General features: G+C 35.0%; 117 protein-coding genes and 3 tRNA genes (2 of these 120 running past the window's edge). 85 read left to right on the top strand and 35 right to left on the bottom strand.

All coding sequences use genetic code 11. The features are described from left to right. The 31 genes from tpiA to K6112_02270 form a co-directional block, all read left to right on the top strand. Nucleotides 1–75, top strand: partial view of a triose-phosphate isomerase gene (tpiA, locus tag K6112_02420; GenBank protein ID QZP18216.1) — the 3' portion only. It extends 690 nt beyond the left edge of the window; 75 of the gene's 765 nt are visible here — the last part of the coding sequence; its start codon lies beyond the left edge, outside the window; it ends in the stop codon at nt 73–75. Between the two features lie 28 nt (nt 76–103). Then, the gene (gene secG, locus K6112_02415; protein ID QZP18215.1) at nt 104–448 is read left to right on the top strand and encodes a preprotein translocase subunit SecG; all 345 of its coding nucleotides are present in this window, start codon (nt 104–106) and stop codon (nt 446–448) included. Between the two features lie 16 nt (nt 449–464). Further along, nucleotides 465–549 (top strand) — tRNA-Leu (locus K6112_02410). A gap of 31 nt (nt 550–580) precedes the next feature. Then, on the top strand, nt 581–937 hold the full coding sequence (locus tag K6112_02405; GenBank protein QZP18214.1) for an NADH-quinone oxidoreductase subunit A: 357 nt from the start codon (nt 581–583) through the stop codon (nt 935–937). Nucleotides 938–941: 4 nt separating this feature from the next. Continuing rightward, nucleotides 942–1,418: an NADH-quinone oxidoreductase subunit B gene (locus K6112_02400; GenBank protein ID QZP18213.1), complete on the top strand. Its 477-nt coding sequence runs from the start codon at nt 942–944 to the stop codon at nt 1,416–1,418. Then, nucleotides 1,415–2,011, top strand: coding sequence for an NADH-quinone oxidoreductase subunit C (locus tag K6112_02395; protein QZP18212.1), 597 nt, complete (start codon nt 1,415–1,417; stop codon nt 2,009–2,011). Before K6112_02400 ends, K6112_02395 begins: the two co-directional genes overlap by 4 nt. Then, on the top strand, nt 2,004–3,257 hold the full coding sequence (locus K6112_02390; protein QZP18211.1) for an NADH-quinone oxidoreductase subunit D: 1,254 nt from the start codon (nt 2,004–2,006) through the stop codon (nt 3,255–3,257). Before K6112_02395 ends, K6112_02390 begins: the two co-directional genes overlap by 8 nt. After that, nucleotides 3,257–3,730: an NAD(P)H-dependent oxidoreductase subunit E gene (locus K6112_02385; protein ID QZP18210.1), complete on the top strand. Its 474-nt coding sequence runs from the start codon at nt 3,257–3,259 to the stop codon at nt 3,728–3,730. The genes K6112_02390 and K6112_02385 overlap by 1 nt, the downstream gene beginning before the upstream one ends. 5 nt (nt 3,731–3,735) lie before the next feature. Continuing rightward, a complete protein-coding gene (gene nuoF / locus K6112_02380) occupies nt 3,736–5,052 on the top strand; it encodes an NADH-quinone oxidoreductase subunit NuoF (protein QZP18209.1) in 1,317 nt (438 codons plus the stop codon). Beyond that, nucleotides 5,049–7,352 (top strand): NADH-quinone oxidoreductase subunit NuoG, encoded by a 2,304-nt coding sequence (gene nuoG, locus K6112_02375; GenBank protein QZP18208.1) that lies wholly within the window; start codon nt 5,049–5,051, stop codon nt 7,350–7,352. Before nuoF ends, nuoG begins: the two co-directional genes overlap by 4 nt. Before the next feature lie 6 nt (nt 7,353–7,358). Next, nucleotides 7,359–8,378 carry an NADH-quinone oxidoreductase subunit NuoH gene (gene nuoH / locus K6112_02370; protein ID QZP18207.1) on the top strand — a complete coding sequence of 340 codons (1,020 nt, stop codon included), beginning with the start codon at nt 7,359–7,361 and terminating at the stop codon, nt 8,376–8,378. Between the two features lie 5 nt (nt 8,379–8,383). Then, complete coding sequence (nuoI, locus tag K6112_02365; protein QZP18464.1) at nt 8,384–8,875, top strand: NADH-quinone oxidoreductase subunit NuoI; 492 nt, start codon at nt 8,384–8,386, stop codon at nt 8,873–8,875. Beyond that, nucleotides 8,875–9,492: an NADH-quinone oxidoreductase subunit J gene (locus K6112_02360; protein QZP18206.1), complete on the top strand. Its 618-nt coding sequence runs from the start codon at nt 8,875–8,877 to the stop codon at nt 9,490–9,492. Before nuoI ends, K6112_02360 begins: the two co-directional genes overlap by 1 nt. Further along, entirely contained in the window at nt 9,489–9,794 is a 306-nt protein-coding gene (gene nuoK / locus K6112_02355; protein ID QZP18205.1) for an NADH-quinone oxidoreductase subunit NuoK, read from the top strand. Before K6112_02360 ends, nuoK begins: the two co-directional genes overlap by 4 nt. A 2-nt stretch (nt 9,795–9,796) precedes the next feature. Then, complete coding sequence (gene nuoL, locus K6112_02350; GenBank protein ID QZP18204.1) at nt 9,797–11,770, top strand: NADH-quinone oxidoreductase subunit L; 1,974 nt, start codon at nt 9,797–9,799, stop codon at nt 11,768–11,770. Nucleotide 11,771: 1 nt separating this feature from the next. After that, nucleotides 11,772–13,259: an NADH-quinone oxidoreductase subunit M gene (locus tag K6112_02345; GenBank protein QZP18203.1), complete on the top strand. Its 1,488-nt coding sequence runs from the start codon at nt 11,772–11,774 to the stop codon at nt 13,257–13,259. Next, nucleotides 13,256–14,701, top strand: a complete 1,446-nt coding sequence (gene nuoN / locus K6112_02340) for an NADH-quinone oxidoreductase subunit NuoN (protein ID QZP18202.1) — start codon at nt 13,256–13,258, stop codon at nt 14,699–14,701. Before K6112_02345 ends, nuoN begins: the two co-directional genes overlap by 4 nt. Next, complete coding sequence (locus K6112_02335) at nt 14,701–14,985, top strand: DUF2818 family protein (GenBank protein QZP18201.1); 285 nt, start codon at nt 14,701–14,703, stop codon at nt 14,983–14,985. Before nuoN ends, K6112_02335 begins: the two co-directional genes overlap by 1 nt. Continuing rightward, nucleotides 14,976–15,836, top strand: coding sequence for a sugar nucleotide-binding protein (locus tag K6112_02330; protein ID QZP18200.1), 861 nt, complete (start codon nt 14,976–14,978; stop codon nt 15,834–15,836). Before K6112_02335 ends, K6112_02330 begins: the two co-directional genes overlap by 10 nt. Before the next feature lie 56 nt (nt 15,837–15,892). After that, nucleotides 15,893–15,969: transfer RNA gene (locus K6112_02325), tRNA-Val, on the top strand. Between the two features lie 68 nt (nt 15,970–16,037). Continuing rightward, entirely contained in the window at nt 16,038–17,945 is a 1,908-nt protein-coding gene (gene thrS / locus K6112_02320) for a threonine--tRNA ligase (protein QZP18199.1), read from the top strand. Between the two features lie 37 nt (nt 17,946–17,982). Further along, the gene (gene infC, locus K6112_02315; protein ID QZP18463.1) at nt 17,983–18,564 is read left to right on the top strand and encodes a translation initiation factor IF-3; all 582 of its coding nucleotides are present in this window, start codon (nt 17,983–17,985) and stop codon (nt 18,562–18,564) included. 67 nt (nt 18,565–18,631) lie between these two features. Beyond that, nucleotides 18,632–18,829: a 50S ribosomal protein L35 gene (rpmI, locus tag K6112_02310; protein QZP18198.1), complete on the top strand. Its 198-nt coding sequence runs from the start codon at nt 18,632–18,634 to the stop codon at nt 18,827–18,829. 10 nt (nt 18,830–18,839) lie between these two features. Next, complete coding sequence (gene rplT, locus K6112_02305; GenBank protein ID QZP18197.1) at nt 18,840–19,202, top strand: 50S ribosomal protein L20; 363 nt, start codon at nt 18,840–18,842, stop codon at nt 19,200–19,202. A gap of 59 nt (nt 19,203–19,261) precedes the next feature. After that, nucleotides 19,262–20,248, top strand: a complete 987-nt coding sequence (pheS, locus tag K6112_02300; GenBank protein ID QZP18196.1) for a phenylalanine--tRNA ligase subunit alpha — start codon at nt 19,262–19,264, stop codon at nt 20,246–20,248. Between the two features lie 2 nt (nt 20,249–20,250). Further along, nucleotides 20,251–22,605, top strand: a complete 2,355-nt coding sequence (gene pheT, locus K6112_02295; protein QZP18195.1) for a phenylalanine--tRNA ligase subunit beta — start codon at nt 20,251–20,253, stop codon at nt 22,603–22,605. A 33-nt stretch (nt 22,606–22,638) separates the two neighbouring features. Next, the gene (locus K6112_02290) at nt 22,639–22,941 is read left to right on the top strand and encodes an integration host factor subunit alpha (protein ID QZP18194.1); all 303 of its coding nucleotides are present in this window, start codon (nt 22,639–22,641) and stop codon (nt 22,939–22,941) included. After that, nucleotides 22,922–23,335 carry a MerR family transcriptional regulator gene (locus K6112_02285; protein ID QZP18462.1) on the top strand — a complete coding sequence of 138 codons (414 nt, stop codon included), beginning with the start codon at nt 22,922–22,924 and terminating at the stop codon, nt 23,333–23,335. The genes K6112_02290 and K6112_02285 overlap by 20 nt, the downstream gene beginning before the upstream one ends. 14 nt (nt 23,336–23,349) lie before the next feature. Further along, nucleotides 23,350–23,426 (top strand) — tRNA-Pro (locus K6112_02280). A gap of 22 nt (nt 23,427–23,448) precedes the next feature. After that, nucleotides 23,449–24,213 carry a sulfite exporter TauE/SafE family protein gene (locus K6112_02275; protein QZP18193.1) on the top strand — a complete coding sequence of 255 codons (765 nt, stop codon included), beginning with the start codon at nt 23,449–23,451 and terminating at the stop codon, nt 24,211–24,213. A gap of 23 nt (nt 24,214–24,236) precedes the next feature. Then, entirely contained in the window at nt 24,237–24,602 is a 366-nt protein-coding gene (locus tag K6112_02270; GenBank protein QZP18192.1) for a hypothetical protein, read from the top strand. Here the strand turns inward: K6112_02270 and K6112_02265 are convergent. After that, nucleotides 24,599–25,357, bottom strand: a complete 759-nt coding sequence (locus K6112_02265; protein QZP18191.1) for a quinoprotein dehydrogenase-associated SoxYZ-like carrier — start codon at nt 25,355–25,357, stop codon at nt 24,599–24,601. The genes K6112_02270 and K6112_02265 overlap by 4 nt on opposite strands. Nucleotides 25,358–25,645: 288 nt before the next feature. Between K6112_02265 and K6112_02260 the strand changes: the two genes are divergently transcribed. The 6 genes from K6112_02260 (at nt 25,646) to K6112_02235 (ending at nt 27,608) form a co-directional block, all read left to right on the top strand. After that, nucleotides 25,646–25,909, top strand: a complete 264-nt coding sequence (locus K6112_02260; protein ID QZP18190.1) for a hypothetical protein — start codon at nt 25,646–25,648, stop codon at nt 25,907–25,909. 32 nt (nt 25,910–25,941) lie between these two features. Next, on the top strand, nt 25,942–26,112 hold the full coding sequence (locus K6112_02255; protein QZP18189.1) for a hypothetical protein: 171 nt from the start codon (nt 25,942–25,944) through the stop codon (nt 26,110–26,112). A gap of 176 nt (nt 26,113–26,288) precedes the next feature. Further along, nucleotides 26,289–26,588, top strand: a complete 300-nt coding sequence (locus tag K6112_02250; protein ID QZP18188.1) for a hypothetical protein — start codon at nt 26,289–26,291, stop codon at nt 26,586–26,588. 279 nt (nt 26,589–26,867) lie between these two features. Next, nucleotides 26,868–26,939 (top strand): pyrroloquinoline quinone precursor peptide PqqA, encoded by a 72-nt coding sequence (gene pqqA / locus K6112_02245; GenBank protein ID QZP18461.1) that lies wholly within the window; start codon nt 26,868–26,870, stop codon nt 26,937–26,939. 127 nt (nt 26,940–27,066) lie between these two features. Then, nucleotides 27,067–27,138 carry a pyrroloquinoline quinone precursor peptide PqqA gene (pqqA, locus tag K6112_02240; protein ID QZP18460.1) on the top strand — a complete coding sequence of 24 codons (72 nt, stop codon included), beginning with the start codon at nt 27,067–27,069 and terminating at the stop codon, nt 27,136–27,138. A gap of 68 nt (nt 27,139–27,206) precedes the next feature. After that, nucleotides 27,207–27,608: a hypothetical protein gene (locus K6112_02235; protein ID QZP18187.1), complete on the top strand. Its 402-nt coding sequence runs from the start codon at nt 27,207–27,209 to the stop codon at nt 27,606–27,608. A gap of 8 nt (nt 27,609–27,616) precedes the next feature. Here K6112_02235 and K6112_02230 read toward each other — a convergent pair whose 3' ends face one another. Together K6112_02230 and iscX are read right to left on the bottom strand one after the other, a co-directional pair. Beyond that, nucleotides 27,617–28,999, bottom strand: a complete 1,383-nt coding sequence (locus K6112_02230; protein ID QZP18186.1) for a phosphomannomutase/phosphoglucomutase — start codon at nt 28,997–28,999, stop codon at nt 27,617–27,619. Next, entirely contained in the window at nt 28,992–29,186 is a 195-nt protein-coding gene (gene iscX / locus K6112_02225; protein QZP18459.1) for a Fe-S cluster assembly protein IscX, read from the bottom strand. The genes K6112_02230 and iscX overlap by 8 nt, the downstream gene beginning before the upstream one ends. A gap of 148 nt (nt 29,187–29,334) precedes the next feature. Here iscX and K6112_02220 point away from each other — a divergent pair, with 148 nt between their 5' ends. The 10 genes from K6112_02220 to ftsB all read left to right on the top strand — a co-directional run bounded on the left by K6112_02220 (nt 29,335) and on the right by ftsB (nt 38,921). Next, nucleotides 29,335–30,582 (top strand): serine hydroxymethyltransferase, encoded by a 1,248-nt coding sequence (locus tag K6112_02220; GenBank protein ID QZP18185.1) that lies wholly within the window; start codon nt 29,335–29,337, stop codon nt 30,580–30,582. Nucleotides 30,583–30,588: 6 nt separating this feature from the next. After that, entirely contained in the window at nt 30,589–31,035 is a 447-nt protein-coding gene (nrdR, locus tag K6112_02215; protein QZP18184.1) for a transcriptional regulator NrdR, read from the top strand. Nucleotides 31,036–31,066: 31 nt separating this feature from the next. Further along, nucleotides 31,067–32,134 carry a bifunctional diaminohydroxyphosphoribosylaminopyrimidine deaminase/5-amino-6-(5-phosphoribosylamino)uracil reductase RibD gene (gene ribD, locus K6112_02210; GenBank protein ID QZP18183.1) on the top strand — a complete coding sequence of 356 codons (1,068 nt, stop codon included), beginning with the start codon at nt 31,067–31,069 and terminating at the stop codon, nt 32,132–32,134. After that, on the top strand, nt 32,121–32,903 hold the full coding sequence (locus tag K6112_02205) for a TatD family hydrolase (protein QZP18182.1): 783 nt from the start codon (nt 32,121–32,123) through the stop codon (nt 32,901–32,903). The genes ribD and K6112_02205 overlap by 14 nt, the downstream gene beginning before the upstream one ends. A gap of 216 nt (nt 32,904–33,119) precedes the next feature. Next, nucleotides 33,120–34,178, top strand: a complete 1,059-nt coding sequence (gene mtnA / locus K6112_02200; GenBank protein QZP18181.1) for an S-methyl-5-thioribose-1-phosphate isomerase — start codon at nt 33,120–33,122, stop codon at nt 34,176–34,178. Beyond that, nucleotides 34,178–34,825, top strand: a complete 648-nt coding sequence (locus tag K6112_02195) for a class II aldolase/adducin family protein (protein ID QZP18458.1) — start codon at nt 34,178–34,180, stop codon at nt 34,823–34,825. The genes mtnA and K6112_02195 overlap by 1 nt, the downstream gene beginning before the upstream one ends. Before the next feature lie 70 nt (nt 34,826–34,895). Next, a complete protein-coding gene (locus K6112_02190; GenBank protein ID QZP18180.1) occupies nt 34,896–36,527 on the top strand; it encodes a CTP synthase in 1,632 nt (543 codons plus the stop codon). Continuing rightward, nucleotides 36,528–37,355 carry a 3-deoxy-8-phosphooctulonate synthase gene (kdsA, locus tag K6112_02185; GenBank protein QZP18179.1) on the top strand — a complete coding sequence of 276 codons (828 nt, stop codon included), beginning with the start codon at nt 36,528–36,530 and terminating at the stop codon, nt 37,353–37,355. It abuts the gene before it with no gap. A 5-nt stretch (nt 37,356–37,360) separates the two neighbouring features. Next, nucleotides 37,361–38,647 carry a phosphopyruvate hydratase gene (gene eno, locus K6112_02180; protein ID QZP18178.1) on the top strand — a complete coding sequence of 429 codons (1,287 nt, stop codon included), beginning with the start codon at nt 37,361–37,363 and terminating at the stop codon, nt 38,645–38,647. 1 nt (nt 38,648) lies between these two features. Beyond that, a complete protein-coding gene (gene ftsB, locus K6112_02175) occupies nt 38,649–38,921 on the top strand; it encodes a cell division protein FtsB (protein QZP18177.1) in 273 nt (90 codons plus the stop codon). Between the two features lies 1 nt (nt 38,922). On the opposite strand, the gene K6112_02170 is transcribed toward ftsB, so the two are convergent. The 7 genes from K6112_02170 to K6112_02140 are packed head-to-tail and all read right to left on the bottom strand — an operon-like array spanning nt 38,923 to nt 45,173. Then, nucleotides 38,923–39,816 (bottom strand): folate-binding protein, encoded by an 894-nt coding sequence (locus K6112_02170; GenBank protein ID QZP18176.1) that lies wholly within the window; start codon nt 39,814–39,816, stop codon nt 38,923–38,925. Then, nucleotides 39,809–40,780 (bottom strand): VWA domain-containing protein, encoded by a 972-nt coding sequence (locus K6112_02165; protein ID QZP18175.1) that lies wholly within the window; start codon nt 40,778–40,780, stop codon nt 39,809–39,811. The genes K6112_02170 and K6112_02165 overlap by 8 nt, the downstream gene beginning before the upstream one ends. Nucleotides 40,781–40,786: 6 nt before the next feature. Beyond that, nucleotides 40,787–41,341: a hypothetical protein gene (locus K6112_02160; GenBank protein QZP18174.1), complete on the bottom strand. Its 555-nt coding sequence runs from the start codon at nt 41,339–41,341 to the stop codon at nt 40,787–40,789. Next, complete coding sequence (locus tag K6112_02155; GenBank protein ID QZP18173.1) at nt 41,338–42,318, bottom strand: VWA domain-containing protein; 981 nt, start codon at nt 42,316–42,318, stop codon at nt 41,338–41,340. The genes K6112_02160 and K6112_02155 overlap by 4 nt, the downstream gene beginning before the upstream one ends. Further along, entirely contained in the window at nt 42,318–43,271 is a 954-nt protein-coding gene (locus K6112_02150) for a hypothetical protein (GenBank protein QZP18172.1), read from the bottom strand. Before K6112_02150 ends, K6112_02155 begins: the two co-directional genes overlap by 1 nt. Before the next feature lie 25 nt (nt 43,272–43,296). After that, nucleotides 43,297–44,157 carry a hypothetical protein gene (locus K6112_02145; protein ID QZP18171.1) on the bottom strand — a complete coding sequence of 287 codons (861 nt, stop codon included), beginning with the start codon at nt 44,155–44,157 and terminating at the stop codon, nt 43,297–43,299. Continuing rightward, the gene (locus K6112_02140; GenBank protein QZP18170.1) at nt 44,157–45,173 is read right to left on the bottom strand and encodes a MoxR family ATPase; all 1,017 of its coding nucleotides are present in this window, start codon (nt 45,171–45,173) and stop codon (nt 44,157–44,159) included. The genes K6112_02145 and K6112_02140 overlap by 1 nt, the downstream gene beginning before the upstream one ends. 150 nt (nt 45,174–45,323) lie before the next feature. On the opposite strand from K6112_02140, the gene fabA reads away from it, so the two are divergent. Together fabA and fabB are read left to right on the top strand one after the other, a co-directional pair. Beyond that, on the top strand, nt 45,324–45,836 hold the full coding sequence (gene fabA, locus K6112_02135) for a 3-hydroxyacyl-[acyl-carrier-protein] dehydratase FabA (GenBank protein ID QZP18169.1): 513 nt from the start codon (nt 45,324–45,326) through the stop codon (nt 45,834–45,836). Nucleotides 45,837–45,851: 15 nt separating this feature from the next. Then, nucleotides 45,852–47,081, top strand: a complete 1,230-nt coding sequence (fabB, locus tag K6112_02130; GenBank protein QZP18168.1) for a beta-ketoacyl-ACP synthase I — start codon at nt 45,852–45,854, stop codon at nt 47,079–47,081. 5 nt (nt 47,082–47,086) lie between these two features. On the opposite strand, the gene K6112_02125 is transcribed toward fabB, so the two are convergent. Continuing rightward, entirely contained in the window at nt 47,087–47,452 is a 366-nt protein-coding gene (locus tag K6112_02125) for an Mth938-like domain-containing protein (GenBank protein ID QZP18167.1), read from the bottom strand. Nucleotides 47,453–47,553: 101 nt separating this feature from the next. On the opposite strand from K6112_02125, the gene K6112_02120 reads away from it, so the two are divergent. The 5 genes from K6112_02120 to K6112_02100 are packed head-to-tail and all read left to right on the top strand — an operon-like array spanning nt 47,554 to nt 52,798. Continuing rightward, complete coding sequence (locus tag K6112_02120) at nt 47,554–48,771, top strand: pyridoxal phosphate-dependent aminotransferase (GenBank protein QZP18166.1); 1,218 nt, start codon at nt 47,554–47,556, stop codon at nt 48,769–48,771. A gap of 8 nt (nt 48,772–48,779) precedes the next feature. Beyond that, nucleotides 48,780–50,084, top strand: a complete 1,305-nt coding sequence (locus K6112_02115; GenBank protein ID QZP18165.1) for a homoserine dehydrogenase — start codon at nt 48,780–48,782, stop codon at nt 50,082–50,084. A gap of 8 nt (nt 50,085–50,092) precedes the next feature. Continuing rightward, nucleotides 50,093–51,517, top strand: a complete 1,425-nt coding sequence (thrC, locus tag K6112_02110; protein QZP18164.1) for a threonine synthase — start codon at nt 50,093–50,095, stop codon at nt 51,515–51,517. Continuing rightward, the gene (locus tag K6112_02105; GenBank protein QZP18457.1) at nt 51,507–52,313 is read left to right on the top strand and encodes a thymidylate synthase; all 807 of its coding nucleotides are present in this window, start codon (nt 51,507–51,509) and stop codon (nt 52,311–52,313) included. The genes thrC and K6112_02105 overlap by 11 nt, the downstream gene beginning before the upstream one ends. Then, nucleotides 52,313–52,798, top strand: a complete 486-nt coding sequence (locus tag K6112_02100) for a dihydrofolate reductase (GenBank protein QZP18163.1) — start codon at nt 52,313–52,315, stop codon at nt 52,796–52,798. Before K6112_02105 ends, K6112_02100 begins: the two co-directional genes overlap by 1 nt. A gap of 2 nt (nt 52,799–52,800) precedes the next feature. On the opposite strand, the gene K6112_02095 is transcribed toward K6112_02100, so the two are convergent. The 4 genes from K6112_02095 to gnd are packed head-to-tail and all read right to left on the bottom strand — an operon-like array spanning nt 52,801 to nt 56,147. Then, nucleotides 52,801–53,160, bottom strand: coding sequence for an S-adenosylmethionine decarboxylase (locus K6112_02095; GenBank protein QZP18162.1), 360 nt, complete (start codon nt 53,158–53,160; stop codon nt 52,801–52,803). A gap of 29 nt (nt 53,161–53,189) precedes the next feature. Continuing rightward, nucleotides 53,190–53,756, bottom strand: coding sequence for a dCTP deaminase (gene dcd, locus K6112_02090; protein QZP18161.1), 567 nt, complete (start codon nt 53,754–53,756; stop codon nt 53,190–53,192). Between the two features lie 50 nt (nt 53,757–53,806). Then, nucleotides 53,807–55,225 carry a glucose-6-phosphate dehydrogenase gene (zwf, locus tag K6112_02085; protein QZP18160.1) on the bottom strand — a complete coding sequence of 473 codons (1,419 nt, stop codon included), beginning with the start codon at nt 55,223–55,225 and terminating at the stop codon, nt 53,807–53,809. Nucleotides 55,226–55,232: 7 nt separating this feature from the next. Further along, nucleotides 55,233–56,147, bottom strand: a complete 915-nt coding sequence (gnd, locus tag K6112_02080; GenBank protein ID QZP18159.1) for a decarboxylating 6-phosphogluconate dehydrogenase — start codon at nt 56,145–56,147, stop codon at nt 55,233–55,235. Nucleotides 56,148–56,277: 130 nt separating this feature from the next. Between gnd and pgl the strand changes: the two genes are divergently transcribed. Then, nucleotides 56,278–56,949: a 6-phosphogluconolactonase gene (gene pgl / locus K6112_02075; GenBank protein QZP18158.1), complete on the top strand. Its 672-nt coding sequence runs from the start codon at nt 56,278–56,280 to the stop codon at nt 56,947–56,949. On the opposite strand, the gene apbC is transcribed toward pgl, so the two are convergent. After that, entirely contained in the window at nt 56,946–58,031 is a 1,086-nt protein-coding gene (apbC, locus tag K6112_02070; GenBank protein QZP18157.1) for an iron-sulfur cluster carrier protein ApbC, read from the bottom strand. The two genes, pgl and apbC, sit on opposite strands and share 4 nt — an antisense overlap. An 86-nt stretch (nt 58,032–58,117) precedes the next feature. On the opposite strand from apbC, the gene metG reads away from it, so the two are divergent. Then, nucleotides 58,118–59,782, top strand: coding sequence for a methionine--tRNA ligase (gene metG, locus K6112_02065; protein QZP18156.1), 1,665 nt, complete (start codon nt 58,118–58,120; stop codon nt 59,780–59,782). A gap of 1 nt (nt 59,783) precedes the next feature. On the opposite strand, the gene pyrF is transcribed toward metG, so the two are convergent. From pyrF to K6112_02025, 8 genes are all read right to left on the bottom strand, one after another. Continuing rightward, on the bottom strand, nt 59,784–60,476 hold the full coding sequence (pyrF, locus tag K6112_02060; GenBank protein ID QZP18155.1) for an orotidine-5'-phosphate decarboxylase: 693 nt from the start codon (nt 60,474–60,476) through the stop codon (nt 59,784–59,786). Nucleotides 60,477–60,480: 4 nt separating this feature from the next. Beyond that, complete coding sequence (locus K6112_02055) at nt 60,481–61,653, bottom strand: tetratricopeptide repeat protein (protein ID QZP18154.1); 1,173 nt, start codon at nt 61,651–61,653, stop codon at nt 60,481–60,483. Between the two features lie 64 nt (nt 61,654–61,717). Beyond that, entirely contained in the window at nt 61,718–61,996 is a 279-nt protein-coding gene (locus K6112_02050; protein QZP18153.1) for an integration host factor subunit beta, read from the bottom strand. Next, entirely contained in the window at nt 61,996–63,474 is a 1,479-nt protein-coding gene (gene rpsA, locus K6112_02045; protein ID QZP18152.1) for a 30S ribosomal protein S1, read from the bottom strand. The genes K6112_02050 and rpsA overlap by 1 nt, the downstream gene beginning before the upstream one ends. A gap of 94 nt (nt 63,475–63,568) precedes the next feature. Next, nucleotides 63,569–64,243 (bottom strand): (d)CMP kinase, encoded by a 675-nt coding sequence (gene cmk / locus K6112_02040; GenBank protein QZP18151.1) that lies wholly within the window; start codon nt 64,241–64,243, stop codon nt 63,569–63,571. Next, nucleotides 64,236–65,522, bottom strand: a complete 1,287-nt coding sequence (aroA, locus tag K6112_02035; GenBank protein QZP18150.1) for a 3-phosphoshikimate 1-carboxyvinyltransferase — start codon at nt 65,520–65,522, stop codon at nt 64,236–64,238. The genes cmk and aroA overlap by 8 nt, the downstream gene beginning before the upstream one ends. A gap of 2 nt (nt 65,523–65,524) precedes the next feature. Continuing rightward, nucleotides 65,525–66,388, bottom strand: a complete 864-nt coding sequence (locus tag K6112_02030; GenBank protein QZP18149.1) for a prephenate dehydrogenase/arogenate dehydrogenase family protein — start codon at nt 66,386–66,388, stop codon at nt 65,525–65,527. Between the two features lie 47 nt (nt 66,389–66,435). Beyond that, nucleotides 66,436–67,161: an arginyltransferase gene (locus tag K6112_02025; GenBank protein QZP18148.1), complete on the bottom strand. Its 726-nt coding sequence runs from the start codon at nt 67,159–67,161 to the stop codon at nt 66,436–66,438. An 80-nt stretch (nt 67,162–67,241) separates the two neighbouring features. On the opposite strand from K6112_02025, the gene K6112_02020 reads away from it, so the two are divergent. Next, on the top strand, nt 67,242–68,096 hold the full coding sequence (locus K6112_02020; protein QZP18147.1) for a TraB/GumN family protein: 855 nt from the start codon (nt 67,242–67,244) through the stop codon (nt 68,094–68,096). Between the two features lie 6 nt (nt 68,097–68,102). Next, a complete protein-coding gene (locus K6112_02015; GenBank protein ID QZP18146.1) occupies nt 68,103–68,894 on the top strand; it encodes an RNA methyltransferase in 792 nt (263 codons plus the stop codon). Here the strand turns inward: K6112_02015 and gluQRS are convergent. Continuing rightward, entirely contained in the window at nt 68,863–69,747 is an 885-nt protein-coding gene (gene gluQRS, locus K6112_02010; protein ID QZP18145.1) for a tRNA glutamyl-Q(34) synthetase GluQRS, read from the bottom strand. The genes K6112_02015 and gluQRS overlap by 32 nt on opposite strands. After that, on the bottom strand, nt 69,747–70,058 hold the full coding sequence (locus tag K6112_02005) for a DUF3301 domain-containing protein (protein QZP18144.1): 312 nt from the start codon (nt 70,056–70,058) through the stop codon (nt 69,747–69,749). The genes gluQRS and K6112_02005 overlap by 1 nt, the downstream gene beginning before the upstream one ends. Nucleotides 70,059–70,223: 165 nt before the next feature. Here K6112_02005 and K6112_02000 point away from each other — a divergent pair, with 165 nt between their 5' ends. From K6112_02000 to ispF, 3 genes are read left to right on the top strand one after another with little or no spacing between them, the layout of a single operon-like run. Next, nucleotides 70,224–71,414, top strand: coding sequence for an ammonium transporter (locus K6112_02000; protein QZP18143.1), 1,191 nt, complete (start codon nt 70,224–70,226; stop codon nt 71,412–71,414). Nucleotides 71,415–71,464: 50 nt separating this feature from the next. After that, complete coding sequence (gene ispD / locus K6112_01995; GenBank protein ID QZP18142.1) at nt 71,465–72,157, top strand: 2-C-methyl-D-erythritol 4-phosphate cytidylyltransferase; 693 nt, start codon at nt 71,465–71,467, stop codon at nt 72,155–72,157. After that, complete coding sequence (gene ispF / locus K6112_01990; GenBank protein ID QZP18141.1) at nt 72,150–72,626, top strand: 2-C-methyl-D-erythritol 2,4-cyclodiphosphate synthase; 477 nt, start codon at nt 72,150–72,152, stop codon at nt 72,624–72,626. Before ispD ends, ispF begins: the two co-directional genes overlap by 8 nt. 8 nt (nt 72,627–72,634) lie before the next feature. On the opposite strand, the gene K6112_01985 is transcribed toward ispF, so the two are convergent. Continuing rightward, nucleotides 72,635–73,162, bottom strand: coding sequence for a Smr/MutS family protein (locus K6112_01985; GenBank protein QZP18140.1), 528 nt, complete (start codon nt 73,160–73,162; stop codon nt 72,635–72,637). Then, nucleotides 73,155–74,117, bottom strand: coding sequence for a thioredoxin-disulfide reductase (trxB, locus tag K6112_01980; protein QZP18139.1), 963 nt, complete (start codon nt 74,115–74,117; stop codon nt 73,155–73,157). Before trxB ends, K6112_01985 begins: the two co-directional genes overlap by 8 nt. Before the next feature lie 244 nt (nt 74,118–74,361). On the opposite strand from trxB, the gene K6112_01975 reads away from it, so the two are divergent. From K6112_01975 to serS, 4 genes are read left to right on the top strand one after another with little or no spacing between them, the layout of a single operon-like run. After that, nucleotides 74,362–76,572 carry a DNA translocase FtsK 4TM domain-containing protein gene (locus K6112_01975; protein QZP18456.1) on the top strand — a complete coding sequence of 737 codons (2,211 nt, stop codon included), beginning with the start codon at nt 74,362–74,364 and terminating at the stop codon, nt 76,570–76,572. Then, on the top strand, nt 76,565–77,164 hold the full coding sequence (lolA, locus tag K6112_01970; GenBank protein ID QZP18138.1) for an outer membrane lipoprotein chaperone LolA: 600 nt from the start codon (nt 76,565–76,567) through the stop codon (nt 77,162–77,164). Before K6112_01975 ends, lolA begins: the two co-directional genes overlap by 8 nt. Further along, nucleotides 77,165–78,466 carry a replication-associated recombination protein A gene (locus K6112_01965; protein QZP18137.1) on the top strand — a complete coding sequence of 434 codons (1,302 nt, stop codon included), beginning with the start codon at nt 77,165–77,167 and terminating at the stop codon, nt 78,464–78,466. Nucleotides 78,467–78,471: 5 nt separating this feature from the next. Further along, nucleotides 78,472–79,758, top strand: a complete 1,287-nt coding sequence (serS, locus tag K6112_01960) for a serine--tRNA ligase (GenBank protein QZP18136.1) — start codon at nt 78,472–78,474, stop codon at nt 79,756–79,758. Between the two features lie 2 nt (nt 79,759–79,760). Here the strand turns inward: serS and rpiA are convergent, their stop codons facing one another. After that, nucleotides 79,761–80,435 carry a ribose 5-phosphate isomerase A gene (gene rpiA / locus K6112_01955; GenBank protein QZP18135.1) on the bottom strand — a complete coding sequence of 225 codons (675 nt, stop codon included), beginning with the start codon at nt 80,433–80,435 and terminating at the stop codon, nt 79,761–79,763. A 63-nt stretch (nt 80,436–80,498) separates the two neighbouring features. Here rpiA and mfd point away from each other — a divergent pair, with 63 nt between their 5' ends. Next, a complete protein-coding gene (gene mfd / locus K6112_01950; GenBank protein ID QZP18134.1) occupies nt 80,499–83,897 on the top strand; it encodes a transcription-repair coupling factor in 3,399 nt (1,132 codons plus the stop codon). Here the strand turns inward: mfd and K6112_01945 are convergent. Then, nucleotides 83,887–87,093, bottom strand: a complete 3,207-nt coding sequence (locus K6112_01945) for a UvrD-helicase domain-containing protein (protein ID QZP18133.1) — start codon at nt 87,091–87,093, stop codon at nt 83,887–83,889. The two genes, mfd and K6112_01945, sit on opposite strands and share 11 nt — an antisense overlap. Further along, nucleotides 87,090–89,744, bottom strand: a complete 2,655-nt coding sequence (locus tag K6112_01940) for a PD-(D/E)XK nuclease family protein (GenBank protein ID QZP18132.1) — start codon at nt 89,742–89,744, stop codon at nt 87,090–87,092. The genes K6112_01945 and K6112_01940 overlap by 4 nt, the downstream gene beginning before the upstream one ends. Before the next feature lie 53 nt (nt 89,745–89,797). Here K6112_01940 and K6112_01935 point away from each other — a divergent pair, with 53 nt between their 5' ends. After that, on the top strand, nt 89,798–90,274 hold the full coding sequence (locus tag K6112_01935; GenBank protein ID QZP18455.1) for a GreA/GreB family elongation factor: 477 nt from the start codon (nt 89,798–89,800) through the stop codon (nt 90,272–90,274). A gap of 40 nt (nt 90,275–90,314) precedes the next feature. Further along, a complete protein-coding gene (gene efp / locus K6112_01930) occupies nt 90,315–90,887 on the top strand; it encodes an elongation factor P (GenBank protein ID QZP18131.1) in 573 nt (190 codons plus the stop codon). Between the two features lie 5 nt (nt 90,888–90,892). Here the strand turns inward: efp and tldD are convergent, their stop codons facing one another. Genes tldD through acs form a run of 3 tightly spaced genes read right to left on the bottom strand, consistent with a single transcriptional unit; the run spans nt 90,893 to nt 98,326 of the window. Further along, entirely contained in the window at nt 90,893–92,326 is a 1,434-nt protein-coding gene (gene tldD / locus K6112_01925; protein ID QZP18130.1) for a metalloprotease TldD, read from the bottom strand. Nucleotides 92,327–92,339: 13 nt separating this feature from the next. Continuing rightward, the gene (locus K6112_01920) at nt 92,340–96,302 is read right to left on the bottom strand and encodes a TIGR02099 family protein (protein ID QZP18129.1); all 3,963 of its coding nucleotides are present in this window, start codon (nt 96,300–96,302) and stop codon (nt 92,340–92,342) included. Nucleotides 96,303–96,352: 50 nt separating this feature from the next. Beyond that, the gene (acs, locus tag K6112_01915) at nt 96,353–98,326 is read right to left on the bottom strand and encodes an acetate--CoA ligase (GenBank protein QZP18128.1); all 1,974 of its coding nucleotides are present in this window, start codon (nt 98,324–98,326) and stop codon (nt 96,353–96,355) included. A gap of 193 nt (nt 98,327–98,519) precedes the next feature. On the opposite strand from acs, the gene K6112_01910 reads away from it, so the two are divergent. Continuing rightward, nucleotides 98,520–100,244, top strand: a complete 1,725-nt coding sequence (locus K6112_01910) for a PAS domain S-box protein (GenBank protein ID QZP18127.1) — start codon at nt 98,520–98,522, stop codon at nt 100,242–100,244. After that, nucleotides 100,241–100,879, top strand: coding sequence for a response regulator transcription factor (locus K6112_01905; protein ID QZP18126.1), 639 nt, complete (start codon nt 100,241–100,243; stop codon nt 100,877–100,879). Before K6112_01910 ends, K6112_01905 begins: the two co-directional genes overlap by 4 nt. A gap of 1 nt (nt 100,880) precedes the next feature. Here K6112_01905 and K6112_01900 read toward each other — a convergent pair whose 3' ends face one another. After that, the gene (locus K6112_01900) at nt 100,881–101,693 is read right to left on the bottom strand and encodes a DMT family transporter (protein ID QZP18454.1); all 813 of its coding nucleotides are present in this window, start codon (nt 101,691–101,693) and stop codon (nt 100,881–100,883) included. A 157-nt stretch (nt 101,694–101,850) separates the two neighbouring features. Between K6112_01900 and K6112_01895 the strand changes: the two genes are divergently transcribed. The 15 genes in view from K6112_01895 to accD are tightly spaced (at most 53 nt apart) and all read left to right on the top strand, a layout consistent with a single transcriptional unit that may run on beyond the window. Further along, on the top strand, nt 101,851–102,453 hold the full coding sequence (locus K6112_01895; GenBank protein QZP18125.1) for a urate hydroxylase PuuD: 603 nt from the start codon (nt 101,851–101,853) through the stop codon (nt 102,451–102,453). Nucleotides 102,454–102,506: 53 nt separating this feature from the next. Then, nucleotides 102,507–103,703, top strand: coding sequence for an aspartate aminotransferase family protein (locus K6112_01890; protein ID QZP18124.1), 1,197 nt, complete (start codon nt 102,507–102,509; stop codon nt 103,701–103,703). Between the two features lie 5 nt (nt 103,704–103,708). Then, nucleotides 103,709–104,620, top strand: coding sequence for an ornithine carbamoyltransferase (gene argF / locus K6112_01885; protein QZP18123.1), 912 nt, complete (start codon nt 103,709–103,711; stop codon nt 104,618–104,620). A 5-nt stretch (nt 104,621–104,625) separates the two neighbouring features. Then, entirely contained in the window at nt 104,626–105,834 is a 1,209-nt protein-coding gene (locus K6112_01880) for an argininosuccinate synthase (GenBank protein ID QZP18453.1), read from the top strand. A gap of 19 nt (nt 105,835–105,853) precedes the next feature. Further along, entirely contained in the window at nt 105,854–106,348 is a 495-nt protein-coding gene (locus K6112_01875; protein QZP18122.1) for a YajQ family cyclic di-GMP-binding protein, read from the top strand. A 6-nt stretch (nt 106,349–106,354) separates the two neighbouring features. Beyond that, on the top strand, nt 106,355–107,755 hold the full coding sequence (leuC, locus tag K6112_01870; protein ID QZP18121.1) for a 3-isopropylmalate dehydratase large subunit: 1,401 nt from the start codon (nt 106,355–106,357) through the stop codon (nt 107,753–107,755). Beyond that, the gene (gene leuD, locus K6112_01865) at nt 107,755–108,390 is read left to right on the top strand and encodes a 3-isopropylmalate dehydratase small subunit (protein ID QZP18120.1); all 636 of its coding nucleotides are present in this window, start codon (nt 107,755–107,757) and stop codon (nt 108,388–108,390) included. The genes leuC and leuD overlap by 1 nt, the downstream gene beginning before the upstream one ends. 8 nt (nt 108,391–108,398) lie before the next feature. Next, nucleotides 108,399–109,463: a 3-isopropylmalate dehydrogenase gene (leuB, locus tag K6112_01860; protein ID QZP18119.1), complete on the top strand. Its 1,065-nt coding sequence runs from the start codon at nt 108,399–108,401 to the stop codon at nt 109,461–109,463. Further along, a complete protein-coding gene (gene asd, locus K6112_01855; protein ID QZP18118.1) occupies nt 109,456–110,568 on the top strand; it encodes an aspartate-semialdehyde dehydrogenase in 1,113 nt (370 codons plus the stop codon). The genes leuB and asd overlap by 8 nt, the downstream gene beginning before the upstream one ends. 8 nt (nt 110,569–110,576) lie before the next feature. Next, nucleotides 110,577–111,884, top strand: a complete 1,308-nt coding sequence (locus K6112_01850; GenBank protein QZP18117.1) for a hypothetical protein — start codon at nt 110,577–110,579, stop codon at nt 111,882–111,884. 25 nt (nt 111,885–111,909) lie between these two features. Further along, nucleotides 111,910–112,692, top strand: a complete 783-nt coding sequence (gene truA, locus K6112_01845; protein QZP18116.1) for a tRNA pseudouridine(38-40) synthase TruA — start codon at nt 111,910–111,912, stop codon at nt 112,690–112,692. A 13-nt stretch (nt 112,693–112,705) separates the two neighbouring features. After that, entirely contained in the window at nt 112,706–113,329 is a 624-nt protein-coding gene (locus K6112_01840; GenBank protein ID QZP18115.1) for a phosphoribosylanthranilate isomerase, read from the top strand. Continuing rightward, the gene (gene trpB, locus K6112_01835; protein ID QZP18452.1) at nt 113,316–114,518 is read left to right on the top strand and encodes a tryptophan synthase subunit beta; all 1,203 of its coding nucleotides are present in this window, start codon (nt 113,316–113,318) and stop codon (nt 114,516–114,518) included. The genes K6112_01840 and trpB overlap by 14 nt, the downstream gene beginning before the upstream one ends. A 1-nt stretch (nt 114,519) precedes the next feature. Beyond that, the gene (gene trpA, locus K6112_01830) at nt 114,520–115,326 is read left to right on the top strand and encodes a tryptophan synthase subunit alpha (GenBank protein ID QZP18114.1); all 807 of its coding nucleotides are present in this window, start codon (nt 114,520–114,522) and stop codon (nt 115,324–115,326) included. 6 nt (nt 115,327–115,332) lie between these two features. Beyond that, nucleotides 115,333–115,343 carry the 5' end (the start) of an acetyl-CoA carboxylase, carboxyltransferase subunit beta gene (gene accD, locus K6112_01825; GenBank protein ID QZP18113.1) on the top strand. It continues 841 nt past the right edge of the window, so 11 of the gene's 852 nt are visible here — the first part of the coding sequence; the start codon lies at nt 115,333–115,335; its stop codon lies beyond the right edge, outside the window.

Here is a 115,343-nt window from a genome sequence, read left to right as displayed (position 1 = left end):
GGAATATTAATGGGCAGAGCATCTTTAGATGCAAATGAATTCTACGAAATTTGCAATAGTATTCATAAAATTTAATTAAAAATTCAAAAAAAGATAGTTAAATATGGAAAATTTAGTAACGATAATTCATGTAGTAGTGAGCTTGGCAGTGATAGGGCTAGTCTTAGTCCAGCATGGTAAAGGAGCAGATGCGGGTGCTGCATTTGGAGGAAATTCTTCTGGCAGCGTGTTTGGTGCGCAAGGCTCTGGTAATTTTGTAACAAGACTAACAGCAATATGTGTAACCGTATTTTTTTGTACAAGCATAGGCCTTGCTTTCATAGCGAGTAATAAAAATGCAAGTTTTGCGGTAGAACAGATTCAGGAAAATAGCTCTCAATCAGTTGAAACCAAAGAGCAACCTTTTGGGTCAGATGAAATTGGAAATACTCAAGATATTCCCAATTAACATGACTTTTGGCTTAGCCGTCGTGGTGGAATTGGTAGACACGCTATCTTGAGGGGGTAGTGACGAAAGTCGTGAGAGTTCGAGTCTCTCCGACGGCACCATATTGATGGTATTTAAATTTAAGGACTTTTCGTGCTGGAAAATTATTTTCCTATATTAGTGTTTATAATTATCGGCCTTTTTGTAGGGTTAGGCCCTCTCATCCTCGGTAAAATATTAAGTACAAGTAAGCCTTACAAAGAAAAAAACTCCCCATATGAATGTGGATTTGAAGCCTTCGAAGATGCTCGAATGAAATTCGATGTTAGGTATTATCTGGTAGCAATCTTATTTATTCTCTTTGACCTAGAAATTACATTCCTTTTCCCGTGGGCAGTTGTAATCAATAAAATTGGAATGTTTGGATTTGTATCCATGCTCATATTTCTCTTTATCTTGGTTGTCGGTTTTATTTATGAATGGAAAAAAGGAGCATTAGATTGGGAGTAATTAGATGAGTATTGAGGGAATATTAGAAAAAGGCTATGTTACGACCAACGTAGACACTTTAATAAACTATGCTAGAACTGGTTCATTGTGGCCAATGACTTTTGGGTTGGCATGCTGTGCAGTTGAAATGATGCACGCAGGCGCATCAAGATATGACCTAGACCGATTCGGTATTGTTTTTAGACCAAGTCCAAGACAATCTGATGTGATGATCATTGCAGGCACATTAGTCAATAAGATGGCACCAGCATTGAGGCGTGTATATGATCAAATGGCAGAGCCTAGATGGGTCATTTCGATGGGCTCATGCTCAAATGGGGGCGGTTATTACCATTACTCATATTCTGTCGTAAGGGGTAGTGACAGAATTGTTCCAGTAGATATTTATGTTCCTGGATGCCCTCCCACAGCAGAAGCATTGATGTTTGGAATTTTGCAACTACAAAAAAAAATTAAACGTACTAACACAATTGCCAGATGAACCAGAGCATAAAAAAACAAATTCAATCCCTCAAATCTTTTTTTAAGAAAAAAATACTATCTATTAATGAAGATAAAGGTGAGATTACAATTACCTTCGATCAAGAAAATATCATTGAGTCATTAAAGGTTTTAAGAGATAGGTCTGAATTTGATTTTAAACAGCTAATTGATTTATGTGGTGTTGATTATCAAGATTTTAAAATAGCTGCACATGATGAGAAGAGATTTTGTGTTGTATACCACTTACTTTCTTTAAAAAATAATCTGCGCTTAAGGGTCAAAGTATTTGCTGAAGATGATGAATTTCCAATATTTCCAACAATGACTGAAGTTTGGCCTAACGCGGATTGGTATGAAAGAGAAGCATTTGATTTATTTGGGTTAATGTTTATCGATCATCCCGATTTAAGAAGACTTCTGACAGACTACGGTTTCGTTGGTCATCCTTTTAGGAAGGACTTTCCAATGATAGGGAAGGTTGAAGTTCGTTATGACCCAACCCTCAAAAGGGTAATTTATGAGCCTGTTTCTATCGATGAGAGAAATAATGTCCCAAGATTAATTAGGGATGAGGGTATCCATCGTGGCTGAGATTAAAAACTATACAATGAATTTTGGGCCTCAGCACCCAGCAGCTCATGGTGTTTTAAGGCTTGTACTTGAGATGGATGGCGAAGTAATACAGCGTGTAGATCCACATATTGGCTTATTACACAGAGCAACTGAAAAGCTAGCTGAGAATAGGACATACCTTCAATCTGTTCCTTATATGGACCGTCTTGACTATGTTTCTATGATGATGAATGAGCATGCTTATGTGATGACAATAGAAAAGCTATTGCAGATAAAGGTACCAATTCGTGCGCAATATATCCGAGTTTTGTTTGATGAAATCACCAGAATACTCAATCACTTACTTTGGTTAGGAGCCCATGCTCTTGATGTTGGGGCTATGACGGTTTTCCTTTATGCCTTTAGGGAGCGAGAGGATTTATTTGACTGCTACGAAGCAGTCTCTGGTGCAAGAATGCATGCAGCTTATTATCGACCTGGGGGTGTGTATCGAGATTTACCATCTACGATGCCTCAATTCCAACCCTCAAAAAAACAAAGATCATCTGAAATAAACAAACTAAATAAAAATAGATCAGGATCACTGCTAGATTTTATAGAAGATTTTGCTAAAAGATTTCCAACTTATGTGGATGAATATGAAACGCTTTTAACTGATAATCGAATTTGGAAGCAAAGAACAGTCGGGATTGGTGTTGTTGATCCAGATCGAGCGGTTGCATTAGGAATGACAGGCCCAATGTTAAGGGGCTCAGGAGTGGAATGGGATTTACGAAAAAAACAACCTTATGAAACATATAGTAAATTAGATTTTAAAATTCCTGTCGGTAAAGAGGGTGATTGTTATGACCGTTATTTGGTAAGAATGGAGGAGATGAGAGAATCCAATAAAATTATCAAGCAATGTATTGCGTGGCTTAGAGAAAACCCAGGTCCGGTGATTTCAAATGATAATAAAGTGACCCCACCATCAAGATCAGAAATGAAAGAGGACATGGAATCGATGATTCACCATTTTAAATTATTTACTGAGGGTTTTCATATCCCTAAGGGCGAAGCCTATGCAGCTGTAGAGCATCCAAAAGGTGAGTTCGGAACTTACATCATTTCTGACGGCGCAAACAAACCTTATCGGCTAAAAATTAGGGCGCCAGGCTTCCCACATTTGGCAGCGATAAATGAAATGACAAAGGGACACATGCTGTCAGATTTGGTAGCAATTATTGGTACCCAAGATATTGTGTTTGGGGAGATTGATAGATAATGCTAACTGAAATTACAAGAAAAAAAATAGACGGCGAATTAAAAAAATTCCCTATCGATCAAAAACAATCTGCCATTATTGCAGCGCTGCAAATAATCCAAACTGAAAATGGTTTTTTAACAGATGATTTAATTGCACAGGCAGCAGACTACCTAGACATGCCAAAAATTGCAGCAATGGAAGTGGCAACTTTTTATAATATGTTTGAACTTAAACCTGCTGGAAAATATAAAATTTCGGTTTGCACAAATATCTCATGTGCCTTAAGAGAGGCTGACGACATCGTATGCCATCTTCGAAAAAAATTGAATATTAATTTTAATGAGGTCACAAAAGATAGTAAATTTAGCTTAAAAGAAAGTGAGTGTATGGGTGCATGTGGCGGAGCACCACTTATGACAATAAACAATCATAAGATGTATGAACATTTAACACCCCAAAAAGTTGATCAAATTCTTGAGGAGTTAGATTAATAATAATGCTGAACAATAATTTACATAAAGCATCAATTAATAGTGAGGTGTTTCCTATATGCTTGAGGACATCTAATTTAGAGGACTCTTCAAGCCTTCAAACCTACCTCAGTGTTGGTGGGTATGAGCAAATTCAAAGAATTCTAAAAGAGAAAATCTCCCCGGAAAAATTAATTGAAGAGATTAAAATTTCTGGTCTCAGGGGGAGGGGAGGCGCAGGTTTTCCTACCGGCATAAAATGGTCATTCATACCAAATGATTCAGCTGGAACAAAATACATCGTTTGTAATAGTGATGAAGGTGAACCGGGTACTTTTAAAGACAGAGAAATAATCAAAAAAAATCCTCATCAACTAATTGAGGGGATGATAATCGCTGCATATATTATGGGCGCACAGGTTGGATATAACTATATTCATGGGGAAATATGGGAAGAGTATGAGTCATTCGAAAAAGCCTTAGCTGAAGCAAAAAAAGCAAATTTTTTAGGTAAGTCCATTTGTGGGTTAGGTTTTGATTTTGAATTATATGCATTCCATGGGTACGGTGCATACATCTGTGGTGAGGAAACCGCACTTATTGAATCTATTGAAGGTAAAAAGGGACAGCCAAGATTTAAACCTCCTTTTCCGGCAACGTATGGTATCTATGGACGACCAACAAATGTTAACAACACAGAGACATACGCAACAATTCCTTGGATTATGCAACATGGGGGAGAAAGTTTTGCAAATATCGGCGTAGAAAATTCAGGGGGTACTAAGATATTTTCAGTATCAGGCCATGTTGAGAGGCCAGGAAACTATGAAATACCAATGGGGATGCCATTTAAAAACTTACTAGAGCTTTCTGGGGGCGTTTGGAAGGGAAGAAAATTAAAAGCAGTCATACCTGGGGGACCTTCAACACCAGTTCTTCCTGCCGCAGAAATTATGAAAACCACTCTTGATTATGATGGCTTAAAAAACTCAGGCTCGAGTGTCGGTGCGGGTTCACTTATTGTGATGGACGAAACTACCTGTATGGTGTCAACTCTTAAGAGATTATCCTACTTCTTTTATGAAGAATCATGTGGTCAATGCACCCCTTGTCGAGAAGGTACAGGCTGGGTTTATAGGGTAATCAAAAGAATTGTTGATGGCAAAGGCAAACCTGAAGATATTGATTTGCTTTTAGACGTCAGTAAAAAAATTTCAGGGCGGACGATCTGTGCGCTTGGTGATGCAGCAGCAGTCCCTGTATTAAGCTTTATTAAACACTTTAAAGATGAATTTAAATACTATATAAAAAATGGTAAGAGCATGATGGATGCCAGATCATGATTAAAATTAAAATTGATGGAAAGACTCTGGAGGTTAAACCAAAAACATCAATCATTGAGGTGGCTGATAAGGTAGGCATCGATATACCTCGTTTTTGTTACCACAAGAAACTCAGCGTTGCCGCAAACTGCAGAATGTGCCTTGTCGAAGTAAAGAACTTTGCCAAACCACTTCCAGCTTGTGCCACACAGGTGATGGAAGGCATGGAGATTTCTACAAAATCAAAATTTACCAAGGATACGCAAAAAAGTGTCATGGAGTTTTTACTTATCAACCATCCCTTAGATTGTCCTATCTGCGATCAGGGAGGAGAGTGTGACTTGCAGGACACGGCCGTCGCATATGGAGCCAGTAAAACACGATATACCGAAGAAAAGCGTGTGGTGTTTGATAAAAACATTGGCCCATTAATTTCAACTGACCTAACCCGATGTATCCAATGCACAAGGTGCGTAAGGTTTCTAAAAGAAGTGGGTGGCATGGCTGAACTAGGACTAATAGGAAGGGGTGAACATGCAGAAATTTCTGCATATGTTGATAAATCCGTTGAATCCGAATTATCCGGAAATATTATCGATTTATGTCCGGTAGGTGCGCTTACATCAAAACCCTTTAGATATTCTGCCAGAAGTTGGGAGCTTTCAAGAAGAAGTACGATCGCATGTCACGACAGTTTAGGTTCAAATATTGAAGTTCATGTTAAAGATGACGTTGTTAAAAGGGTAATACCAAAAGAAAACGAATCGATTAATGAGTGCTGGATTTCAGATAGGGATCGATTTTCATACGAAGGCCTCAGTCATAAAGATAGAATTAACCTTCCTTTAAAGAGAGAAAAAAATCAATGGAAAGAGATCGACTGGGAAGATGCCTATGAGCTTATTGAGAAAAACATAACAGATATCGATATTAAGAAATCTAATAAAATCGGGATTATTTGTTCGCCTCAAAGTACCTTGGAAGAAGGTTTCTTATTGAAAAAAATTGCCAAAGAACTTAATACCTCTCATATTGATTATCGCCTTCTTGAAAAAAGCTTTTCAGAGAATAATAATTGGTTAGGTTGTAAAATTGATGAAATAGAGTCCCATGATGCAATATTGGTTGTTGGCTCAAATTTAAAACATGACCAACCACTGCTTGCACATCGCTTTAGAAGATATGCAAATAAAAAAAATAATTTCTCAATTATCACTTCATACGATGATTTTTATTCAACTCGCTGTCTAGAAAAAGTTATTGTTAATCCTTCAGCATATATAAATTATTTATTAATGATCCTGAAACAGGTTCAGTTAAGCACAAAATATAAAGTCAATTCTGAAGTTATAAGAAATTTATTAAAGGCTGTAAAGCCATCTACTGAGGCAAAAAGAATAGCCAAAAGCCTGTTATCAAATAAGAGTAGGGCAATTTTTTTAGGCAATCAAATTTTACATTTAGATGACGGCGACAATATAAAGTTGGTTGCAATGCATATCGCTCAAGCGGTAGGAGCTACATTTGGCTTAATACCTGGTTACGCGAATAGTGTCGGTTTAAATGAGCTCAATCTAAATACAGACAATATCTCAGCAGATAAGATTTTGAGTCAAAAAAAAGAAGCATACATAATGATGAATTTTGACCCGTTGTATGACTATCATTCACCCAAGAAAATAAATGCTGCACTTAAAAAAGCGAAATTTAATCTGGCAATTTCTCCGTACATATCTGACTCTTTTAGAGAATTTGATATTGTATTGCCAATGACCCCATTCACAGAAACATCAGGGACATTCATAAATATGGAGAAAACAATACAATCATTTTCTGCGGTAACACCACCTGCTGGGAAGTCTAGGCCTGGTTGGAAAATATTACGTGTTCTAGCAAATTTTTTACAACTTGAAGGTTTTTCTTATGATTCATCTGAAGAGGTGAAAGCTGATGCGATGATCGAAATGGACAAAAAAAATGAATTTAGCCTTAAAGATTTTAAGCCTAGTAATATTGAGAGAGGTCTTGAAGTATTAAATGTCGTTAGGGCGAATGATTCAGATATGATTGTTAGACGTGCCGCCTCATTGCATCAAAATAAAAATAAAGACCAAAGCTGCTGCCTAATTAATCCGACAACAATGCTCGAGGAGGGGTTAATAGATGGGCAAAAAATTAAGATTTCTTCATCGGAGGCTGAAATCTTAATTAATGTTAAAGCGGATGATAATGTTTGTTTAAATGCGGTTGTTATTTATGGAAAGCAAGATGAAACTTTTAGCCTAGGTATGCACAATAAAGTGAAAATTAAAAAAGCCTAATAAATTATGGAAAGTATGTTTACTCAGCTACCTGAATTTTTTATAACAACGTTCTGGACAATTCTAAAAATTGTGGCAATTGTAATTCCATTGATGGTTTCAGTCGCTTATTTGACATATTTTGAGAGAAGAGTGATCGGTTTTATGCAGGGAAGATTAGGACCAAACAGAGTAGGATATTTCGGTCTTCTTCAACCCATAGCTGATGCATTAAAGCTGATGTTTAAGGAAATAATTAATCCCACAAAATCAAATAACTTTTTATTCCTTCTCGCACCCATCCTAACTATTGCACCAGCTTTTGCGGCTTGGGCTGTAATACCATTTAATGCGGAACTTGTTTTATCTAATATTAACGCGGGTTTACTTTATGTTTTAGCGATGACATCGATTGCTGTTTATGGTGTCATTATTGCTGGATGGGCTTCAAATTCAAAATATGCTTTTTTGGGCAGCCTACGTTCAGCTGCACAGATTGTATCGTATGAGATAGCAATGGGCTTTACATTGGTCGGTGTTTTAATGTGTGCTAATAGCCTAAATCTAGGTGAAATTGTTATGGGCCAATCTGGTGGTATTTCACAATGGTATATTTGGCCACTTTTCCCCCTATTTATTATTTATTTTATCAGCGCTGTTGCCGAAACGAACCGAGCTCCTTTTGATGTGGCTGAGGGTGAGTCTGAGATTGTGGCGGGCTTCCATGTTGAATATTCTGGGATGGCTTTTGCAGTATTCTTCCTTGCTGAATACGCAAATATGATTCTTGTCTCAATGCTTGCTGCATTAATGTTTTTAGGGGGATGGTTATCTCCTTTTGAATTTCTGCCTGATAGTATTGTTTGGTTATTACTAAAAGTCGCTTTCTTACTTTTCTTTTTCTTGTGGTTCAGGGCAACATTCCCCAGATACCGATATGATCAAATTATGAGATTGGGCTGGAAAATATTTATTCCTATCACTATATTTTGGATAATTTTTGTTGGATTTATGATGCAAACGCCATACCGGGAGATGTTCCATTAAAAAATATGTTTAAAAAAATAAAACAGTATATAAAAAGTTTGACGCTCTTCGAGCTAGTTATTGGTCTTGGGCTGACGGGGAGATATTTTTTTTCAAAAAAAATAACGATTCAATATCCTGAAGAGCGTACACCCCAATCACCCAGGTTTAGAGGTTTGCATGCATTGAGAAGATATCCCAATGGCGAGGAACGTTGTATTGCATGTAAGCTTTGTGAGGCTGTATGTCCTGCAATGGCAATTACAATCAAATCCGAAATGAGAGAGGATAATACAAGAAGAACGACGCAGTATGATATTGATCTGACCAAATGTATATTCTGTGGGTTTTGTGAGGAATCATGCCCAGTAGATTCAATTGTAGAAACCCGAATTTTAGATTACCACGGAGAGGAAAGAGGAGATTTAGTCTATACAAAAGAAATGCTACTGAAGGTCGGCGATAAATACGAAGATCAAATCGCTAAAGATAGAAAAGAAGAGGAAAGCTACAGGTAATGGACTACTCTTCTGCTGTTTTTTATTTTTTTTCTTTTATTTTGCTTTTCTCAGCCATCAAAGTTATTACATCAAGAAACCCAATTTTTTCGGCGTTATTCCTTGTCCTTTCTTTTTTTAGTGCCGCTGGCTTATGGTTATTACTTCAAGCAGAATTCTTAGCGATAGCACTCGTTCTTGTATATGTTGGCGCAGTAATGGTTTTATTTCTGTTTGTCATCATGATGATTGACATCAATATTGAGGTAATGAAAAAAGGATTTTGGAATTATTTTCCTGCCATAGGCTTTGTATCAATTATTATGCTAACTGAGATTATTCTCGTTTTAAATAAACCGTTTTTCAAGACGCCAGCCTTATTTAAACCTCCCTTAAAAAGCAATACAGATGCAATTGGTGAAGTGCTATACAGTGATTATATATTACCATTTGAAATTGCAGCCATAATACTTTTAGTCGCAATCATCTCAGCTATAGCACTTACATTGAGAGGGAAAAAAATGCATAAGGGTATCGACCCAGCCATCCAGATAAGTGTTAAAAAATCAGACCGACTCAAAATGGTTGATATGGAAATAACTAAAACAAAAACAAAAAAGCGAGATAAAAGAAATTGATTAATTTATCTCATTTTTTAATTCTAGCTGCCTTGCTCTTCATGATAGGTGTTGTAGGTATTTTTCTGAATCGAAAGAATATTATTATTCTTTTGATGGCGATTGAGTTGATGTTGCTGGCGGTAAATATGAACTTTATTGCATTTAGTTATTATTTAGGTGATATTGCAGGTCAAATATTTGTCTTCTTTATTTTGACTGTTGCGGCAGCAGAGGCGGCTATTGGCTTAGCAATTATTATCATCGTCTTTAGAAATAACCGATCAATCGATGTTGAAGACATTAATAGATTGAAAGGGTGACTATGACAATTTTAAACATTTTAACTGTCATACCTTTAGCCCCTTTATTTGCAGCATGTTTTGTGGGTCTTTTCGGTAAAAAATTACCAAAATATTTTTCTTTCGGGGTTCCTATTTTTGGTGTATCAATTGCGTTTGCTTTGTCTATGTATGCGCTTTATCTAACTCTTTACGGCTTTAAATTAAATGAAACTGTTTACACCTGGCTTGCATCAGGTGGTTACATATTCGAAGTCGGTTTTTTAATCGATACGCTTTCTGCTGTCATGATGGTCATTGTTACTTTTATCTCGCTTATGGTCCATATCTATACAATCAGTTACATGAAAGATGATACTGGCTTTAGTCGATTCTTTAGCTATATCTCTCTTTTCACATTTGCAATGCTGATGCTAGTGATGAGTAATAATTTTCTACAGCTCTTCTTTGGCTGGGAGGCTGTTGGACTAGTTTCTTATCTATTAATAGGTTTTTGGTATAAAAAACCAAGAGCAATTTATGCAAACCTAAAAGCTTTTTTAGTCAATAGAGTAGGAGATTTTGGCTTGATACTCGGTGTTGCCTTAATCATGTTTTGGTTTGGTACTTTGGACTACCAAGAGGTATTTAATAGACTACCCGCTCTGCTTTCACAAGAGGTAGTTTTATTTAATACTTCAATTTCATTGGTTACCTTAATCGGAACCTGCCTATTCATAGGTGCGATGGGTAAGTCTGCTCAGGTGCCTTTACATGTGTGGCTGCCAGATTCAATGGAGGGACCAACGCCAATCTCTGCATTAATTCATGCAGCAACAATGGTCACAGCGGGTATTTATTTAGTGGCACGTATGTCTCCTTTATTTGAGCTATCTGATTTTGTTCTATCAATGGTAATTGTTATCGGGGCAATTACTGCGATATCAATGGGCATTTTAGGCATTGTTCAAAATGACATTAAAAAAATAATTGCTTACTCAACATTATCACAGTTAGGTTACATGACGGTTGCGTTAGGGGTATCTGCCTATTCTGTTGCTATTTTTCATTTGCTCACCCATGCCTTTTTTAAAGCCTTACTTTTCCTAGGGGCGGGCTCTGTAATTATCGGAATGCATCATGATCAAGATATAACTCAAATGGGTGGGTTAAAAAAATATATGCCTGTGACTGCCCTTACTTTTTTAATAGGCTCCTTATCTCTAATCGGCACTCCATTATTCTCTGGATTTTATTCAAAAGAAACTATTATTGAAGCGGCAAGCTTAAGTTCAGCATCGGGCGCTAACTTTGCTTACTTCGCATTGGTGTTTGGAGTATTCTTTACAGCACTTTATAGTTTTAGGCTTTATTTTCTAGTTTTTTGCGGGGAGGAAAGGTGGCACACCATACGTCGTAAAAAAAATGAACATGGCTTGAAAAGTAAAGAATACCCCGTTGAGAGCTCAAAAATTATAACTATCCCTCTGGTGATATTGGCGATCCCATCAATCTTTATTGGTATGCTTTTGATAGACCCACTGGTATATGGCAATTTCTTCGATGGCAATATAACGGTTGATAATAAAATTCATACCAATATAGATCTGCTTGCAAGTCATTATCATGGCGTATGGTCGATGGCGGTTCATAGCCTATTTACCCTCCCTCTTTGGTTTGCGATAGCTGGGGTTCTTTTAGCATGGGCATTATTCATAAAAAAAATGAAGATTAATTTCAAATTCTTAAATCCCTTTAAGAGCAGCTTAAAAAATAATTATGGGTTTGATGATTTTAATGAAAAATATATCGCCAAAGGCACCTTAAAACTCGGTGATTTTTTATCAAGCAAGGTGGATATTAAAATTATCGACGATTTTTTAGTTAATGGCTCTGGTAGGTTAGTTACTTATTTTGCTAATAAACTAAAGTTAATTCAAAGTGGGTACATATACCATTACGCATTTTTTATGATTATTGGTTTATTTTTACTAATTTCATTTTTTGTGAGAACTTAGAATGATAGCTAATCATATTTTATCAATCGCAATCTGGTCACCAATATTTTTTGGTATCTTATTGCTAATTTTAAATAAAAAATTAAGCATAAGAAAAATTAATTATGTTGCCTTGTTTGGCGCGCTTGTGTCTTTTATTGTGACTATCCCAATATATAAAAATTTTAATACCACATTATCAACCTTTCAGTTTCAAGAGTTTCATCATTGGATTACGCCATTCAATATTAACTATCACCTAGGAGTTGATGGATTTTCGGTCCCACTGATCCTGCTGACTAGTTTCATGACTATTATGGTTATTTTGATTTCATATCAATCACAAAAATTTAAATCGGCAAGCTATTACAGTGCATTCTTAATTATGTCGGGATTAATGATTGGTGTTTTCTGTGCTCTGGATTCCATCTTGTACTATATTTTTTGGGAGGCAATGCTGATTCCGATGTTTTTAATCATCGGTATATGGGGTGGCCCGAATAGAATTTATGCAACTATTAAATTTTTCTTATACACAGTCTTAGGCTCACTATTAATGTTGATAGCTTTTTTATACCTCTATTTTAAAAGCGGCACTTTTTCAATAATTGATTATTATTACTTACCCATCTCCTTGGAAGCGCAAATTCTTATTTTTCTTGCATTTTTTATGGCCTTTGCGGTCAAGATTCCAATGTGGCCACTGCATACATGGCTCCCTGATGCCCATGTACAGGCACCAACTGGAGGCTCAGTTATACTAGCAGCGATTATGTTAAAACTGGGCGGGTATAGTTTTATTCGTTTTGCAATGCCCATCTCTCCTGATGCAACTTTGTTACTTAAGCCTCTTATGATTTCATTATCTCTAATTGCCATCGTCTATATCGCACTTGTAGCCTTAATCCAAAAGGATATGAAAAAATTAATAGCCTACTCATCAATATCGCATATGGGATTTGTTACCTTGGGTTTATTTCTAATATCACCATTAGCCGTTGAAGGCGCTTATATTCAAATGATTTCGCATGGCTTTATTTCAGCAGCGATGTTCATATGTGTTGGTATCCTTTATGACCAAACCCACACAAGAGAAATAAAAAAATATGGTGGTGTAATTAATAAAATGCCATTGTTTACTGCATTTGCTGTTTTCTTTGCAATGGCAAACGCAGGGCTCCCAGGAACTTCAGGATTTGTTGGGGAGTTCATGGTTATCTTGGGTGCAATGAAAGAAAACTTTTGGATTGCCTTTATTGCAGCCACTACTTTAATTTTAGGGGCTTCTTATTCACTATGGTTAATTAAGCGAGTCTTTTATGGTGATGTAGGTAACGCAGCTGTAGCAAAATTATCAGATATTAATTCAAGAGAGTTTCTGATTCTCGGAGTGCTTGCCGCGTTAATAATTTTGGTGGGCGTCTACCCTAAAATAATATCAGATATTACAAATTCATCAGTTTTACAATTTATAGAGCTAGTAAGTTTTTCTAAAGAAGGGATTTTATGAGTAACTTGATCTCACAATTAAATTTATTAGCTCCTGAAATTTTTGTAGCTCTCATGGCAATGCTAATTTTATTGTTAGATTTATTTGTTCAAGATAAAAATAAGCATTTTATTTATGGTTTATCTCAACTCACACTTCTTGTCGCAGGATTATTAACTGCGTCGCTTGGCTTTAGTGATCCACAATTTGCTTTTAAAGATATGTTTATATTTGATAGCCTCGCGATGTTTTTGAAAATGATGAGCTACATCACCTTATCTATTGTTTTTATTTATAGTAGAAACTATTTACTTGATAAAAATTTATTAAATGGTGAATATTTCAGCCTATCCCTCTTTGCTATTTTAGGGGTTATGTTGATGATTTCAAGCAAGAACCTATTACTTATGTACATGGGTTTAGAGTTGCTTTCTTTAAGTTTGTATGCCCTTATAGCACTCAACAGAGACGATAAAAAATCAAATGAAGCAGCCATTAAGTATTTTGTTTTGGGTGCATTGGCCTCAGGACTTCTTCTCTACGGAATGTCAATGCTATATGGATTCTCAGGCTCTCTCGACCTATATACAATAGGTAATGTTATTCAAACCCAAGAGATTAATTCAGAGTTACTTGTATTCGGATTAGTATTTATTGTTGTTGGTATAGCTTTTAAGTTAGGTGCAGTCCCTTTCCAAATGTGGGTACCTGATGTTTACGAGGGTTCCATTACGCCTGTTACCATGATGATAAGCACTGTACCAAAGTTTGCTGCCGTTGCGATGTTGATTCGATTCCTTTTTCAAGGCCTAGACTACTTAGTAGTTGATTGGCAACAAATGTTATTAATCATGGCGGTTTTATCAATGGCTATTGGCAATATCACCGCGATAGCCCAGAAGAAAATTAAAAGAATGCTAGCTTATTCAACCATCTCTCATATTGGATTTATTTTGCTTGGTTTCTATGTTGGAACAATAGGTGGCGTGCAGGCTTCAATTTTTTATCTAACGACATATATTATTATGACGCTTGCCGTTTTTGGGCTTATTATACTTTTATCAAATTCACAAAAATCAATTGAATTTATTGATGACCTAAAAGGGTTGAGTCAAACAAACCCATGGGAAGCTTTTTTAATGATGATAGTCATGTTTAGCCTAGCCGGCATACCTCCAACAATTGGATTTTATGCAAAATTCTCGGTCCTTCAGGTTGTGATCAATGAAGAAGCAGTTTGGCCAGCTTTGGTTGCAATAATTATGGCTTTAATAGGCATGTATTATTACTTGAGAATTATAAGATTAATGTATTTTGAAAAAACAGATAAAAAGATTAAGAAAAAAACTTTTTTACCCATGCTTTCAGTTTTAACAATAAATGCAGGTAGTTTGCTGGTTCTGGGTATTTTCCCTAAAACTTTAATGAGCATCAGTGCTTTAGCAGTAGGGGGGAGCTTGTAGTGTTAATTTGGCTGCTACTTTTTATTTCTATTGCCGCTGCAAATCTCCCATGGTTTAGTAAGCCTTTTTTGATTTTCAAGGCACTAAAGAAGCCCAAATCGTTGCCAGTTATCTTTGTTGAAATTATATGCATGTATTTTTTACTTGGGTTGTTATTCTTTTTTGTTGAAAAAAAATCTATAGGCAATGTGCACTCTCAGGACTGGGAGTTTTATGCCGTCACATTTTTTCTGTTTCTAGTATTTTCATTCCCTGGGTTCATCTACAAAGTCATTTGGAAGTAAAAAATAAAAAAATACTGATTATCGGTTGCGGAAAACTAGGGCAAAAAGTAGGGTTATTTGCGAAAGACATGCCCCTAGATTTAATCGGGCTGAAAAGAAAGAAAATTACTTCGCCTAATATAAATATCTTAGAGCAAGACATATTTGATAAATCTTTTTTTGATCAGGTAAAAAGAATTTCACCTCACTTCATTATCTACTGCCTCTCAGCAGACAGCCCATCAGAAAAGAGCTACCAAAAAAACTATGTCGAAGGCTTGAAGCAAGTTATTAAATCAATAAATTGCATTAAAAATTTTCAGCACCTTTTCTTTATCTCAAGTACGAGTGTTTATGGTGAAAATTCAGAACAATTTATAGATGAGTTTTCAGAAACTCACCCAGAAAATTATCGAGGTATTATTTTGCTAGAAGCTGAGAAATTAATGAATTCAGTCAATTTTAATTATACGATTCTCAGGCTATCAGGCATTTATGGAACAGGAAGAAATTACATGATCAATTTGTCACAAGACCCAGATAAATGGCCAGAATTTGATAGATGGACGAACAGAATAAATGAGGAGGATGCAGCCAACTTCATCTTATTTTTAATCAAACAATGCCTGAGTAATAGGGTTCCTGAGAAACTATACCTTCTTACTGATAACGAGCCTGTAAGGTTATATGATCTATTAAATTGGATAAGGCAGCACCTTAACTTGAATAAAAGCAATAAACTAAATTCAAGACAGGTTTTAGGTAAACGTTTAAGATCATCTCTCATTCCTAATCTTCAATTTAAATATAAATATCCAAGTTTTAAGAATGGCTATATAGAGCTTATACAAGTAGAAAAAAACTCTATATGAAGCTACAGCTTATTTGATTCAGACTTCTCCCTAGTATAGAATGGCGCATTAATTATAGGCGCGTAGCTCAGTTGGTTAGAGCACCACATTGACATTGTGGGGGTCGTTGGTTCGAATCCAATCGTGCCTACCATCAGATAGATAATGCTATCTTGATTGTGTAAAACCTTATAAAATATTTGTTATTTATCTTATTAATATATGCCTAATATTACGCTTCCCGATGGTTCAGTAAAAAAATATAATCAGGTGGTATCTATCGCTGATGTTGCCAAAGACATTGGTGAAGGTTTGACTCGAGCGGCGTTAGCAGGAAAAATTCAAGATCAGTTAGTAGATTTAAGTTATGAAATTTCTGAAGATACAAACTTATCTATTATTACCTCAAAAAGCCCTGAAAGCCTAGATATAATTAGGCACTCAACTGCCCATCTTCTTGCACAAGCTGTAAAAACTATTTTCCCTGACGTGCAAGTCACTATTGGACCTGTTATAGAGGATGGCTTTTATTATGATTTTTCATACAAGCGTCCTTTTACTCCAGAGGATTTAGCTCAAATTGAGAAAAAAATGAACGAGCTCGCTAAGCAAAATTTAGAAATTAATAGAAAAGTAATGCAAAGACAGACTGCAATTGATTATTTTGAGTCTATCGGTGAAAAATATAAATCTGAAATAATTTCCTCTATACCCGAAGGGGAGGAAGTTTCTTTATATGAGCAAGGTGATTTTACCGATCTATGCAGAGGCCCTCACGTTCCTTCAACAGGAAAGTTAAAAGTTTTCAAATTAATGAAGCTCGCAGGTGCATACTGGCGTGGTGATTCGAAGAATGAAATGCTACAAAGAATTTATGGAACTGCCTGGAATAATAAGGATGAATTAAAAGATTACCTTAAAAGATTAGAGGAAGCTGAAAAAAGAGACCACCGTAAGCTAGGCAAATTATTAGACCTTTTTCATATGCAAGATACATCACCTGGAATGATCTTTTGGCACGCTAAAGGCTGGTCAATTTGGCTTGAAATTGAAAATTATCTCCGTCAAAAATCTCTTGATTATGGTTATGATGAAATTAAAACCCCTACGGTTCTTGATAAAGAGCTTTGGAAAAGCTCAGGGCATTGGGACAACTATCATGAAAATATGTTTACGACCGCCTCAGAGAATAGAGAGTATGCAGTGAAACCCATGAACTGTCCTGGGCACGTACAAATATTTAATAATAGCCTTCATAGCTATAGAGACTTACCTCTAAGGCTAGCAGAATTTGGTTCATGTCATCGTAATGAACCCTCTGGGGCCCTTCATGGTTTGTTAAGGGTTAGGGGATTTACTCAAGATGATGCTCATATCTTTTGTACCGAAGAACAAATAAAAAGTGAGGTGAAGGATTTTAGTAAGATGTTGTATGAGGTCTACTCAGCTTTTGGCTTTGATAATGTGTTGGTAATGTTATCAACAAGACCTGAAAAAAGAGTAGGAACAGATGATATCTGGGAAAAAGCCGAATTGGCTCTAGAAGATGCGCTTAAAGAGACAGGGATTGAATATACATTACAAGAGGGCGAGGGGGCTTTTTATGGGCCTAAGATAGAGTACTCCCTCAAAGATAGCTTAGGAAGAATATGGCAATGTGGCACCATCCAACTTGATTTTAATTTACCAGAGAGATTGGGAGCTGAATATATTTCGGAAGATAATAGCCGGAAAAATCCTGTGATGTTGCATAGGGCAATCGTAGGCTCGATGGAAAGGTTTATTGGAATTTTGATTGAACATTACGCCGGGTTTATGCCTTTATGGTTGTCACCCGTTCAGGCAATTGTATTAAATATTGCAGATGCACACAGCGAGTATGCTAAGGAAGTTACAGAGTCGTTAAGGCAAAATAACATCAGATGTAATTCAGACTTGAGAAATGAGAAGATTACCTATAAAATACGCGAACATAGCATCCAGAGGGTACCTTACATATTGGTTGTTGGAGACAGGGAAAAAGAAACTAGCCAAGTTTCAGTAAGGAATCAAAAGGGTGATGACCTCGGTTCAATGTCTTTAGATGCTCTGTTAAAGAATTTAAATAAAGAGATTTCTGATAAGTCTTAAGTGTTTTATTTGATTAAAAAAATTTAGGGAGTTTGTTATAGCGCTTGATAAGAATGTTCGCATTAACCGAGATATTACTGCTGAAGAAATAAGGTTAGTAGGTGTTAAGGGAGAAGCGCTTGGTATTGTTAATCTGTCTGAAGCATTCGCTCAAGCAGAAGAGCTTGATACAGATTTAGTTGAAATTGCACCAAAAGCAGCACCGCCCGTATGTAGGCTGATGGATTTTGGTAAATATAAGTATGCACAAAGTAAACAGATGCATGCTGCTAGAATGAAACAAAAAAATGTTCAGGTCAAAGAAATCAAATTTAGACCTGGAACAGATGACGGTGATTACAACATTAAGCTACGTAAGATCACCGCTTTTTTGACGGTTGGGGATAAAGTTAAGGTCACCTTAAGGTTTAGAGGGAGAGAAATTACTTTCCAGCAACTTGGATTAGCTTTATTGAAAAGAGTAGAAGCAGATTTATTGGATTATGCAGTTGTGGAGCAGTTTCCTAAAATGGAAGGGAGGCAAATGGTAATGGTGCTTCAGCCACATAAAAATCCAAAAGCTAAAAGTAAAGCGAAAGCTGATGAAGTAATTGAGGAAAAAGAAGTAGAAGGCAAGTAGTAAATATTTGTGATAAGGCTAATAGGCATGCCGAAGCACTTTTATAAATAACAATAAGGAGAAAAAAATGCCAAAAATGAAAACCAAAAGTGGTGCTAAGAAACGTTTCAAGTTTCTGGGTAATGGCTTAATTAAGAGAACCCATTCACACCTTCGACATATTCTTACCAAAAAGACAACTAAGCAAAAAAGAAATCTTAGAGGTACAACAATCATTTCATCAACCGATTCAAAAAGAGTTCGTTCGATGATGCCAACACGCTAAGGAGTAAGCTATGCCAAGAGTAAAAAGAGGCGTAACTGCCAAAGCAAGACATAAAAAAGTTTTTGAAGCTGCAAAAGGCTTCCGCGGTAGAAGAAAGAATGTATACAGAGTAGCAAAACAAGCGGTCATGAAGGCAGGCCAATATGCTTATCGTGATAGAAGACAGAAAAAGAGAATATTTAGGGTTCTGTGGATTGCAAGAATTAATGCAGGTGCCAGAGAATGTGGCTTGAGCTATAGTAGATTTATGAATGGGTTAAAAAAGGCTTCTGTTGAGGTTGATAGAAAAGTCTTAGCAGATATGGCTGTATTTGATAAGCCAGCTTTTGCAAAATTTGTAGACATTGCAAAATCAAGCCTTGGAGCCGCCTAATTTAAACAATATTATAAAAGGGGGCTTTAAGCCTCCTTTTTTATTTATAATAAAAGATTATGGAAGAGTTAAAAAAATTAATTCAACAAGCGAAAGATGACTTCTCAAAAGTCTCTGAACTCTCTGATTTAGATCACGTAAAGTCTAAGTATCTAGGAAAGCAGGGCCCACTAACTGAAGCAATGAAAGGCCTATCAGGCTTACCAAGCAAAGAAAAACCAATAGTTGGGAGCCTGATAAATGATATAAAAAAATCTATCGAGAAAGCCCTAGGGGATAGAAAAACACAGATTCAAGTTCAGCTAATGAACGATCAGCTTAAAAATGAAAATATTGATGTTACCCTGAGCGGAAAAAAACAAAACAATGGGACGCTTCATCCAATATCAATTACCATAAAAAAAATTGAGTCAATTTTCAATACAATAGGGTTTAGTTCAGCAGATGGGCCAGAAATTGAAGATGATTATCATAACTTCACTGCGTTAAATATCCCTGAGTCGCACCCAGCTAGAGCGATGCATGATACATTTTATTTGAATAAAGAGTATGTTTTAAGAACGCATACATCATCAGTTCAGATTAGGTATATGGAAAACAATCCTCCCCCATTAAGAATTATTTCCCCTGGAAGAGTTTATAGGGTGGATTCAGATGCCACACATTCGCCTATGTTCCATCAGATTGAGGGCTTATGGATTGATAAAGAAATAAGCTTCGCAAATTTAAAATGGGTTACACAAAGTTTTTTACAGAAATTTTTTGAAAATGATAATTTAAAGATTAGATTTAGACCTTCATTTTTCCCTTTTACAGAGCCATCTGCTGAAATTGATATGGAATGGAATGGAGGTTGGCTAGAAATAGGCGGTTGTGGGATGGTTCATCCCAATGTCTTATCCCAAGCTAAAATTGATCATGAATTGTTTCAAGGCTTTGCGTTTGGTTTAGGTGTCGAGAGGTTGGCAATGTTGAAGTATGGCATTAATGACCTTAGGCCATTTTTTAATCATGATATCCGTTTCTTGAATCAATTTAAGGCCTAGATATGCAATTTTCAAAAAAATGGCTCAATGAGTTCGTAGACAAAAATTTAAATGAAATTAAGTTAAGCGAGATACTTACTCAAGGGGGGCTTGAGGTTGAAGAAATTGAAGATCTCTCTTTAATATCTGACCTTGTTGTGGTGGGTGAGATTGTCGGGGTACAAAAACATCCCAATGCCGATCGTCTAAATGTTTGCCAAGTTAATGTTGGAGAAAAAGATGACCTTCAAATTGTTTGTGGTGCTCCTAACGCGAGAGTTGGTATTAAGGTTCCTTGTGCAAAAGTAGGCACCAAGTTAGATAAATTTGAAATTAAAAAAGCAAAACTCAGAGGAATTGATTCTAGTGGAATGTTATGTTCCGCCAAAGAAATAAATATTTCAAATGAATCTGAAGGAATTTTAGAGTTAAATAAAAATAGTAAAGTTGGAGAATCTATAAAAAATTGTCTCTCTCTTGATGATCAAATATATCATTTATCGATAACACCAAACCGCCCAGACTGCTTAAGCATGAGGGGTATTGCAAAAGAAATATCTGCAATGACTAACTTTAATTATGTTGAAAATATAATAAAAGAAATCAATAAAATCAATAATTTATATATAAAAATTAATGTAAAAAATAATATTGATTGTCCATTATATTGCCTTCGCGAAATACAAAAAGTTAATAATAAAAAAGAGGTACCTGGGTGGCTAAAGGAAAGGCTAATAAGAGGGGGTATAGATTCAATAAATCCGGTAGTGGATATAGTAAATTATATGATGCTAGAACATGGTCAGCCAATGCATGCTTTTGATCTTGATAAAATAATTGGTGACATACAGATTAGAGATGCAAAAAAAGGAGAAAAGCTACTGCTGCTTAATAATCAGGAAATTACTTTTTTTGGTGGTGAGTTAGTAATTGCTGATGATAAAAACATATTGGCACTCGCTGGAGTAATAGGTGGTCTTGAGTCAAGTGTAACATCGCACACAACTAACTTCTTGATTGAGTCTGCTTTCTTTACGCCACTTAGTTTAGCTGGTGTAGCTAGAAAACATAGTTTAAATACTGAATCATCACACCGATTTGAAAGAGGCGTTGATTTTCAACAAACAAGTAACACACTTGATGAGACTACATCACAAATTATTGATTTGTGTGGGGGTGAGGCTTCAAATGTGATTGAAGCGAGAAGCGAGCTTCCAGAAAGAAAAAAAATTACTCTACGAACAGAAAAAGTCCGTCAAGTCTTGGGCTTACATATTGATAAGAACGAAATTAGTAAAACATTAACTTCACTTAAATTTAATTTTGAGGAAAATGATGATAGATTTAATGTTACACCTCCAAGCTATAGGTTTGATTTAAGCATTGAAGAAGATCTTGTCGAGGAAGTTATTCGCATATATGGCTTTGAAAAAATTGAGGCAATACCACCGTCAACAAACATCAAGATGCTTGGATCAGATTCAGGTTACAGGTCTCCGTATGAAATCAAGGTGGCTATGTCATCCCTTGGTTACAATGAGGTAGTTAGCTATAGCTTTATTGAGGAAAGCATTGAAAAAGAATTTCATGAAAATAAAAAATTAATAAAACTTGAAAATCCAATCGCATCGCAAATGGATGTTATGAGATCTAGACTATGGGGCAGTCATATTGATGCCCTGTTATTTAATATTAATAGAGGCCAAACACAAATTAGGCTTTTTGAGATTGCTGCTTCGTATACTCAATCTGATAATGGTTATACGGAAAAACAAATCTTATCTGGAGCCTTGTATGGAAGCTCACAACCTGAACAGTGGGCTATAAAAACAAAGAAAATTGATTTTTATGATGTCAAAGGAGATTTAGAGACTCTCTCCGAAGGTGAATTGAGATTTACAAATAAAGACGCGCCGGGTGCACTTCATCCAGGAAAATCAGCATGCATTTTGAAAAATGAAAAGCCAATTGGCTGGCTGGGTCAGTTACACCCTAAGTGGAAACAAAAATTTAGTATTCAAGAGGATATATTTTTATTTGAAATCGATCTTGAGCCACTTAGAAAAAAGGTAATTAATGAGTTTGATATCCCCTCAAAGCTCTTGCCTATTAGAAAAGATATTTCTGTTGTAGTTGATAAAAAAATTGCCGTTGATGATATGGTCCAAGCAGTTAAAAAAGCCAAAATTAATCACTTAAGAGAGATAATGGCCTTTGATGTTTATGAGGGTGAGAATATAGAAAAAGATAAAAAAAGTATTGCATTTCTTATACTTATGCAAGATACTTACAAAACGCTTGAAGAGGAGCAAGTGAATAGTATTGTGAAGAATGCCCTAAAGGTTCTTCAACAACAGTTCGATGCCAACCTCAGATAGCCCTAAGATTAATCAAAAAATATTGACGATTTAATGACACTAACTAAAGCTGAACTTGCGGAAATAATCTTTGATAAAGTTGGTTTAAATAAAACCGAAGCTAAGGAGATGGTTGAAGCTTTTTTTGAAGAAATACGAACTTCACTCGAAAAAGGGGAAAGTGTAAAGCTATCGGGTTTTGGTAATTTTGAATTGAGATCAAAAACAGAAAGACCAGGTAGAAATCCAAAAACAGGTGAAGAAATTCCAATTAAGGCTAGAAGAGTTGTTACTTTTCACTCCAGTCAGAAGCTTAAATCAAATGTAGAAGAGAGCAATTCTGGAAAGCAAGCATAAAAAAGATTTACCGCCACTTCCTCAAAAGCGATATTTTGCGATTGGTGAAGTCAGTAAACTTTGTGATTTAAAACCCCATGTGTTGAGATATTGGGAGCAAGAATTTTCGCAATTAGAACCAAGCAAAAGGAGAGGTAATCGAAGGTATTACCAAAAAGATGAGATTCTTCTTATTAGAAAGATTCGTCAATTACTTTATTTTGAAGGTTTTACAATACAGGGTGCCAAAGCTAAGCTTTCTAATCGTCAATTTATCAAAGAAGTTATTTCTGAAGAAGAAATTCAAAAATCACAATCAGAATTACCTTTAGCCACAGACTCCTCGCCGGAAACATTAAATGATCTGAACAATTTTAAGAATCAGTTAGGTGACATCTTAAAGATCTTAAAGTAACCTCGTAATATTTTCGGAGCGTAGCGCAGCCTGGTAGCGTACTTGCATGGGGTGCAAGGGGTCGTGAGTTCGAATCTCACCGTTCCGACCAAAATATTTTTACTAATCTTTATTTGAATGGAAATTTTACAATAGAGTATTTAATAGCTAATTCATTTACCGCCTTTTTATTATTTATAGGCTCAGTTTTATATTCTTCTGTAGGTCACGGGGGAGCTTCTGCTTATATCGCTATCTTGGCTTTAACAGGAACGCCAATAGGCATAATAAAGCCTATAGGCCTAATCTTAAATATTGTAGTCTCATCTATTGCAAGCATTCGCTTTATAAAGAATAAGTTATTCAGCTTAAAAGTCCTCATTCCAGTTGCATCAGGTTCAATTCCTGCGGCGTTTGTTGGAGGTTATATATCTTTACCTTCAGAGTTTTATAAGCCTCTAGTCGGGTTAATTTTGATATTGGCTGGGCTACAGCTTATTTTTAGTTTTTTTAAAAAAAATAAGTTAAATGAAAATAAGAATTTAAACCTTTTGGCGGCTGTATCTATTGGCGTTTTAATTGGTTTACTATCGGGCCTTACAGGGACTGGCGGCGGGATTTTTTTATCTCCATTAATTATTTTCTTGGGATGGACGAGTGTCAAAGGTGCATCTGGGACTGCTGCAGTTTTTATTTTATTTAATTCTATCTCAGGGTTATTAGGTAATATTTCCTCTGTTCATTCAGTTCCATTCGAAATATTTATCTATATTTTTGCAGTACTCATTGGAACTTTGATTGGAACTCATTTAGGAATAAAGAAACTAAACCATTCAGCTGTTAAAAAAACATTGGGTGTTGTTATAATCATTGCCGGTTTAAAATTTATCTTTACTTAGCTGTTAATAAACTTAATTTTCATATGAATAAAAAATTTAACAAACATTTTTTTTGGTTATTTGCCATTATTGGTTTTTTCTTAGCCATATTTCTCTTCGTGAATGAATACTTTTTAAATCAGATTGCAACAGAACGCTTTAATTCTGAAATGAAAATGTGTGTGGAGTTATCTAGTGAATGTAATTTGGATCAACTTGAAAATGTAGACCCTACAAATTTGAATGCAAATCAGCTCAAACTTATTGAGTTAAATACGATTATCGAAAATTATGAACAATATATGTTTAAAGTTGCTCAAATATTTTTTGCTTTTATTTTGATTGGATTAATTCCTCACCTGTTGGCCTGGACGAGGTTACTAATTCAAAGGAGGAAGAAAAAGAATTAAATCTGTTTGCTTTTGAGGAATATTGTACTTTTTGTATCGGTTGCTGATACTGTGAGAGTACCTTTATCATTGGTTACAAATTTAAATTTTAGATAGGGATCTTGGCTTATGCTGATGTCATTTTCAACCGCAAGAATTCTCTCACCATTGAAGTCATAACGAATCTGCCTAACAATCCACTCTGGAATATAACCTCCAGAATCTTGGTCTTTTTGTAAACCTGAAAAATTAGGATGCTTTATTCGTGTTGTAACAAAATCATCTTTTGTTTTAACTAAAATTTTCCCAAGATCCTTTGTTAATGCTGGGTCATGCACATCCATATAACCACTACAACCACCAGAAGCTCTGATAGCTACTTTACTCATGTATAAGTTACCATCCGTATCCTGTCCAACTACACGCACAAAAGAATCTGTTTCCATACGAATTCTGGTGAATAAATCTAAATTCTGAGTTTTATCTGTGAGGTGATAAGTTGCCGCGTGTTGTGTTGGATTAGCATCAATAATAAGGTGGATTTTTTGTATCTGAATGCCTTCAGTTTTTGAAAGCTTAATATTAACTGGAACTTGAGCGCCACTTGCGGCCCGCTTTGGTCCATCGATTTTAATGAAGTCTGCTTCAATAATCTCAGTGTCTTCAAACATTCTTTCATGGATATTAGGCCACAGGTCTGGATTAGCATCAGCTCTTAAATTAAAAGAACCTACTAGGATTAAAGCTGAAACAATAATTTTTAATAAAATTTTCATAAGTACTTACTTACACAATAGTGAGTAGAGAAACCTCCATTAAGTTCATCTTTAAATACCAAAACAATTCGGTATAAAACTATTTTAAATGCAACATTTATTAAATTAAAACAAGGGTAACATATAATTTTTAATAAAACCAACATTAAAAGATAAGGAAAGGTGGCATGTTTAGAACTCCTAGCTTATTGATTTTATTAGTTATTTTTTTATCGCAATTATATTCATGCTGAAGGTAATCTTAAGGATGCACAAGATGGGCTACCTAAAGCACAATATCAGTATGCGATGAGTTTAATTGAAGCAGGTAAGAAAAATACAGCACTAGACTGGTTTATGATTGCTGCAACACAGGGGCACCTCAAGAGTAGCCTTTGGATTGAGCAGAATATCGATTACCGCAAAGATGAATTCATAACCGCACTTATTGCAACGAATGAAGAATTAAAAGATAAAGTCAAATCTTATACATTTAATGAGCTAGAAGAAATAAAAAAAAAGGTAAGGCAGGCGACGCTGACACTCAATTTTTATTATGGTTACTTTATGTAAATGATTTAGGTATCAGTAAACCAAAAGCTTATGTGTGGATAAAAAAAGCAGCTTTCAATAAACAGCCCAGAGCCATCTTTGGATTGGGGCTTCTTTACTATTATGGCTATATAGTTCCTGAGCAAAAAACAAAGGCAATGAAACTTTTTAAAGAGTCTAACGCACTTGGTTTTGGCTTTTCTTCAGCTTTCTTAAATAAGTAATTAAAATTTTCTAAATCCAACTTATTTCAATTCTGTTTTTTTTCGTGTTGACAGTTTGTTATAAAATTGTCAAAGTAAGAATATTAAAAACGAAATTCTTAATTTTGAACTTGTTTTTATAGCAATAGATTGTAAATAAAATTTGAATTTTATTAGGTTTAATTTTAGATAAACACTTGGAGGATAAAATGAAGAAATTATTAGCACTATTAGCAGTCGCTGCACTTGTTGCAGGTTGTGCTGCAAAGCAACCAGTAAAAGAGTTTCACCCAACGGATGATGTTAACTCGAACGCGCAGGGTGGTAAAGGCGAGACAAGTGACGGTTCTGAAGTTGATTTTGGATTGGATGATGAGCCAGTTGATACTGAAGCGAAAGCATTCCACCCGACTGACGCACTATTGATTGGTGGTAATGGAGGGTTCAACCCAACCAATGACGATGAATCAGTAGTGAACTTTGATCAGAACGAATAGTTTTATAAGCTAAATTTTACTATTTAGATATTTAAAAAACGCATACTCTTCAGAGTATGCGTTTTTTTTATAATAAATATATTTTGTTGTATTTCTGTAAATTTTATCTAATGATTTTACCTAGACTATCTTCATGCCTATCATCATATTAAAAGTTTCCCAAAGCTTTAATATTGTTTTTGTAAATCTCAAGTTGGACCTTGTGGAGAGTAATTTCCACATCTCCAATGATCTGCTTTATGTTTAAATTTATATTTAACATAAAAAAGGAGAAATACTATGTGGACACAACCTCAAGCGACTGAAATGCGTTTTGGTTTTGAAGTAACTATGTATGTTTGCAACAAATAAATTTTTTTATAAAATTTGATGTTGTTTAAGATGCAGAAATTACCGATTGGTTTATATAGTTGCTAATTTAATTGGCTACTATGTTTATCAAGTCTTAATTTTTAACTTTTCTTTAAGGAGAAATATTATGTGGACTAAACCAGCTGCTACAGAAATGCGTTTTGGTTTTGAAGTAACCATGTACGTAATGAACAAGTAATTCATTATTTGTTTATTAAAAAAGCCCGATTTTTCGGGCTTTTTTTTTATTTGTATATAAAATAATGTGTGATGAGAATACTACTTTTTTACCTCCTTTCTTTTTTTTGCATCTCAGCGAATGCAGGCTGGATCAAGCTTAACCAAAATCAAGCAATGGACACAGCCTATTTTATTGACCTTGAAAATATAAGAGGGGGTGCAGAGAAGGTTAGGATATGGACACTGACTGACTACACCAACATTCAGGTAACCAAAAAAATAAATTACCAGTCAATTAAAAGCTTTGTAGAAATTAATTGCCAATCAAAAAAAATGAGGATCTTAGCTTACTCATTATATGAGCAGCCGATGGCCAAGGGTAAGGTGGTTTTTTCTAAGGGTCGACCATTTGAGTGGGAGGATGTTAAGCCCTCAACGGTAAATGGGTTATTTCTGAACGTGAGCTGTAGCCGATTCGTGATAGATTAAAGGTCTACTTAGAATGGAATTTTTTCTGGTGATATGTGTTCGGTGAGGATTGATTTAAACTGGTCCTGAATTTCTTGTAATTTTTTTTCTGTATCCGCTTCAAATCTTAGGACGATTACAGGCGTTGTATTTGAAGCCCTCATCAACCCAAAACCCTCTTTATATTCAACCCTCAACCCATCAATTTTTATTATTTCTGTTGCGTTAGGAAAGCTAGCGGTTTCTTGAAGTTCAGCAATTAATTTATGTTGTTCGCCCTCATTGAGTTTGATATTTAACTCAGGTGTACTAAAGCCCTTAGGAAGGTCCTTTAAAATTTTTGATGGGTCATCGAACTCACTGAGTATTTCCAATAACCTTGCTGCCGCATATAGTCCGTCATCAAACCCGTACCACCTATCATTAAAGAATGTATGGCCACTCATCTCTCCTGCCAATGAGGCGTTAAGCTCTTTCATTTTTTGTTTGATAAAGGAGTGACCGGTTTTCCATATTATGGGGATGCCCCCTTTCTCCTTAATCCAAGAAAATAAATGTCGAGTCGACTTCACATCAAAGATGATTGATGATTGTGGACATTCTTTTAAAACAGCCTCCGAGAACAATAATAACTGCCTATCTGGAAAAATAATCTCACCATCCTTTGTGACCACACCCAAACGGTCCGCATCACCATCAAAGGCGAGGCCTAACTCGCTATCACCTTTTTTAAGTGCGTCCTTTAAGTCTAGTAGATTTTTGGGGTTACTTGGGTCAGGATGATGGTTGGGGAAATTGCCATCTACATCACAAAATAAGGGTTCGGTTATAACCCCTAATCTGTTGAATAAGTCCTCAGCACAGACGCCTGCAGAACCATTTCCGCAATCGATGGCCACCTTCATAGGCCTTTTTAAATTTATCGAGTCAGATATCTCATCGAGATACTGGCTTTTTATACTTAATGATTTTTTATTACCCTCACCAGTTAAAAAGTTTGAATCTAAAATTGTTTGGTAGAGATTTTGAATATCGTTGGAGCTTAGTGTTTTCTTATTGATAACTATCTTAAAACCGTTATATTCAGGTGGGTTATGACTCCCTGTAATCATTACCCCGGTATCTGTTTCTTGGTTAAAGTTGCTAAAATAGAGCATGGGTGTGGTACACAAGCCAATATCAATCACATTAATACCTGTCGATAAGAGTCCATCAATTAACATAGCAGAGAGTGAAGGGCTTGATAACCTCCCATCGTAGCCCACACAAATTGTTTTTTGCTTTTGTGATAAAGCTTTTGTCCCAATGGCCTGACCAATTTTTTTTACGATGGGGTTGGAGAGTTCGGAGCCTACAATACCCCTAATATCATATGCCTTGAAGATGCTTTTGATGAGTAATTCATTACTCATATTCATCAATCCAAGCCAATTGTATAGCCTCCAGGATTCGCTCTCCGCATTTGTTTGGATCGTCGTCAAAGCCATCAAGATCTAATACCCATTGTCTTAGGTCTGTGAACCTTATTGTCTTGGGGTCAGTATCAGGATATGTATCAAAAAGTTTTTCTGCAATTTCTAGTGTGTCGGTCCAGAGCATTTTTCTTCCAAATATTTTGTGAATTATTAATCCAAAATTATATCTCATGAATGTTTATATAGAAGATATATTAATGTGCCTTACTACTATTGATTATTTTGGTAACCGACATGATAAAATAAAGAATTGGGATTAAATTAAAAAAAGTATGTTTAAAAGATCAGACAGTTTAGAAAAATTAGACCCTGCAATTTGGAAGCAGATTGTTAATGAAAACAAGAGACAAGAGGAGCATATCGAACTGATTGCTTCGGAAAACTATACGCTGCCAGCTGTTATGGAGGCACAAGGTTCTCAGCTTACGAATAAATATGCAGAAGGGTATATAGGCAAGAGATTTTATGGTGGATGTGAGTATATTGACGAAGTTGAAAGGATAGCCATAGATAGATTAAAGGAGCTGTATGGCGCCGAGTATGCGAATGTTCAACCTCACTCGGGGAGTCAAGCCAATCAGGCAGTTTACTTCTCAATGCTCAAACCAGGGGATACTATAATGGGCATGAATCTTGGCCATGGGGGGCATCTTACACACGGCTCACCAGCTAATCTTTCTGGTAAATTATTTAACATAGTCCCTTATGGTTTAAATGAGCAAGAAGTAATCGATTATGATGAGATGGAGAGGCTCGCAATTGAATCAAAACCTAAATTAATTATTGGAGGCGCATCAGCATATTCGCTAAAATTTGACTGGGAAAGAATGAGCCAAATTGCAAAAAAAGTCGGCGCTCTGTTTATGGTGGATGTAGCTCACTATTCAGGTTTGGTGGCTGGTGGTGCCTATCCTAATCCAATGCCCTATGCAGATTTTGTTACCTCTACTACACATAAGTCCTTAAGGGGTCCGAGGGGTGGGTTTATTCTTGCGAAACCAGAGTATGAAAAAATAATAAATTCATATGTTTTCCCTGGGTTACAAGGTGGACCTTTAATGCATGTTATTGCAGCGAAAGCAGTAGCATTTGCAGAGGCACTTAAACCAGAGTTTAAAGAATACCAAAAACGGGTAGTTAAAAATGCGCAGTCAATGGTGAGGGCATTGCAGGATAGGGGGTATCGTATTGTATCTGGAAGAACAGAATCACATGTGTTTTTAATTGATTTAATTCCAAAGAACCTGACTGGCAAAAGAGCAGATATCGTTCTAGGTCAAGCACACATCACTGTCAATAAAAATTCAATCCCTAATGACCCTGAGAGCCCTTTTGTTACCTCTGGCATTCGTATTGGCTCACCTGCGATTACATCCAGAGGTTTTATGGAAAATGAAGCTGCTCTTGTAGGCAATTTTATTGCAGATGTTCTTGATGATCCTGATAATGCTGAAAATATTAAAAGTGTAAAATCCAGGGTAAGCGAGCTTACAAAGAAATTTCCTGTATACGGAATCTAAACTATTATGAAGTGTCCTTTTTGCAAGGCCGAAGATACTCAGGTTATAGACTCTCGCGTAATTAGGGATGGCCTATCGATTAGACGAAGACGCACATGTTCTGTCTGTGAAAAAAGATTTACGACATATGAGTACATCGAATTATCATTACCAGCCGTAATTAAGCAAGATGGTAAGAGGGAAGACTTTGTTCGAGATAAACTGCTTCATTCTTTTTCTAGAGCCCTTCATAAAAGACCTGTCCCAATAGAATTTATTGATAAAGCAATTGAGGAAATCATTGCAAAAATTATGTCCCTGGGTGAAAGAGAAATAAACTCTCGAGACATTGGTGAGGAAGTAATGAGGGCCCTCAAAAAGCTTGATAAAGTAGCTTACATTAGGTTTGCATCAGTCTATAAAAGTTTTTCAGACCCCGAAGACTTTAATGCGGCAATCAAAGATCTTGGATAATAACTCAAATAAAAAAATTTCCTATATGCGAATGGCACTTAGTCTTGCAGAAAAGGGGCTTGGGCAAACCTCCCCTAACCCTTGTGTAGGCGCAATTGTTGTCAAGAATGATCAAGTAGTTGGTGAAGGCTATCATCTTAAGGCAGGAGAGCATCATGCGGAGGTGATGGCTATCAATGAAGCTGGAAAGTTAGCTCAAGATGCTGATTTATACGTTACATTAGAACCTTGCAATCATCATGGAAAGACACCACCCTGTGCAGAGTTAATTGTAAAAACAGGATTCCGGAATGTTTTTATAGCCTGTCAGGATCCAAACCCACTTGTTTCGGGTCAAGGGATCAAATACTTAAAATCTAAGAATATTGAAGTAGAGCAAGGCATTCTTGAAGGGGAGGCAGTTAGTCTAAACAAAGGTTTTTTTAAACGAATTAAAGAAAAAAAACCATTTATCACGATTAAAGTAGCGAGCTCAATAGATGGCAACACAAGCCTTAAGGGTGGCGAGAGTAAGTGGATAACATCTGAGCATGCAAGAGAGGATGTCCAAAAACTGAGGGCAAATGTATGCGCAATATTAACAGGTGTTGGAACAGCCAATCATGATAATCCCAATTTAAATGTTAGGAATAGGGAGCCTCACAAGCAACCCAAAAGATTTATTTTAGATAGTCATCTCTCAATTAAACCCGACCTAGCGATATTGCAACAAGACAATGTTTACATAGTTTACGGCGATGATCCTGATAATAATTTTGATAGCTTAATTAAAACTAAAGCAAAATTAGTAAAAATCCCCCTCAAAAATAATCAAATAAATCTATCATCCTTCGTTTCTCACCTCGAGGAATATGGGATAAATAATTTGTTAGTGGAGGCAGGACCAAAGCTAACAGCATCTATAATTGAGGCAGGCTATTATGATGATTTAGTAATTTATATTGCCCCAATTCTTTTGGGATCTGATGCAAATAATCTGGTTAAATTAACCCAGATAAAAAATATTAAACAAAAAATACAGTTTTCTTTTGAAGATATTAGGCAAATAGGCCCTGACTTGAGGGTGACATTAAAGGCCAAAAAAAATGACCTTGATTGATACCCACTGCCATCTAGATCAGCCGGCCTTATTTAAAAATATTGAGAGAGTTATAGAAAATAGTTTAAATAATGATGTTGAACGTATTGTTGTGCCATCAGTGAGCCCAGAAAACTTAAATGAAGTAATAAAGATTTCACAGAGATTTGATTTATGTTCATTAGCGCTAGGATTTCACCCTTTTTTTGCAGATCGAGTAAAAGATGACGATTTCAAAACATTGTCCATTTTATTAGTTGAGCATGATGCTGTTGCGGTCGGTGAGATTGGTCTAGATAAATTTTTAGATAATATTTCATTGAGCACTCAAGAGAAAATATTAAAGAAACAATTAGATATAGCGGATAAACTTGAGCTTCCCATCATCGTTCATGCCAGGGGTATGATTGATCAGATTGTCAAAAATATTAGAGAGAGAACAATTAAAGGGGGGATTATCCATGCCTTCAATGGAAGCTTTCAACAAGCAGAACAACTTATAAAGCTAGGATTTAAGTTAGGGTTTGGAGGTGTATTGACATATGAGCGAGCAAAGCATGTAAGATCTTTAGCAAAAAATCTTCCCATGGAGTCGATTGTGCTAGAAACTGATGCTCCAGATATGAATCCATCCTGGCTAGAAAATTCATTACCAAATGAGCCTGCCCAACTCAAAAAAATATCACAGATATTTGGCAAGTTAAGGGGGCTTGATATAGAAGTAATTGCGGATATATTAAGGCGCAACACTATTGAGGCATTGCCAAAATTAGGTAAGTTATACACATGACCTAAAGAGTTACTTTAACTTTTCATAAAAAAGTTAACAATCTCAATGAGATAGGATAAGTTATTGATTTTAATAGATTTTATTTTAGTTCAATATTTAAGCGATTAAAAAAAATCCTTTAAAATTGAGAGGTTGCATTTTTATAGTTAATTAATACACAATCTTATCCACAGATTTTGTGGACTGTTTGGTAAGAAATTTTATGGAGGAGTTGATATGTTAGTTGGCTCAAAAAACTATAGGACTATAGAGGCCTCTGAGGATCAATCTTACGTCAAAATAATAGACCAGACTCTTCTGCCATTCAAGTTCAAAATTATTCACCTAAAGACCTTAGATGAGGTCGTAAGGGCAATCAAAAATATGCAGGTTCGAGGTGCCCCTTTAATAGGTGTAACTGCTGCCTATGGATTTGCGCTTTCGATGAGCTGGGATAGCTCAGACAATTCACTAAATAAATGTAAGCACTATTTAGTTAATGCACGACCAACAGCTGTGAATTTATCATGGGCGGTTAATCAAGTTTATAATGTACTAATTAAATGCTCACAAAAAGAGAGAGCTGAGTTAGGTTGGGAGCTTGCCACTAGCCTCGCAAATCAAGATATCGAGAAGAATATCTCAATAGGTTTACATGGCTATAATTTATTTAAGCCTACAGATAAAAAAACGATAAATATTCTAACTCACTGTAATGCAGGATGGCTTGCAACGGTTGATCATGGAACAGCACTAAGTCCTATCTTTAAGTTATTTGATGAGGGCTTTGATGTTCATGTCTGGGTTGATGAAACTCGACCAAGAAATCAAGGACTTAGCTTAACTGCTTGGGAGTTAAGCCAATATAAAATAAGGCATACTGTGATTACTGATAATGCAGGTGGTCTTTTGATGAAAGAGGGTTTAGTCGACTTTGTAATTGTTGGAGCTGATAGAATTGCACTGGACGGACAAGTCTGTAATAAGATAGGCACATACCTGAAGGCGGTTGTGGCAAAAGAAAATAGCATCCCTTTTTATGTAGCTGCACCATCAAGTACAATAGATATTAATTTTTCTGGAGAGACTCGTAATTTTGAAATTGAGTGCCGTGACCCAAGCGAGATTATGACTATGAAAGGTGTGGATAAGTTAGGTAACATAATAGAGGTTAATCTAGGTAACTCACCAGCTTATAACCCAGCCTTTGATCTCACTCCACCGATGTATGTATCAAAATTTATATGTGAGAAAGGTGTGTTTGATCCTTGTAGAATTAGAGATATTATTAAATGATGATAAACGCAAGAGAAAATCTTCTCAATACTACGAATAAACTTCTGTCAGCAGGATTAAATCATGGCGCCTCTGGGAATTGCAGCTGTCGAGATAGAGGTGGCTTCTTAATCACACCAACGGGAATTGATAGCGCTAAATTAACAACCGATATGATGGTAAGGATGAATTTCTCAGACGACCTTCCCCAGCCTGAGATTAAGTATCAACCTTCTAGTGAATGGCAATTTCATCAGGCAATTTTAGAAAAATATCCAGAAATTAATGCAGTCGTTCACACACATTCTGTTTTTGCAAGCACCCTTAGTGTCCTAGGGCAAGACATTCCTGCATTCCACTATATGATTGCAGTAGCGGGTGGTGATTCAATTCGTTGTGCACCCTATGCAATGTTTGGAACAAAAGAGCTATCAGATAATATTTTGAAAGCGATTCAAGATAGGAAGGCATGTCTACTTTCTAACCATGGCCTTGTTGCCGTGGGTAAAGATTTAAATGAAGCATTTAATGTTGCAGAAGAAGTTGAACATTTAAGTAGGTTGTTTGTTGAAGCAAAAAAGATTGGAGAGCCTCTTTTGCTGAATGATAGGCAGATGGCAGAAGTCTTAGATCGTTTTAATTCATATAGCCGTTGGGTAAAAGATTAAAGATTACATTGTTAGGCTTCGATCTTTAAAGTAAAATAGTTATCCGTCAGTAACCATTTTAAAATCTAAAATGACGAAATATGTTTTCATCACAGGCGGCGTCGTTTCTTCTCTTGGAAAGGGTATCTCTGCAGCAAGTCTTGGAGCCATTCTAGAATCTCGTAATTTAAAAGTAACCATCATTAAGCTTGATCCTTATATAAATGTTGATCCAGGAACAATGAGTCCGTTTCAGCATGGAGAAGTTTTTGTAACTGAAGATGGTGCAGAAACTGATCTTGATCTTGGTCATTATGAAAGATTTGTATCATCAAAAATGACAAAAAAGAATAATTTTACTACTGGCCAAGTATATGACGCAGTAATTAAAAAAGAACGACGAGGTGAATACCTTGGTAAAACTGTCCAAGTAATTCCGCATATCACCGATCAAATAAAATCAAACATTCGTGATGGCTCTAAAAATGCAGATATTGTCATCGTTGAGGTGGGTGGTACTGTTGGGGATATTGAGTCACTTCCCTTTCTTGAAGCCATCAGACAAATGGGGTTTGAAGAAGGTAAAGAAAATACATGCTATATTCATCTCACCCTTCTTCCATGGCTTTCTTCAGCTGGAGAGCTAAAAACAAAACCCACACAACATTCAGTGAAGGAGTTAAGAGAAATTGGGATTCAACCAGACATCTTATTATGTAGATCAGAAAAAAAACTACCACCAGAGGAAAAAGATAAGATAGCGCTATTTACAAATGTATCAAAAAAAGCTGTGATCTCAGTTGTTGATTCTGATTCAATTTACCGAATCCCAGTCATGCTTCATAAACAGCTTATCGATCAAATTGTGTGTGAAAAACTTAATATTAAGCCTAGAAAAGCAAACTTAAGGCAATGGGAAAAAATTACCAAACTTCTTGATGAATCAAGCCAGCTAATAAACCTAGCCTTTGTAGGTAAATATATTGATTTAACCGAATCATATAAATCACTAACAGAAGCCCTTATACACGCTGGTATTCATAATAGTGCTAAGATAAATATTCATTTCTTTGATTCTGAAGATATTCAAAAGAAAGGTATAGCGCCGCTTAAAAAGATGGATGCAATCTTGATACCAGGTGGTTTTGGAAAAAGAGGAACAGAGGGGAAAATTAAGGCTATTCAGTTCGCAAGAGAGTCTAAAGTTCCTTTTTTAGGAATTTGTTTAGGGATGCAATTAGCTATAACTGAGTATGCAAGAAATGTTGTGGACTTAAAGAAAGCTAACAGTACAGAATTCAATCCTAAAACACCACATCCGGTAGTGGCCCTGATCAGCGAATGGAAGACACAGGATGGCAAAATTGAACATAGAGATGAGGCATCGGAACTTGGTGGTACTATGAGACTTGGTGCTCAAAAATCAAGAATTAAAAAAAATACATTGGCTTATGATATTTACGGTGACTATGTGAACGAAAGACACAGACACAGGTATGAGGTGAATAATAATTATGTTAAGGCACTCAGTAATGCAGGTTTAACGATATCCTCTAGAACTTCAAGAGAAAAGCTATGTGAAATTGTTGAGCTGCCTAAAAAAAGTCATCCATGGTTCCTAGGCTGCCAATTTCATCCAGAATTTACTTCAAACCCTAAAGATGCCCATCCATTATTTTTATCGTTTTTGAGAGCCGCACTTCAATTTAAAAAAGGAAAATAGGTGAAACTTATAAATTTTAACGTGGGCATAGACCAACCCTTATTTTTAATTGCAGGCCCATGCGTTATTGAGTCAGAAGATATGACATTGCGTGTTGCTGAAGAACTCAAAAATGTTTGTATAAAACTTGGTGTCCCATTCATTTTTAAATCATCATTTGATAAAGCAAATAGAAGTTCAAACAGCACATTCCGAGGTTTTGGTATGGAGGAGGGGTTAAGAATACTTGAGAAAGTAAAAGCCCAATTTGATCTACCGGTTTTAACTGATATCCATACAACAGATCAAGTTAAACCTGTATCCGAGATCGTTGATGTTCTCCAAACACCTGCTTTTCTGTGCCGACAAACTGATTTTATTACAGCTGTTGCTAAATCTGGAAAGCCGGTGAATATTAAAAAAGGGCAATTTTTGGCTCCAGGTGATATGACTCAAGTTGTAAATAAGGCTAAGGAGGCTAATGGCAACAAAGATAACATTATGGTCTGTGAGAGAGGTGTATCTTTTGGGTACAACACACTAGTGTCTGATATGAGAAGCTTATCAATTATGCGCGAGACCAATTGCCCAGTTGTTTTTGATGCTACTCACTCAGTTCAACAGCCAGGTGGCAAAGGTGATAGGAGTGGAGGTCAGAGTGAATATGTCCCTTTACTGGCCAGAGCAGCTGTTGCTTCTGGCATTTCAGGTGTTTTTATGGAAACACACCCAAACCCAAAAGAAGCTTTATCTGATGGACCCAATGCGGTTCCTCTAGATTATATGAGCGAGTTATTAGGAACCTTAAAGGATATTGATGAGTTAGTTAAATCAAGGAACATAATTTAGTACATATGCCAAAAATAACAAAAATTCATTCAAGGATGATTATAGATTCAAGAGGAAACCCAACCGTTGAGGCTGATGTTTTTTTAGAGGGAGAGTTCATGGGGAGAGCCTCTGTGCCATCAGGCGCCTCTACAGGCAGTAAAGAAGCAATAGAAATTCGTGATCATGATAATGAACGCTTTCAAGGAAAGGGAGTCAAGAGCGCAGTCAACAATATAAACGGTGAAATAGCTTCAAAAATCATTGCAATGGATGCTCTTGATCAAGAAAAAATAGATCAATTAATGATTAATATTGATGGAACGCCTAATAAAAAAAATCTTGGTGCAAATGCTATTTTAGCTGTTTCAATGGCGACAGCGAGAGCAGCAGCTAATTTTAAAAAGACGGAATTGTTTCAATATTTGAGTTCAGGTGAAGAAATGTCTTTACCGACACCAATGATGAATATTATAAATGGTGGAGCTCATGCAGATAATAATTTAGATATACAAGAATTTATGATTATCCCAGCTGGAAGACCAAGTATGAGTGAAGCGATACGATGTGGTAGTGAGGTTTTTCAAGTACTTCAAAAAACTTTGAGTGAAAAAAAATTATCAACGACTGTAGGTGATGAAGGAGGATTCGCACCAAACTTAGAGTCAAACGAATCTGCTTTAAAGCTGATTATGGAGTCTATTGAAAAGGCAGGTTATGAGCCTGGAAAAGACGTTTTTTTAGCTCTTGACTGTGCGAGTTCTGAGTATTATCAAGATGGTAAATATTTGCTGAAGTCTGAAAATATGTCGCTTGATTCAAAACAAATGACGGACTATTTATCTTCATTGTGTGATAAGTATCCCATAATTAGTATTGAGGATGGTATGGATGAAAATGATTGGGATGGCTGGGAAGTTTTAACAAATCGTTTAGGCCATGACATTCAATTAGTTGGTGATGATTTATTTGTGACTAACCCTAAGATCCTCGAACAAGGAATCAAAAAAAATATAGCAAATTCAATCCTGATTAAAGTGAATCAAATTGGAACACTTACCGAAACATTTGAGGCGATTAAATTAGCTAAGAAAGCGAATTATACTTCAGTTATTTCTCATCGTTCAGGTGAGACAGAGGATACAATCATTGCCGATATTGCTGTAGCAAAAAATGCAATGCAAATTAAAACTGGTTCAATGTCTAGATCTGAAAGGACAGCTAAATATAATCAATTATTAAGAATTGAAGAGATGATGGGCTCTAAAATAAATTATGCCGGCCTAAAAGCTTTTTCAGTTATAGGGATGTAAAGTGAAAATATTATCTGTCATTCTTTTTTCTTTGTTAATACTTATTCAATATCCACTTTGGATTGGAAAGGGGAGTTGGTATGACGTTTTTAAACTTAAGCAAGAGTTCAATCAGCAATATCAAATCAACTTAGATCTTTCAAAAGAAAATTTTGCTTTAAGGGCGGAGGTATCAGATTTAACAAACGGAACTGACGCCATTGAAGAAAGGGCGAGGCACGAATTAGGGATGGTTAAAAGTGATGAATTCTTTTTTCAGGTGCCAAACAAATAGTTTAGTACTGCATTTCTAAAGAGAGAATTTCATTTCCATCAAGGGTCGGTCGAGCATCAATTTTTTCAATTCTTAATTCAACTAAGACTTTAAAAATTCTATCTTCTTGTTTGTAAGAATTTACTAAGCTACCAACTTTTTCATCATCCACCTTTATGTCAGAACCTAATTCTGGATTTTTATTTAAGATAACAGACCCTAAATACATTCTTCTTTTCGGTTTACCTAAATAATGTGTCCTAGCTACAACCTCCTGACCAGTGTAACAACCTTTTTTGAAATTAATTGCACCAATTAGATCTAGATTAACTGATTGCGGTATATATAAATCTTGCGTTTCATTAAAAATGTTTGGAATAAGATTGTTAATATGAATCTCATTCCAGTTACAAGGTTTAATTTCAGTTGAATAAATTTCATCATATAGTTTTGATATTTCTTTATTATCACTAAAAATGAAATAATAACTTTTTGATCCACCCAACATTGTTAAAGAAATAGACTTGTTATTACTCAGAGTTGTCTGCAATTTGTTTTGAGGTTTTGATATTAAATTGTCAGGTACTTTTTGAATATCATCTTCATCAATTAAAAAATAATCTACATTATCAGAAGAGCATGTTATTTCCACTTTAGCCCTAAGCACATACATTGAAAGTCTTTTACTTATTGCCTCACTAATACAAGGGGGGCAAAAGAGAAAATAGTTTGCATCCATTCTTGTTATGAAGAAAAATGCGAGCAGCCTTCCCTTAGGTGAACAATAGCCTGCATATATAGATTTTTCTTCCTCAGATAAGAGGGTAATATCATTTGTTATCTGCCCCTGGATAAATGTTTCAGCATCTACACCAGATATTTTAATTACGTCTAATTGGTCTTTGATATTAAGCAATTGTTTTTTTATTTTTCTTTAAAAAAGTAATTGTTGACAGTAGTTTATTGAATCGTAAAAGAAAAAATATCAAGCTTAATGTGACAAATAGGTTTCTTAATGGCAATTCTGAATTGTCACGCCATGAGGGCGGAATGGTATTCATTTTTGAAATAACACTATTGACACTATCACCCTTTATATATTGACCTTTAATCATTGAGGTAATTTCTATTAAATATTTTTCATTTAATTTTGATACATACCTATCACTTTCACTAAATGCAATTGAGTCATTTCTAGCACCAATATTTGATTCTGATATCTGAGCAATTCCGGGCTGCAATGCAAAACTCTCATTTGACCAGAAACCTATTAATTGATTTTCACTGTCATATTTAGGTATCGCTGACCCCTCTTCAGTCCCAATCCCCACTATCAACCAATCTGCCTCTCCTTGGAATTGATTTAAATCTCTAGTATTAAATGCGTGTAGTTTTGGGGCCTCCTCTCCATCTGTTAAGAAAACGACTCGCGCAGACTGAGGGAAGCTTCGAATTAGTCTGGCTAAGCTACTAAAACCTTCTCTTATACGGCTGTTACCTGACCACACAGATCTCCAGTCAAGGTGCTGAATAGTTGAGCTAATTGCACTAAAATTATCACACACATTTATTGGTGTATAGGTTGCTGCGACACTTACACCAGCAAACATTGCAACACTCACATTCGTTTTGCAAGGCAGTTGGTCCATTATGCCCTGCAATAACTTTTTTGAATAATCTAGGCGAGATATTTTTTCACCATCCAAAGACATATCTTTTGTGAGCATGCTCTGTGATATATCAACAACAAATATGTAATTGTGAATATCTCTTTCTATAGTTACCTTAGGATTTATTAGTCCTAAAATAAGGAAAATAATGGATAAACATAAAAAACCGATATTTTTATCACTTTTAATTTTTTTAAAAAGTTCCTTCATAAGGCGTTATGGCAAACCGACCGGTATATTACCCATGATCAACCCTGGGGAATCTGAGTCACCAATACCAGGCGTAGGGTCCTTAGGAAGCATCGTTAAAACACGGTCTAAATTGTGCTTAACATCCCAGTGATTGTTATTAAATGCTAGCGATTGCTCATATGCTTTTTTTGCTTGACGCATTAAATATTCAGCCTCATCTCTTACCGTTGAGCTGTTGCTTGTCCCATTTACAAGAAGACCACGTTTAAAGTAAATATTACCAATATTATAATAAACAGCTGATTTTTGATCATCAGTCCCTTCTTTAGATAAATTATTAAAAAGTATAGTAGCTTCTTTAAAATGACCCTTCTTTGCAATTTGGAAAGCGGTTGAAAATCTGGCCTCATAGCCTTGTTCAAACTGCTGAGGTGCCTCACCTTTTTTTAGAGTTTCATTAAATTTATCAATCTTGTAAAGCTCTAAAGATGAAAAAGATAGTAGGTATAAAAAATATCCAGCAGCTATAAACAAAAATACAGTTATATTTTTGACATTTAGTAGTTTTATAATTTTCATTTAAATGATCTTACCTCAATAAATTTTAGAAATAGAAGCATCAAGCTCAATATTATAGATGTTAATAAAAGCTTTGGAGCATACTTTTCACCGGAGACTTTTTCCTCATAGATAATTGGCTTACGCTCTTTTAAATTAATATCTTTAATTGCTTGTTCTAATGATTTTGGATCTTCCGCCTCATAAGCTTGAAATGGTGAATTAAATGTCTTAAAAAATTCGTAAAGTTCAACCTGAGGTGGCAATTGATAATCTTGGTGTAATGGTACATCTTCTTCAAAAATACTTATTCCACCAGGCTGTCTAAGCACAATCCAATACAATCCTATTTGGTATTTATCAAACCATTCTTTTATTTTTTGTTGGGTTTTTGCATCAATTCTTCCCGCTCCATCAGAGAGTAAAATAACCGCTCTTGAACCAGAATTTTCAATTGAAGTAAAAAGTTCCGCGCTACTTGTTAGACCAGCACCAATATTTGTTTGAAACAAAGCATTTCCGGCAGTTGCATTCACAGCTGCCCTAATGGCTTCCTTGCTATGGGTCAGAGGTAAAATAAACATAGCGGAATTACTAAAGGTAATAACACCAACCATATCATCTGTTCTTGAATCAAAAAAATCTACAATAAGTCTACTTGCTGCAGCCGATTTGGTTTCCCCAACAGATTTGTTGTTATCTCCACCTGCAAAAGGGTCATCCATCGAAGCGCTTCTGTCAAGAACAAGACCGATTTGAGCACCCTTTCCATTCTTGAGAACAATTTTCTGATCCGCATAAGGCTCGCTTAATGTGAGGATAATTAATAAAATAATTACTGTACTTACGATTTTAAAAAATAAAGAGATGATTCGAGATAGTATGTCGATATGGAGCATTTCACTCCATGAATATATATTTTTGCTTGTTTGGTTGATGAAAAAAGGAATGAGTGACACAGGCAAAAGTATTAAAACAAGAGGATATACAAAATTCATTAAAATGAAATACCTTTGATATCTTTTGGATTAACAATAAGTCTTCTTTCGCACATTCTGCAATGAAGCGCAAAGCTTATAAGCCATTTATTAAGTTCATCTTGATCAAGCTTAATATGTTTTTGAAAAAATAATGCTCGAGAAATTTTGAAAAAAGTATGAAGTTCTTTTTCTATATGCTTAAAACTACTATTTTTTTTGATCAAAAGCGGAATGTTTTCTTCAAAAAGGCTTTGGTCTATTAGGTTATCAAAACCTGAATGTAGTGCTGTGATAATTTTTTTTGTATTGGCTGCAGAAGACTTTTGATTTTTAAATCTATGATATACCATACTGAAGGTTCTCCTGGGCAGCCAAGTGTACCTACCGTAAATGTAAACAAAAATTAGGGATATTATCAATAATGCTATCAAGGAAAATTTAATTTTGTTTTCATTTGGAATTTTGTTTAAGAAAAACGGACCTCTAAAGGGACTCATATCATTTTCTATTTTTACATCTCCAAATATCGCAATTGGTGAAATGGCAAAGGTAAATGCAGGTACTCTAAATTTTTGTATTTTTTTTGGTTCGTTAGGATTAATAAATCTATAATAATCCGCTGTGATTGAGGCAGGCTTTGCAACGACATTATTTGTAAAGATTTGATATTTTAGTTTGATGAGATAGGTTGAAAATTCATCTGTAGATTCTTTTGATACATCAATGGCTTTAAGTGATATCCCTAACAGTTGCCCTCGATATCTTTTTTCATAACCTACTATGGGTAATGATTCCTCAATAAGCTTAAAGGGCTCTCTAACAGTTAAAGTAATCTCCCTATCAATATAATCCCCAACAGTGTAACCAACCTTTTGATTGGGATCCAAAACGTCAATATCTATATATTGTGGATCAATATCAGGGAATTTTCTGGGGTCCTCATAGGCTTGGATGGTTAATGATGAAAACATTAATAAGCAGATTAATAAGAAAATTTTACGCATAAAAATACTCATTAAAATAATTGGTCATTTCAAGGGATTTAAAATCATCCTCAACAAAAAAAGGGGGGAAGTTATATTTAAGAAATGTTTCTTGAAGAAGTTTCTTTCTGACTGCAAAGTCAGCTTTAATTTTCTTTGTAATTTTTTCCCGAAGAAATATAGTCGATTCTTTTCCTGTTTCAGCATCTTCAATATTTAGCAGGCCAAATTTGGGTAGGTTATCAAATTCACTTTTATTCCATAAAACAATGGGAACAACTTGATGTCTGACTAATGTGGATAAAGTTTCTTCTATATCTTTTATTGGCATATGAAAATCAGAAATTAAGAATATCAATGTTCGATCTTTTGGGAGTGTATCTGCAATCTTTATCAAACCTGAATGAGATGAGCTTTTGGATTTATAATTTTTCAATTTTTCAATTAATAATTTTGTTCGATAAGGCTTATATGAAAGGGGGGCAACCCATTGAGAGTTAATTTTATCGTTAAAACCAATAAACCCTAATGCATCATTTTTTGCGATGACAGAGTTTGTGATTATTTCTGCAATTTCTGATGAGACTTCAAATTTAGTTTTTTTGAGGCCATACCCCATACTCGATGATAGGTCAGCCATAATCATGACTGGGGTTGCACTTCTCTGGTTAAATATCCTTACATGAACTTGTTCGAGAGGATCTCTTATTGTTTGTCTAATATCAATCCTTCTAGGGTCTGGATAATCTAATAAATTTGAATGGCCTGCAAACTCCATCCCCATTCCTCTCTGGCCACTTTTATGTTGACCTGGATGATGACCTCTAGATTTCCAATTGATATGGTAGCTAAATGAATCGAGTGGATTATACATCAAGTCACACTGACCTTATTTAAGATTTCATTTGACAATTCACGCGATATCTCAGTTCTTTTGAGCTCATAAACAGGATTAAAAACTAATCTATGCGCAATTGTTTCATGAAAGATAGCGTGGATGTCCTCAGGAAGAATAGAAGTTCTATTATTTAACCATGCGCTTACTCGAGCACACTTCATCATCATGCTTATCCCACGTGGGCTTGCCCCTGAAATAATCAATCTCTCAGTGTCTATACCACTAATCTTTACATTATATTTTTCTGGATTTTTAGTAGCCTTCCATAAATTTAATGAATATTTTTCAAGTGCGGAAGTTGATTTAATTGTATTTTGAATTTGAGTAGATAGCTTATTTAATTGATCAAATTTAAGCATATTTGGTGTGACCTCAGAGATTAATAAATCAGCATCATGAAATTTTGTATCAAAAATTAGTCGATTCATTAATTTATCAACTTGGGGAATTATGATCGGTATCTCCATCATAAATCTGTCTCTTGCAGCAGAGGGAATCTCAAAAGTTTCTTCTTTTTCCACTTGATTTCTATCTGCAAATACAGTCAGATGAGGGAAGGTGAATTCTTGATTAAAAGCAGATAGGGTTTTTTCTGCCATTATCCTTAATAATAATGAATGTACTTGAGGTCGCGCTCGGTTAATTTCGTTAAAAAAGAAAATTGAAAGATCTTCACCTGATTTTAAAATAGGACCTTCATCAACATGAGGTTTACCATCTTCACCAAGATATGTATGGTAAATAAGGTCATTTGGCATTAAATCAATTGTTCCTTCAATTCTTTCATATCCTCCACCAATTGATCTCGCAAATGCTTTAAGCAAGGTCGTTTTTCCTACACCTACATCCCCCTCAAGCAGAACATGCCCTCTAGCAAATATTGCATTTGTGATAAGTCTTATGGGAGCCTCTTGCCCTAGGATGACTTTATTAATTTCAGCCTCTAGCTTAAGCCCAAGTTTTCTCCAATCGGTCAGATTTTGATCGCTCATTATGTTATATTCCTAGGATAATTTTGGTTGTTTTAAATATTTTCATTAACAATATCATAATTAGGGATAATGTTTCTATTTTGTAACAATTCAACCTTAAATACTTAGAGCTCACCAACTTATATATTAAAAAAAAGTGATATTTTAAAAATGCAAAAAGAAAGTTATACCAAAGAAGAATTAATCAGTTGTGGCAGAGGTGAGATGTTTGGAAAAGGAAATGCTCAACTCCCACTCCCACCGATGCTCATGTTTGATAGAATAGTTTCAATAACTGACAAGGGCGGCAAATATAATCATGGTCAAATTATTGCTGAATTAGATTTAACTGAAGATTTATGGTTTTTTGAATGTCATTTCGAGGGAGATCCAGTTATGCCAGGCTGCTTAGGGCTAGATGCTATGTGGCAATTATTAGGGTTTTTTCTGGGGTGGAAAGGCGGTTTAGGGAAAGGTAGGGCGCTCGGTGCAGGTGAAGTGAAATTTTCTGGACAGGTCTTGCCCACATCAAAAAAAATTACCTACATTATTAATTTAAAAAGGGTGATAATGAGAAAATTAGTGATGGGAATAGGAGACGCTTCAATGGAAGTTGATGGAAGGTTAATTTATCAGGCTAAAGATTTAAAAGTCGGGCTTTTTGTTAAAACAGATATTTTTTAATGAGGAAGGAATAAATTGAACAGAGTCGTAGTCACTGGAATAGGTATTGTATCAAGCATAGGTAATAACTATGCCGAGGTAAAAGAAAGCTTATTTAATTCAAAGTCAGGAATCACATTCCAACCTGAGTATGCTGAGAGAGGATTAAGATCAAATGTTGCAGGCTCTTTAAATATTGAACCCGCAGAGTTAATTGATAGAAAGCTCTATAGATTTATGGCAAAAGGTCATGCCTATGCATGGATTGCTATGCAAGAGGCTATTGCTGATGCGAAACTTACAGAAAATTATGTTTCAAATGATAGAACAGGGATTATTATTGGCGCAGGCGGAACCTCTACTGAGAGCATGCTTAATGGTACTGAGGTTTTAAAAGAAAAAGGCATAAGGCGCGTTGGACCTTATATGGTAACGAAAACTATGTCTAATGGGGTAAGTGCATGTCTTGCTACTGGTGCAAAGATAAGAGGTATTAATTATGCAATCACGTCAGCATGCTCGACAAGTGCGCATTGCATAGGAAATGCTTATGAGCAGATCCAAATGGGGAAACAAGATATTATTTTTGCTGGTGGAGCTGAGGAAGAGCATTGGACCATGAGTTATTTGTTTGATGCAATGGGCGCTATGTCTTCTAAATATAACGATCAACCTGAAAAAGCCTCTCGAGCGTTTGACGTCAACAGAGATGGATTTGTTATTTCTGGGGGTGGAAGTATTCTTGTTCTCGAGGAATACGAGCACGCCAAGAAAAGAGGGGCAAAAATGTATGCTGAAGTTGTTGGCTATGGGGCTACATCTGATGGGTTTGATATGGTTGCTCCCAGTGGAGAAGGGGCTATAAGGTGTATGAGGGCGGCTCTTGAGGAGAAAAAAACTATAAATGTTGATTACATGAATACGCATGGTACAAGCACACCCGTAGGTGACTCAAAAGAATTGGAAGCTATCAGAACAGTTTTTGGTAACAAGGAATTTGGAGAAATGCCAGCTATTGCTTCCACTAAGTCATTAACAGGTCATGCCCTTGGTGCTGCTGGTTCAAATGAAGCCGTTTATAGCCTAATCATGATGAATGAGAGTTTTTTGAGCCCTTCAGTAAATATTGAAGATAAGGATCCTGCAGGCGAAGGACTTCCAGTTTTGATACAAAAAAAGGAACAAGAAGTGATTACATCAATGTCAAATAGCTTCGGATTTGGCGGAGTAAATGCGTCACTAGTTTTCTCTAAAGCAAAGCTATAAAAAGTCTACATAAGAATTAATACAACCTTTCTTTGCTCTGATAGCAAAATATTAAATGTTCGACAAGCCGCATCAAAATTCATATTTTCATAGGCAATTTTTTTTTCAATAAATAAAATTTGTGCATTTTTATCAATAATTTTATTTTTAATATTTGAACCAATTAAAATTAACTCAGGGCTATAGTCAAAAACCTCTTTTAAATTATCAAGCTTTAAGTCCTTATAAGTTGCCATAGCAGATCTAGAAATTATTTTTTCAGGGAATATGATGACTCCTTTTTGGTATGTATTTTTTTTTATTCTAATGGAGTTATGATCATAGGCATCTATGATGTTATGCGTATCTGAGTTAATTTCGTGAAATTTCATAATTTGAAAATGAAACTTTGTTCAACAGGTATTTATTGGCTTAATTCTAATTGAAAGGTAATATATCACCTAATTTATCAAACAATTAACGAGATTAAATTTTGTCCCAATTTCTTAAATCTAAAAAATTAGATAATGTCTGTTATGACATTCGTGGCCCTGTTCTTGAGCATGCTAAAAGAATGGAGGAGGAAGGTCATCGCATTATTAAATTAAATATTGGCAACCCTGCAGCGTTTGGTTTTGAAGCGCCGGATGAAATAACACAGGATGTTGTTAGGAATATTAGTAAATCCTCTGGTTATACAGAAAGTTTTGGTTTGTTTGAGCCGAGAAAATCAATAATGCACTATACCCAACAAAAAAATATTTCAGATGTTGAGGTGGACGATATCGTTTTAGGTAACGGTGTCTCAGAGCTTATTGTTATGGCTATGCAAGGCCTTATAAATAATGACGATGAGGTATTAATACCAAAGCCTGACTATCCTTTATGGACAGCTTCAGTAACCCTGGCAGGGGGGAATCCAATTCATTATGTTTGTGATGAAGCTACGGATTGGGCTCCAGATTTGGATGATATTAAGTCTAAAATAACGAATAAAACAAAAGCAATATTAATTATTAATCCAAATAATCCCACGGGGGCAATTTATTCAGATGAATGTCTCAGGGAAATTATTGCTATTGCGAGAGAGAACGATTTAATAGTTTTTGCAGATGAAATTTACGATAAAGTTTTATATGATGAGAAAAAGCATACCTCTGTCGCATCACTTGCAGATGATGTTTTGTTTGTTACTTTAAATGGTTTATCTAAGAATTACAGAGCTTGTGGTTACAGAGCTGGATGGTTGGTAGTTTCTGGCGATAAAGGAAGAGCTAAAGATTATCTAGAGGGATTAAATATCCTTGCCTCCATGAGGCTTTGTGCTAACGTCCCTGGTCAACTTGCTATACAAACAGCACTTGGTGGCCACCAAAGCATTAATGACTTGGTTGCACCCACAGGGAGATTATGCAAGCAAAGAGATTTAGCTTATAAGTTGATGATGGAAATACCTGGGGTGTCATGCGTCAAGCCATCAGCTGCTATGTATTTATTTTTTAAGTTAGATCCTAAAATATATCCGATAGAGAATGATCAAGATTTTATTTTAGATGTGCTGAAAAAAAAGAAGGTCTTGATGGTTCAAGGAACGGGTTTTAACTGGCATGATCAAAACCATTTTCGTATGGTATTTTTACCAAATGAAGATGATTTAAAAATTGCAATTAGCAGGTTTGCAGATTATTTAACAGAATTTAAAAAAAGGTAAAAAAATAGATGAACATAGGGTTAATTGGAATTGGTACCGTTGGTGGCGGAACATATCAAGTTTTAAAAGAAAATACAGAAGAAATATCGAATAAATCAGGCATAGAAATTAAAATTACCCACGTCGCCGACAAGAACCTAAAGCTTGCAAAAGAGACTGTAGATAAAGAAACAATTATAGAGGAAGATGCATTCTCACTTATAGAGAACAACAGTATTGATACAATTATAGAGTTAATTGGTGGAACGGGGATTGCACTAGATATTGTTCGTAAAGCACTTGAAAATGGTAAGCATGTTGTGACAGCGAATAAAGCCTTAATTGCTATGCATGGAGAAGAGCTTTTCAAAATAGCTAATAAAAAAAATGTACTTCTTGCTTATGAAGCTGCTGTCGCAGGCGGAATACCAATCATTAAAGCACTAAGAGAGGGATTGGCAGCAAATAAAGTTAATTGGGTTGCAGGTATTTTGAATGGAACTACAAACTATATCTTGACAGAAATGAAAGAAAATAATTTAACCTTCGATACCGCATTAAAGCAAGCACAAGATCTAGGTTTCGCTGAGGCAGATCCTACATTCGATATCGAGGGGGTGGATGCAGCTCATAAGATCACAATTTTAGCTTCTATTGCATTTGGAATTCCTATAAATTTTGATGCTGTGCACGTAGAAGGCATAAGCAACTTAAGCCAAAAAGATATCACTTATGCTGAGGAACTTGGCTACAAGATTAAACTTCTAGGTATCGCAAAATCACAGAATACGGATGTTGAGATACGAGTGCATCCAACGCTGGTTCCTAAAAATAGATTGGTTGCCAATGTTGACGGTGCTATGAATGCGGTTCTGGTTCATGGAAATATGGTTGGACCGACACTCTATTATGGAGCAGGTGCAGGTGCAGAACCCACAGCAAGCGCAGTTGTTGCAGACGTAATTGATATTGCGAGACAAACGAAACTTTCACAAGATACACTCATTCCTTCACTTGGATTTATGCCAGATAAGATAAATGAAAAAAATATTCTTTCTATTGAAAATATCTTTTCAGAATATTACCTTCGATTTACAATGAAAAATCAAGCAGGCTTGCTTGCCAAAATTACTAATATTTTTGCTGATCATGATATTTCTATAAATTCTATGGTTCATAAAGAAGTACAAGAAAACAATCAAAATCCAGATATCTTCCTAATCACTTCAAAAACTAAAGAGGCAGACATAGATACCATCATTAGTGAAATTGAGCTTTTACCTGAGAATATTGAAAAGGTTGTTAAAATTAGAACTGAAGAGCTAAATAAGTAGGAGCTTTAATGAAGTACATATCAACAAGGGGTGGATCTCCCAAACTAAATTTTTCTGAGGTATTGCTTGGTGGTCTTGCACCTGATGGTGGATTATACCTTCCTGAGTATTACCCTAATTTTACAGACGACGAGCTAAATGATATGCGAGATATGTCTTATCAGGACTTAGCTTTTTATATTTTTGAAAGATTTATAGATGATATACCTTCGAATGATCTCAGGATGATTGTTAATAAGACCTATAGCGCTGATATATTTTCTTATGCACGAGAAGAGCAAAAGGCGGAGGACATAACACCTACCTTGCAATTAAAAAATAACTTATTTTTACTCTCATTATCGAATGGACCTACATTAGCATTTAAGGATATTGCAATGCAATTTTTGGGCCATATCTTCGAATACGTTTTAGGGAAGCAAGGAAAAACCCTGAACATACTTGGGGCCACCTCAGGGGACACGGGCCCAGCGGCAGAATATGCCATGAAAGGTAAAAAGGGGATTAAAGTATTTATGTTATCTCCGCATGGAACAATGAGTCCATTTCAGTCAGCACAAATGTATAGCCTGCAAGATAAAAATATTTTTAATATAGCGATTAAAGGTGTTTTTGATGATTGCCAAGATATCGTAAAGGCTGTCTCAAATGACCTTGAATTCAAAAATTTAAATAAGATCGGTGCAGTGAACTCAATAAACTGGGGGCGCATTCTCGCTCAAATTGTTTATTATTTTAAGGGTTACTTTGACGTGACCAGTAAAAACAGTGAAAAAGTTGATTTTACTGTCCCAACAGGCAACTTTGGAAATATTTGTGCAGGGCACATTGCAAGAATGATGGGTTTACCAATCAATCATTTAGTTGTTGCTACCAATGAAAATGATGTTTTAGATGAATTTTTTAACACAGGACATTATGCTCCTAGATCTTCTGATGACACCTTTCAAACATCAAGCCCATCTATGGACATTTCAAAAGCCTCAAATTTTGAGCGTTTTATTTTCGATTTATTTGGCCGAGACTCCAATATTTTAAATACTCACTGGAAGAAGATTGACGGAGGAAAATCATTTAAATTAAAAGAAGAAGACTTTCAGAAAATTAAAGACTATGGCTTTGTGTCTTCCTCAAGTAAACATATCAATAGAATAGATTTTATTAGAAATATATATAACGATTATGGAGTGATAATTGACACACATACAGCCGATGGAGTTAAGGCGGCTATGGATCACTCAGTGCCAATCTATCCAATGATTGTTTTGGAGACTGCGCTTCCTGTTAAGTTTGAAAAATCAGTCTTTGAGGCGATTGGAGTTTACCCAAAGAGACCGGACACCCTTAAAGATTTAGAATTACTCGATCAAAGGTATGAGGTTTTTGAAAATAGCGTTGAGTCAGTAAAGAAATGCATTACCGATAATAGCTAGTATGAATCAATACCTCACGCTGCTAGAATATGTAAAACAAAATGGGCAAAAAAAAGAGGATCGGACTGGAACAGGGACGATGTCAGTTTTTGGTTACCAGATGCGTTTTAATTTAAATGAAGGCTTCCCCTTACTGACAACAAAGAAAGTACATTTAAAATCAGTAATTTATGAACTTTTATGGTTTTTATCAGGCGATACAAATATTAAATTTTTGAAGGATAATAGCGTATCTATCTGGGATGAGTGGGCAGACGAAAATGGTAATCTAGGTCCAGTATATGGTCATCAGTGGAGAAGTTGGCTCACCTCAGAAGCTAGGGAAATTGATCAAATATCTAATCTTATTAATCAAATTAAAAAAACTCCTGATTCGAGAAGGTTAATTGTTTCAGCTTGGAACGTTGGCGAAATTAATAAGATGAAATTACCACCATGCCATTGTTTCTTTCAATTTTATGTCGCGGATGGCAGACTTTCTTGCCAACTTTATCAAAGGAGCGCAGATATATTTCTTGGTGTCCCCTTCAATATTGCATCCTATGCACTCCTTACGCAAATGATAGCGCATGTATGTGACTTGGAATGTGGTGAATTTATTCATACCTTAGGCGATGCTCATATATATACCAATCATATTGATCAGGTAAATGAACAGTTAGGTCGAAAACCTAAAAAACTGCCTCAAATAAAAATTAACCCATCAGTTAAGAATATTTTTGATTTTAAGTATGAAGACTTTAGTTTGGAAGGTTATGATCCATACCCTCTTATTAAGGCGCCTGTCGCAGTCTAGTGATGAAGATTAGTATCATCGTCGCTGCATCAGAAAATCTAGTCATCGGTTATAGAAATGCTCTCCCATGGCATATATCTGAGGATCTCAAAAACTTCAAGCAAATTACAATAAATCATAGTGTGGTTATGGGTAGAAAAACCTTTGAATCAATCGGAAAACCACTGAAAGAGAGAAGAAATATTGTTATAAGTAGAGACAGAACACTGAAAATTGAGGGAGTTGAGGTTGTGAATTCATTAGATGAAGCAATTCATCGAACAAAAAATGAAAATGAGATTTTTATAATCGGAGGTGAGCAGATTTATAAAATAGCTATGCCTATCGCTACACATATGCATATTACGAAAGTCTATAACAATATAAAAGGGGATGCATTTTTTCCAGCTTTTGATGAAAATGAATGGAAAATATTAACTCAAAAAGATTCAGAGACAAATGAGGGATTAAAGTTTTCTTTTATAGAATATCAGAAAATAGTTTGAGATTAAGCCTGCCTTGTTAAATAAGTGACTTTTATTTGTTTAGGTGAGAAATACTGTTTAACAACTTCCTTAACTTTTTCAATATCAAAAGACTTGCAGCTGAATATATCAATATAACTATCTCCGTTCAAGTCAACAAAGTGCCCTGTGATAGAAGACGTTTCAATTAATTGAACTAAGCTAAATCCTGCAGCATTAGGGTTGTCGGCTGCAAAATGTTCTATTTTTGGTTCACCACAGGCTACCATTTCTATCTTGCTTACTAATGCCCTTACAAATTGATCAATATTTTTTGATGACCTTACTTTGTCTAAATCACCACCTTTACAATCTAAAATCAGATGATATCCCCAGTATTCCAATTTAACTATGTCTCCTAAGTAATTTAATTTTAAATCTTTGGTAAGGTAACTCCACTTTGACCCTGATATTTTCCACCTCTGTCTTTGTATGATGTTTCGCATACCTCATCAGATTCAAAAAATAAAACCTGAGCACAACCCTCTCCAGCATAAATTTTTGCAGGTAGAGGTGTGGTGTTACTAAACTCCAGCGTTACATATCCCTCCCATTCTGGTTCAAAAGGCGTAACGTTTACGATAATTCCACATCTTGCATATGTTGACTTACCTACGCATATTGTAAGAATATTTCTAGGAATTTTAAAAAATTCAACCGTCCTCGCAAGTGCAAATGAATTTGGAGGAATAATACAATGGTCACCATTAAACTCAACAAATGAATTTGGATCAAAAGATTTTGGGTCAACTATCGTGCTATTGATATTTGTGAATACTCTAAACTCAGGTGCACATCGAATATCATAGCCATAACTTGATGTCCCATAGGATACAATTTTTTGCCCATCCAAATCTCTCACCATTTTGGGTTCGAATGGACTGATCATATCTTTTTGCTCAGCCATTTTACGGATCCATTTATCAGACTTAATTGCCATGTTTTCTCCTAAAAACTTATTCGTAAATAGTGTATGTGAAAGTTAAAATTTTATTTTTTCCAAAATTGACCCTCATCCTCAAAAATAACTTTTGATTCTTCTGGATCAAATTCTCCAGGTTTGTATTGCGTAGGTTTAGATTTATCTTTACTCCAATAGTCGATAATTGGATCAACAAGCTTCCATGCAGCTTTTACCTCATCAATATGCAAAAATTTTGATTGGTCTCCACTTAATAGATCTAGCATCAATGTTTCATAAGCATCAATGGTTTCATCTCCTTCAATACGATTATTTCCAATTAGCACAGTCTGTCTAAATTCATTCATATCAAGACCAGGTTGAAGGGTAGTTATCTCAAATGAAGTACTTTCATTTGGTTGAATATTAATAGTTAACCAGTTCTCATGATTATTGAATTTAACGGAAATTGAAGTTGAATTTTCATATAGTCTTTTTGCCGTCCTAAGATAAATAGGGACTTTATTCCATCTTGAATTATTAATAAATAATTTGATGGCTGCATATGTTTCTACAACGCTATCTGGTTTTTCTACCTCGTCTAAATAACCTTTAACTTTTTCACCATTTAATTCACCTGCTGCATATTGACCACGAAAAGCAAAATTTTTAATCCTATCAAGTGGAATAGCCTCAATAGATTCTAGTAGCTTTATTTTTTCAAGTCTTACATCTTCTGGGCTCATTGAATTTGGCTTTTCCATAGTTACGAGTGCTAACATTTGCAGCAGGTGGCTTTGTATCATATCTCTTAGTGCACCGGTTGCTTCATAAAAAACTGTTCTATCACCTACACCGAGGGTCTCATGGTTGGTGATTTGAATTTGTTCAATATGCTCACTAGACCAAAGTGGCTCTAGAACCCCATTTTCAAAACGGGTCGTCATTATATTTTGCAGTGAAAATTTTCCTAAGTAATGATCTATCCTATATATTTGATCTTCCTTAAGATGGTCTTCAATAGAAGTTTGAAGCTCAATCGCACTTTTAAGGCATGTTCCAAATGGCTTTTCAATTAGGACTCTTCTCCAATATTCTGACTCGTTGAGTAAATCAACTTCGGATAACTGTTTTACGATGAGAGCAAAATCTGAGGGTCTTACAGATAAGAAGAATGCTAAATTTTGGGGGAAAACATCTCTCTCTCCTAATCTTTTTGCAAACTTAATAAATGCCTCTGGATCATCTGGTAGGTTGGCATGATAATAATTTCTTTTTATAAATCGCTCATAAACATTTTCATCATAAGACTTAAATTTTTCATCAAGCATCTGTTTGATATTAGAGCGCCATTCACTTTCATCGACCTCTTGCCTTCCTACAGATAATATTTTCATATTTTTAGGTAGTTTACCTGCTTGATCGAGATGAAAAAGACCCGGTATCAATTTTACTTTAGCTAAGTTTCCTCTAGCACCAAATAAAACAAGCGTAGAATTGTCTATCATCTCTAAATTAACCCCTTTTTTTCATTATATGGCCACCAAATGCATTTCGCATAATAGAGAGTATTTTATAGCCGTAACCTTTTGATTTTTCCTGACTTCTAAATCTTACTTGAAGCGCCTGTGTGAGGACTGGAGCAGGTATTCCTTGTTCAATAGCCTCAACTGCTGTCCATCTTCCTTCACCAGAATCCGCAACGAATGGAGCGATTTCCTCTAAGTTTTGATCACTCTGAAGTGCTTCAGCTGTTAAATCTAAAAGCCAACTACGTACAACTGAACCGTGTCGCCAAAGCTCTGTTACTTTAGCAATATCGATTGCAAACTCTTCTCTTCCCTTAAGAAGCTCAAGTCCTTCAGCAAATGACTCCATCATTCCATACTCAATACCATTATGGATCATCTTTGTAAAATGACCTGACCCAACAGGTCCAACATGTAACCATCCATTCTGTGGTGTTGGAGCTAATGCTCTTAAGACAGGTTCGACAGATTTAGCAACCTCTAAAGAAGCACCGACCATTAGGCAATATCCATTATCTAAACCCCAGACACCACCTGAAGTACCACAGTCCATAAAGCCAATATTATATTCTTCAAGCATCCTGCCCATCTTGATACTTTGTTTAAAGTTTGAATTTCCACCATCAACTATCACGTCACCTTCACTTAGGAGGGGAATAAGGTCTGCAATTTGTTTTTTTGTAATTTCACCAGCTGGCAACATCATCCAAACTATTTTTTGGCCCTCGAGCTTCGATAATGCATCCTTAACTGACGTTGATGGTATTAAGCTCTCATCAGTCTCTAATTTTTTAATTATTTCTGGGTTGTTGTCATAACCTACGACTGAAATACCATTTCTGATAAGTCTTGCCGACATATTTCCACCCATTTTCCCAAGCCCAAGCATTGCAATTTTCATTTTTTTCCCTTTGATGTAGGTTTAAAGTTTGTTAATCTTTTGGATTAATTTTTTTCTTTCAGAAAGATTGGCATTATACTCCAATCCTTTCAAAAGATAGTTTTGAATTTAACTTAGGAAAGTTATGTCTGTGAATGAGAACGATTGGCTTTTATGCGCAAGTCAAAAAGATTTTGAGCTAAAAGCGACAGAAATGATTGCAAATTATGCAAATGATGCAATTAGAGCGAAAGGTCATTTTTCTCTTGTTTTAGCAGGGGGAAATACTCCAAAAAAAATCTATGAATCCTTATCAAAAAAAGATTGTGATTGGAGTAATTGGTATATTTATTTTGGAGATGAAAGATGCCTCCCTTCTAACGATAAAGATAGAAACAGTTTAATGGTAGAAAAAAGCTTTTTTTCAAAAGTCTCTATTCCAAAGAACCAAATCAATATTATTCCTGCTGAACTCGGAATGAATGAAGGGGCTGACGCTTATGAAAAAAAATTAAATTCAGATATGGTATTTGACCTCGTGCTCCTTGGATTAGGAGAGGATGGGCATACAGCAAGCATCTTTCCTAATTCTAAATTTGATGAAATTAGTCAAGTTGTCCCAATATCAAATGCACCAAAACAACCTGAAAATAGAATTTCATTAACGCCGCATAGATTAAGTATGACAAATTTTGTAATTTTTTTAGTGATGGGCAAAGACAAAAAAAATGCACTAGATGAATTTAAAAGGTCAGAAAATATACCAGCGTCAAGGATTTCAGCGCTTAAAAAATTAACTGTTTTAATTTCGGACGTTAACTAAGTATTTTTTTCTATAACGATTTTTGGAAATTTACTTGTATGATCTTCGCTATAATCTGAAACTTTAGCGGCCATTTTCATTGCTACTTCAGAAAAAATCTTTGTAATAGGGGAGTTATGATCATCAACGACTGTCGGTTTTCCATTATCTAAGTCTTCTCTTATTTTTATATCAAGTGGAAGGCTGCCTAAAAGGTCTACATTGTAATCTTTGCCCATCCTAGCCCCACCATTTTTTCCAAATATATGCTCTTCATTTTTGCATTTAGAGCATATATGGATTGCCATATTCTCTATAATTCCAAGAATGGGTACATTCACCTTTTCAAACATTTTCAATCCCCTTCTAGCATCAAGTAGAGATATATCTTGCGGTGTTGTTACAATAATTGCTCCAGTTACTGGAATTTTTTGTGCCAACGTAAGCTGTATATCCCCAGTCCCAGGTGGAAGGTCAATTAATAAATAATCAAGATTGTTCCATTTTGTTTCTCTTAATAATTGCTCAAGTGTTGATGTAACCATTGGCCCTCTCCAGACCATGGGTGTTTCCTGGTCAACTAAAAAACCAATAGACATGATTTGAATATTGTAAGCTTTTATGGGATCCATTGTTTTACCGTCAGAACTACTTGGTTTTTGATTTATACCAAACATTGTTGGCTGGCTTGGACCATAAATATCAGCATCTAGTATGCCTACATTTGCCCCTTCAGCTGATAGGGCTAACGCCAAGTTTGCCGTGGCCGTTGATTTACCAACCCCACCCTTTCCAGAAGCTATCGCGATGATATTTTTCACATTTGATAAGGTTTCTACGCCTGTTTGTACTTTATGTGATTGAACTTTAGTAGATATATTTATATTTATTTCATTCTTTGTGAAATCTTTTATACCTTCAAGAAGTATATTTTTAAAATCTTCGATTATAGTTTTAGCATAAAAACCTAACTGCAGATCAATTTGCACATGACCTCCCTCACATTCAATTTTTTTTATCGATTTTTCGGTGATGATTTGTTTATTTAAAATAGGAAAATTCATAGCTTTTATGTAGTCTTCTATTTTTTTTTCTATTTCCATTTTACGATTCCATTTCTAAGGTTTTATAATGTGCATTAGCATTTTGTTTGCTAGAATAAAGGATTATAGAATAATTTTTCCATCTAATGCGTAAACTTCTTGTTACTTCTGCTCTTCCTTATGCTAATGGCAGCATTCACTTAGGTCATTTGGTGGAATATATCCAGACTGATATTTGGGTTCGTTATCAAAAGATGTCAGGCAACGAAACATATTACATATGTGCGGATGATACGCACGGCACACCAATAATGCTTAAAGCAGAAGAAGAAAAAATTTCAACAGAAGAGTTAGTCAAGAAAGTACATCAAGAACATGATTTGGATTTTAAAGAGTTTAATGTGGATTTTGATCATTTTTATTCTACGAATTCAATTGAAAATAAGGAGTTGTCCGAGTCTATTTATAATGAATTAAATGATAACGGTAAGATTTTATCGAAGGATATTGATCAGTTTTTTGATGAAGCAAAAAAAATATTTTTACCTGATAGATTTATAAAGGGCGTATGTCCAAAATGTAAGGCAGAGGATCAATATGGGGATTCATGTGAAAAATGTGGGGCGACTTATAGCCCAACAGACTTAATAAATCCATATTCAGTTCTTTCAGGGACAAAGCCCATTAAAAAGAAAACGCTTCACTACTTTTTCAAGCTCTCTGAATGTACAGAATTTTTAAAGGGATGGATAGAAAATGACACCCTTCAACCTGAAGCTGTAAATAAGCTCAAGGAATGGTTTGAAATGGGTCTTCAGGATTGGGATATAACACGTGATGCGCCATATTTTGGATTTGAGATTCCCAATGCTCCTGGTAAATATTTTTATGTATGGCTAGATGCCCCGATAGGTTATATGGCCAGTTTTAAGAAATTTGCTGAAATGAACAATTTGTCGTTCGATGAATTTTGGAAAAAAGGCAGCTCAACAGAATTAATTCATTTTATTGGTAAGGATATTTTATATTTCCATGCTCTTTTTTGGCCAGCGACTTTAAATTACTCAAACCATAGAACGCCTACTAAAATATTTACGCATGGATTTTTAACGGTTAACGGTGAGAAGATGTCAAAGTCCAGAGGCACTTTCATAACAGCTAGGAGCTATCTTGAGCATATAAAGGATCCAAATTTTTTAAGGTATTACTATGCTACAAAATTGAATCCTTCAATGGAAGACCTAGATTTAAATCTCGATGACTTTGTTGCTAAAAATAATAGTGATTTAATTGGAAAATTTATAAACATTCCTAGCCGAACATCAGGGTTTGTAGGTAAATTCTTCAATCATGAGCTTATGCCATCGATCTTAATAAAATCTGAAGAGGGATTTGCGATATTAAAAAAAATTAAGGACGCCAAAAAGGTTGTAGATGAACACTATGAAGCTCGAGAATTCAGTAAATTAGTAAAATTTATTATGCAGCTAATTGAAGTGCTAAATGAGTATATTAGTAAAACAGAGCCTTGGAAGTTAGCAAAAGAGGAAGGGCAATTAAAGCCTAATTCGTCTCTGCATGAGATTTGTTCGGTTTGCCTTAAATCCTTTAGATCACTTTCAATATTTTTGACACCCATTATTCCTAATCTTTGTGAAAAAATTGCAGTTTTTTATGACGAAGAATCTTTCAATAGTTTTAATTTAATTGAAGATGACGTATTAAAAATTAATTCTTATAAGCATCTTCTTAAGAGAATAGAGCAAGAATCAATTGATTCGATGGTTTCATCTAAAAAGGCAGGAGAGTAAATCAATTGTTTAACTGATTGTAAACTCTAAGTAAAACTTCCTGAGGATTTAAATCGCTTGTAATTGGTCTGCCAATAACTAAAATATCTGAGCCAAAATTTACTGCATCAATTGGATTTGCAGCTCTTTTTTGGTCATCATTATTTATTTTATCTAGCCTTATACCTGGTGTAATAAAAATAAAGTTACTTGGAAGATACTGACGAATTTTAGGTATGTCTGTTGCTGCGCATACAATGCCATCAAGACCACTTTCTGCAGCATTTATAGCCAGTTTTTTTACACAGTCATTAATAGAGCCTCGCAGACCAACTTCTGTCATAAAATTTTGATCATGGCTAGTAAGCAATGTTACTCCAATCAATTTTATTTGTTGATTAGAAATAACATTTTTGGCTGCTGACATCATTTCTTTGCCACCAAGTGTATGTACATTTATTATGTCTATATTCATTCCTGAAGCAGCTTCACATGCCTTCATGACGGTATTGGGAATGTCGTGAAACTTCAAGTCTAGAAATACTTCAAATCCTTCTCCCTTTACCCATTGAACAATTTCTGGGCCGCAGGAAGTAAACAGTTCTTTACCAATTTTTATGCCACAATGATTGTTATTGAGTTGACCTATTAATTTTTTAGCATTTTCCAGTGATTGTGTATCAATTGCTACAAAAATGTCAGTTTTTTTGGTCATCTATCTAATTTTCTAAAGTGATATCAATTGGTTCTGATGGGAGTGACTCCCAAGCGTTACAACCTGGACATTGCCAATGAAATTGCTTTGCTTTGAATCCGCACTGATTACAATTAAAAAACCTTCTCTCACCAATTGAATTTTTAATTGTTTGCTGAATAAGCTCAATATTTTCAATTTCGTTTGTTTTTTTTATAGTAAGGATTTGAAATAATTGATCGAGAGAAAGTAGGCTTGGTCTTTGTATTAATTCATTTCTCGCTATCTCTTCTGCCCTTTCAACACCCTCATTCTTTAATACAAGCTCGTATAGAGAGTTAAGGATTGTTTTAAGTTTATACAAGTCATAATATCTCAATAACATAGATAATGCTTCGTTTACATTATTTTGGATTTCGAAAACAGAAATAATTTTTTGCATTACTAACCCGAGGTACTCAGGTTGTTGGTACTCAATCTTTTTCCAATAGACAACAGCTTCTTCATATTTTTTTTCTTCATAAGCGATGTCTCCAAGAAGGATATTAGCTCGTACACAATTTTTTGATTCTTCCAGAGATTTCTTGAGATATGTTTTTGCAAGTCCATATTTTTTATTCATAAGGTTATTTGTCGCTAATTCGCAAAAATAATGACTTATTGCAATTCTGAATGAGACACCAGAGATTTTTTCTAAATCAGAAGCAGAATCAATTGCTTTACTCCAATCTCTTTCCCTTACATATATTTCTCTAAGTAAATTTAAGGAGTATTGAAAATATTTTTCATTTTTGAGCTCTTTTAGTATGGCTTCACTTCTACCATAAAGGCCTGCTTTGAAATAATCTTGGGCTAACTCAGCTTTTATAGAGTCTTCTTGTTGTGTGGTAATTTCTCTTTTATTTAAAAGGGCAATATGTAGATTTATTGCCTTGTCATACTTACCCTCTTTCCTCAAAACTGAGCCAAGGGCGAAATGTATTTCTAAAGAGTCATTTTTTAATTTGACTGCTTTTTCAAGTTCGGTAATAGCGTTCTCATTTTGATTAGAGTTTAGATACGAAAGTGCCTTGAAGAGTGATGCTGGAAGATCCGTGCTTTCTGAGATGATCTGTTTAATATCAACACGAGCAGAAACCCACCCTAAGATAAAGAATAAAGGTATAACTAATAACCACCAAAATTCAAATTCGATCATATTTTTTTAAAAAAAAACATATTCAAATTTGCAAAAAATGAATATGTTTTTTATAAATGATTATTTATTTATCAACTTTTATTTTTAATTCTTTGCCAGGTTTGAAATGTGGTACAAATTTTTCAGGGACATTAACCTTTTCACCTGTTTTTGGATTTCTTCCTAGTCTAGCTGGTCTGTGATTTAGACTAAAACTTCCAAAACCTCTAATCTCAACCCTTCCACCTTTGCTTAAAGTATTTCCAACTGAATCAATAATTGTTTTTACTGAAAGTTCTGCATCTTTATGCACAAGTTGGGAGAACTTATCAGATAGCAGCGTTATTAATTCAGACTTAGTCATTATTTTTTATCGTCTAGCTTAGCTTTTAATAAAGCACCTAAATTGGTTGTCCCAGCATTTTCAGGAGCATCAGTTTTTTTCTTTATTTCTTTTTTAGGTTGTTCTTTGACTTCTACTTTTTTATCTGCATTTGGATCATCAGTTAATTGCTTAACACCTAGGGAAATTCTTTCTTTATCTACATCAATTGACAAGATAACAGATTCGACCTCATCACCTCTTTTATAATTTTTCAAAGCTGTTTCTTGATCAGACCAAGCTATATCTGAAAGATGTATCAAGCCATCAATATCTCCAGGAAGACCGACAAAGACACCAAAATCTGTAATTGATTTGATGTTGCCTTTGATCTTATCATCTTTATTATTACTGTTTGCAAAAATATCCCATGGGTTATCTTTACATTGCTTCATGCCTAATGATAATCTTCTTCTGTCTTCATCAATCTCAAGTATCATCACTTCAACTTCGTCGCCTAATTGAACTGCTTTAGATGGATGGATATTTTTATTAGTCCAATCCATTTCAGAAACATGCACTAGTCCTTCAATTCCTGTTTCAATTTCAATAAAAGCGCCATAATCAGTTAGATTTGATACTTTTCCGAAAACTTTTGTCTTGATTGGGCTTCTCCTTGATAAACCAACCCATGGATCTTCATCAAGCTGTTTTAACCCTAGTGAAACTCTATTTTTTTCTTTATCAAACTTTAATACTCTTGCATCAATTTCATCACCTATATTGAGTATTTCAGATGGGTGCTTGATTCTTTTCCAGGCTAAATCTGTTATGTGCAATAAACCATCTATACCGCCCAAGTCTACAAAAGCTCCATAATCTGTAATATTTTTTACAATACCCTTAACAACAGATCCTTCTTTAAGCGTTTCTATTAAAGCTTCCAAATCGACACCACTTTGACCCTCTAAAACTGCCTTCCTCGAAACAACAACATTATTTCTTTTTCTATCAATTTTAATTACTTTTAATTCACATTCTTTATTTTCAAAAGGTGTTGTATCTTTAATCGGTCTAATATCTACTAAGGAACCAGGCAAGAAAGCCATAATGCCATTTACTGTAACTCTCAGGCCTCCCTTAACTTTGCTGCTAACATATCCAGTTACAATTCTTGATTCATCCATTGCATCTTCAAGATCAAGCCAGGCCTGCATTTCTTTTGCTCTTGCACGAGAAAGGAGTGTTGATCCATAACCATCTTCTAATTTTTCAATCGATACCTTTACATGGTCTCCAATATTTACCTCAATATCACCTTTATCATCTAGAAATTCATCTGTTTTAATTAAGCTTTCTGATTTTAATCCCGCATTTACTATCACAAAGTCACTATCTATTGATATAACTTCCGCAGTAATTATTTCCCCTTGGCGCATTTCTTTGAGAGCCATACTTTCTTCGAATAAATCAGCGAAGCTTTCAGATGGTTTTTGTGTTGTTTTTTCTAGAGTTGCCATTTTAAATTAATTTACCTTCATTTGATCCCATCTAGCGACGGGCTTATTAAAAAAAACCTAATAAATTTGGTGTCTATTAGATCGCTTATTTTATTTAATTTACTTTACTTCTTATAATCACCATTACTTTTTCAAAGGTCTGGTTTATGCTTAAATTATCTGTTTTAATTAAGTAAGCATCTTTTGCAGCTTTAAGAGGTGATATTTTTCTATTTGTATCACTTTCATCTCTTAATTTGATTCTATCAAATAGGTCGACAAGATTAACATTGTTTTCCTTTAATATCAACTGTTTATATCTTCTATTCGCACGCTCTTCTATGCTGGCGGTAAGGAAAATTTTAACTTTAGCCTCGGGGAAAACTACCGTCCCCATGTCACGGCCATCAGCTACCAACCCAGGTGGTTTAAAGAAAGACTTTTGGAGCCCTAAAATTTTTTCTCTTATCAATTCATTTTTTGCAATTTCAGAAGCAAATTTCCCAATTAATTCTGATCGAATTAAATCCGTTATGTCCTTACTACCTAAGAAAACTTTTTCATCAGCAAAATTAATCTCTAGCCCATCAATTACCTCTAATATTTGAGTAACTTGATTTGTGTCCAGATTCTTAGACTTTGCGTTTAAAGCAATAATTCTATAGATGGCTCCTGAATCGAGGTGGTGGAACCCTAGAGTGTTACTCACTAGTTTAGATATCGTACCTTTTCCGGAACCCGCTGGGCCATCAATGGTAACGACGAAAGGTTTTGTATGGCTGTTATTCAATGACAGATTTTAAATCTTTGAAGTAATCAGGATAAGTTTTGTTAACACAATTTGGATCCTGAATAGTAATATTCAGATTTTTAAGGCAAAAAAGGGAGAAGCACATTGCAATCCTATGATCATTATAAGTTTCAATAGAAATATTATCATTGAGTTGTTTTTGTGGAAAAATTGTCATTGAGTCGTGAGTCGTTGAAATCTCAACACCCATTTTGGTTAATTCATTATCCATTGCTAAGATTCTGTCTGTTTCTTTAACTTTCCAGCTTCCTATATTTTTTAGCTTTGTTGGCTTGTCAGCAAATACCGCCATTATAGCCAGTGTCATTGCAGCATCTGGAATTTCTATACAGTCTATTTCAAGGCCTTTTAAGTTTGAAGCCTTTGACACTTGAATAGAGTCAGATTTATATTCAATTTTTGCACCCATTTTGGAAATGATATCTAAAAATTTAAGATCTCCTTGAATGCTATCTTTATTTATACCTTTTATCTGAATTGAACCTGCAAGGGAAGCAGCAGCAAAAAAGTAAGAGGCTGATGATGCATCCCCTTCAACAAAAATTTTAGTTGGATTTCTATATACGGAATCTTTTTTTAAAGATAATAAACGCCAATTATCATTGTTATAAAAAATATTGAATTTTGTAAGCAACTTTAGAGTTATATCAACATATGGTTTTGAAATTAAATCACCAATAACTTTAATATTAAATTCATTATTTGAAATTGGACCTGCGATCAAAAGTGCTGTGAGATATTGACTTGATATGTCACCTTTAATTTCAATGGGCTCTGAGATTTTGATTAATCTATTATTAATAGTAATAGGCGGGTAGCCATGATTTTTCTCATACTGAATACTTGACCCTATTTGTTCTAATGCATCGACTAGATCTTTAATAGGTCTCTCGTGCATTCGCTCAATACCCGATAAATAGTAGTCACCTCTCATCATTGCGAGAACTGCCGCAAGCGGTCTAAAGGTGGTTCCTGAATTACCTAAGAAAAGATTAGTATTTTTGTTAGGAAAATTATGTTCAGCCCCTTTTATTTCAATGATGTTTTTATCGGCATTAACTTCCTTAACTGATACTCCAAGCTTAATTAATGCATTGATCATTTGATCTGTATCCTCAGATCTAAGTGGATCTATTAGCTTAGTCACTCCACTTCCAAGAGCTGCCATTAGCAGAACCCTATTAGTGATACTTTTTGAGCCAGGTAGCTTGATACAGCCACGAACTTGTTTTGAAGCTTTTAGTGTTATCTCATTCATTACTAGTTTTTTTCGGACCAGTTTTTTCTAATTTTGCTCGCTACTTCAAAGTATTTTTCTAAAGCAATATAATCTTCATTCTTGATTAATGATGCTGTTGTATTGATTTCTTTAACAAATAAATCGAGGTCATTCAAGATTGCCGTTTTGTTGGCCAAAGAAATATCTTTCCAAACCTCAGGGGAGCTTCCTGCTATACGAGAAAAATCTTTAAATCCACTAGCAGCAAATTCAAGTAGGGTATCCCTATTACTTTTTCCAGCTATTAGATTTACCATATTGTAAGCAATAAGATGCGGAATATGACTTACTGTTGAAAAAATTTGATCATGTTCAAGAGGCGTCATTGTCTTAATAACACCTCCTAAGCCCCTCCAAAATTTAGAAGTTAATTCAAGCTTTTTAGAATTTGTTTCATCCTCAGGAGTTAATATAATATCCTTATTTTTAAATAAGTTTATTTTTGCTGCAGCAGGACCGTGCTGCTCTGAGCCAGCGATTGGGTGAGAGCCAACAAATTGTGGAAATTTTTCTTTAAGCTCCTCCTTAGCAAAGTTCATAACATTAGACTTTGTACTCCCTACATCAATCACAATTGTATTTGGCGATAGCGATGGAGAGATTGTCGTTAATATATTTCTAATTTGGGCAACGGGTGTTGCGATAACTATAAAATCTGCTTGTTTAATATCATCGTTTAGGCTATCTGAAACTCTATCAATCATTCCAGTTGACACAAAGGATGATAAGGAGGTCCCTCCCTCCCTTTGAACGCCAACAACCTGATTAAACATATGTTTTTTTTGGCATTCAATTGCGATAGATCCTCCAATGAGGCCAACACCAAAAATAAGCAAATTATTCATTATATTTTTTTTAGATTTTAACTTATTATTCAAATTGTAACATGGCGCTATGTGATATTTTCTTGCCAATACCCTTTAATATAGAGCTCATAAGGCTTAAAGTTGGTTTTATATTTCATTTTGTTACATTCACCAATCCAGTAACCTAGATACATATATTTTAATTGTTGGGTTTTACACCAATTGATGAGCCAAATAATTGAGTAGGTCCCATAACTTACTTTTTCGTCGTCAGGGTCAAAAAAAGTGTAAACAGCTGAAATGCCATCACTCATCATATCAATAATAGATACAATCTTTAGTAAGCCCCCATCCCAGAACTCAACAAGCTTTGAGTTAACATTGCTCTTAATTAGAAAGTCATTGTAATCATCTATTTTATTTTGATCATTGTTTATTGAGCTATGACGCTTATTTTGATATTTTGAGTAAAGGTCAAAATGTTCTTGTTTAAAAGCAAGAGAAACCTCTCGGACATCAAAATGTTGATGCTTCTTAAAAATTCTTATTTGCGACCTAGAAGATAAAAACTTTTGCACTGAAAGTCTTATAGGGATACATGCTGTGCAACTTTTACAGCTTGGCTTATATATATATTGACCACTCCTCCTAAAACCCTTTTCAATTAAATCTTGGAAAATATTTTGATCAATAGATTTATATGGAGTTACAACTAACGATTGCGCATCCATTTTATCGATGTAACTACAGTTATATTCTGTAGTTTTATAAAACTGAATTTTTTCAAAAGAAGGTTTATTTTTAAAATCCATGTTCTAAATTTTACTCGTCTTTTTCTATTATATTTTAAATTTTTTTTTACTAATTTTTTTAGATAGATTAAAGTAAAGATATGAAAATAAGATCATTTATTTTATTAAGTTTATTTTTAACCTTTGGTATAGGCGCAAATGAAAACTCAATATTTTGGGAGCTAGAGAGCCCTGACGGGAAACAAATTTTTATCTTTGGCAGCATCCATGTAGATGATAATAGGGTAGTGGATTTTAGTGATTCTGTTAACAATGCAATGAAAAAATCAGACTTATTTGTGTCTGAAACAACTAATGTGAGCAACCTGAAAGTCTTAGAGGGCTTAGGGAGTGAATATAATAAATACCTTAGTGACGAAGATTTTCAAAAAATTAGTGAATTATCTGATTTTCATTCTATAGAGACAGATTTTGCAATAAAATTGAAGCCATGGTTATTGGGTTTTATTTTTAGTTCACCTCGGGCAATGAATCCATTTAGCCAAGACAACTTGTTAAAGGTAGCTGCGAGTAATTATGGATTAGCTTCAAAAGGCTTAGAAACAGTTGATGAACATTATTCTGTTTTAGATTCACTTCCACCAGAGGATCAATTCCAAATTTTAAAAAATGTTTTAAATGTAAGTGAGGAAGATAAAGAAAAAAATTATGAATTAATGATTAAGACTTACCTTACATTTAATTTAAATAAAATACTTAATGCTGATGAAGAAATTACTAAATCAATCGTCCCTGTAAAAGCCTGGTCTTCAGTTAAAAATGAGCTTATTCATAAACGAAATAAACTTTTTTTTAATAGACTTCTGATTTTAGCAAAAAAAAATGTGTTATTTGTTGCGGTTGGGGCATCTCATTTAGCTGGTGATGATGGACTTTTGCAGCAATTTTTTCAAGTTGGATTCAAAAAAAAATCTTTAATACCATTTAAAAAATAAAACTTAATGACGAATAAGATAATCGACACAAAACATAATGCTTCATATAAGTACTTTAAAAAAATAGCGACTAAAAAAGGCTTTAGAAAAGAAAAAAATAAGACGATTTTAGTAGGCCCTCATCTTATAAATACATTCCTCCAAGCAAAAAAAGATATTGAATGTTTTATAAGGGATGAAAAAATGGATTCACCCGAAATCAAGGAAATAGTTAAATTAAATCCTAATATTGAAACCTATGACTTAAAGCATGGATTATTTCTTGAGCTTGCAGATTTAAAGTCTTCCAATGGTTTAATTGCTCTGATAAATGTCCCAATTGAGGAAGGCTCAGAAATAAAAAAAGGTTTGAACTTATTTATTGATGGCATTCAAGACCCAGGTAATTTAGGTAGTGTACTTAGGATTGCAGAAGCTGCCGGAGTTAATTCAGTATATTTATCTAAGACCTCGGCGGAGCTTTGGTCACCAAAAACACTTAGGGGAAGCCAGGGGGCTCAAGTCAACTTAAAGTGTTATGAAAACCAAGATTTATTGAAATTATGTGATCAAGTTAACCTTCCCATTTATTCATTAAGTATTTGTGGTGATTCACTTTATGATGATGATATCCCTAGGGACTTAATTCTTATTTTAGGTAGCGAGGGAGGTGGTATAAGCGCTGAAATAATTTCTAAATCGACTAAATCTATTTCTATACCTATGCAGGGATCTGTTGAGTCATTGAATGTAGGTGCTGCTGCAGGCATATTTATTTATGAATATTTTAGGAGATATCGATCGAACGTAAGGGGCTAATTTTTCCCATTGTCCAATTTTTGATTGCGTGGCTTATCAATTCATCAAGACTCATTTCAGATACATCTTGAGCTATAGGTTGCTTTAGAAAATTTAAAACTTTTATCCAAATATCCTTCTGATTATTTTTTATTATAATTTTACAATCGTCACTTTTGCTTATCTTTTTTTTACCAAGGGTTGCGATGGGTATATGTGAAAATTTTGGGATATCGAAATCTAGTAAATTATGCAAATATACTTGTCGCGGAGTCGAGGAAAAAAGATCAGCCCCTCTAACTATGTTTGTTATTTTGTCTAACTTATTGTCAACACAAACTGAAAATTGATATGAAAATTGTCCATCATTTCTCTTTATTACGAAGTCACCTATTTCTCTTGATAGATTTTGACTAAGCTGTCCTTGGATTTGATCTTTAATAACTATTGGATTTGTACTTACTTCCATGCGGGTGGCATAAGAATTTTTATTTTCAAGCTCTTTATATCTGCAAAATCCTGGATAGATATAGCCACCATCTCCAAGCTTCGCATGATCAGTAAGATATTTTCTTGAACAACTACAGTTATAGGTTTGATGTGTCGCTGATAATTTTTCAAAATAATATCTATATTCATCAAGTCGATTGCTTTGATAAGACTCAGTTGAATCCCAAAAAAGATTTAAACTTTCCAATGTCCTCAGGATTGATAGGGCAGAATTATTTCTTACCCTTTGCTTATCTATGTCATCTATTTTGAGTAACCAATGTCCCTTAACCTTTTTAGCGTCTAAGTAACTTGCAATCGCTGTCACTATCGATCCAAAATGCAGGTCACCCGATGGTGTTGGTGCAAAACGGCCTACGTACATTATAAATTGCTCGGGTATGGCGGAACATACCAATGGATAAGTCTATTACCAACAAGTGTGAGCTGGCAGTTTAATCTATCGTTTGTAGTACTGCTCAAATTAAAATAATAAACTCTTTTAATGGAAGGCCAATTCGATAAAGTGCGAACTATACTCATTTTGTTGCAATGGACCGTGTCATCAAGTAACTGAAGGTTTAAGTTATTTGCAAGCCTTTTACCTTCATGGATAGCCAACTCTCTTTTAGAGATAATGTCATACCAAAGTCCGATAATAGCTACCAGGATAAATAAAATAATTAATTCAGACATGAGTAATCATATAAGTTTTCAATAAATATTTGATATTTGCACCAAATTAATGCAAATATCTGAAATTTGAAATAGTTTTTAACATAAAAAATATCATCTTATAGAAAATTATAATTCCCTATATTAAAATTTCTAAAATTTTAATATACATAAAATAGGTTAAATATGGATAATTTGGTTAGTCAGGGTGATGTTTTATTTGTTCTGCTCGGAGCAATTATGGTCCTCGCAATGCATGCAGGATTTGCATTTTTAGAGGTTGGAACGGTAAGAGAAAAAAATCAGGTCAATGCGTTAGCAAAAATAATGGCAGATTTTTCTATATCTACGATTGCATATTTCTTTATTGGTTATGGTCTAGCTTACGGCATGGATTTTTATGCTGCAGCCAACGTGTTATCGGAAAAAAGCGCATATGAATTAGTTAAGTTCTTCTTTCTTTTAACATTCGCAGCCGCAATCCCTGCAATTGTTTCGGGAGGAATTGCTGAGAGAGCTACTTTTAAACCACAACTTATCGCTTCATTTATTTTGGTAGGTTTTTTGTATCCGTTTTTTGAAGGAATAATTTGGAATGGTAATTTTGGATTTCAAGATTTTTTAAATCAGACTTTTGGCGCACCTTTTAATGACTTTGCTGGATCAGTGGTGGTTCATGGAATGGGCGGGTGGATTGCTTTAGCTGCAGTTTTAATTTTAGGACCCAGACTAGGGCGATATACAAAGGATGGGAGACTAAATGCATTCCCACCATCTAATATTCCATTTCTTGCTTTAGGGTCATGGATACTCACCGTTGGTTGGTTTGGTTTTAATGTGATGTCTGCGCAATCTCTTGAAGGCATTTCGGGTCTTGTGGCAGTGAACTCGCTGATGGCGATGGTCGGAGGCACGCTGGCTTCATTAGTTATTGGTAAAAATGATCCTGGATTTTTATACAATGGACCTCTCGCAGGCTTGGTAGCTGTTTGCGCAGGTTCTAATTTATTTCATCCTCTTGGGGCATTAACTGTTGGTTTGGTAGCAGGTGCTTTATTTGTTTGGAGTTTTTCGCTTACACAAAATAAATGGAAAATTGATGATGTCTTAGGGGTATGGCCGTTACATGGCATTTGTGGTGCATGGGGTGGAATTGCTGCAGGTATTTTTGGGTTAGAATTATTTGGCGGACTTGGTGGGGTTACTTTCATGTCGCAATTGGTTGGTACTATTGCAGGTGTTTTTATAGCCCTTGCAGGCGGCTATATCGTTTACACAGTCATTCATAAAATGTTCAACTTTAGATTGACAGAAGAGGAAGAATTTAATGGTGCTGATATATCCATCCATAAAATTAATTCAATTTCCTCTGAATAAATATTAAAAAGATTAAAACTATATTTTTTTCTGCATGCTAAACTTTTAGTATGCAGAATATACATCTTATTATCCCAGCTGCAGGAGAGAGTTCTCGGATGGAATCCACCACCCCAAAACAATTCTCAAATTTTCATGGAAAAACGATTCTTGAGTTTATTGAGTCCATATTTTCAAAGCTTGTAGCCATAAAAACTATAACAGTCGCGCTTAATAAAAATCAAAAATATATTGAAAGCCTAGGGTGTCAATTTTCAAAAAAAACAACATTAACGGAATGTGGGGGCTCTACTCGATCAGAAACTGTTTTAAATACACTAGAAATTATAGGGGGTGACATCCAAAAAGATGATTGGATTATGGTTCATGATGCTGCCAGGGTCGGCATCACTGAATCGCTTGTGAATAATTTTATAAATGAGGTTGCTGATGATAAAGTTGGGGGGATTTTAGCTATCCCAGCGCTTGATACGGTTAAAAGAGTTGATAAGAAACAACAAATAACTTGTACAGAGAAAAGAGATGAAATTTGGTTGGCTCAAACACCTCAGATGTTCAGATTTAACCTTCTCAAGAGAGCGTTAACATCATTTAAAGGCAACCCAACTGACGAATCTGAGGCAATAGAAGCTCTCGGGTTATCGCCAAAGGTTGTCAAGGGAAGTTTAGAAAATTTTAAGATCACTTATCCTGAGGACTTATTGAGGGTTGATAAACTCATAAAAGGATCCAATCATGATTAGGGTGGGTCAAGGTTACGATGTGCATCAGCTTGTTTCGAAGAGAAAATTAATTCTTGGGGGAGTTTTAATTGATTTTCACCTTGGCTTAAAGGGGCATTCCGATGCAGATGTGTTAATTCACGCTATCATGGATGCACTTCTTGGTGCAAGTGGTATGGGAGATATTGGGCAACACTTTCCTGACACAGACCCTGCCTTTAAAAATGCAAAATCTCGGGATCTTTTGACAAAAGTTATTGGGTTAGTTGAGTCAAAAAAATTTAAGATTATTAATATTGATGCGACCATTATTTGTCAATCACCCAGGTTATCTGAGTTCATTCCTAAAATGATTGAAAATATTGCGGTTGACTGTAAGTGTGAAGAATCACAAGTAAATATCAAAGCTACAACAACAGAAATGATGGGATTTATTGGAAGGTCTGAAGGCATTGCGGCACAATGTTCGTGCTTAATAGAATCATTTTAATTGGTTCTTTAATACTCCTTCAGTAAGACCAGCACAGCACCACTTCCACCATCATGTCGTGGTGCTTCAACATAAGCAATTACCTCTTCTTTTTGTATCAGCCAATTTTTAACTTTGTTGCGTAAAACAGGCTCTTTATTATGAGAGCGTAAGCCTTTACCATGAATAATTTTTATGCACCTCACCTTCTTTTTTTTACAGTCACTAATAAAATTGACAATATATGACTTTGCTTCTTCTGAGATTAGGCCATGAAGGTCAATAGATTTTTGCGTAACCCAATACCCTTTTTTTAACTTATTAAGAATATCTGGTGAATGTCCTTTTTTTAAGTATCTTAGTTCCTCACCTGATTCATTTTCCGTTGAAATAAAATCATCGCTTAAGGACTCAAGTAAGGCTTTTTTTTCATCTTCTATAAATTTTTTTGCTATTGGTTTGGGTTTTTTAATAGCTTTTTGGATCTTAGGCGATTTAATTTTTAAGGGCTTTACCCCCTTGACTGCATCCCTAAATATATCCTCTTCGTTAGTCATTCTTTGAAAGAAATCTCTCCGCATCAAGAGCGGCCATACAACCAGTTCCAGCGCTGGTAATCGCTTGTCTGTAAACATGGTCCTGTACATCTCCTGCGGCAAAGATACCGGGTATACTTGTTTGAGTGAAGTTTCCATCCCTCCCGTATTCTGTAACGATATAACCATTTTCCATTTTAAGTTGTTCTTGGAATAAATCAGTATTTGGTTTATGGCCTATGGCAATAAATACACCTAACAAATCTATTTCTTTAATTTTATTTGAATTAACGTCTTTAATTTTAATTCCAGTTACTCCGCTATCATCACCAATTACTTCATCAAGAGTTTTATGAAGTTCAAGGACTATTTTTCCTTCCTCAACCTTTTCGTGTACTTTATCAACAAGAATTGCCTCAGCTCTAAATTTGTCTCTTCGATGAATCAATGTAACCTTGCTTGCAATGTTTGATAAATAGAGAGCCTCTTCAATTGCTGTATTTCCTCCACCTACAACAGCTACTTCTTTGCCTTTGTAAAAAAAACCATCACAAGTTGCACAAGCTGAAACACCTTTTCCAAGAAATTTATTCTCACTTTCAAGACCAAGGTACATAGCTGAAGCGCCTGTAGAAATAATGAGAGAATCACATGTATATTCAGATTCATCTCCAATCAAGCGGAAAGGTTTTTTTTCTTTAGAGGGTTTAAGAAGGTCGGCTGTATGAATCTGATCAAAAACAATATCAGTATTAAATCTAAGGGCATGCTTTTCAAACCGGCTCATTAGATCAGGACCAAGAACCCCATCAGCATCAGCAGGCCAATTATCAACATCAGTAGTTGTCATCAATTGACCACCTTGTTCAACACCTGTGATAAGTGTTGGTTTTAAATTTGCTCTAGCAGCATAAATCGCTGCGCTATAACCTGCTGGTCCTGATCCAAGGATGATGAGATGGGAATGTTTTGACATAAAGGTTTACTCAGTTTGATTTAAATTAGCATAATTTTAGATGAGCAATCAATATGAATCAAACATTAACTGAATACTATTCATTATTTAATTCTACTATCAGTGCAATTCGTAAACATACTGATATAATTTGGATAAACAAAACGTAAAAATTTAAAAATTGCTATTTACTAAAAAATCAAAAGCTGCGAATAAAAAAATTATTGAATCGCAGGCCTCTACAAGAAAATTAGCAAGTAGGATTATGAGGGAAGCCTCTTGGCTTACGCTACTTTTTCTTGGTGTATATATCACTTTAGCACTAAGCACTTTTTCAGTTAATGATCCTGCATGGACACATAGTGGCGGTAATGAAGTTATTCAAAACTTAGCTGGAGTTGTGGGGGCATACTTTTCTGATCTCATGCTATCAATTTTTGGTTTGTCTGCTTGGTGGCTTGTCTTTCTGAGTATTTATAGTATTTTTCTAATCTATCCAAGAATCGAGGATGAAGGTTATAACAAGAAACATCTTTTAATTGTTCATTACCTTGGTTTTTTATTATTAATATTTTCATCATCTGCTTTTGAGGCGGGCTATATAGTTAAAATTAATGCAAGCTTTCCAACTGAGCAGGGCGGTATGGTAGGCCATTTAACTAACCAATTTATAGTTCAAACCTTCGGCTACGAAGGGGGGCTAATCTTTTTGTTATTCTCATTCGCCATTGGATTTAGTTTGTTTACTGGGTGGTCCTGGATCGTTATCTCTGAGTCCTTAGGTAACTTCATTTTTAACTTCATAACATTTCTTAAAAATTTATATATAGATTGGCAAGATAGAAGGGAGGGTAAAAAACTTGAAAAAGAAAGATTTGTTGTTGTTGAAAAGGAAAGAAAGAAACTCATTGATAGAGAGCCTGTAACCATTGTTGATAATCAAAAAAATACGGAAGAAAGTAAGCGTGCAATCAAAGAAAAACAAAAGAATTTATTTGGTGAGACTGAGCAGGATTTGCCCCCAATTCACCTCTTAGATGAGCCATCAAAAAAAATAAACCCACAAAGTTCCGAGACGATTGAATTTATTTCTCGACTTATTGAAAAAAAATTACTTGATTTTGGAATAGAGGCAAAAGTTATTAATGCTCAACCTGGACCAGTCATAACTAGATATGAGCTTGAACCTGCAGCCGGTGTAAAGGGGAGTCAAGTGATTAATTTATCAAAAGACCTAGCCAGGGCATTATCAGTTTCAAGTATTAGAGTTGTTGAGACCATTCCTGGTAAAACCTATATGGGACTTGAAATACCAAACCCAAATCGACAAATAGTATTTCTATCTGAAATAATGAATTCAAAAATATTCGCGGACACACCAAGCTTACTTACTATAGCCCTTGGTAAGGACATTGCGGGTAACCCAGCGGTTGCTGATATTTCAAAAATGCCGCATTTATTAATTGCTGGGACAACGGGGGCTGGTAAATCGGTGGCAATTAACGCATTGGTTTTGAGCTTGTTGTATAAAGCAACGTCCGATCAGGTAAAAATGATTTTGATTGATCCTAAGATGTTAGAGCTTTCTGTTTACGATAATATTCCTCATTTACTGTCTCCCGTCATAACCGACATGAGTCAAGCGAGCCATGCGCTAAATTGGGCTGTTGCTGAGATGGATAAAAGATATAAGCTTATGTCAGCTTTTGGCGTGAGAAACCTTGCTGGTTTTAATCAAAAATTAAAAGAGGCTGCAATAAAAGATAAGCCTTTAACTAATCCGTTTAGCCTTAACCCTGAGGAGCCAGAGGTTCTTGAGGAGCTACCTTTAATAGTCATCGTCATTGATGAGCTAGCAGATCTGATGATGGTAATGGGTAAAAAAATCGAGGAATTAATTGCAAGGCTTGCGCAAAAAGCGAGAGCGTCTGGAATACATTTAGTTCTGGCAACGCAGCGACCTTCAGTTGATGTTATTACGGGGTTAATAAAAGCAAATATTCCTTCACGAATTGCGTTTCAGGTATCAAGCAAAGTTGACTCAAGAACCATACTTGATCAAATGGGGGCTGAAACATTACTAGGTAAGGGTGATATGCTCTATATGCCACCAGGAACTAGCTATCCTGACCGAATTCATGGTGCATTTGTTTCCGATCAAGAGGTCCATAAGGTGGTTGATTTCCTTAAATCAAAAGGGACTCCGCAATATATAGATGAGGTTTTAAATCCAATCGAAGTTGATGGCGTATCTGATGGAGGTGAAATTGGAGGAGAAAAGGACCCATTATATGACGAGGCAGTTCAAATTGTGATTCAATCAAAAAAGGCCTCTATTTCCTATGTGCAGAGAAACCTCAGGATTGGCTATAATCGCGCAGCAAGAATTATTGAAGATATGGAAAAAGCAGGGTTAGTTACCCCTATGCAAAGCAATGGTAATAGAGAAATAATTACATCAAATACAAATGATTAAATTTATAATTTTATTTTTTCTCTCTCTGAGTGTTTGCGCTGAAAATAATAAATTAGAAAAAATTCTTGTTAAATTAAATTCGTTTAATGCAGAATTTACCCAAATTGTAAAAGACTCAACTAACCAACTAATTGATGAGTCCATTGGCAGAGTTATGTTTATGAAGCCAAATTATTTTCGATGGGAGTATAAAGCACCCTCAGAAAATGAAATTATTAGTGATGGTGAGTTTCTATATTTATACGACCCAGATTTAAAGCAGGTGATTGTCAGTAAGCTTGATAAGCAAGTAGGTATTAGTCCAGCAATGCTTCTGGTATCAGATAATGTTCATGAATTTTTTAATACAAAATTAATTTCAAACTCAAGCAATTCTTCAAAATATAAAGCAACACCAAAGGATCTAGATCGAGCTTTTTTTAAGCAGGTCGTTTTTAAATTTAACTTTGACCAACTCAAAGAAATGAAAATTACAGATAATTTTGATAATGAAACAACAATTCAATTTTCTAAAATAATTCAAAACCAAGATATCAATGTGGGTAAATTTTTATTTAATTATCCTGATGGCATTGATGTGATTAAAAATTAGATGACCTCTAAAATCTCAATACCACTTGCCGAAAAATTAAGACCAAAAACGCTTGATGAGATTGTTGGCCAAACCGACATTTTTTCCAAAGGTAAATCTTTAAGGGTTGCGATTGAGACAGGAAATCTTCCCTCTATTATTTTATGGGGACCACCAGGTGTTGGGAAGACAAGTATTGCAAAAGTTATATCGAATACGATAGACGCACACTTTATTTCTATTTCAGCAGTTTTATCTGGGGTAAAAGAAATTAGAGAGTCTATTGATAAAGCTGAATTTATGAGAGATCAACAAAATAAAAAAACAATTTTATTTGTTGATGAGGTGCATAGGTTCAACAAAAGCCAACAAGATGCGTTTTTACCTCATATTGAATCAGGATTAATTGTATTTATTGGGGCTACGACAGAAAATCCATCTTTTGAAGTTAATTCAGCACTACTAAGTCGCTGCCAGGTCTTCTCATTAAAAGCACTAACAACAGAAGAGCTAGATAAAATTCTTAAGAGAGCAATAGGTGAATTTAATGATTTAACCATTACTGATGATGCAAAAAAAATAATTTTTGAATTCTCAGATGGGGATGGGCGAAAACTAATTAATTTGTTGGAGATAGTTTGTTTAAAGGCTTTAACAGAAAAAAATTTAAAGATTGATTCTGACGATATTAAAAAAACTATGTCTGATAAATCAAGGCGCTTCGATAAGGGAGGAGAGCAATTTTATGATCAAATTTCAGCATTACATAAATCGGTTAGAGGTTCAAACCCAGACGCTGCACTTTACTGGCTTTTAAGAATGCTCGACGGTGGAGCTGATCCATTATATTTGGCAAGGCGCATTATAAGGATTGCTATTGAGGATATTGGTATCGCTGATCCAAGAGCACAAACAATGGCTTTAGAGGCCTATCAAATTTATGAAAGGCTAGGTTTTCCTGAGGCAGAACTAGCCTTAAGTAACGCCGTTATTTATCTATCAATGGCACCAAAGAGCAATAGTGCTTACCAGGCATTTAATACAGCTAAGTCCTTTATACAGAATCAAGGACATCTTGATGTTCCCATGCACCTTAGAAATGCACCCACAAAATTAATGGATAATATGGGTTATGGAAAAAACTATCGTTATGCGCACAATGAAAATCATGCTTATGCTGCTGGAGAAAAATATTTTCCTGACGAGATAGACCCTGTAGAATTTTATAATCCAACAGACCGTGGATTAGAAAAAAAAATTAGTGAAAAAAAAGAGTTTTTGAAACAATTAGATCAACATTACAACAAAAATAAAACGGAATAACTTTTATGATAGATATTAATTTACTTAGAAATAATATTGATGAGGTTGAATCTAGGTTAAATTCAAGAGGTTTTAAGATTGATAAAAAAAGCTTTATCGGCCTTGAAAATGAAAGAAGAAATTTGCAAGTCAAGGTCCAGGAGCTTCAAGAATCAAGAAACGACCTCTCTAAAAAAATAGGCGTTGAAAAATCAAAGGGGAAAGATGTCACTGAGCATATGCAGTCGGTAGGTCAAACAAATGATTTACTGAAAGTGCAAAATGGTGCCCTAGAGGAAGTACAAAATAAAATCCAAGAATTTTTACTCGATATACCCAATTTAGCTCACGAGTCAGTTCCGATTGGACAAAGCGAGAACGATAACGAAATGATAAGGGAAGTGGGAGAAAAAAAAGAATTTTCTTTTAAGGTAAAAGACCATGTAGATATAGGAGAAAGTTTAGGTTTAGATTTTGATTTAGGAGTAAAGTTATCTGGTGCCAGATTTACTTCTATTCGATCTGGTCTTGCAAGTCTGCATAGAGCTCTCGGTCAATTCATGTTAGATATACAAACTCAAGAACATGGTTATGAGGAGTGTTACACACCTTACTTGGTTAACTACGATTCACTTAAAGGTACAGGGCAGCTACCAAAGTTTGAAGAGGATTTATTTATCACAAAGAAAGGGGGTAGTGATGAAAAGCTATATCTAATTCCAACTGGCGAAGTCCCCTTAACCAATTTTGTAAGAGATAGTATAGTTGATTTAAATGAATTACCCATCAAACTGACAGCCTTAACTCCTTGTTTTAGATCCGAAGCTGGCTCTTATGGAAAGGATACGCGGGGGATGATCAGACAGCATCAGTTTGATAAGGTTGAGCTTGTTCAGATATGTCATCCTAGCCAGAGCTATGATGTGCTTGATGAAATGCTTAGCCATGCAGAGCTTATTTTAAAAAAATTAGCACTTCCATACAGGGTGATGAGTTTATGTTCAGGAGATATGGGTTTTGGGGCTGCCAAGACCTTTGATATTGAAGTTTGGATGCCATCACAAGATTGCTACAGAGAAATATCCTCTATTTCTAACTGCGAGGATTTTCAAGCAAGAAGATTAAAGGCTAGATTTAAAGACAGCGATAAGAAAAATAAACTACTTCATACATTGAATGGTTCAGGCATTGCAGTGGGAAGAGCGATGGTTGCAATTATTGAAAATTATCAATTAGAGAATGGAGATGTTGAGGTGCCAAAGGCATTGGTTTCATATATGAATGGAGTCAAGATCATTCAATCTAAAAATTAAAACTAAATTGATATTTTTTTTACCTTTCCCGCATCAGCGACAATAGCCAATGAAGCCAATTTTAAAAACAAACCATGCTCAAAAACACCGGGGATGTTAGCTATGTCCCTTGCGAGATCGTCCAAATTTGAATAATTAAACTCGCAATCAAGTACAAAGTTTCCATAGGATGAGATAGCAAATGCATTTTTCTCCATATTTTCTCTAACTACACATTTTTTTGCAATTTTCTCAACTAAACTTTTTGTAATTTTCCATGCAATTGGCGTAATTTCGATAGGAATTGAGTAATTTTGACCGATTTTAGAAACAATTTTGGAATTATCACCTATCACAATAAACTTTTCACTCATTTGCGCTAAGAGCTTTTCTCGAATCAGATCGAAACCGCGACCCTTAAGTATCTCTAAATCTTGAGTTATTTCATCAGCACCATCAACATAGAGATCAATTGAGGTAACTTGATCAATAGATATGTAATTTAATTTTGCATCATTTGCTTTTTTCTGGCTAATGACCGAGCTTGCCACCACAGATATATTCAATGATTCATTGCTGATTTTTTCCGCAAGCATTTTAATAAAAATATCTGCTGTAGAGCCGGTCCCAAGGCCAACAATTGAATTATCCTCAACATAATCAAGTGCGGCATACGCTACTAATTCTTTATCATTCATGAAAACTCATTTCAATTAATTCATTCATGCTTATAATACCTCCTTGATTAAAGATAGCAATTAATGGCAACGTCGCAAAAGAAAAACCTTTTGAAGAAAGGATTTATGTTTGAAACTAATACCTCTCATAGCATCGAGATTGGTAGGATTTTTTACAGCCATCTAAAAGACAAAAAAAAATCATTAAATATATTTACCGCGAATGTATTTGACGCTATCTCACTAAAAGAAGAATTAATATGGTTCTATCCTGAATTAAGAATTAATCATTTGCCTGACTGGGAAACACTTCCCTACGATCAAATATCACCCCATCCAGAACTTACTTCAGAAAGGTTACTTGCTCTTTATCAGATGACACAGAATGAGTTTGATATCAACCTTTTACCAATTACAACTGCCTTACATTTTCTTCCCCCTAAATCTTATATAGAAAAATTTAGTTTTGATTTTAAAGTAAAGCAAGAGGTGGATATTGAGGCATTTAAAAACAGATTGATTGAAAATGGTTACTTTAATGTCGATAAGGTTTTAAGCCCTGGAGAGTTTGCGATTCGTGGCAGCATTATTGACATTTATCCAATGGGCTCAATCGTCCCCTACAGAATCGATTTTTTTGGAAATGAAATTGATACGATAAGGACGTTTGATGTTGATACACAGCGTGGCTTGTATCCAACAAATAAAATCAAACTGTTACCAGCAAGAGAATTTCCTATTGACGTTGATGGCGTTAGTCAATTTCGGAAAAATTATCGTGAAAAGTTTAACGGGGACTTATCTAAATCAAAGCCATACAAAAATATCAGCAAAGGGACACCATTTGCTGGTATTGAATGGTATCTGCCTCTATTCTTTGAAAATACCAATACAATTTTCGATTACATTAACCCTAGTGACCTTACTCTTCAGTTAGGAGATGTGCATAAAGCTGCCTTAGACTATCAATCTGAAGCGCAGAGTAGATTCCGTCTGTATGCATACGATCCTGAAAGACCTATCTTAGAAATAACTGATCTATTATTACCAACTGATCAATTTTTCAAAAAAATTAACCAATCTGAACAAATAAAAAAAACAAAAATTTCCACACCAACTCAATTCGATGTTGCTATAGACAGAGACGATTTACCGCCCTTGAGGAAATTAAAACAACTCATAGGCAACAGTAAAAAAAGGATTTTGATTTGCACAGATGGCTTAGGTCGCCGAGAGTCGATTGCTGAATTATTAAAGCAGTCAGACCAAAATTTTAAAGAAATTGAGACTTGGCAAGATTTTACTTTATCAGATCAAAAAGTATGTTTAATCTCAAGCCCTCTTCATAAAGGATTTTTTCATGATGAGTTTATAGTAATCACCGAAAATGAAATTTTTCCTAACTTCGTTAAGCAAATTAAGAAAAAAAATAGAAATAAGAGCTTTAATGAAGAAGGGATTGTTAAGGATCTCACAGAGCTTAATGTAGGAGACCCTGTGGTTCATGAGCTTCATGGGGTAGGCAGATACCAGGGCCTGGTTGATTTAGATTATGGTGATGGCATGACTGAGTTTTTGTTACTGCACTACGAGCGGGATGATAAGCTTTACGTCCCAGTCTCAAATCTTTTTTTAGTTTCAAGGTATGCGGGTGGTCCAAGTGAGTCAGCACCCATCCATAAACTAGGGAGTGGGGCATGGGATAAAGCAAAAAAGAAAGCATTACTGCAAATTCATGATACTGCCGCAGAATTACTGGATCTATACGCAAAAAGATCAATTCAACGAGGTTATAGCTCAAAAATAAACCTTAAGGATTACGAAGTTTTTTGTGATGAGTTCCCATTTGAGGAAACAATAGATCAACAAACAGCCATTGAAAAAGTAATTCACGATATGGAATCTCCCAAACCCATGGATAGATTAATATGCGGTGATGTGGGATTCGGAAAAACAGAAGTCGCTCTGAGGGCAGCGTTTATTTCAGTCTTAAATAATAAACAAGTAATTATTTTAGTCCCAACAACCCTCTTAGCAGAACAGCATTTTTCAAATTTTAGTGATAGGTTTGCAAAATGGCCAATAAAGATTGAAGAAATATCAAGGTTTAAATCAAAGAAACAACAATTAGAGTCCTTGAAAAAGCTTGAAAATGGGCAAATAGATATAATTATTGGGACACATCGATTAATTCAACCTGACGTTAAATTTAAAGATCTTGGGCTCATTGTGATTGATGAGGAGCATAGATTTGGTGTTCGGCAAAAGGAAAAGCTAAAGGCATTCAGAAAAAATGTTGATGTCTTAGCACTCACAGCCACACCAATACCAAGAACTTTATCAATGGCGATGGAGGGATTAAGAGAGTTTTCAATCATTTCTACCCCCCCTGAAAAAAGGCTTCCTATTAAAACTTTTGTCGTTAATTCTAGCCAAGGTATTATAAATGAGGCTGTTTCGAGAGAGTTTAATAGAGGGGGGCAGGTATATTTCCTTCATAATGAGGTTAATACCATTCAGTTTATGTATGAAAAGCTGTCTAAACTGCTGCCCGATGCAAGAATTGGTATTGCTCACGGCCAACTCAAGGAAAAAGAACTAGAAAGTGTGATGCAAGACTTCCATCAACATAGAATCAATATACTACTTTGTTCTACAATCATTGAAACCGGTATCGATATCCCATCTGCCAATACAATCATCATGAATAGAGCTGACAAGTTTGGGCTTGCACAGCTTCATCAACTGCGTGGAAGGGTAGGACGGTCGCACCATCAGGCATACGCTTACTTAATAATAGATGAAGATAGAAAGTTAACATCAAACGCAAAAAAACGACTGGAGGCCATTCAACTCATGGAGGACTTAGGGGCGGGGTACCATCTAGCCATACATGATCTAGAAATTCGTGGTGCTGGTGAGCTCCTTGGCGACAATCAGAGTGGTCAAATGCATGAAATTGGCTTTAGTTTGTATATGGAGATGTTAAATAAAGCAATTAAACAACTCAAATCAGGAGAGGAACTGGATATAGAAAAACCAATTACATCTAATCGAGAGATTAACCTTCATACCCCAACCATACTCACTCAAACATACTGCCCTAACACTAACGAAAGGCTAGTAATTTATAAAAGATTTTCAAGCTGTAAGAGTCAAGATGAATTAGTAGCACTAAAAGAAGAATTGATAGATAGGTTTGGCCAAATGCCAGAACAAACTAAGGATCTTGTAATATTTCATAAATTAAGAATAGATATAGCATCAACAGAAATAATAAAAATTGATTCAAATAAAAAATCAACCGAGATCACATTTCAGAAAAACGCTAGCATCGACCCAATAAAATTAATTGATTTAATTCAAAGTGATCATCGATTTAAGATGAACGGACCTGATAAATTAAAAGTTGCCCTAGAAGAAGAAGAGGTCGCAAAAAGAGTAACATTTATTACAAAAAAAATTGATGACCTCAAAGTTTAATTAATTTTCCTTGAGGAGCAAAGTAAATAGCTTTTTGAATTTGATATTTATTATCAAATAATGATTCATACATTTCAAGCTGAGCTATATGTTTTTTTGCTTCAAGGTCTAAATTTTTATCATTAAATACAACTTTATAATCTACAATCCATCGTTTATTGTCTTTAATAAAAGTTCGATCAGGGATTCGAAGTTTAAATGAATTTCCCTCATTAAATAAATATTCAGCCTCCATCATGTCGTCTTGGTAAAGTTGGTAAATCCATTTTCCATCTTCGCTATTTAGTAAGGAACTTAATGAGTTATCCACTATCTTGAGAGCTTCTTTTATTTCACTGGGTTTGAACCTATTATCATCAAAAAGTGACTTTATAAAATCTAATTTTTTACTTAATATTTCTTTTATATCTAACTGATTTTTAATAATTAATTTATAATAGTTATGAATTAATGTCCCAGTGAATGTATAAATATCATTTTCATAGCTTTTCTTTATTTCTTGATCAATAGATATTGGCTGTGCCTCTATTTCTTGCGAATAATGGTCTATTGTTAAGCGCCGTAATCCTGGAATATAGGTAACATTATCTATAGGATTTTCTGATTTAATTTTTATGATTTTTTCATTTTTGACAATTGGCCATAAAATATTTAGAAAACTATTTCTTTCAATATTTGGTTCATTCTCAATTTCTATAAGTTTATCTTCCTTAATTGTTTTTTCATTTCCTTTCTCTTCAATTTTTTTCTCATTAATCGAAAAAATTAAATGGCATTCTTTTTTTGCTCTAGTGATAGCGACATACAATAGTCTTGTTTGCTCATTTTTTATCCTAACCCTTTCTTTTTTCCAGTTGTAGTCAAAAAGGTTTTCTGTCTTTTCATTATTATTCTTAATTGAAATTAAATTGTCACCATCAAGAAGTATTAAGGGTTTTTCGTCAGGCTTTACTCCTCTATTTAGGTTTGGAATGATTACACATTCATACTCTAGTCCCTTTGCAGCATGTATCGTCGAAATTGTAACTGGATTTTCATGATCTGAATTGTTGTTAATATTTATATCCTCTGAGATCTTAGTTAATTTTTTAAAATCTATTGATAATGAATTACTGCATTCATCAACTAGATCTAGAAACGTGTCTATGTGTTCTAATTCACCATAGTCTTTTAAGCACTTTTCTCCCATCAGCATTCTCCATACCGATTCTATGAAAAATCGATGAGATACTCTCCCTCTAAAGCCTATAGTCTTTGAAATAACATCTCTTACAAAATACAGTCTCTTTTTATTATTACTATCAAGCTTATTAGTGATACTGAGGTCATTAATAACATCCCAAGCGTCCCTGTTGTGATTATTTTCAAATAAGATAGAAAGCGAGTTAAGGTCTAGCCCACACCATGGTGCCCTTAATATAGCTATCCAGTGAGCCTTATCATCGTGGTTATAAAGTGCCTTGGTGAGAGACATAATATCTTGGTATATTTGTTGATCCTTGACTTGATCAATCCCAATGGCTTTAAAAGGGATGCCTTCACGATTCATTTCATCAATAATCTCTTTTACAGTGAGTCGTGTTCGAGTTAGTAAAGCTATTTCAAGATCGGGAGTTTTTTTTCTAAGCTCAACTATTTTCTCAACCACAAATTTTGCCTCCACCTCAAACAAGCTTTTTTTAGTAAACGTACTTATTTGAAGGTGATGAATTGAAACTCCGGCACCTTTTAAGTCTTCTTTTCCATATTTAAAAGGTAGATAACTGACAGCACCTTTATCTGAATCTTCTTGTGGAAATATATTGGGCATATTTAGGTTACACCAGTCAATGATATGCCTACAAGACCTAAAATTTTTATTTAACTCTCGTTTCTTTAATTTTAATCCACCAATACCGTTTTTCTTGGTATTAATAAAATGCTTAACTTCAGCTTTTCTAAATCTGTATATAGATTGCATTGGGTCACCGACTAATAACATGGATTTATTTGGATCATTAAGAAAATTATTCATAAGTAATGCTATAAATTCTAATTGTGAGTCATTGGTATCCTGGAATTCGTCAACTAAGATATGAGAGACGTCGTGACCAAAAACATCTTCAATTGGACGTTCTTTTAAAACCTCAATTGCTGTTAATTGCACCTCAGTAAAATCAATTTGGTTTTCACTTTTTAGAACTAACTTTAGTTCTGCATACATAAGCCTTAATAATCTAAATAAGGAAGGCATTATTGGAAAAATATCTTTTATATTTTCTTCATTTAATACATTACTAAAATCTTTTATAATACTAATTTTATTATTTTTTTTTACAAATATTTTATTTATTATATCAAGCATATCATCTTTAAATTTTGCTCTAATAGTATGCTCTTTGGTAAAGATTAAACTAAGTAAGTCTTTCCAAGATTCTGCATTTTTTGGATTAAACTGATGTTGTAACTCAGGATTTTTTTTTGATTTTAGCTCTATGAAAATTGCACTTAATTCTTCAATCTCTAATGAAGTAAATAACTTATTTATCTCATCAATCCTTCGTTCTATTTCCTTATGGTAGGAACTAATATAAAGCTCGTTAATTTCGCGATCGTTAAATTCTGAGGACCTAATAAGGTGTGTTAACCATTGGTCTCTTTTTTTCATTATTTTCACAAATTGATTAACTATTGTCTGGTGATTTTCATTAAGATATAAAAGTACCTTCTCGACATCCTGATAATTTTGAGGTTCTTTTATAACTTCATTAATGGCTATTTCATATAAGTCATCAAGGTACTCAGATAACTCCTCTACTTTTGGGTATTCACCCAAGAGCGGTTCTTTTAGCAATATTTGAAATGCTAATGAATCTATAGTCATTATTTTTAAATTGCCTATATAGTTATCGTCCCAATTATATTTTTTGGAGAGCTTATTTAATTTTTTTTGTATAAGAGGGCCATCAAAGGTCTCGTCCTTTGATTCAAGAATCTTCTGAACTTTATTCCTCATTTCGTTTGCTGCTTTTTTTGTGAATGTCAACGCAATAATTTCGTTTGGGTCATTAACTTCTAATAGACGTTTTATGATTCTCTTAGCTAAAACCGTTGTTTTTCCTGATCCCGCTGGGGCAGAAAGTATAAAAGAACTTGGATTATCAATAACCTCAGTCCTTACTTTTTCATCACTAATTTCATTTGTTGACATCATCATTTAGGAAATTTATGGTAATAGTCTTTATCTTTACAATCAGGTATACGAAGAATAGATTTTACTTTACAGTACTTCAAATCATCCTCATCAAATATAACCTCAGCCTTTCCCTCTAGGTAGTCTGTGGCTATTGAATTGATTTTTTTATACCAAAGCTTTAATAAATCATCCCATTTTCTAATATCTGGATTTTTTTTATTATTAAATTTTACGGAGGGAGCAAGCTGTTCATTCGATACACCACTAATCGTGCATTTTTTTCTGTTTATTTTTCCGTACACAACTCCATCAATATCTTTATGACTGTTAAAGCATGCGTAGATGGGAAGCTGTAAACTCTTTAAGCTATCCATATTATAGAGACTATTGATTGATTCTGTTTCTCCAGTCTTGTAATCAATAATAATTTTTTTATTTGAATTGATTAAATCAATTCGATCAATTTTTATATTAAATTGGACACGATTAATACTTATTTGATGTTTTTCTTCCCTGCTTATAACTTCAAAATTATGGTCACGATTTTTTTCTAAGTCTAGCCAATTAGTTAAGGCAACTTTAAGCTGCTTCCTTTCTGTTTCAATAAGAACTTTTGGCATCATGGGATATTTTTTTTTATGGTCAGCAATTACAGTGTCAATAACATTATCAATTTTTAATGCTAAATCAGGGTCTAGTGGCGTATTAAAAAGTATATCTGAGTTCTTCATAGACCCCCAAAAAAGCTCTAATGATTTATGTATAAGGTTTCCTCTAGCCATTGGTGATATTTCATCTTCTAAATCATATTCAAAGCTTTCTGCGCCAAGTCTGAAGCTATAAAATGCCCATGCTGGGCAAACTAGCTGAGCCTCTAAGCATTTAATCCCTTGATGAAGATTAACGGAGTTAGAGTTCAGGGCTGGTGCTATATGATCTTTTATCCATTCATGATTATCATTGTGATTGCTCAATTCTTTTTTATTTACATATTCCTCATCAGAAATAATTTCAATTTCTTTTGGTAATTTAGTTTTTTCAATAACTGAATCTTCATCATTTTTTGAGTATGAAATTATTATGTTTTCTGAAGAATTTCTAATTCTCTTAAACTTATTCTCAAGGTCAATTTTCAAACTATGCTTGTCATTAATATGGTATTTATCTTGAATTTTATTTGATAAAAATGGATTGCCTTGATTGTTTCCTGGGTAGTAAATTTCATTCATATTCATTACCCAAATCGCATCATATTTTTTTATTGGGTATTCATCAAATCCATATATATCTACTGTTGCACTATCGTTAAATGGCCCGGGAACAAAACCTTCTAAGTAAAAGCTCAATTTCTCTATATACTCTGAAAATATAACTTTTTTTGTAAATATTTTATTTAGACTTAATTGATGTAGTAATTTATAGAAGTTCTCTAAATTATTGATTTCAAATGTTAATAATTTATTAATATCTCCTAATTTAATGGTTTCTAAGAATAATCTTGTAATAGTTACCCATTCACTTATAGAATTAGATTTATCCCATAATGCTTGATTCTTTATGATTTCGTTAAGGACGATTTCAAGTTTATTCAGATCTAAATCTTTTAATTTAGTATCATTTCGAATCATCCCCATTAACTTAGTAAGGTTAATTTTTTTTATATTTTTACTGGAAATATACTGGGCTAATTTCTCTCTATTTTTTTGCTCATCTGCGTCAATCCAATTATTGAATTTTAGTAAATCACAAATAATTTCTGTCGTGACTTCTGCTTTCAAATTAAGTTTTATTAGATTAAATGTCGCACAAATTATTGGCTCTTTTGATAGCGGTCTTCGGAGGCTTGAGTTGTAGATATTTTCATGGTCAATACTTGTAAATATTTTTGGTTGAATTTCTCGATCGATATGGTTTTGAAGCTTTATTTGAAATCGTTCTAACGCTGGGCTTATTATTAGAAGGCGGTTTTGATTTTGTTTTTGTTTCTCCTTAATCCACTCTGTAACAGCATATAACTCTTTCTTATAGTTCTGGCATGCATATACTTTTATTTCACTTCTACCCTTTTTAATCACTTCGTGCTTTGTTACCTCATTTGTTCTACTTAGCACCTCAATTAATTTGTTATAGATAGTTATGTTGGTATCAGAACCTATTATGTATAGAGACTGCCCATTAATAATATTTTTATCTTCTTGTTGTTCAATAAAAAAGGGTATGAATTCATACAATGGATTTACATTAAGATGCTTACATCTTTCTTTAAATTTATCCCTCCACTTCATAATAATTCCGTTTGTTGCAGTATTAGCTTCTAAATCCTCATTATTTACGCAATATTCTTCAATTTGTTTATTCGCCACTCTCGCTAACTGACATAGTCTTCCTATGGTATGTTGCGTAAAATCTCTCTTTGCCACATCATTTTCAGCTTTTATAATTTCTTCCCATATAAACTTCTCTTCTATCCCATTAAGTAATTTGAAATTTTTATCTGAAAATTTAATCATGCAGAATTCTTCAAATTGCTCAAATAGCCAACGATCAATTACTTTAATTTTTGGAATCGGGGTATTTTTATTTTGACTTTTATTCTGAAATATCAACTGAATATCATGAACTTGATTTTCAGTCTGGCATAAAATCGCATTATAAGAATTGTTAAACATCATGGATAATTGTAACTCGACAAATAGGAATTAGTTTTAATTAAAATTATTAGGAAATATTTATTAAAAATTATATAACACCCGAAGGTTTTAAAAAATTACAGGATGAACTTAATCAATTGATAAAAGCTGAACGACCAGAGATTGTCCAGATTGTAAGTTGGGCAGCTGGAAACGGAGATCGAAGCGAAAATGGTGATTATATTTATGGGAAAAAAAAGTTAAGACAAATAGATTCTAGGATTAAGTTTCTTACTTCTATAATTGAAGATGCAAATATTATCTATCCAAACGATCAAATAAATACAGATAAGATTTTTTTTGGGGCCTATGTTGAGTTATGTCAAGGAAAGAGTAAAAAAAAATTAAATCTAAGGATTGTCGGTCAGCATGAAACAACACATGATAAACAATATATAAGCTGGGTATCGCCTTTGGGAAAATCATTATTAGGTCGAGAAAGGGAAGAGGTAGTGAGTGTAGATATTAATGGCGTTCATACTACCTATACAATTATTAAGATTGATTATTAAAAAGGTATAATCAAAAAAATTTTTATTTTGAGGGGTTGCAATGAAAACAGCACAAGAGGTAAGGGTGGGTAATGTAATTATTGTTGATGGGGATCCTATGGTGGTTCTTAAGTCAGAATATAATATTTCAAAGTCGGGCCGAAGGCAGAATGCTGCTATTGTTAAAATGAAAATGAAAAATTTGCTTACTGATAACGCGGCAGAAAAGATTTATCAAGCAACGGATAAATTTGATTTAGTTATCTTAGAAAAAAAAGAGGTAACGTACTCTTATTTTTCTGACCCAAATTATATATTTATGGATTCAGATTTTAATCAATATGAAATTGATCAGGATGCTATGGAGAGCACATTAAAATTTCTAGAGGATGGCATGGCCTGTGAAATCGTTTTTTATGAACAAAGGCCGATATCAGTAGAGCTTCCAAATTCAGTAATTAGAGAAATAATCTATACAGAACCTGCTGTAAAGGGTGACACAACTTCAGGTAAGGTTATGAAGCCAGCAAAGCTAAGTACAGATTTTGAGCTTATGGTCCCTATATTTTGTGATAATGGTGACAAGATTGAGATTGACACAAGAACGCTTGAATATAAAAATCGCGTTAAATAAAGGTTTTAATTTGTCCCACCAACTACGATATTATCAATTTTCAAAGTAGGCTGCCCAACGCCGACAGGAACACTCTGACCATCCTTGCCGCAGGTACCCACCCCAGAATCAAGACTTAGGTCATTGCCTACCATACTTACTTGTTTTAGGATGTCTGGACCGTTTCCAATAATCGTAGCTCCTTTTACTGGATGGCTAATACGACCATCTTTAATTAAATAAGCCTCAGAGGCTGAAAAAACAAATTTGCCGCTTGTGATATCAACTTGCCCACCTCCAAAATTATTGGCGTACAAACCATTTTTTACCGACTTTATAATCTCTTCTTTGGTATGATTTCCATTTAGCATATATGTATTAGTCATTCTTGGCATGGGCAGGTGAGCATATGACTCCCTTCTTCCATTGCCTGTCACCTCCATGTTCATTAATTTTGCATTCTGCGCATCTTGGATATATCCAACTAACTTTCCATCTTCAATGAGCGTTGTATTTTTTGTGGCATTACCCTCATCATCAACATTTAATGACCCTCGTCGATCATCAATGGTCCCGTCATCAACAATGTGAATCCCTTTGGCAGCTACTTGTTGCCCCATTTTATTACTAAATGCGGAGGTACCTTTTCGATTGAAGTCTCCCTCTAAACCGTGTCCAATTGCTTCATGGAGCAGTATTCCTGGCCAACCTGAACCTAATACAACAGTCATCGAGCCGGCAGGAGAAGCGTCAGCCTCTAAATTTATGAGCGCACTATCTACAGCCTCTTTTGTATACTTGGATAATATTTCATCATCAAAATAATTAAGACTATATCTTCCACCTCCACCCGAGGAGCCTTGCTCTCGCTTTCCTTTTGATTCAACAATAACCGAAACTGACAAACGAACCAAAGGTCTAACATCTTCGACTAGATGGCCAAAATGATTTTGAATTAAAATAATATCGTAGCTACAAGCAAGTGAGGCAGATATTTTTGAAACTAAGGGGCTTAGAGTTTTAGCAAGCCTATCAATTTTTTCTAAAATCATTATTTTTTCATTATTTTCAATGCTTTGTGTAGGATCTTCATCGATATATTTTTGTGAAGGCGTGTTATCTTTAGGTAGTTGGTAAATAGTCCCTTTACCTTGGCTGCCCATTGAATTTATAGCTTTGACAGCCGCTTTTAATGCAGCATTTGAAATATCGTCAGAGTAGGTGAAAGCCGTTTTTTCGCCTGAAATTGATCGAATACCCACCCCCTGATCAATTGAATAACTTCCATTTTTTACCACACCATCTTCAAGTGACCAAAATTCATTTTTGCTATATTGGAAATAAATATCTGCATAATCAACAGAATTATTTTTAATATCGTCTAGATATTTAATAATATTTTGATGACTAAGGTCACTTTTATCAATAATAAATTTGTTTGAAAATTGAAAGTCTTGCATATTATTTATAGTCTTATTTGAATAGCTCTTGCGTTGGGTTGATGATTTGCTCGTCTATCTGATCAGTAATTCCCTCACCGACATTTTTCAATGTATCTCTATCAATGGGTGTCTCTTGAGGATCAGTCCATGAACCGGTTAGCCTATACTGATCTGTAAGGACCTCATTCAAAGGATCATTTAGAAGCTTTTGAAATACAAAAGCTGCCGCTCCAACAATTGGCCCTCCTGCGAGCGCTGCGATAGACATTGTATCTGTGACATTAGGTGTTATGGTAACAACCAAGTCTTGTGTTTCATCCTTGATATTGACATCACCCTCAATAACGATATCAGCAGCGGGCCCTTTAATTTCAAAATTATCTGAATGTATATTGCTATTTTCAAGCTCAGCTAGACCATCAATGGAATCAAAAGCAAATCCATCCGCAAATATGTCACTAAAATCTAAAGTAAGTCGACTGGGTAGTGATTGAAGTGATAGTAAGCCAAAGAGCCTTCCCATCGCCCCTGGTTGTGCTTCGAGTATGACACCCTTATCGATATTAATTAAAACAGAGCCTGAAGCTTTTTCTTTATCGAATTTCCAAGGGCTTTTTGGCCATGAAAGCTTTCCATTTAATTGTCCTGTGCCACCCGTCATGAGCTTATCAAGGTTAAATTCCTCAAGTGTTTTATCTAGATCTGTTATTTTCCAATCAAAATCAATTTCTGTATCTGGCTTAGGAGATTCATCGTGCCATATCCCTGTGACTTTTAGTGCATAGTCAGGGTTGAGGAATTTAAATAGATCGATAAACCATTTGTTATTACTTTTACTAGCTTGGAAAGTTAAATTCCCATTCAAATCATTATCAAAAAATTTTGATTGCAGTAAAAACTCCTGAATTTTTAAATCAATTTTAGGGGGATCCTTTATGATAGGGTCCTCAGATTCGTATGCTCCATCCCATTCTTCAATTGAATCATCGGACCCAATCAGATGTAATTCCTCAAACCTTGCCTTAATTAAATTTTTCTCAGGATTCCAAAGTATGTTTCCCATGGCACCTCTTCCATCAAGCTGAACAATGAACCCTGAATCTTCAGGTCTCAACTTTAATTTAAAGTTATTAAAAACATAGCCATAAGCATCGAGTTCATTAATATTCAGTACTGCTTCGATAGTCATAGATTTTGATTGAGAGCTTTCTGTATTCGAGGTTTCTGAAGCATTGTCTGGAATTAAGGCTACTAATTCTTCGAGATCAACCTCATTTAGATTTGCTATAAAAACAATACCTGACTCAGGTATTTGTGCTTTTTTGTCTGAATTGACTTCAATTAAACCATTAGTAAGAGACGGATCTCCATTTTCATCATTAGCACTATTAATTACGCCTTTAACATGATCACCTAAAGTAATATTGATGACATCTGAATCTTCTCCAGTAGACTTTTTAATAATAGTGAGTTTGAGTGCAGTGTCTTCAGATTTATTTTTTGCTTTATCGAGAAAAGACAAATTTTTAATTTGGATTCCTAAAAGGTCACTGGTAATTTTAAATTCACTTTTATTTTCACCTAGGGTAATCAGTCCTTCCCAGTCAGCTTGCCCATTAATGTTTTTAAGCCAATTCTCTCCAAGAAGCTCCTTTACCATATTTTCACCAATGATGCCTTTTAGGTCGATAATGGTTGCACCATCCGCATTTTTAAGTTTCAAATTTAATGGTTCCCCGAAAAGTTTGCCATCTAAATTAGTAATTTTTACGTCATTATTATTAAACTCAAGGACTCCCCTTAAGTCTGAAATAGGTGGTATTTCAAGTTGTGGATTTTCAAGAGTGCTCCCAAGAAACTCATAAGTCCCTTTAAATGGAATATTATCAAGATCATCAAAACCAATATTAAGGACAAGTTTTAACTCACCATCTCCTTTCCCTTCCATGTCATCGGACATACCTTTCATGGCCTCTTTTATAGGGCTATTATTAACGGCATAAATAATATTTTCCGCGGAGCTATCAAGGGTTGAATCGATATTTAAAACAACCTCATCGGCTGTAAATGGCGTTATGGCACCATTAAAAATTTTAATCTGACTTTTATCTAATTCACCTTTTTGGCTGGTAATAAATACATCACCTCCATTTACATTTACCTCCGCATCAAACTTTTCCACTTCTGGCCAATTATCTCCATATTCTATAAAGCTGTCTTTGACTGAGGTGCGCACTCTGAAGTAACCTTTGCTTAAGTCAGGTTCGTTATTTTCATCGATGAATGGGAAATCTTTTACCTTCCCCTTCATCTGTATATTCGTATTTTCAGCAGTCCCTTCCAAAAGTGAAGTATCTAGCCATCCAAGACCATCTTCACCAATTTGTTTGGGGTAGTAGACTTTGAAATACGGAATATTTAAAGTTGGGCTATCAATATTAATATCTACATAAAGATTATCTAAACTTTCATATTTAACGGTGCCATTAAATATGGCCTCCATGTAATCGTCTTTAATTGTTACTTCATTAAATGAATATTTCTGATTATTCCAATTGACTGATCCTGAAAATTGGTTCAAATGAAGAGGTGCCCTAAAGACATCCTTCTTAGTTATTTTTACGTCCCTAGAAACAGATCTGATAATGCCTTTTTCATTTTCAATATTCACCTCACCAGTTATATTTTTTAGTCCAGGGAAACTTTCAAATTCATTAATTTCAAGTTCAAGAAATTTTGCTTTGAGTTTTAAGTTGGGCTCTTCTTCATCGCTTGTTCTATCCCATTTTAATTTTAAATCATCTATCTCTCCCTTGGCTGAGAGCTCATTAATTATTACATTCACCATATGTTCTTCTGGTAAAAATTGATTTGATATCTCCTGTACCGATCCTAAGTCGAATCTATCGACAACCAATGTGGCTTTATTAATTTGGTTTCTTTCAAAATTGTATTTAATTGATGCAGCTGAATCTTCGAATTGAAGCTTGCTGTTGGTAGTTAGAAATAAATTATCTAAAATTATGTTGACATCATCATTAACTAACTCATATTCAAATTCACCACTGATATCCTTAAAAACTAAACCTTGTTTAGCATTATCAATCATATTGGCATTAAGGTTTTGTACAGAAAAGGAGCTTCCCCCTTCTTTTAACTTTCCATTTTCAAATTCAATATTGATAGATAATGATCCGGTTCCATCTTTAATCGTTAATGGATAATCAATCCATGGTGTGAAGGCATATAAATTCAAAGCATCAAATTTAAATGAGAGCGCACCATCGGCTTCTAGGAGTTCATTAATAGAGTCCGCGTCAAAATGACCGCTTAATGAGACTTTTTCTTTTGTGCCTGCAGATGAGAAGAAGTCAAGGTAAAATAAGTGACGATCAAGATAACTTAAAATATCTGAGGTGCTGTAGGAGAGATTTATATCATCTAAAACAAGTGGAGGACTGTTTGCTCTAGTTTTATCAATCCAAATAATTTTGGCATTGATCATTTGTACTTCATCTTGATTCAAAATCCAGTTTATAAGTTTTCCATCAAACTCATCATTTGAATTAGGATCGTATGAAACATTCCATCCACCAATTAGATAATCTGTTTCACTATTTTTTTGAATCTCAACAGCTAAATCATAAAGAGTAACCTGATCTAAAACTAATTCAAATTTTAATAAGGACATCCAAGACACATCCACCTCAAATTTTTCGAATGTGAAGGCTTTTTCAGATGAGTTGGCATAAATTGAGAAATCTTTGATAATAAATCGAGGGTTAGTTATGTTCCAGGTAGCATCAAAGGTTTCAATGGTTACCTTTTTGTTAGTTGCCTTTGAGATTTCTTGAACGAGTTCATTCTTGTAATAGTCGAGGTTTGTTTGAACAAAAAAATAAAATGCAAGATATCCAATGATAAAAAGACTGATGATTAACCCAGATAGTGTCAACAATATTTTTTTGATGAGCTTGAAATGAACTGTTTTCATGTAGATTATTTAAATTTTATTCTACATTCTAATGCTTTTGGAGGGGTTGTCTATAATTTTTCGCTGAGTTGATCTAGGATTTTAGGATTTTCTAGCGTCGAGATATCAGCAGATATTTTTTCGCCCTTAGCAATATTTCTTAGTAGGCGTCGCATGATTTTTCCAGAACGAGTTTTGGGGAGGTTGTCACCAAACCTTATTTCCTCTGGTTTAGCTATAGGTCCAATTTCTTTTGCAACCCAATTTCGTAATTCATTAACAATCGAACTATAATTTTTTTTGGATGGACGGTCACCTTTTAGCACAACAAAAGCAACTATCGATTCACCTTTAAGTTCACATGGCCTTCCAACGACGGCAGCTTCGGTTACTATTTCATTTGAAACAAGAGCCGACTCAATCTCCATTGTCCCCAAACGGTGACCAGACACATTAAGGACATCATCAATTCGACCCATAATGGTAAAGTATCCACTTTTTTCGTCCCTAACAGCACCATCTCCAGCTAGATAATGTTTGCCGCCGAGCTCCTTAGGAAAGTAGCTTTTTTTAAATCGATCTGGGTCCCCCCATATATTTCTTATCATTGATGGCCATGGTTTTTTTATTACCAATAGCCCACCGTTACCCCATTGTAAATCGCCACCATTTTCATCAACAACATCGATATTTATTCCTGGGAAGGGGAGTGTGCAGGATCCTGGTATTAAGGGCGTAGCACCAGGCAGAGGAGTAATTACATGACCTCCTGTCTCGGTTTGCCAAAATGTATCCACGATAGGACATTGGTTATTTCCCACATTTTCGTAGTACCACATCCAAGCTTCAGGGTTGATAGGCTCACCAACCGTGCCTAATATTCTAAGAGAGCTAAGATTGTAGTTGTTTGGATGCGTTTCCTTATTTATATCAGATGCTTTTGTTAGGGCTCTTATCGCAGTTGGTGCAGTATAAAAAACACTGACCTTATGTTTTTCAATAAGCTGCCAAAACCGACTTGCGTCTGGATAAGTCGGAACACCCTCAAAAATAACTTGCGTCACCCCCATTGCAGTTGGTCCATAAGCAACGTAAGTATGTCCAGTTATCCATCCAACATCTGCGGTGCACCAATAAATATCGTTATCCTGAAGATCAAATGTAAGACGACATGTGTTAATTGCGTGAAGCAAAAACCCTGCCGTTGAATGTTGGACTCCTTTTGGTTTTCCTGTTGATCCAGAGGTATATAGGATAAAGAGTGGATGCTCAGCAGGAACTGATACAGGAGGACATTCAGTTGATTGGTTTCTAATCAAATCATCCCACATGATATCTCTATTGTTTTTAGAGAAGAGTTCGTTTGTCCTTTTAAACACAATGACTTTTTCAATCGATTCACAATCTCCCATTTCAATTGCATCATCAATTGCTGATTTTAAAGGAATTACTTTACCCCCTCGAAATTGACCATCTGCGGTTATTACAAGCTTTGCGGAGGTATCCGATATTCTTTCTTGTAGGCTCTTTGCTGAAAAACCTCCAAATACTACCGAATGTGTTAGACCTAATCTAACGCAAGCTTGCATAGCTACAATGGCCTCAATACCCATTGGTAAATAGACAATTACTCTATCGCCAATATTCAGATTAAGTGTCTTTAGGCCATTTGAGAATTGGCATACTCTCTCATAAAGTTCTTGGTAAGTAACTTTTGTGACATTACCATCATCCGCTTCAAAAATAATTGCAGTCTTGTTTGGTTGAGAATCAACATGTCTGTCTAAGCAATTAAATGATGCATTTAATTTGCCATCATCAAACCACCTATAAAAAGGGGGTGTTGAATCATCTAATATTTTGGTAAAAGGCTCATCCCAAATAAGAAGATCTTTGGCAAGCTTGCCCCATGTCCCTTCATAATCAGACTTATAGCTTTCACATAATTGTTGGTATTGAGCTAAGTCTTTCACCCTTGAATTTTTTGACGATTGCTTGCTTGGATAAAAAATTCGATCTTCTGTATGAATTGATTCTATTGACATTTGAGTTTAAGAGTTTAAATAAATAAACATAATCTCCATTTTTTATACTTTTTCATCAAAAATGCACCATATCTAAATTTTCAATAATTTACCATATCTAAATTTTATTTTTAAAAAAACTCATGAATAAACTCTTGTATCGGGATCGATTACTATGTAAAGATTAATAATATTTAAATTAAAGAAAAGATATATGGGATTGAGATATAGATTTAACCTCCTGCTTACATTAATTATGTTAGTTTTTATTTTAACGCTTATGTTTGTCATGATGACATCATCTAAAAACTCTATTCTTGAAGGTGTTGAATCAGCCCATAAAGTTACAATGCAGTTATTAGATACCGTGATTGTCAGCTCTGCTCAAAATCCAAACTGGGAAACAACGAATAATGTGATGGCACAGTTCCTTGTTCAGCTGGGTTATGTAAGAAGTAATGATATATACCTTTATGATTCCGATAATAATCTTGTTTATAAAACTCCTCATTCAACATATCGATTAGATGTTCATCCACCGGAATGGTTTTCAAACTTTCTTGCACCAAAAAAAATGGTAGTAACAAGAGATATTCGATCGGGAAGATTGATTGTTGCATCTAACCCCTCCGGAGCGATTCGAGAAGCATGGGTTCAAATCAAATCTATTTTTTTTACCGCGATGCTGTTATTTGTTTTTATAAACTTTATTGCATATAAAGCCCTTGGCGGATGGCTGCGTCCTATAAAGCCAATGATTAAAGCTATTGAAAAAATGGGTAAAGGCGATCTAGGGTCAAGGATTCCTAATTTTAATGTTCCAGAATTTTCTGCAATTGCAAATAACTTTAATATGATGGGCGATTCACTAGAAAATCAAATTCTTGAAAATGAGCGACTCGCAATGATTGCAGAACAAACTGCTGATGCAGTGATGATTCATGATGAGAAGCTTAAAATAACTTTTTGGAATAAATCAGCAGAGAGAATTTTTAAATATAAGAAAAAGGATATTTTAGGAAAATCTGCCAAAATAATTGTCCCAGAATTTTTGTTAGAGGAATTCAATAAAAATTTAAAAAAATTAAAAAGTAAAAATTTCATTCAAAACTTTGAGTCGAAAAGACAAACTAAGACTGGTAAATTAGTTGATGTTTCAATATCTGCTTCATTGCTAATGGATCCTACAACAAAAAAAGTGATAGGTGACATTGTCAGCATGAGGGACATTTCTGAAAAAATTGTGGCAAAAAAATCTAAAGCGGAGTTACAGAAAAATAGGGAGTTAACCTCGATCATCCAAGAACATGTAGAAGACGAAAGAAAGAGTCTTGCTAGAGAGCTGCATGATGAATTAGGACAGTATGTTTCAGCTATTAAAATTTTTTCCCAAAACATTCTAAATCGCTCAAAGGGTAAGGATGAAGCAATTGAAACTAGTGCCTCATCGGTGACATCTGCTGCTAATCAAATTTATGATGGGATGCATAATATTATTAGACAGCTTAGGCCTGGTTCTTTAGATAATTTAGGCCTTAGTGAAACAATTAAAGATGAAATGAATTCATGGCAATCTCAACATCCTTCTCTCAAAGTAAATTTAATAATTAAAGGTAATATTGATTTATTAGGTGAGGTCGTAAATATTAATGTTTATCGAATCATTCAAGAAGCAATGAATAATGTTGTGAAACATGCTAAGGCCTCAGCTATAAAAATATCTTTACTAAAAACAAAAGATAGCCTTAAAATTGAATGTGTTGATGATGGCAAAGGTTTTGATCTTAAAATCTTAAAAAAAACCAAACAATTTGGATTGATGGGAATTAAAGAAAGAGCGCAGTCATTGAATGGGAGGTTTGATATCAGATCCAATGCAAATGACGGTACCTGTATCACAATAGTCATTCCGACTAAATTGGAAAAGGAAAAGCAATGAGTGATATTAAAATATTGTTGGTCGATGACCATGCCGTTGTCAGAATGGGTTTTAAGATGCTTATCGAAGCAGAACCTGATATGACTGTGATAGCAGAGGCAGAGTCAGGGGAACTAGGAATTAAAGCTTTTAAGGAGCATAAGCCAGATATTGTTATTATGGATATCACAATGCCAGGAATCGGAGGTATTGAGGCCATTGACCGGATTTGCGCTCATGATAAATCGGCTAAAATATTAGTGCTCTCTGCCCATGAGGACTCAGTCCATCCAAAGAGGGTATTAGCAGCAGGTGCATTGGGTTATGTGACAAAAAGGAGTGCAGCAGAAGAATTAATTAAAGCCATAAGAACAATCAAGTCAGGCAAAAAGTTCCTAGAACCTATTATCGCCCAGCAAATGGCGATTACGCAGTTATCTGGTGAAAATAACCCTATAGAAGTTTTGTCCGATAGGGAGTTTGAGGTTTTCATGTCCCTTGCAAAAGGGAAAAGTACGAATGAAATTGCAGATACAATGTGCTTAAGTCCGAGGACAGTAGGTACTCACCTGTACAATATAAAGCAAAAACTTAACGCAAATAATTCGGCAGAAATCGCTCTTATTGCGATTAGGTGTGGGTTACTTGAACCATAATCTATTTCTTTGAAACAAAAATGCCTGAAATGATGATTAGTAAAATACCCACAAAACTAAATATATCGAGGATTTCTGAAAAAACAATCAATCCTAAAAGCGTCGAAAAAAAGATCGTTAAATAAGATAATCCTGCGTTCTTCAATGTATTACCAACCCTGTAAGCTTTTGTTAAGGCCAGTTGAGCAATTGTGGCTGATAAACCTAGCCCTAAAAGTATCCACCAATGCTCAAAAATTTCTGAATTAATATTTTCAAACAACATTAGAAATGCTGCGCCAAATGAAGATAGAAGGGTGAAGTAAAAAACAACTCGGGTATCAGGTTCGTTTACTTTCCCGAGTTGAGCCATAAACAAATATGCAAGGCCAGCACCTAATCCAGATAACAGACCAATAAAGCCTGCATACGCATCGCTTCCAACCAGAACGGGTTTTAGTACTAAGAAAGCTCCAAAAAAGCCAATTAGCAATAAATAACATACATAAAAACTTGGCTTCTTATGCAGGAAAAAGGGAATCAGAAGTGCAACAAATAAAGGGGAAGTATAGTTCAAAGAGATTGCTGTGCTTAGAGGTAAGTGACTGATTGCATAAAAAAATGCTAATAGTGATAAAAATCCAACAAAGGATCGATAAAAATGTAATTTCTTGAAATTTGTTTTAAGGCTTATTTTTTTATTTATTATAATTAAAATAATGAAGATAAGGCTAATAAAAGAACGATAAAACACAAGTTCGATTTCAGAAAAATAAGGACTACCCAGCTTTACAAACATTCCCATAAATGCAAAAAAGAATGTAGCTATGATCATCCAAATCATTCCATTTTGAACTCGAGGCATTTCAATCCTTATTTATTGAAAAAAATTATAATGTGATGATATTGTTGATAAAAACCTATGCTACTTGCTAAATCTGATTATATGTAATAACCTTCTTTTTAAATTATATATTACCAGGAGTTAATTAATGAAAAATCCATTAGATTCTATCAAAGGCACAATAATAGCAGGAGTCGTTTTGATGTTTGTAATTATCGCTATCCTTGATTTGGGAGAGCCTGGATTGATGAGTGATGCAAATAATATATACCTTGGATTTATGAGGTGGTTTCATGCTATTGCTGGTATTGCATGGATTGGTCTTTTATATTACTTTAACTTCGTACAAGTTCCTGCATTGAAGGATGCTGCGGCAGATGGAACTGCCGGTGGAATCACTAAACACGTCGCACCTCTTGCGTTACTGTGGTTCAGATGGGCTGCTTTAGCTACCTGGTTAGCTGGTGCAGCTTTATTAGGTTCAAATTTTTCTAATGCCTTTTTATTGCAACCTGGATGGGAGCCTATCGGAATTGGTTCATGGCTTGGCACTATCATGTTATTTAATGTCTGGGGCTTAATCTGGCCTAATCAACAAAAAATTCTAGGCATGAAAAAAGCAACAGACGAGGAGAAGGTAAAAGCAAGGAGGGTTGCTTTGTTAGCCTCAAGAACAAATACATTGCTATCTATACCTATGTTGCTTCTGATGACAAACGGACTATCTCATCGAGCGCTTCTTGGCTTATAATTAATACCTAAAGGATTCAACGGCGACTTTAGGTCGCCGTTTTTGTTTGTACTATGAGAAAACTATTAACAAATAGCTTAATGTCAACATATCAGAGGCTTCCAATCTCTTTTAATAGAGGAGAGGGGGTATGGTTGCATGCAAAAAATGGAGATAAGTATTTGGATGCTTTATCGGGCATTGCTGTTAATACATTAGGCTATAGTCATCCGAAATTTGTTAAAGCCATATCTGATCAAATAAAAAATTTGATCCATGTTTCCAATTTATACAATATTGAAGAACAATGTTTATTGGCAAAGGAATTAGTATCTTTGTCAGAATTGAGTGCTACATTTTTCTGTAATTCAGGTTGCGAGGCAAATGAGCTTGCAATCAAAATTGCAAGGTTACATGGACATGATTTAAAAATACATGAACCAGAAATCATTGTCATGGATAATGCATTCCATGGAAGAACAATGGCAACACTTAGCGCCTCAGGAAGTAGAAAAGTGCAAGCGGGTTTTGAGCCACTTATGTCTGGATTTGTCAGAGTTCCATTTGATAATATTTATGCCATTCAAGAAATTGCTAGTAAAAAAAATAAAATTTCAGCTTTATTTGTTGAGCCAATTCAGGGTGAGGGTGGTGTAAATATACCTGATGATTTCGAAAGTTATTTAAAAGAACTTAGAGATATTTGTAATAAAAATAACTGGCTATTAATTTTTGATGAAGTGCAATGTGGTGTTGGAAGGACAGGAAAATGGTTTGCCTATCAAAATAGCAGTATAAAGCCTGATGTTGTTACCCTAGCCAAGGGGCTGGCTTCAGGAGTTCCTATTGGAGCATGCATAGCTAATGAGATGGCTTCTAGTCTGATTTCACCTGGTAAGCATGGCTCTACCTTTGGTGGGAACCCGTTGGCAATGGTTGCAGGTTTGAAGACCTTGGAAATTATGAAAGAAGAGGATTTGTTAGGCAATGCAATGAAACAAGGCCAACTTATTGTTTCACTTTTAAACAATGAATTTGAACATAATGATAAAATAATCTCTATTAGGCATATGGGTCTGATGATTGGGATTGAATTAAAAAATCCTTGCGCAGCATTGGTTGAATTAGCAATGAATAATAAATTATTGATAAACGTAACTTCAGACAAAACGATTAGACTTTTACCTCCCTTAATAATGAATAATGATGAAGCTAAATTAGTTGCTAGAAAACTAATAAAAACTATTGATGAATTCCTTAAAAAGACATAATAAAAATGGCAAAAGTTAAACATTTCTTAAAGCTTAATGATTTAAATATTGATGAACTCTCTTATCTTTTTGAAAGAGCCGCAATCATAAAAGCAAGCTATAAAAGCTATAAAAAAACCTGGACACTCGAAGACAGAACTCTAGTGATGATTTTTGAGAAGGCCAGCACAAGAACGAGGCTTTCTTTTGAGGCTGGAATGAATCAGATGGGAGGAAGCGCTGTTTATTTAAACACGAGAGATTCGCAGTTAGGAAGGGGTGAGCCTGTTGAAGATGCTGCCCAGGTAATTTCAAGAATGTCTGACATTGTGATGATCAGGACCTTTGAGCAAGATATTATTGAAAGGTTTGCTAAAAATTCAAGAGTCCCTGTTATAAATGGTTTAACTAATGAGTTTCATCCCTGCCAAATTCTAGCTGATATTTTTACTTTTATTGAGAAAAGAGGAGAAATCAAAGGTAAAAAAGTGGCATGGATTGGAGACTCAAACAATGTATGCATGACATGGCTGCAAGCAGCAGAACTATTGGGTTTTGAATTACATGTCTCCACACCAAAAGGTTATGAAGTGCAACTTGATAATATCGATAACAAGAATTATTTTTTTCAGCATGAGGATCCAATGGAGGCTGCAAAAGATGCCGATATTGTAACTACGGATGTTTGGACAAGCATGGGTTTTGAATCTGAGAATAAAGAGAGACTTAAGGATTTTGCAAGTTGGCAAGTGGATAAAAAAATGATGGGTGTCGCAAAAAAAGATGCATTATTTATGCATTGTTTGCCTGCACACAGAGGGGAAGAAGTTTCAGGTGAAGTTATAGATGGACCACAAAGCATTGTTTGGGAAGAGGCTGAAAATAGACTTCATATTCAAAAAGCATTATTAGAGTATTTGTTAATAGGAAAACAATAAACATGATCAAGGACGTAAAAAAAATTGTATTGGCATATTCAGGTGGTCTTGATACATCAGTGATTTTAAAATGGTTACAAGATCAATATGATTGTGAGGTTGTTACATTTACTGCAGACCTGGGACAGAAAGAGGAGATTGAGCCAGCAAGAGCTAAGGCGCAGTCAGCAGGGGTAAAAGAGATTTTCATAGAAGATCTCAGAGAGGAGTTTGTAAGGGATTATGTATTCCCTATGTTTAGGGCTAATGCCTTATATGAGGGCGAATACCTTCTAGGCACATCAATTGCAAGACCGCTCATATCAAAAAGATTAGTCGAAATAGCTCACCAAACTGGTTCTAATGCTATTTCACACGGTGCAACGGGTAAAGGTAATGATCAAGTGAGATTTGAGCTTGGAGCCTATGCTATTGATCCAGACATTAAGATTATCGCACCTTGGAGAGAATGGGATCTTTTGAGTAGGGAAAAACTGCTTAAATATGCGACTGAAAATAACATACCCGTAGAAATGAAACATAAATCTGGAGGAACTCCGTACAGTATGGATGCAAACTTACTTCATATCTCATACGAAGGAAGGCATCTTGAGGACCCAAAAAATGAGCCAGAAGAATCTATGTGGAGGTGGTCAGTAGATCCAAAAAATGCGCCTGATATAGCACAAGAAATTACGATTGGCTTTGAAAACGGAGACCCAAACAGTCTAAACGGTAAAAAATTACTTCCACATGAAATATTAGAGAAGTTAAATATCTTAGGCGGCGATAATGGTATAGGTAGATTAGATTTAGTTGAAAACAGATATATTGGTATGAAGGCGAGAGGATGCTACGAAACACCTGGAGGAACAATACTTTTAAAAGCACATAGGGCCATTGAATCATTGACACTTGATAGGGAGGTTGCTCATTTAAAAGATGAATTAATGCCGAGGTACGCATGCTTAATTTATAATGGCTATTGGTGGAGTCCTGAAAGAATCGCCTTACAGGCGCTCATAGACCACACTCAGAAAAATGTTAATGGATGGGTGAAATTAAATTTATACAAGGGCAATGTCATATTAGTTGCCAGGGACAGTAAGCATTCTTTATTTGATCCCGAAGTCGCTACATTTGAGGACGACGATGGTGTCTTCGATCACCAAGATGCAGTCGGTTTTATTAAGCTTAATGCCCTCAGATTAAGATTAAATAAGAAAAGAAAATAATCATAGGAGCACAAATAAAATGCCAACTTTCGATATAACCTCAAAAGCAAATCTTGAAAATATCAAAAATGCGGTTGATGTTGCAATGAAAATGATTGTAAATCGTTATGATTTTAAAGGGACAAGCGCAAAGGTAGGCTTAAATGAAAGTGATATGAAGATAGAGATTAATGCTGATTCCGAATTTCAAATGGACCAAATCAAGGATATCCTTTTTCCAGCTTTAGAAAAAAAAGAGCCTGATAGCTCTAAAAGAATGAGTCCAGAAAATATTGAAACCGTCACTGGTAATAAGCTTAAACAATCTCTAGTCATTAAAAGTGGAATCTCGATGGAGCTATCAAAGCAAATAATCAAGACAGTTAAGGATTCAAAAATAAAAGTGCAATGCAGCATCCAGGGGGATGAGCTTAGGGTTAAAGGTCCAAAAAGGGACGTATTACAAGAATGTATAGCACTAATAAAGACTAAGCATAATGAATTCCCGTTAAATTTTGGTAACTTCAGAGATTAATTTTAAATGGCGCTAACTCTTTACGAAAAAATTTTTAATAGGCACGTAGTTCGTGAGGACAACGATACTTACTTGATTTATATTGATCGCCATTTAGTTCATGAAGTCACTAGTCCGCAAGCTTTTGAAGGCTTAAGAATGGCCGATAGAAAAATATGGCGAACAAATTCTATACTGGCTGTTCCTGACCATAATGTTCCTACCACTGATCGTGAAAAAGGAATCCTTGACCCCATCTCTAAAATTCAAATAGACACCTTGGATGATAATTGTAAAAAAAATAAATTAATGCAGTTTCAAATGGATGATGTGAGGCAAGGGATAGTTCATGTGATTGGTCCTGAGCAGGGATCAACACTCCCTGGAATGACAATTGTTTGCGGAGATTCGCATACGAGTACTCATGGTGCTTTTGGTGCTTTAGCAGTTGGCATAGGAACTTCAGAGGTTGAGCATGTTTTAGCAACACAGTGCTTAATATTAAAAAAGTTTAAAACTATGCTTATTAATGTAAACGGTATTTTAGGCGATCATGTCTCAGCAAAAGATATAGCATTGCATATTATAGGTCAGATTGGCACGGCTGGAGGGACAGGGCATGCAATCGAGTTTGCTGGATCTGCTATTAAGAATTTAAGTATGGAAGGTAGAATGACCTTATGCAACATGGCTATTGAAGCTGGATCAAGAGCAGGCTTAATTGGTGTAGATAATAAAACGATTGATTACTTAAAATCAAAACCATTTGCACCAACTGGGGAGAGTTGGCAAAAAGCTGTTACAGACTGGAAAAATTTAGTTAGTGATAAGGATGCGCAATTCGATAAAAAAATTGAAATTGATGCTGCATCTATTGAACCTCAAGTCACATGGGGGACTTCACCTGAGATGGTATGTAGTATAAATGACAAAATACCCGACCCTCTGCAAGAAAAGAGTTTATCAAACCAAAAGGGTTACCAGGGTGCGTTGGAATATATGGGGCTTAAACAAGGAACAAGCATAAAAGATATTAAATTAGATAAAGTTTTTATAGGCTCTTGTACAAACTCAAGAATTGAAGACCTCCGAAAAGCAGCTGATATCGTTAAAACAAAAAAGGTAGCAACAAATATTAAGTTAGCCCTTGTGGTGCCAGGTTCCGGGTTGGTAAAGAACCAAGCGGAAGAAGAAGGCTTAGATAAGATTTTTATAAATGCAGGCTTTGAATGGCGGGATCCCGGTTGTTCAATGTGCCTCGCTATGAACGCGGACAGATTAGAACCTTATGAGCGTTGCGCATCTACATCAAATAGAAATTTTGAAGGAAGGCAGGGTCAGGGTGGCAGAACACATCTTGTTAGCCCTGAAATGGCAGCCGCTGCAGCCATCCATGGTAAATTTGTTGATGTCCGAGAAGCTTCTTAATGTTACCCATTAATAAACATCAAGGAATCGTTATACCACTAGATAGAGCAAATGTAGATACTGATGCAATCATCCCTAAACAATTTCTAAAATCTATCAAGAAATCCGGTTTTGGCCCAAACTTGTTTGATGAATGGCGATATCTTGACCATGGTGAACCAGGCATTAATCCAGAAAATAGGGAGCTTAATCCAGATTTTATTTTAAATAAACAGAACTATCGAGAAGGGACTATTTTATTAACAAGAGAGAACTTTGGATGTGGCTCTAGCCGTGAACATGCACCCTGGGCATTGCTTGATTACGGCATTAGAATTATCTTGGCCCCAAGTTTTGCTGACATATTTTATGGAAATTGTTTTAAAAACGGAATCCTTCCAATTCAAATCAGCAATGAATTGACTGATCTATTTTTTAAGAAAGCATTATCAGAAAAGGGTTTAAATTTAACAATTGACCTAGAAAGGCAAATGATTCTTGATGATGGTGATGAACATGATTTTAAGATAGATGAATTTAAAAAACATTGCCTTTTGAAAGGGCTTGATGATATTGGCTTAACTCTTGAGTACGGAGATGATATTAAAGACTTTGAAAAACATTACTATAAACAGTACCCGTGGTTGACAAAATAGGAGATACAATGAAAATCGCGATTTTACCTGGTGATGGGATTGGGCCAGAAATTATTTCACAAGCTGTCAAAGTATTAAAATTTTTTGGTTTAAGTGAATCATTATCGTATTCCTCAATCGGGGGGGCAGGTTACGATGAGTTTAAAGACCCCCTTCCACAAGCAACTTTAAAAGTTGCTCAAGAGGCAGATGCCATTTTACTTGGGGCGGTTGGTGGATGGAAGTATGATGAACTTCCAAGAGAGATGAGACCAGAGAGAGGGTTGCTAAGAATTAGGCAGGCGCTTAATTTATTCGCTAATTTAAGACCAGCTTTAATGTTTCCTGAGCTTGTTGATGCATCAAGCTTAAAGCCTGAAATTGTATCTGGACTTGATATCATGATTATTCGCGAGCTTACGGGTGATATTTATTTCGGTGAGCCTCGAGGAATATCAAAAAATGAAAAAGGTGAGCTAGAAGGGCTGAATACGATGCGCTATTCAGAGTCTGAAATTAGAAGAATTTCACATGTCGCATTCAAGACAGCTTCAAAAAGATCAAAAAAATTATGCTCAGTTGATAAGGCAAACGTCCTAGAATCTACAGAATTATGGAGAAAAGTGATTAGCGAAGTCGCTTCGGAATATCCAGAGGTGGAATTAAGTCATATGTATGTTGATAATGCAGCCATGCAACTTGTTAGCAGACCCAAACAATTTGATGTGATGGTCACAGGAAATATCTTTGGAGATATTTTATCAGATGAGGCATCAATGCTGACTGGCTCAATTGGAATGCTTCCCTCAGCTTCGTTAGACCAGAACAACAAAGGAATGTATGAGCCAAGTCATGGCTCAGCCCCTGATATTGCTGGAAAGGATATAGCAAATCCATTAGCTACCATTTTGTCGTTATCAATGATGTTTAAATATACATTTAACGATAATGACAAGGCAGAAAAAATTGAAAATGCTGTCAGAAATGTTTTAAAAAAAAGATTTAGGACAAAAGATATTTTTTCAAATGATAATATACTGGTGGGTTGCGAGGAGATGGGAAATAAAATTATTGAGGAATTAGAGCATGTTTAAGGTAGGTATAGTTGGATGGAGGGGAATGGTCGGCTCTGTCTTAATCCAAAGGATGCTCGAGGAAAATGACTTTGAAACTATTGATGCTCATTTCTTCTCTACTTCACAGTCTGGTGAAAAAGTTAATATACTAAATTCTCAAGAATCTTCATTATTAGATGCTTTTGATATTGATGAATTAATAAAAATGGATATCTTGTTGTCATGTCAGGGTGGAGATTATACAAAAAAAATACTCAATTCTTTAAGGGAGAAAGGCTGGTCAGGTCATTGGATTGATGCTGCATCAACCCTGAGAATGGATTCAGATGCCATGATTGTTCTTGACCCCATTAATAAGGACGCAATAAATACAGCTATTAAAGCTGGCAATAAAAATTGGGTTGGTGGAAATTGCACTGTCTCTTTAATGTTATTGGCAATTCACGGCTTATTTAAAAATAATTTAGTTGAATGGGTTTCTTCCATGACTTATCAAGCTGCCAGTGGGGCTGGAGCGCAAAATATGAAAGAACTCTTAATGCAAATGTGCGAACTTTCAGGATCCTTAAATAATATAAAGCCTGATTCAAATATCCTTGAGTTAGATAAAGACGTTCAGTTGACGATGAATTCTGAAAAATTTACAAGGAAGTTATTTACCGCTCCGCTTGCTGGTAGTTTGATTCCATGGATAGATGAAGAATTAGAGAATGGTCAGAGCAGAGAGGAATGGAAAGGTAGTGTCGAGACAAATAAAATATTAAAATCAAATGGATATAAAGCTTTTAATGTTGACGGTTTGTGTGTTCGAATTGGAGCTATGAGATCCCATAGTCAAGCATTAACAATTAAATTAAATAAAGATTTGCCAATTAAAGAAATTGAAGAATTAATAGCTTCAGCAAATCCTTGGGTACATTTTGTTCCTAATAATAAAGAAAAAACAATAAAAAACTTAAGCCCTGCGGCTGTTTCAGGTAAACTTTCTATTGCAGTTGGAAGGGTAAGAAAACTGAATGTTGGCGAAAATTTACTGTCTGTATTCACAGTAGGCGACCAATTATTATGGGGTGCAGCAGAGCCAGTAAGGCGAATGCTTAACATTTTAACGAATAAGAAATAATGATAAAGATGACAAATTTATTAAAACAAATTGTATACACTTTATTTTTCTTAATTTTTTCAACACACGCTTTAGCTCTTCAATTAGGTCAAATTTCAGTAAACTCAACACAAGATCAGCCTTTAAATGCTGAAATCGAGTTAGTAGTATCTAGTAGAGATGATTTAGATTCATTAAAAGCAAAAATCGCAGGTAAGGATATTTATCAGGCGCAATCAATAGAAAGAGTGCCTGTACATGAGGATATCAAAATTACTGTTATCAAAGATAAAGAAAAATCGAAATTAAAGCTTAGCTCTGAAAAACCAGTTCTTGATCCCTTTTTAGATTTACTCATTCAAATTGATTCACCAAAGGGAAGAAATTTCAGGGAATATACAGTTTTGCTTGACCCCTTACCTGCAAGTCAATCACAAGTTGAGAGTTTAGTGGAACCTGAGCCAGCACCAGAACCTGAGCCAGCACCAGAACCTGAGCCAGCACCAGAACCTGAGCCAGCACCAGAACCTGAGCCAGCACCAGAACCTGAGCCAGCACCAGAACCTGAGCCAGCACCAGAACCTGAAGAAAAGACGGTTGTTTCAAAAAAAGGTGTGACTTTGTATCAAATTGCAAGAAATAATAAGCTTGAGGGCGTCACACTTCAGCAAATTGTTGTAGGAATTTACCAAACCAATCCAAAAGCGTTTGCAGATAACAATATTAACGGGTTGGAAGTTGGTAACAAATTAATACTTCCAAATAGAGCATATTATGAAGATCTTTCTCATGTGGATGCTTCAAAGATATTAAAAATAGATAACGACTCATGGGAATTAATTAAAAATAAAAATAAGAAAAAAGAAGTTAAGCCAGCAGAGCCTGTAAAAGAAGTTAAGCCAGCAGAGCCTGTAAAAGAAGTTAAGCCAGCAGAGCCTGTAAAAGAAGTTAAGCCAGCAGAGCCTGTAAAAGAAGTTAAGCCAGCAGAGCCTTTAAAAGAACTTGTTGTCAAAGAGCCTAGCGTTGAAATCAACACAAAAACATTCAAATCATCTATTTCAAGTGCTGATGACAATATTACCGAGGTAATTATCAAAGATAAGGAAGAGCTAGGGTTAACTACCCTGCATACGCTTCTCCTAGCACTTTTATTAGTAGCCTTAATTGGTTTATTAATCATTCTTTCAAGAAAAAAACGTCAAGCATCAATGTTATTTAATGAAAATTTAGATCTAAATTCAAGCAATCAAATGGGGCATGAGGAGATTTCAAGCAAATCAGCAGAGCCTTCAAAGCCTACGGATCGATACATCGCATCAATGAACAAAAAAAATTAATAGTTAATCTTTAGTAATAAGCTAAATGAGAATAGCAGCTTCAATAGAGTATGCCGGCCAAGATTTTTCTGGTTGGCAAAAACAACCCAAAATAAAAACAATTCAAGGCGAAATTGAAAAAGCTATTTTTTCTATAACTAATGAAAATATAGAAACTACAGCAGCAGGAAGAACTGATGCAGGCGTTCATGCTCTAGGGCAGATAATTCATTTTGATACTAATTTAAAAAGACCCATGAATTCATGGGTAAAAGGTATTAATTCATTTCTACCACATTCAATTCGAATTAAGTGGGCGTATGAAGTCTCTCCTGATTTTCATGCAAGGTTCTCTGCCAAAGGCCGGGAGTATCAATATTTACTCTTAAATCAATCAATTAATTCTGCCATCATGAGTCATTACTGTGGATGGTCTTTCTATAATTTAAATCTTGAATTGATGAAAAAATCTTTGTTAAAATTTAAAGGAAAACATGATTTTAATGCATTTCGATCCTCAGAATGTCAAGCTATATCATCGGTTAGAACGATTTCAAAAATAAGTGTAAAACAACACAAAAATTATTTTTTATTTACATTCGTTGCTGATGCTTTTTTACAGCATCAAGTGAGAAATATGATGGGCACAATTATTAAGGTGGGTTATGGGTCTATAGATGCTGATCATATTGATTTTCTTTTACTACAAAATGACCGACGTTTAGTGCCAGCAACTTTTTCGCCAAATGGTTTATATCTTACTAATATTAGGTATGATTCCAAGTGGGGATTACCAAAGAGTAACAACAAAATAAGCATTAATACATAGGTTGTTTAATATATTGAGAACGAGAGTAAAAATTTGTGGCATTACAAATGTGAAAGATGCGATCCTTGCTTCTGATTTAGGAGTTGATGCACTGGGGTTTGTGTTTTACAAAGAAAGCCCAAGATACATAGACCCTATTAAAGCTAGAAAAATTATTTTATCTCTCCACCCTTTTATTTTGCGAGTTGGTTTGTTCGTGGATGCTGATGCAGAATTCGTTAGAGATTCAATTAGCAAATCAAAAATTAATCTCATACAATTTCATGGGAATGAGTCTGAGGAATATTGTAATCAATTTAATTTACCTTATATTAAAGCAATAACAATGAAAGAAGGCATTAATTTGTTAGAATGTTGTAGAGATTATAAATCTGCATCAGCACTCTTACTTGATACTTTTAGTGAAAAATTAAAAGGTGGAACTGGTGAAGTTTTTGATTGGAAAAAGATTCCTAAGAAGTTAAGTCTCCCAATCATTATTGCGGGTGGATTAAATTCTGAGAATATTTCAGACCTAATTAAAACAGTAAGACCATTTTGTGTGGATGTGAGTGGCGGTGTTGAGAGTATTAAGGGAGTGAAGGATGAAGAAAAAATGAAAGAATTTATGATAGGAGTAAATGATGCAACCCTATGATCTACCTGATGAATTAGGACATTTCGGTCAGTTTGGAGGAACATTCGTAGCTGAAACGCTTATCGAGGCTCTCGATGAGCTCAGAGAAATGTATTCAAAATATAAAGATGACCCCGAATTTTTAGCAGAATTTCACAGCGACCTTAAACATTTTGTTGGAAGACCGAGTCCTATATATTTTGCAGAGCGACTTACAAACCAAATAGGTGGCGCTAAGATTTATTTAAAAAGAGAAGACTTAAATCATACAGGGGCGCACAAGGTAAATAATACAGTTGGACAGGCATTGTTAGCAAAGAGAATGGGAAAACCAAGAGTTATAGCTGAAACAGGTGCAGGGCAACATGGTGTAGCTACAGCAACAATTGCGGCCAGATTAGGTCTTGAATGCGTTGTTTATATGGGTTCAGAGGATGTCAAAAGGCAGTCTCCAAATGTTTATAGAATGAAATTATTAGGTGCGACTGTAGTTCCTGTTGAAAGTGGTTCAAAGACATTAAAGGATGCACTTAATGAAGCTTTACGAGATTGGGTGACAAATGTTTCAAATACCTTTTACATTATTGGTACGGTTGCAGGACCGCACCCTTACCCGATGATGGTAAGAGATTTTAACTCTGTAGTTGGAAAAGAGTGTTTGGTCCAAATGCCAAAAATTGCAAACAAACAACCAGATGCTGTTATAGCATGTGTCGGGGGTGGGTCAAATGCTATGGGTATTTTTTATCCCTACATAGAACATAAGAATGTGAAGTTAATTGGTGTTGAGGCAGCAGGCGAAGGTATTGAGACTGGAAAGCATGCAGCACCCCTGACATCAGAAAGTAAAATAGGTGTTCTTCATGGCAATAGAACTTACTTAATGCAAAACTCTGAGGGCCAAATAATTGAAACACATTCCGTATCTGCGGGTCTTGACTATCCTGGCGTTGGACCTGAACATTCATGGCTTAAAGATTCAGGAAGAGCAAGCTATGTCGCAATTAAAGACGATGAAGCTCTGGAAGCTTTTCATAATTTATGTCGTGTAGAGGGCATCATTCCAGCACTGGAAACAAGCCATGCACTTGCTTATGCGCAAAAATTGGCCACCGATATGTCACCAGAGGAAGTTATCTTGGTTAATTTATCAGGAAGAGGCGACAAGGATATTAATACTGTAGCTAATATTTCAGGAATTTCTTTATAATATGTCGAAAATAAAAATTACATTTGAAAAATTAAAAGATTTAAATAAAAGTGCTCTGATTCCTTTTATTACTGCTGGTGATCCATCTCCAGATGATACAGTCGCATTAATGAATACTTTGGTTGAAAATGGGGCCGATATGATTGAATTAGGTATTCCTTTTTCAGATCCAATGGCAGATGGACCAGTTATTCAAAGAGCTAGTGAGCGTGCGCTTAAAAATAAGGTTGGGATTAAAGATACTATAAAACTTGCAAAAAGTTTTAGAGAAACAAATAAAAAAACACCTTTAATATTGATGGGATATGCAAATCCTATCGAAGCTATTGGGGTAGATAATTTTATTGGTTTAATCAAAGAGGCACAGATAGATGGGGTTATTACTGTTGATTATCCTCCCGAGGAGTCTGGGGAGTTTGTTAAAAGACTGAATGAGGAAGAAATTGACAGTATTTTTTTGCTTTCCCCTACTACAGAGGATGATAGAATCAAATTAATTGCAAAGCAAGCATCAGGTTTTTTATATTATGTTTCACTAAAAGGGGTAACAGGTGCCGCGAATATTGATATTGAGCAAGTATCTGAAAATGTAAAGAATATTCAAAAATATTCAGACCTTCCTGTAGCGGTAGGTTTTGGGGTAAGAGACCCTAAAACGGCAAAAGCTGTTTCCAAAATCTCAGATGGAGTTGTTATTGGTAGTAGGATTGTCAAAGAGATTGAAGAGTCTGACAAAGTTGAAATTATTCCAAATGTAAAAAAATTGATGCATAGCATGAAGACAGCAATTGATTCCTCGAGTGCTTAAATACATATGAGCTGGTT

It is taken from the genome of Methylophilales bacterium (assembly GCA_019823025.1).
Lineage (GTDB): Bacteria > Pseudomonadota > Gammaproteobacteria > Burkholderiales > Methylophilaceae > BACL14.
Note: the sequence above shows the minus strand (reverse complement) of the source record. Positions and strands in the feature narration are given on the sequence as shown.

Excerpts from the sequence above, each read along its gene's own strand:
- K6112_02345 (QZP18203.1), top strand. The coding sequence starts at position 11,772 with ATGATAGCTAATCATATTTTATCAATCGCAATCTGGTCACCAATATTT.
- K6112_01905 (QZP18126.1), top strand. The coding sequence starts at position 100,241 with ATGAGTGATATTAAAATATTGTTGGTCGATGACCATGCCGTTGTCAGA.
- K6112_02395 (QZP18212.1), top strand. The coding sequence starts at position 1,415 with ATGAACCAGAGCATAAAAAAACAAATTCAATCCCTCAAATCTTTTTTT.
- leuD (QZP18120.1), top strand. The coding sequence starts at position 107,755 with ATGTTACCCATTAATAAACATCAAGGAATCGTTATACCACTAGATAGA.
- K6112_01895 (QZP18125.1), top strand. The coding sequence starts at position 101,851 with ATGAAAAATCCATTAGATTCTATCAAAGGCACAATAATAGCAGGAGTC.
- zwf (QZP18160.1), bottom strand. The coding sequence starts at position 55,225 with ATGATAGACAATTCTACGCTTGTTTTATTTGGTGCTAGAGGAAACTTA.
- K6112_02190 (QZP18180.1), top strand. The coding sequence starts at position 34,896 with ATGACGAAATATGTTTTCATCACAGGCGGCGTCGTTTCTTCTCTTGGA.
- K6112_02270 (QZP18192.1), top strand. The coding sequence starts at position 24,237 with ATGAATAAAAAATTTAACAAACATTTTTTTTGGTTATTTGCCATTATT.
- leuB (QZP18119.1), top strand. The coding sequence starts at position 108,399 with ATGAAAATCGCGATTTTACCTGGTGATGGGATTGGGCCAGAAATTATT.
- K6112_02290 (QZP18194.1), top strand. The coding sequence starts at position 22,639 with ATGACACTAACTAAAGCTGAACTTGCGGAAATAATCTTTGATAAAGTT.
- K6112_02000 (QZP18143.1), top strand. The coding sequence starts at position 70,224 with ATGGATAATTTGGTTAGTCAGGGTGATGTTTTATTTGTTCTGCTCGGA.
- K6112_02055 (QZP18154.1), bottom strand. The coding sequence starts at position 61,653 with ATGATCGAATTTGAATTTTGGTGGTTATTAGTTATACCTTTATTCTTT.
- pheS (QZP18196.1), top strand. The coding sequence starts at position 19,262 with ATGGAAGAGTTAAAAAAATTAATTCAACAAGCGAAAGATGACTTCTCA.
- K6112_02030 (QZP18149.1), bottom strand. The coding sequence starts at position 66,388 with ATGAATAATTTGCTTATTTTTGGTGTTGGCCTCATTGGAGGATCTATC.
- K6112_02115 (QZP18165.1), top strand. The coding sequence starts at position 48,780 with ATGAACATAGGGTTAATTGGAATTGGTACCGTTGGTGGCGGAACATAT.
- K6112_01890 (QZP18124.1), top strand. The coding sequence starts at position 102,507 with ATGAGAAAACTATTAACAAATAGCTTAATGTCAACATATCAGAGGCTT.
- tldD (QZP18130.1), bottom strand. The coding sequence starts at position 92,326 with ATGCAAGACTTTCAATTTTCAAACAAATTTATTATTGATAAAAGTGAC.
- nuoI (QZP18464.1), top strand. The coding sequence starts at position 8,384 with ATGTTTAAAAAAATAAAACAGTATATAAAAAGTTTGACGCTCTTCGAG.
- K6112_02015 (QZP18146.1), top strand. The coding sequence starts at position 68,103 with ATGACGAATAAGATAATCGACACAAAACATAATGCTTCATATAAGTAC.
- gnd (QZP18159.1), bottom strand. The coding sequence starts at position 56,147 with ATGAAAATTGCAATGCTTGGGCTTGGGAAAATGGGTGGAAATATGTCG.
- rpmI (QZP18198.1), top strand. The coding sequence starts at position 18,632 with ATGCCAAAAATGAAAACCAAAAGTGGTGCTAAGAAACGTTTCAAGTTT.
- nuoF (QZP18209.1), top strand. The coding sequence starts at position 3,736 with ATGCTGAACAATAATTTACATAAAGCATCAATTAATAGTGAGGTGTTT.
- nrdR (QZP18184.1), top strand. The coding sequence starts at position 30,589 with ATGAAGTGTCCTTTTTGCAAGGCCGAAGATACTCAGGTTATAGACTCT.
- trpB (QZP18452.1), top strand. The coding sequence starts at position 113,316 with ATGCAACCCTATGATCTACCTGATGAATTAGGACATTTCGGTCAGTTT.
- nuoN (QZP18202.1), top strand. The coding sequence starts at position 13,256 with ATGAGTAACTTGATCTCACAATTAAATTTATTAGCTCCTGAAATTTTT.
- K6112_02145 (QZP18171.1), bottom strand. The coding sequence starts at position 44,157 with ATGTATAATCCACTCGATTCATTTAGCTACCATATCAATTGGAAATCT.
- K6112_02265 (QZP18191.1), bottom strand. The coding sequence starts at position 25,357 with ATGAAAATTTTATTAAAAATTATTGTTTCAGCTTTAATCCTAGTAGGT.
- ispD (QZP18142.1), top strand. The coding sequence starts at position 71,465 with ATGCAGAATATACATCTTATTATCCCAGCTGCAGGAGAGAGTTCTCGG.
- K6112_01920 (QZP18129.1), bottom strand. The coding sequence starts at position 96,302 with ATGAAAACAGTTCATTTCAAGCTCATCAAAAAAATATTGTTGACACTA.
- pyrF (QZP18155.1), bottom strand. The coding sequence starts at position 60,476 with ATGACCAAAAAAACTGACATTTTTGTAGCAATTGATACACAATCACTG.
- K6112_01850 (QZP18117.1), top strand. The coding sequence starts at position 110,577 with ATGACAAATTTATTAAAACAAATTGTATACACTTTATTTTTCTTAATT.
- K6112_02140 (QZP18170.1), bottom strand. The coding sequence starts at position 45,173 with ATGAGCGATCAAAATCTGACCGATTGGAGAAAACTTGGGCTTAAGCTA.
- thrC (QZP18164.1), top strand. The coding sequence starts at position 50,093 with ATGAAGTACATATCAACAAGGGGTGGATCTCCCAAACTAAATTTTTCT.
- K6112_02230 (QZP18186.1), bottom strand. The coding sequence starts at position 28,999 with ATGAGTAATGAATTACTCATCAAAAGCATCTTCAAGGCATATGATATT.
- K6112_02125 (QZP18167.1), bottom strand. The coding sequence starts at position 47,452 with ATGAAATTTCACGAAATTAACTCAGATACGCATAACATCATAGATGCC.
- K6112_01975 (QZP18456.1), top strand. The coding sequence starts at position 74,362 with ATGAGGGAAGCCTCTTGGCTTACGCTACTTTTTCTTGGTGTATATATC.
- trpA (QZP18114.1), top strand. The coding sequence starts at position 114,520 with ATGTCGAAAATAAAAATTACATTTGAAAAATTAAAAGATTTAAATAAA.
- mfd (QZP18134.1), top strand. The coding sequence starts at position 80,499 with ATGGCAACGTCGCAAAAGAAAAACCTTTTGAAGAAAGGATTTATGTTT.
- K6112_02400 (QZP18213.1), top strand. The coding sequence starts at position 942 with ATGAGTATTGAGGGAATATTAGAAAAAGGCTATGTTACGACCAACGTA.
- aroA (QZP18150.1), bottom strand. The coding sequence starts at position 65,522 with ATGAATGAGATAACACTAAAAGCTTCAAAACAAGTTCGTGGCTGTATC.
- K6112_02155 (QZP18173.1), bottom strand. The coding sequence starts at position 42,318 with ATGAATTTTGTATATCCTCTTGTTTTAATACTTTTGCCTGTGTCACTC.
- lolA (QZP18138.1), top strand. The coding sequence starts at position 76,565 with ATGATTAAATTTATAATTTTATTTTTTCTCTCTCTGAGTGTTTGCGCT.
- iscX (QZP18459.1), bottom strand. The coding sequence starts at position 29,186 with ATGCTCTGGACCGACACACTAGAAATTGCAGAAAAACTTTTTGATACA.
- truA (QZP18116.1), top strand. The coding sequence starts at position 111,910 with ATGAGAATAGCAGCTTCAATAGAGTATGCCGGCCAAGATTTTTCTGGT.
- asd (QZP18118.1), top strand. The coding sequence starts at position 109,456 with ATGTTTAAGGTAGGTATAGTTGGATGGAGGGGAATGGTCGGCTCTGTC.
- K6112_02165 (QZP18175.1), bottom strand. The coding sequence starts at position 40,780 with ATGAAGGAACTTTTTAAAAAAATTAAAAGTGATAAAAATATCGGTTTT.
- nuoH (QZP18207.1), top strand. The coding sequence starts at position 7,359 with ATGGAAAGTATGTTTACTCAGCTACCTGAATTTTTTATAACAACGTTC.
- K6112_01940 (QZP18132.1), bottom strand. The coding sequence starts at position 89,744 with ATGATGTTTAACAATTCTTATAATGCGATTTTATGCCAGACTGAAAAT.
- K6112_02360 (QZP18206.1), top strand. The coding sequence starts at position 8,875 with ATGGACTACTCTTCTGCTGTTTTTTATTTTTTTTCTTTTATTTTGCTT.
- K6112_02205 (QZP18182.1), top strand. The coding sequence starts at position 32,121 with ATGACCTTGATTGATACCCACTGCCATCTAGATCAGCCGGCCTTATTT.
- K6112_02195 (QZP18458.1), top strand. The coding sequence starts at position 34,178 with ATGATAAACGCAAGAGAAAATCTTCTCAATACTACGAATAAACTTCTG.
- K6112_02150 (QZP18172.1), bottom strand. The coding sequence starts at position 43,271 with ATGTTTTCATCATTAACCATCCAAGCCTATGAGGACCCCAGAAAATTC.
- K6112_02050 (QZP18153.1), bottom strand. The coding sequence starts at position 61,996 with ATGACTAAGTCTGAATTAATAACGCTGCTATCTGATAAGTTCTCCCAA.
- K6112_01910 (QZP18127.1), top strand. The coding sequence starts at position 98,520 with ATGGGATTGAGATATAGATTTAACCTCCTGCTTACATTAATTATGTTA.
- eno (QZP18178.1), top strand. The coding sequence starts at position 37,361 with ATGCCAAAAATAACAAAAATTCATTCAAGGATGATTATAGATTCAAGA.
- nuoG (QZP18208.1), top strand. The coding sequence starts at position 5,049 with ATGATTAAAATTAAAATTGATGGAAAGACTCTGGAGGTTAAACCAAAA.
- thrS (QZP18199.1), top strand. The coding sequence starts at position 16,038 with ATGCCTAATATTACGCTTCCCGATGGTTCAGTAAAAAAATATAATCAG.
- K6112_02220 (QZP18185.1), top strand. The coding sequence starts at position 29,335 with ATGTTTAAAAGATCAGACAGTTTAGAAAAATTAGACCCTGCAATTTGG.
- K6112_02160 (QZP18174.1), bottom strand. The coding sequence starts at position 41,341 with ATGAAAATTATAAAACTACTAAATGTCAAAAATATAACTGTATTTTTG.
- K6112_01965 (QZP18137.1), top strand. The coding sequence starts at position 77,165 with ATGACCTCTAAAATCTCAATACCACTTGCCGAAAAATTAAGACCAAAA.
- K6112_02005 (QZP18144.1), bottom strand. The coding sequence starts at position 70,058 with ATGTCTGAATTAATTATTTTATTTATCCTGGTAGCTATTATCGGACTT.
- nuoL (QZP18204.1), top strand. The coding sequence starts at position 9,797 with ATGACAATTTTAAACATTTTAACTGTCATACCTTTAGCCCCTTTATTT.
- ispF (QZP18141.1), top strand. The coding sequence starts at position 72,150 with ATGATTAGGGTGGGTCAAGGTTACGATGTGCATCAGCTTGTTTCGAAG.
- K6112_01945 (QZP18133.1), bottom strand. The coding sequence starts at position 87,093 with ATGATGATGTCAACAAATGAAATTAGTGATGAAAAAGTAAGGACTGAG.
- metG (QZP18156.1), top strand. The coding sequence starts at position 58,118 with ATGCGTAAACTTCTTGTTACTTCTGCTCTTCCTTATGCTAATGGCAGC.
- apbC (QZP18157.1), bottom strand. The coding sequence starts at position 58,031 with ATGGAAATAGAAAAAAAAATAGAAGACTACATAAAAGCTATGAATTTT.
- secG (QZP18215.1), top strand. The coding sequence starts at position 104 with ATGGAAAATTTAGTAACGATAATTCATGTAGTAGTGAGCTTGGCAGTG.
- rplT (QZP18197.1), top strand. The coding sequence starts at position 18,840 with ATGCCAAGAGTAAAAAGAGGCGTAACTGCCAAAGCAAGACATAAAAAA.
- efp (QZP18131.1), top strand. The coding sequence starts at position 90,315 with ATGAAAACAGCACAAGAGGTAAGGGTGGGTAATGTAATTATTGTTGAT.
- argF (QZP18123.1), top strand. The coding sequence starts at position 103,709 with ATGGCAAAAGTTAAACATTTCTTAAAGCTTAATGATTTAAATATTGAT.
- dcd (QZP18161.1), bottom strand. The coding sequence starts at position 53,756 with ATGGCAATTAAGTCTGATAAATGGATCCGTAAAATGGCTGAGCAAAAA.
- rpiA (QZP18135.1), bottom strand. The coding sequence starts at position 80,435 with ATGAATGATAAAGAATTAGTAGCGTATGCCGCACTTGATTATGTTGAG.
- K6112_02385 (QZP18210.1), top strand. The coding sequence starts at position 3,257 with ATGCTAACTGAAATTACAAGAAAAAAAATAGACGGCGAATTAAAAAAA.
- rpsA (QZP18152.1), bottom strand. The coding sequence starts at position 63,474 with ATGGCAACTCTAGAAAAAACAACACAAAAACCATCTGAAAGCTTCGCT.
- leuC (QZP18121.1), top strand. The coding sequence starts at position 106,355 with ATGGCGCTAACTCTTTACGAAAAAATTTTTAATAGGCACGTAGTTCGT.
- fabA (QZP18169.1), top strand. The coding sequence starts at position 45,324 with ATGCAAAAAGAAAGTTATACCAAAGAAGAATTAATCAGTTGTGGCAGA.
- K6112_02020 (QZP18147.1), top strand. The coding sequence starts at position 67,242 with ATGAAAATAAGATCATTTATTTTATTAAGTTTATTTTTAACCTTTGGT.
- K6112_01985 (QZP18140.1), bottom strand. The coding sequence starts at position 73,162 with ATGACTAACGAAGAGGATATATTTAGGGATGCAGTCAAGGGGGTAAAG.
- K6112_02260 (QZP18190.1), top strand. The coding sequence starts at position 25,646 with ATGAGTTTAATTGAAGCAGGTAAGAAAAATACAGCACTAGACTGGTTT.
- gluQRS (QZP18145.1), bottom strand. The coding sequence starts at position 69,747 with ATGTACGTAGGCCGTTTTGCACCAACACCATCGGGTGACCTGCATTTT.
- K6112_01900 (QZP18454.1), bottom strand. The coding sequence starts at position 101,693 with ATGATCATAGCTACATTCTTTTTTGCATTTATGGGAATGTTTGTAAAG.
- K6112_02025 (QZP18148.1), bottom strand. The coding sequence starts at position 67,161 with ATGGATTTTAAAAATAAACCTTCTTTTGAAAAAATTCAGTTTTATAAA.
- ribD (QZP18183.1), top strand. The coding sequence starts at position 31,067 with ATGGCACTTAGTCTTGCAGAAAAGGGGCTTGGGCAAACCTCCCCTAAC.
- serS (QZP18136.1), top strand. The coding sequence starts at position 78,472 with ATGATAGATATTAATTTACTTAGAAATAATATTGATGAGGTTGAATCT.
- K6112_01875 (QZP18122.1), top strand. The coding sequence starts at position 105,854 with ATGCCAACTTTCGATATAACCTCAAAAGCAAATCTTGAAAATATCAAA.
- acs (QZP18128.1), bottom strand. The coding sequence starts at position 98,326 with ATGTCAATAGAATCAATTCATACAGAAGATCGAATTTTTTATCCAAGC.
- trxB (QZP18139.1), bottom strand. The coding sequence starts at position 74,117 with ATGTCAAAACATTCCCATCTCATCATCCTTGGATCAGGACCAGCAGGT.
- pheT (QZP18195.1), top strand. The coding sequence starts at position 20,251 with ATGCAATTTTCAAAAAAATGGCTCAATGAGTTCGTAGACAAAAATTTA.
- mtnA (QZP18181.1), top strand. The coding sequence starts at position 33,120 with ATGTTAGTTGGCTCAAAAAACTATAGGACTATAGAGGCCTCTGAGGAT.